The organism is Pseudomonas sp. PAMC 29040, assembly GCF_003994535.1.
GTDB lineage: Bacteria > Pseudomonadota > Gammaproteobacteria > Pseudomonadales > Pseudomonadaceae > Aquipseudomonas > Aquipseudomonas paraversuta.
Genome location: NZ_RZAA01000016.1, coordinates 1 through 86185 on the forward strand (window position 1 = coordinate 1; position 86185 = coordinate 86185).

74 protein-coding genes are annotated in these 86185 nt (G+C 57.9%); 31 read left to right on the plus strand and 43 right to left on the minus strand.

Annotated elements, in window-relative coordinates:
- Positions 1 to 344: 344 nt before the first annotated feature.
- On the minus strand, positions 345 to 1565 hold the full coding sequence (locus WG29040_RS22735; protein ID WP_010657075.1) for a CaiB/BaiF CoA-transferase family protein: 1221 nt from the start codon (positions 1563 to 1565) through the stop codon (positions 345 to 347).
- A 14-nt stretch (positions 1566 to 1579) separates the two neighbouring features.
- Positions 1580 to 2761: an acyl-CoA dehydrogenase gene (locus WG29040_RS22740; protein ID WP_003438163.1), complete on the minus strand. Its 1182-nt coding sequence runs from the start codon at positions 2759 to 2761 to the stop codon at positions 1580 to 1582.
- A gap of 157 nt (positions 2762 to 2918) precedes the next feature.
- Here WG29040_RS22740 and WG29040_RS22745 point away from each other — a divergent pair, with 157 nt between their 5' ends.
- From WG29040_RS22745 to WG29040_RS22790, 10 genes are all read left to right on the plus strand, one after another.
- Positions 2919 to 3815: a LysR family transcriptional regulator gene (locus WG29040_RS22745; protein ID WP_010657074.1), complete on the plus strand. Its 897-nt coding sequence runs from the start codon at positions 2919 to 2921 to the stop codon at positions 3813 to 3815.
- A gap of 436 nt (positions 3816 to 4251) precedes the next feature.
- Entirely contained in the window at positions 4252 to 5373 is a 1122-nt protein-coding gene (locus WG29040_RS22750; RefSeq protein WP_127196922.1) for a Re/Si-specific NAD(P)(+) transhydrogenase subunit alpha, read from the plus strand.
- 10 nt (positions 5374 to 5383) lie between these two features.
- Positions 5384 to 5707 (plus strand): NAD(P) transhydrogenase subunit alpha, encoded by a 324-nt coding sequence (locus WG29040_RS22755; RefSeq protein ID WP_003438157.1) that lies wholly within the window; start codon positions 5384 to 5386, stop codon positions 5705 to 5707.
- A complete protein-coding gene (locus WG29040_RS22760; protein ID WP_003438156.1) occupies positions 5704 to 7140 on the plus strand; it encodes an NAD(P)(+) transhydrogenase (Re/Si-specific) subunit beta in 1437 nt (478 codons plus the stop codon). Before WG29040_RS22755 ends, WG29040_RS22760 begins: the two co-directional genes overlap by 4 nt.
- A gap of 180 nt (positions 7141 to 7320) precedes the next feature.
- Entirely contained in the window at positions 7321 to 8811 is a 1491-nt protein-coding gene (locus WG29040_RS22765) for an acetyl-CoA hydrolase/transferase family protein (RefSeq protein ID WP_003438154.1), read from the plus strand.
- A gap of 317 nt (positions 8812 to 9128) precedes the next feature.
- The gene (locus tag WG29040_RS22770; RefSeq protein WP_003438153.1) at positions 9129 to 9344 is read left to right on the plus strand and encodes a DUF1127 domain-containing protein; all 216 of its coding nucleotides are present in this window, start codon (positions 9129 to 9131) and stop codon (positions 9342 to 9344) included.
- A 301-nt stretch (positions 9345 to 9645) separates the two neighbouring features.
- Positions 9646 to 9963, plus strand: coding sequence for a DUF2388 domain-containing protein (locus WG29040_RS22775; RefSeq protein WP_003438151.1), 318 nt, complete (start codon positions 9646 to 9648; stop codon positions 9961 to 9963).
- Between the two features lie 147 nt (positions 9964 to 10110).
- Positions 10111 to 10404, plus strand: coding sequence for a DUF2388 domain-containing protein (locus tag WG29040_RS22780; protein ID WP_003438149.1), 294 nt, complete (start codon positions 10111 to 10113; stop codon positions 10402 to 10404).
- 26 nt (positions 10405 to 10430) lie between these two features.
- Positions 10431 to 10751, plus strand: a complete 321-nt coding sequence (locus tag WG29040_RS22785) for a DUF2388 domain-containing protein (protein ID WP_010657071.1) — start codon at positions 10431 to 10433, stop codon at positions 10749 to 10751.
- Positions 10748 to 12706: a DUF4105 domain-containing protein gene (locus tag WG29040_RS22790; RefSeq protein WP_127196923.1), complete on the plus strand. Its 1959-nt coding sequence runs from the start codon at positions 10748 to 10750 to the stop codon at positions 12704 to 12706. Before WG29040_RS22785 ends, WG29040_RS22790 begins: the two co-directional genes overlap by 4 nt.
- A gap of 81 nt (positions 12707 to 12787) precedes the next feature.
- Here WG29040_RS22790 and WG29040_RS22795 read toward each other — a convergent pair whose 3' ends face one another.
- The 7 genes from WG29040_RS22795 to WG29040_RS22825 form a co-directional block, all read right to left on the minus strand.
- Entirely contained in the window at positions 12788 to 13672 is an 885-nt protein-coding gene (locus tag WG29040_RS22795) for a response regulator (RefSeq protein ID WP_127196924.1), read from the minus strand.
- A 162-nt stretch (positions 13673 to 13834) separates the two neighbouring features.
- On the minus strand, positions 13835 to 14596 hold the full coding sequence (gene phoU / locus WG29040_RS22800; RefSeq protein ID WP_003438141.1) for a phosphate signaling complex protein PhoU: 762 nt from the start codon (positions 14594 to 14596) through the stop codon (positions 13835 to 13837).
- 110 nt (positions 14597 to 14706) lie between these two features.
- Positions 14707 to 15540, minus strand: coding sequence for a phosphate ABC transporter ATP-binding protein PstB (pstB, locus tag WG29040_RS22805; protein ID WP_127196925.1), 834 nt, complete (start codon positions 15538 to 15540; stop codon positions 14707 to 14709).
- 169 nt (positions 15541 to 15709) lie between these two features.
- Positions 15710 to 17380 carry a phosphate ABC transporter permease PstA gene (gene pstA / locus WG29040_RS22810; protein ID WP_003438137.1) on the minus strand — a complete coding sequence of 557 codons (1671 nt, stop codon included), beginning with the start codon at positions 17378 to 17380 and terminating at the stop codon, positions 15710 to 15712.
- A 15-nt stretch (positions 17381 to 17395) separates the two neighbouring features.
- The gene (locus WG29040_RS22815) at positions 17396 to 19681 is read right to left on the minus strand and encodes an ABC transporter permease subunit (RefSeq protein WP_127196926.1); all 2286 of its coding nucleotides are present in this window, start codon (positions 19679 to 19681) and stop codon (positions 17396 to 17398) included.
- Between the two features lie 215 nt (positions 19682 to 19896).
- A complete protein-coding gene (locus WG29040_RS22820) occupies positions 19897 to 20883 on the minus strand; it encodes a phosphate ABC transporter substrate-binding protein PstS (protein WP_003438133.1) in 987 nt (328 codons plus the stop codon).
- A 165-nt stretch (positions 20884 to 21048) separates the two neighbouring features.
- Positions 21049 to 22338, minus strand: coding sequence for an MFS transporter (locus WG29040_RS22825; protein WP_003438131.1), 1290 nt, complete (start codon positions 22336 to 22338; stop codon positions 21049 to 21051).
- A 376-nt stretch (positions 22339 to 22714) separates the two neighbouring features.
- Between WG29040_RS22825 and WG29040_RS22830 the strand changes: the two genes are divergently transcribed.
- Together WG29040_RS22830 and WG29040_RS22835 are read left to right on the plus strand one after the other, a co-directional pair.
- Positions 22715 to 23116: an acyl-CoA thioesterase gene (locus WG29040_RS22830; protein WP_003438129.1), complete on the plus strand. Its 402-nt coding sequence runs from the start codon at positions 22715 to 22717 to the stop codon at positions 23114 to 23116.
- 58 nt (positions 23117 to 23174) lie between these two features.
- Complete coding sequence (locus WG29040_RS22835; RefSeq protein ID WP_127196927.1) at positions 23175 to 24074, plus strand: D-hexose-6-phosphate mutarotase; 900 nt, start codon at positions 23175 to 23177, stop codon at positions 24072 to 24074.
- A 71-nt stretch (positions 24075 to 24145) separates the two neighbouring features.
- On the opposite strand, the gene WG29040_RS22840 is transcribed toward WG29040_RS22835, so the two are convergent.
- From WG29040_RS22840 to WG29040_RS22860, 5 genes are all read right to left on the minus strand, one after another.
- The gene (locus WG29040_RS22840) at positions 24146 to 24682 is read right to left on the minus strand and encodes a DUF3299 domain-containing protein (RefSeq protein ID WP_127196928.1); all 537 of its coding nucleotides are present in this window, start codon (positions 24680 to 24682) and stop codon (positions 24146 to 24148) included.
- Between the two features lie 83 nt (positions 24683 to 24765).
- Positions 24766 to 25014: a GlsB/YeaQ/YmgE family stress response membrane protein gene (locus tag WG29040_RS22845; RefSeq protein WP_003438124.1), complete on the minus strand. Its 249-nt coding sequence runs from the start codon at positions 25012 to 25014 to the stop codon at positions 24766 to 24768.
- A 105-nt stretch (positions 25015 to 25119) separates the two neighbouring features.
- Positions 25120 to 26205, minus strand: coding sequence for a 5-(carboxyamino)imidazole ribonucleotide synthase (locus WG29040_RS22850; RefSeq protein WP_003438122.1), 1086 nt, complete (start codon positions 26203 to 26205; stop codon positions 25120 to 25122).
- An 11-nt stretch (positions 26206 to 26216) separates the two neighbouring features.
- Positions 26217 to 26708, minus strand: coding sequence for a 5-(carboxyamino)imidazole ribonucleotide mutase (purE, locus tag WG29040_RS22855; protein ID WP_003438120.1), 492 nt, complete (start codon positions 26706 to 26708; stop codon positions 26217 to 26219).
- Positions 26709 to 26947: 239 nt separating this feature from the next.
- Complete coding sequence (locus WG29040_RS22860; RefSeq protein ID WP_003438119.1) at positions 26948 to 27865, minus strand: LysR substrate-binding domain-containing protein; 918 nt, start codon at positions 27863 to 27865, stop codon at positions 26948 to 26950.
- Between the two features lie 180 nt (positions 27866 to 28045).
- Between WG29040_RS22860 and aspA the strand changes: the two genes are divergently transcribed.
- From aspA to WG29040_RS22885, 5 genes are all read left to right on the plus strand, one after another.
- Positions 28046 to 29470 (plus strand): aspartate ammonia-lyase, encoded by a 1425-nt coding sequence (gene aspA, locus WG29040_RS22865; RefSeq protein WP_003438118.1) that lies wholly within the window; start codon positions 28046 to 28048, stop codon positions 29468 to 29470.
- 493 nt (positions 29471 to 29963) lie between these two features.
- Positions 29964 to 31385: a sodium:alanine symporter family protein gene (locus tag WG29040_RS22870; RefSeq protein WP_003438116.1), complete on the plus strand. Its 1422-nt coding sequence runs from the start codon at positions 29964 to 29966 to the stop codon at positions 31383 to 31385.
- A 57-nt stretch (positions 31386 to 31442) separates the two neighbouring features.
- A complete protein-coding gene (locus WG29040_RS22875; RefSeq protein ID WP_003438114.1) occupies positions 31443 to 32447 on the plus strand; it encodes an asparaginase in 1005 nt (334 codons plus the stop codon).
- 173 nt (positions 32448 to 32620) lie between these two features.
- Complete coding sequence (locus tag WG29040_RS22880) at positions 32621 to 33613, plus strand: AraC family transcriptional regulator (protein ID WP_003438112.1); 993 nt, start codon at positions 32621 to 32623, stop codon at positions 33611 to 33613.
- 205 nt (positions 33614 to 33818) lie between these two features.
- Positions 33819 to 34850, plus strand: coding sequence for a histone deacetylase family protein (locus WG29040_RS22885; protein ID WP_003438110.1), 1032 nt, complete (start codon positions 33819 to 33821; stop codon positions 34848 to 34850).
- Positions 34851 to 34903: 53 nt separating this feature from the next.
- On the opposite strand, the gene WG29040_RS22890 is transcribed toward WG29040_RS22885, so the two are convergent.
- Positions 34904 to 36451 (minus strand): PLP-dependent aminotransferase family protein, encoded by a 1548-nt coding sequence (locus WG29040_RS22890; protein ID WP_127196929.1) that lies wholly within the window; start codon positions 36449 to 36451, stop codon positions 34904 to 34906.
- 89 nt (positions 36452 to 36540) lie between these two features.
- Here WG29040_RS22890 and WG29040_RS22895 point away from each other — a divergent pair, with 89 nt between their 5' ends.
- From WG29040_RS22895 to WG29040_RS22905, 3 genes are read left to right on the plus strand one after another with little or no spacing between them, the layout of a single operon-like run.
- Positions 36541 to 37170, plus strand: coding sequence for an FMN-binding negative transcriptional regulator (locus WG29040_RS22895; RefSeq protein ID WP_003438106.1), 630 nt, complete (start codon positions 36541 to 36543; stop codon positions 37168 to 37170).
- Positions 37171 to 37174: 4 nt separating this feature from the next.
- Complete coding sequence (locus WG29040_RS22900) at positions 37175 to 37627, plus strand: GNAT family N-acetyltransferase (protein ID WP_010657064.1); 453 nt, start codon at positions 37175 to 37177, stop codon at positions 37625 to 37627.
- Between the two features lie 12 nt (positions 37628 to 37639).
- On the plus strand, positions 37640 to 38320 hold the full coding sequence (locus WG29040_RS22905) for a GNAT family N-acetyltransferase (protein ID WP_003438102.1): 681 nt from the start codon (positions 37640 to 37642) through the stop codon (positions 38318 to 38320).
- Positions 38321 to 38560: 240 nt separating this feature from the next.
- Here WG29040_RS22905 and oadA read toward each other — a convergent pair whose 3' ends face one another.
- Together oadA and WG29040_RS22915 are read right to left on the minus strand one after the other, a co-directional pair.
- Positions 38561 to 40369: a sodium-extruding oxaloacetate decarboxylase subunit alpha gene (gene oadA, locus WG29040_RS22910; protein WP_003438100.1), complete on the minus strand. Its 1809-nt coding sequence runs from the start codon at positions 40367 to 40369 to the stop codon at positions 38561 to 38563.
- A gap of 11 nt (positions 40370 to 40380) precedes the next feature.
- Positions 40381 to 41796: an acetyl-CoA carboxylase biotin carboxylase subunit gene (locus WG29040_RS22915; protein ID WP_003438098.1), complete on the minus strand. Its 1416-nt coding sequence runs from the start codon at positions 41794 to 41796 to the stop codon at positions 40381 to 40383.
- 190 nt (positions 41797 to 41986) lie between these two features.
- Between WG29040_RS22915 and WG29040_RS22920 the strand changes: the two genes are divergently transcribed.
- Positions 41987 to 42934: a LysR family transcriptional regulator gene (locus WG29040_RS22920; RefSeq protein WP_003438097.1), complete on the plus strand. Its 948-nt coding sequence runs from the start codon at positions 41987 to 41989 to the stop codon at positions 42932 to 42934.
- Here the strand turns inward: WG29040_RS22920 and WG29040_RS22925 are convergent.
- The 3 genes from WG29040_RS22925 to WG29040_RS22935 all read right to left on the minus strand — a co-directional run bounded on the left by WG29040_RS22925 (position 42891) and on the right by WG29040_RS22935 (position 46155).
- Positions 42891 to 43103, minus strand: a complete 213-nt coding sequence (locus tag WG29040_RS22925) for a PA3496 family putative envelope integrity protein (protein WP_003438094.1) — start codon at positions 43101 to 43103, stop codon at positions 42891 to 42893. The two genes, WG29040_RS22920 and WG29040_RS22925, sit on opposite strands and share 44 nt — an antisense overlap.
- A gap of 175 nt (positions 43104 to 43278) precedes the next feature.
- On the minus strand, positions 43279 to 44145 hold the full coding sequence (gene hexR / locus WG29040_RS22930; RefSeq protein WP_003438091.1) for a transcriptional regulator HexR: 867 nt from the start codon (positions 44143 to 44145) through the stop codon (positions 43279 to 43281).
- Between the two features lie 135 nt (positions 44146 to 44280).
- On the minus strand, positions 44281 to 46155 hold the full coding sequence (locus tag WG29040_RS22935; RefSeq protein WP_003438089.1) for a bifunctional diguanylate cyclase/phosphodiesterase: 1875 nt from the start codon (positions 46153 to 46155) through the stop codon (positions 44281 to 44283).
- 206 nt (positions 46156 to 46361) lie between these two features.
- Here WG29040_RS22935 and uvrD point away from each other — a divergent pair, with 206 nt between their 5' ends.
- The 3 genes from uvrD to WG29040_RS22950 all read left to right on the plus strand — a co-directional run bounded on the left by uvrD (position 46362) and on the right by WG29040_RS22950 (position 50208).
- The gene (uvrD, locus tag WG29040_RS22940) at positions 46362 to 48545 is read left to right on the plus strand and encodes a DNA helicase II (protein ID WP_003438087.1); all 2184 of its coding nucleotides are present in this window, start codon (positions 46362 to 46364) and stop codon (positions 48543 to 48545) included.
- A 275-nt stretch (positions 48546 to 48820) separates the two neighbouring features.
- On the plus strand, positions 48821 to 49666 hold the full coding sequence (locus WG29040_RS22945) for a Tim44 domain-containing protein (protein WP_127196930.1): 846 nt from the start codon (positions 48821 to 48823) through the stop codon (positions 49664 to 49666).
- Positions 49667 to 49800: 134 nt separating this feature from the next.
- Positions 49801 to 50208 carry an SMI1/KNR4 family protein gene (locus WG29040_RS22950; RefSeq protein ID WP_003438083.1) on the plus strand — a complete coding sequence of 136 codons (408 nt, stop codon included), beginning with the start codon at positions 49801 to 49803 and terminating at the stop codon, positions 50206 to 50208.
- A gap of 116 nt (positions 50209 to 50324) precedes the next feature.
- Here the strand turns inward: WG29040_RS22950 and WG29040_RS22955 are convergent, their stop codons facing one another.
- Complete coding sequence (locus tag WG29040_RS22955) at positions 50325 to 52085, minus strand: cation:proton antiporter (RefSeq protein ID WP_127196931.1); 1761 nt, start codon at positions 52083 to 52085, stop codon at positions 50325 to 50327.
- Between the two features lie 286 nt (positions 52086 to 52371).
- Here WG29040_RS22955 and WG29040_RS22960 point away from each other — a divergent pair, with 286 nt between their 5' ends.
- A complete protein-coding gene (locus tag WG29040_RS22960; RefSeq protein ID WP_003438079.1) occupies positions 52372 to 52857 on the plus strand; it encodes an acyl-CoA thioesterase in 486 nt (161 codons plus the stop codon).
- Between the two features lie 60 nt (positions 52858 to 52917).
- Here the strand turns inward: WG29040_RS22960 and pdxY are convergent, their stop codons facing one another.
- A complete protein-coding gene (gene pdxY, locus WG29040_RS22965) occupies positions 52918 to 53790 on the minus strand; it encodes a pyridoxal kinase PdxY (RefSeq protein ID WP_127196932.1) in 873 nt (290 codons plus the stop codon).
- Between the two features lie 113 nt (positions 53791 to 53903).
- Between pdxY and WG29040_RS22970 the strand changes: the two genes are divergently transcribed.
- Positions 53904 to 54305 carry a DUF3301 domain-containing protein gene (locus WG29040_RS22970; protein WP_003438076.1) on the plus strand — a complete coding sequence of 134 codons (402 nt, stop codon included), beginning with the start codon at positions 53904 to 53906 and terminating at the stop codon, positions 54303 to 54305.
- A gap of 265 nt (positions 54306 to 54570) precedes the next feature.
- On the opposite strand, the gene WG29040_RS22975 is transcribed toward WG29040_RS22970, so the two are convergent.
- The 3 genes from WG29040_RS22975 to zigA are packed head-to-tail and all read right to left on the minus strand — an operon-like array spanning position 54571 to position 57432.
- Complete coding sequence (locus WG29040_RS22975) at positions 54571 to 55533, minus strand: GTP-binding protein (protein WP_010657062.1); 963 nt, start codon at positions 55531 to 55533, stop codon at positions 54571 to 54573.
- A 40-nt stretch (positions 55534 to 55573) separates the two neighbouring features.
- Positions 55574 to 56227: a DUF1826 domain-containing protein gene (locus WG29040_RS22980; protein ID WP_127196933.1), complete on the minus strand. Its 654-nt coding sequence runs from the start codon at positions 56225 to 56227 to the stop codon at positions 55574 to 55576.
- Complete coding sequence (zigA, locus tag WG29040_RS22985) at positions 56224 to 57432, minus strand: zinc metallochaperone GTPase ZigA (protein ID WP_127196934.1); 1209 nt, start codon at positions 57430 to 57432, stop codon at positions 56224 to 56226. Before zigA ends, WG29040_RS22980 begins: the two co-directional genes overlap by 4 nt.
- 145 nt (positions 57433 to 57577) lie before the next feature.
- Between zigA and folE2 the strand changes: the two genes are divergently transcribed.
- Both folE2 and WG29040_RS22995 read left to right on the plus strand, forming a co-directional pair.
- Positions 57578 to 58471 carry a GTP cyclohydrolase FolE2 gene (gene folE2, locus WG29040_RS22990; protein WP_010657061.1) on the plus strand — a complete coding sequence of 298 codons (894 nt, stop codon included), beginning with the start codon at positions 57578 to 57580 and terminating at the stop codon, positions 58469 to 58471.
- Complete coding sequence (locus tag WG29040_RS22995; RefSeq protein ID WP_127196935.1) at positions 58471 to 59031, plus strand: DapH/DapD/GlmU-related protein; 561 nt, start codon at positions 58471 to 58473, stop codon at positions 59029 to 59031. The genes folE2 and WG29040_RS22995 overlap by 1 nt, the downstream gene beginning before the upstream one ends.
- On the opposite strand, the gene WG29040_RS23000 is transcribed toward WG29040_RS22995, so the two are convergent.
- Entirely contained in the window at positions 59028 to 59552 is a 525-nt protein-coding gene (locus WG29040_RS23000; RefSeq protein WP_003438065.1) for a DUF3617 domain-containing protein, read from the minus strand. The genes WG29040_RS22995 and WG29040_RS23000 overlap by 4 nt on opposite strands.
- A gap of 138 nt (positions 59553 to 59690) precedes the next feature.
- Here WG29040_RS23000 and cls point away from each other — a divergent pair, with 138 nt between their 5' ends.
- Positions 59691 to 61130 (plus strand): cardiolipin synthase, encoded by a 1440-nt coding sequence (gene cls / locus WG29040_RS23005; protein WP_127196936.1) that lies wholly within the window; start codon positions 59691 to 59693, stop codon positions 61128 to 61130.
- A 51-nt stretch (positions 61131 to 61181) separates the two neighbouring features.
- Here the strand turns inward: cls and cfaB are convergent, their stop codons facing one another.
- The 11 genes from cfaB to WG29040_RS23060 all read right to left on the minus strand — a co-directional run bounded on the left by cfaB (position 61182) and on the right by WG29040_RS23060 (position 73588).
- Complete coding sequence (gene cfaB, locus WG29040_RS23010) at positions 61182 to 62363, minus strand: C17 cyclopropane fatty acid synthase CfaB (RefSeq protein WP_127196937.1); 1182 nt, start codon at positions 62361 to 62363, stop codon at positions 61182 to 61184.
- 85 nt (positions 62364 to 62448) lie between these two features.
- Positions 62449 to 63234 carry a DNA-binding domain-containing protein gene (locus WG29040_RS23015; RefSeq protein WP_127196938.1) on the minus strand — a complete coding sequence of 262 codons (786 nt, stop codon included), beginning with the start codon at positions 63232 to 63234 and terminating at the stop codon, positions 62449 to 62451.
- A complete protein-coding gene (locus WG29040_RS23020; RefSeq protein ID WP_127196939.1) occupies positions 63225 to 64070 on the minus strand; it encodes a DUF692 domain-containing protein in 846 nt (281 codons plus the stop codon). Before WG29040_RS23020 ends, WG29040_RS23015 begins: the two co-directional genes overlap by 10 nt.
- A 65-nt stretch (positions 64071 to 64135) precedes the next feature.
- Entirely contained in the window at positions 64136 to 64387 is a 252-nt protein-coding gene (locus WG29040_RS23025) for a hypothetical protein (protein WP_003438056.1), read from the minus strand.
- Positions 64388 to 64497: 110 nt separating this feature from the next.
- The gene (locus WG29040_RS23030; RefSeq protein ID WP_127196940.1) at positions 64498 to 66411 is read right to left on the minus strand and encodes a cation-translocating P-type ATPase; all 1914 of its coding nucleotides are present in this window, start codon (positions 66409 to 66411) and stop codon (positions 64498 to 64500) included.
- On the minus strand, positions 66408 to 67466 hold the full coding sequence (hflK, locus tag WG29040_RS23035; protein ID WP_127196941.1) for a protease modulator HflK: 1059 nt from the start codon (positions 67464 to 67466) through the stop codon (positions 66408 to 66410). The genes WG29040_RS23030 and hflK (WG29040_RS23035) overlap by 4 nt, the downstream gene beginning before the upstream one ends.
- Complete coding sequence (hflC, locus tag WG29040_RS23040) at positions 67463 to 68488, minus strand: protease modulator HflC (protein WP_127196942.1); 1026 nt, start codon at positions 68486 to 68488, stop codon at positions 67463 to 67465. Before hflC ends, hflK (WG29040_RS23035) begins: the two co-directional genes overlap by 4 nt.
- 11 nt (positions 68489 to 68499) lie before the next feature.
- Positions 68500 to 70437 (minus strand): protease modulator HflK, encoded by a 1938-nt coding sequence (gene hflK, locus WG29040_RS23045; protein WP_127196943.1) that lies wholly within the window; start codon positions 70435 to 70437, stop codon positions 68500 to 68502.
- A 104-nt stretch (positions 70438 to 70541) separates the two neighbouring features.
- On the minus strand, positions 70542 to 71876 hold the full coding sequence (locus tag WG29040_RS23050; RefSeq protein WP_127196944.1) for a serine hydrolase: 1335 nt from the start codon (positions 71874 to 71876) through the stop codon (positions 70542 to 70544).
- A gap of 162 nt (positions 71877 to 72038) precedes the next feature.
- Positions 72039 to 72953, minus strand: coding sequence for a LysR family transcriptional regulator (locus WG29040_RS23055; RefSeq protein WP_003438040.1), 915 nt, complete (start codon positions 72951 to 72953; stop codon positions 72039 to 72041).
- Positions 72954 to 73342: 389 nt separating this feature from the next.
- Positions 73343 to 73588 (minus strand): hypothetical protein, encoded by a 246-nt coding sequence (locus WG29040_RS23060; protein WP_127196945.1) that lies wholly within the window; start codon positions 73586 to 73588, stop codon positions 73343 to 73345.
- A 470-nt stretch (positions 73589 to 74058) separates the two neighbouring features.
- Between WG29040_RS23060 and WG29040_RS24610 the strand changes: the two genes are divergently transcribed.
- Together WG29040_RS24610 and murF are read left to right on the plus strand one after the other, a co-directional pair.
- Positions 74059 to 74259 (plus strand): ribbon-helix-helix protein, CopG family, encoded by a 201-nt coding sequence (locus WG29040_RS24610; RefSeq protein WP_029612854.1) that lies wholly within the window; start codon positions 74059 to 74061, stop codon positions 74257 to 74259.
- 209 nt (positions 74260 to 74468) lie between these two features.
- A complete protein-coding gene (gene murF, locus WG29040_RS23070) occupies positions 74469 to 77603 on the plus strand; it encodes a UDP-N-acetylmuramoyl-tripeptide--D-alanyl-D-alanine ligase (protein ID WP_127196946.1) in 3135 nt (1044 codons plus the stop codon).
- 58 nt (positions 77604 to 77661) lie between these two features.
- On the opposite strand, the gene WG29040_RS23075 is transcribed toward murF, so the two are convergent.
- The 6 genes from WG29040_RS23075 to WG29040_RS24455 form a co-directional block, all read right to left on the minus strand.
- Positions 77662 to 78594: a S9 family peptidase gene (locus WG29040_RS23075; RefSeq protein ID WP_003438033.1), complete on the minus strand. Its 933-nt coding sequence runs from the start codon at positions 78592 to 78594 to the stop codon at positions 77662 to 77664.
- A 13-nt stretch (positions 78595 to 78607) separates the two neighbouring features.
- Positions 78608 to 79798 carry an HlyD family efflux transporter periplasmic adaptor subunit gene (locus WG29040_RS23080; protein ID WP_003438031.1) on the minus strand — a complete coding sequence of 397 codons (1191 nt, stop codon included), beginning with the start codon at positions 79796 to 79798 and terminating at the stop codon, positions 78608 to 78610.
- Between the two features lie 94 nt (positions 79799 to 79892).
- Positions 79893 to 82076, minus strand: a complete 2184-nt coding sequence (locus WG29040_RS23085) for a type I secretion system permease/ATPase (protein WP_127196947.1) — start codon at positions 82074 to 82076, stop codon at positions 79893 to 79895.
- On the minus strand, positions 82073 to 83491 hold the full coding sequence (locus WG29040_RS23090; RefSeq protein ID WP_127196948.1) for a TolC family outer membrane protein: 1419 nt from the start codon (positions 83489 to 83491) through the stop codon (positions 82073 to 82075). The genes WG29040_RS23085 and WG29040_RS23090 overlap by 4 nt, the downstream gene beginning before the upstream one ends.
- 247 nt (positions 83492 to 83738) lie before the next feature.
- Complete coding sequence (locus WG29040_RS23095) at positions 83739 to 85700, minus strand: BapA/Bap/LapF family large adhesin (protein WP_127196949.1); 1962 nt, start codon at positions 85698 to 85700, stop codon at positions 83739 to 83741.
- 38 nt (positions 85701 to 85738) lie between these two features.
- Positions 85739 to 86185: hypothetical protein (locus WG29040_RS24455; RefSeq protein WP_218565509.1), on the minus strand; the 447-nt coding region annotated here is incomplete at its 5' end.

Below are 86185 nucleotides of genomic sequence, written 5' to 3' on the forward strand. Positions count from 1 at the left end.
CTGTTGCTGTCAAGCGGTTATTTTCAGATGTTTTCAAAGTTTCCTTTGTAACATCAACCACTTGCGCTTTCGATCTCTCGTTAGCGGGAGGCGAATTCTACAGCGTTACACGCTGCTGTCAACACCTCATTTCCTGCTTCGATGACTTGAAGCTGACACTGCCGAAGAACCATCCAACTCATTGAAACTCAAGGAGTTTTCCGTTTCGACTGCGCCGGAAGTGGGCGAATTATAGGCCGTTGGAATTCTGAGTCAAGGGCTAATTGAGTGACTCTATCAATTAACCCAAAATCATACCCGCCACACATATATAGAGGGGTGCTGACGCACCCCTCTATATATAGCTACAGCACACCCGCCTCACGCAGGGCTTCCACCATCCCATGGTCCAGCCCCAACACTCGCTCCAGGACCTGTTGCGTATGCTCCCCCAACAAAGGAGGCGCATTACGGTACTCCACCGGCGTCTCGGATAAACGGATCGGGCTCGCCACCTGCGGCACCAGGCCAGCCAGCGCATGGGGCAGTTGCATAGACAGCCCACGCGCCTGGACCTGCGGATCTGCAAAGACCTGCGCCAAATCATTGATTGGCCCACACGGCACGCCAACCGCCTCCAGCTGCGACACCCACTCAGCCGTAGTCTTGAAAACTGTTGCCTGCCTTATAAGGGGCACCAGCACTGCGCGATTGGCGACACGCTGCTTGTTACTCGCAAAACGCGGGTCATCACTCCACTCGGGACGACCAGCCACTTCAGCAAACTTGCGAAACTGACTGTCGTTACCCACCGTAAGGATGAAGTCGCCATCGGCCGTAGGAAAATCCTGATACGGCACGATATTCGGATGAGCATTGCCAAGACGCTGCGCAGCGACACCTGTAGTCAGATAGTTCATCGCCTGATTCGCCAGGCAAGCCACCTGCACATCCAGCAGCGCCATATCAATATGCTGACCGTGGCCACCCTGCTGCCGATGGGCCAGGGCCGCCAGAATTGCCACCGTCGAGTAAAGACCAGTCAATATATCCGTCAGCGCCACACCAACCTTTACCGGCCCCGCACCCTCGTCGCCCTCAGGCCGACCAGTCAAACTCATCAGGCCGCCCAGACCCTGAATCATAAAGTCATACCCGGCCCGCTTGGCGTAAGGCCCGGTCTGTCCAAACCCGGTAATCGAGCAGTAGATCAACTCTGGATTCAACGCCTTGAGCGACCCATAGTCCAACCCGTAGGCCTCCAGCCCGCCAACCTTGAAGTTTTCGATCAAGATGTCGGACTTCGCAGCCAGTTCTCGCACCAGTCGCTGACCTTCCGGCTTGGTGAAGTCGATCGTCACTGACTGCTTGTTACGATTGGCCGACAGGTAATACGCAGCCTCCCCCGTACTCTCGCCATACGCATCCTTCAGGAACGGCGGGCCCCAGGCGCGTGTGTCATCACCATTGCCGGGGCGCTCGACCTTGATGACCTCAGCCCCGAGGTCAGCAAGTATCTGCCCCGCCCACGGCCCGGCGAGAACCCGCGACAAATCCAGCACCCGCAAATGCGACAAAGCACCCATGAGCCGAGCTCCTGTTAATAGAACGCCTGAAGACCGGTCTGCGCACGCCCAAGAATCAAGGCATGCACGTCATGCGTCCCTTCATAGGTATTCACTACTTCCAGGTTGACCAGGTGACGCGCCACGCCGAACTCATCGGAAATACCGTTGCCGCCCAACATGTCGCGAGCCATACGGGCGATATCCAGCGACTTGCCGCACGAGTTGCGCTTCATGATCGATGTAATCTCCACCGCCGCAGTGCCTTCATCCTTCATCCGCCCCAGACGCAGGCAGCCTTGCAACGCCAGGGTAATCTCGGTCTGCATGTCAGCCAGCTTTTTCTGAATCAGCTGAGTCGCTGCCAAAGGCCGCCCAAATTGATGGCGATCCAGGGTGTACTGACGCGCGGTGTGCCAGCAGAACTCGGCAGCACCCAATGCACCCCACGAGATCCCGTAACGCGCCGAGTTGAGGCAAGTAAAAGGCCCCTTCAGACCGCGAACATCCGGAAAGATATTCTCTTGAGGCACAAACACGTTATCCATAACGATTTCGCCCGTGATGGATGCACGCAAACCAACCTTGCCGTGAATCGCAGGCGTGCTCAGACCCTTCCAGCCTTTTTCCAGAACAAAGCCACGAATGTCGCCTTCATCATCCTTGGCCCAAACCACAAACACATCCGCGATCGGGCTGTTGGTGATCCACATCTTGCTGCCCGTCAGGCTGTAGCCGCCATCCACAGAGCGAGCACGGGTAATCATCGCACCCGGGTCGGAACCATGGTTCGGCTCTGTCAGACCAAAGCAGCCAATCCATTCACCCGAGGCCAGCTTGGGAAGATACTTCTGCTTCTGCGCCTCAGTACCAAACTCATTGATCGGAACCATCACCAGAGACGACTGCACGCTCATCATTGAGCGATAACCCGAGTCGACCCGCTCTACTTCACGGGCAATCAGACCGTAGCTGACATAGTTCAGACCGCTGCCGCCGTACTGCTCAGGGATCATCGCCCCCAGCAAACCTGTCTCACCCATCTCACGAAAGATCGCCGGGTCGGTCTTCTCATTACGGAAAGCTTCAAGAACACGCGGCGCCAGCTTGTCCTGGGCAAATTGCTCAGCGCTGTCGCGCACCATGCGCTCCTCTTCAGTCAGTTGCTGATCCAGCAACAGTGGATCAATCCAGTTGAAGCTTGCTTTACCCGCCATCAGAGAACCCTCGTGAAATAGATCAAATGTCGTAGATCGATCCTAGGCCGCCCTTAATAGAAGGACAAACGAGGATTACGCACCCTGTTGTGATAATTTCTCACTCTGTAGCCAATGAAAAAGCCATTTATGGCCGTCTTTAGTGAGGATGTCGTACATGCGCCGCAAAATCCCCAGCACCACAGCCCTGATCAGCTTTGAGGCAGCGGCGCGCCACGAAAGCTTCACCAAGGCCGCACAAGAACTATCCCTCACCCAAGGGGCCATTTGCCGACAGATAGCCAGCCTCGAATCGTTCATTGGCGTAGAACTGTTCAGACGCTCCAAACGCGGGGTAAAGCTGACCGAAGCTGGCCTTTCCTACAGTCGGCGGGTTGCAACTCAACTGGATGCAGTAGAACGGGACACCCTGTCCGTCATGGGCCAACAAGGCGCCAACACCATTGAACTGGCCCTTGTCCCTACCTTCGGCACGCAATGGCTGCTACCCCGCCTGAAGGACTTTCAGCAACAACACCCGGACGTCACGGTCAACCTGACCAACCGAACACGCCCCTTCCTGTTCGCCGACACCGATTTTGACGCGGCCATCTACTTCGGTGATGCCGACTGGTCCGGCACATCGTCCTACCGCCTGATGGGTGAAAACCCGGTACCGGTATGCAGCCCTTCTTTACTGGGTGCAGCCCAACACCTGAGCGCAGAAACCCTCGCAGAACTGCCCCTGCTGCAACAAACCACTCGCCCCTACGCCTGGCGACAGTGGTTTAACGCACAGGACATGAACGTGCCACGCGACATGACCGGCGCACGTTATGAGCTGTTTTCGATGCTGGCCCAGGCCGCCATGCACGACATGGGGGTCGCCCTGATCCCGCCTTTTCTGATTCAGCGCGAACTGGCCGAGAAGCGCCTGGTGATTGCCAATGAACGCCCGCTTTCCAGCACCAAGGCTTACTACTTAATGATCCCCGAGCGCAAAATTGAATCGGCCTCTCTGCAGGCCTTTCGCGACTGGCTGATCAAGCAGGCCGCGATCTACAGCCTTACCTGACTCCCCGCATCGTCCGGACAAACTATGTAGTGATGCACAAAAAAGCACTACATATATAAGCAAATGTCGCTATTTTACACTCATTACTTTTGTCTAACTGGACAAACCTGTAAGGCAGTAACCACGCGGCCTGCAGGGTATTTCCGAAAGTTATGCTGCGATAACCAAAAGAAATCTGAAAAAAACTCAAAAACCCCCTCAAATCATTACAAGCCATGTATTCAAAGGGCTGCAGCTGACCCTTGCGACATTCGGTCACTGCATGACTTGTAGTTAATATCCCGTCACCCTCCATAAGTTCTTGAAGGCCAAAAAAATCGACGGCAGAATGCCCCGCCCCACCTGCATTCAGGCGGGGTCGTGCTGATCGGCCGCCCCAGATGCACCACCCGTAGTGCGCTGGCTTTCTTATAAAAGATCACGCAGGAGATATGACGTGCACATTGGTGTTCCTCTCGAAACCCAACCGGGTGAAACGCGGGTTGCTGCAACCCCCGAAACCATCAAGAAGCTGATCGGCCAAGGCCATAAGGTGACTGTTCAAAGTGGCGCCGGTGTTAATGCCAGCGTTATTGACAGCGCCTATGAAGCTGCAGGCGCGACTATTGGCAGCGCCACAGATGCATTCAGCGCCGAGCTGATTCTGAAAGTCGTCGCCCCGAGCGACAGCGAACTGGCCCTGATCAGTAGCGGCACCGTACTGATTGGCATGCTCAACCCGTTCAGCAATGAAACCATTGCCAAACTGGCCGAACGCGGGATCACCGCCTTCTCTCTTGAAGCCGCCCCCCGTACATCCCGTGCGCAAAGTCTTGATGTGCTGTCATCCCAGGCCAACATTGCCGGTTACAAGGCAGTTCTGGTCGCCGCTCACCACTATCCGCGCTTCATGCCGATGCTGATGACTGCCGCCGGAACGGTTAAAGCTGCACGGGTGCTGATCCTGGGTGCCGGTGTTGCGGGTCTGCAGGCGATTGCCACCGCCAAGCGCCTGGGTGCCGTCATCGAAGCGTCGGATGTACGACCTGCGGTTAAAGAGCAGATCGAATCCCTGGGCGCCAAATTTGTCGACGTACCCTACGAAACCGACGAAGAACGCGAATGCGCCGTCGGCGTCGGCGGTTATGCCCGACCAATGCCTGCCAGCTGGATGCAGCGCCAGGCTCTGGCCGTTCACGAACGCGCCAAGCAGGCCGACATTGTTATCACCACCGCACTGATTCCGGGACGCAAGGCACCTGTGTTGCTGAGTGCAGAAACCGTCGCGCAAATGAAGCCCGGTTCTGTGGTCATCGATCTGGCAGCGGCCCAGGGCGGCAACTGCCCGCTGACCGTTGCCGACCAGGTCGTGGTCGAGCACGGGGTCACCATCGTCGGCTACACCAACCTGCCTGCCATGGTTGCCGCAGACGCCTCCGCGCTGTACGCCCGCAACCTGCTGGACTTCCTCAAGCTGGTCTTCACCCCTGAAGGGCAGTTCCAGATCAACCTTGAAGACGACATCGTCGCCGCGTGCCTGATGTGCCGCGACGGTCAAGTCGTGCGCAAAAACGGCTGAGGATAAAAACATGGAAGAGCTCATCTCCCCCGGTATCTACAACCTGATCATCTTCGTGCTGGCTATCTATGTCGGTTATCACGTGGTCTGGAACGTAACCCCTGCACTGCACACGCCCCTGATGGCCGTCACCAACGCCATCTCCGCCATTGTGATCGTGGGCGCCATGCTTGCCGCCGCACTGACGGTCACGCCACTGGGTAAAACCATGGGCACCCTGGCGGTCGCACTGGCAGCCGTAAACGTATTCGGTGGATTTTTGGTCACCCGGCGCATGCTGGAAATGTTCAAGAAGAAAGCACCTAAAGCCAAAGAAGAGGTGCGCAAGCCATGAGCATGAACCTGGTCACTGTTCTTTATCTGGTTGCATCGATCTGCTTTATTCAGGCGCTGAAAGGCCTGTCGCACCCGACCACCTCACGCCGCGGCAACTTCTTCGGCATGCTTGGCATGGGTCTGGCGGTAATCACCACCGTCGGCCTGATCTACAAACTGGGCAGCGAAATTGCGACCGCAGGCATCGGCTACGTGATTGTCGGCCTGTTGGTAGGCGGCACCGCAGGCTCGATCATGGCCAAACGTGTCGAAATGACCAAAATGCCTGAGCTGGTCGCTTTCATGCACAGCATGATCGGCCTCGCGGCAGTCTTCATTGCCATCGCTGCAGTGGTAGAGCCGCAATCGCTGGGCATCGTCAAACATCTGGGCGACGCCATCCCTGCCGGTAACCGTCTGGAACTGTTCCTCGGCGCGGCCATCGGTGCCATTACCTTCTCCGGTTCGGTCATCGCCTTCGGCAAGCTCTCGGGCAAATACAAGTTCCGCCTGTTCCAGGGCGCACCGGTACAGTTCAACGGTCAACACAAACTGAATCTGGTACTGGGCCTGGCCACGCTGGCACTGGGCATCACCTTTATGCTGACCGGCAACCTCAATGCCTTCGCACTGATGCTGGCATTGGCGTTCGTACTGGGCGTGCTGATCATCATCCCGATTGGCGGTGCCGACATGCCGGTCGTGGTCTCGATGCTTAACAGCTACTCCGGCTGGGCAGCGGCAGGCATCGGCTTCTCGCTGAACAACTCGATGCTGATCATTGCCGGCTCGCTGGTCGGCTCTTCGGGTGCGATCCTGTCGTACATCATGTGCAAGGCGATGAACCGCTCGTTCTTCAACGTGATCCTCGGCGGCTTCGGTGGCGCAGTCGATACCGCAGGCCCGGCAGGCTCGAAAGAAGCGCGCCCGGTGAAATCCGGCTCGGCTGACGACGCCACGTTCCTGCTGATGAACGCCGACACCGTGATCATCGTTCCGGGCTATGGCCTGGCCGTGGCACGGGCCCAGCACGCACTTAAAGAACTGACCGAGAAGCTGACCCATCGCGGCGTGACCGTGAAGTACGCCATTCACCCGGTAGCGGGCCGCATGCCCGGCCACATGAACGTACTGCTGGCCGAGGCAGAAGTGCCTTACGACCAGGTGTTCGAGATGGAAGACATCAACTCCGAGTTCGGCCAGGCCGACGTGGTGCTGGTACTGGGCGCCAACGACGTGGTCAACCCGGCGGCCAAGAACGATCCTAAATCGCCGATTGCCGGCATGCCGATCCTCGAAGCCTATAAAGCCAAAACCGTCATCGTTAACAAACGGTCCATGGCCAGCGGCTATGCCGGTCTGGATAACGAATTGTTTTATCTGGATAAAACAATGATGGTCTTCGGTGACGCGAAGAAAGTTATTGAAGATATGGTTAAAGCGGTCGAGTAACATCCCCGCCCCTGCAACACCGAGAACCCCGGAGCTGAATTGGCCGGGGTTTTTCTATTTATAAAGAACCCGACCAAAGGCTCTAAATCGGCCGCTGGCATTCGACCATGGTAGCGGGACGAAAGGCTCTGAAAATGAATAGACTGCGCCTCTTGCTTCCGTTGCCCGAGATAACAATCCATGTACCGTGAACGTATTCGCCTAACTTCCCTACACGACAAGGTCATGAGCGCCGCAGAAGCCGCCGACCTTATCAAAGACGGCATGACCGTCGGCATGAGCGGTTTTACCCGTGCCGGCGAAGCCAAGGCCGTCCCCCAGGCATTGGCCGAACGCGCCAAGCTGTCGCCGCTGAAAATCACCCTGATGACCGGCGCCAGCCTGGGCAACGACCTCGACAAGCAATTGACTGAAGCCGGCGTACTGGCTCGGCGCATGCCGTTCCAGGTCGACAGCACCCTGCGCAAGGCCATTAACGCCGGCGAAGTGATGTTTATCGACCAGCATTTGTCCGAAACCGTCGAGCAATTGCGCAACAAGCAACTGACCCTGCCGGACATCGCCGTTATCGAGGCCGTCGCAATTACCGAGCAAGGTCATATCGTTCCAACGACCTCCGTAGGCAATTCCGCCAGCTTCGCGATTTTCGCCAAACAGGTGATTGTCGAAATCAACATGGCGCACAACCCGAATCTGGAAGGTCTGCACGACATCTACATTCCGACCTACCGTCCGACGCGCACACCGATCCCGCTGGTCAAAGTCGACGACCGCATCGGTAGCACCGCGATCCCGATCCCGGCGGAAAAAATCGTCGCCATCGTGATCACCAACAAGCCGGACTCTCCGTCCACCGTGTCCGAGCCGGACAGCGAAACCGACGGTATCGCCTTCCACCTGATCAATTTCCTCAAGCAGGAAGTTGAAGAAGGGCGCATGACCAACAAGCTTGGTCCGCTGCAGGCAGGCATCGGCAACATTGCCAATGCGGTAATGTGCGGCCTGATCGACTCGCCGTTCGAAGACCTGACCATGTACTCCGAAGTACTGCAGGACTCGACCTTCGATCTGATCGACGCCGGCAAGATGAGCTTTGCTTCGGGCAGCTCGATCACCCTGTCCAGCCGTCGCAATGCCGACGTGTTCGGCAACCTCGAGCGCTACAAGGACAAACTGGTCCTGCGCCCGCAAGAGATCTCCAATCACCCGGAAGTGGTTCGCCGCCTGGGCATCATCGGGATCAACACCGCACTCGAGTTCGACATCTACGGCAACGTCAACTCCACCCACGTTTGCGGCACGCGGATGATGAACGGCATCGGCGGCTCGGGTGACTTCGCCCGCAACGCACACCTGGCGATCTTCGTTACCAAGTCGATTGCCAAAGCCGGAGCGATTTCCAGCGTTGTGCCCATGGTCAGCCACGTCGACCACACCGAGCACGACGTCGACATCCTGGTCACCGAGCAGGGCCTGGCCGACCTGCGTGGCCTGGCCCCACGCGAGCGCGCACGGGTCATCATCGACAACTGCGTGCACCCGGACTTCCGCGAAGCGCTGAACGATTACTTCAACAAAGCCTGCGCTATTGGCGGCCACACGCCGCACATACTGCGTGAAGCCCTGAGCTGGCATATCAACCTCGAAGAAACCGGGAAAATGCTGCCGTAACTCCCGTTCTAGACAGCCGCTGACAAAAAACACTATTTGCCAGCGGCTTTTTTTGGCGTAAATTTCAAAAACTGTACTACTGTACCGGTCAATTCATGGCCCTTCCCCGCCTTCCCCCTGCCAAAACAGTCCGTTTCGCACCACATTGGTGCTGACAGGTACAGTTGTGCTCATTTATGGCCGTACAGCACCCCTAAACAGTTAACTGGCCCATCGCAATACAGTTGAACTGTATCTACTGTGTATGGACACAGAAGAGGATCATTGGCATCAGTTAAACCACTAGCCAATGCCGCCACAAGCGGAAGGATGCCGTCATGGAACGTACACTCAGTTCCGATCTGTTCAACGAAAGCAACACAGTAAACAACCAGGCTTCCATGCCTTTGCGCGTTCTTGCCAACTTGATGTTGTGGCAGCGCCGAATCTCCAGCCGCCATCAACTGGCTCGCCTGGACTCGCGTCTTCTGGCTGATGCCGGGATTAGCGAAGCACAGCGTTACGAAGAGCTGAGCAAGCCGTTCTGGCGCTAATGAGCGCTCGCTGGCCCTGACCACCGGTCTATCGCCAGCACCCTGAATTGAAAAAACAGAACCCGTCGCGGATTACCGCTGACGGGTTTTGTCGTTTATGGGGCGCATTTTTAAGAGGCTATAGCCAGACAGATACAGTTTCTAAAAACATTAAAACAGACAGGTACAGTTACACAAATACTTGATCCAAAGCACTTTGCGTACTCCAATCGGCAAAACATCCTTTGCTCAGCGCTGCCCTGCGCCTACTATTCGAGCCATAAGCGTCTATTTTAATAAGCTCATGTTTTGGAGTCTCACCATGCCCACCCTTCGTCTGTTTAGCGCCGCTGCCTTGCTGACCCTTGCTGCAAGCGCCAATGCCTCAAGCTTTATCGTTACCACCGATAGCATCGTGGGCACCCTCAAGGCCACTTCCGACCTGACGTCCGACGCCACCGGTTCGTTCCGCGACAACAAGATCGTGCGTGCTGCACGTGACGACGCCGCCAGCTTTGTAGCCAGCGAAGGAACCATTCGCGGTGTGAAACTGGAAAGCGCATTCGAGGCCATCCGCCAGCAAGCACCACAGTTGCAGGCCACCGACGCTCAACTGGCCCAGGCAATCCTGACCATTTGATTTTCGGATACGCCTGCCCCCTGTGGGGCAGGCTTGCCCGCAGAAGAAACACTGCGCCCCGCCGCTTCATGAAGAACCCCGCCTCGCGCTGGCTCTGCCCCGGCCATTACGCTAGCCTTGAGTCTCATTCCAACTGCCTCGAGACCCATGCGCTTTTCCTCTTTAGCTCTGCTTGCACTCTGCTGGACACACACAGCCCATGCCTTCGATCTGACCACCCAGAATGTGGTGCTCAGTGGTTACGTCACCAGTAAAGTGACGTCCGCGCCCTTTGATCACAAACTGATACGTGCCGCCCAGGATGATGCTGGCGTCTTCATTGCCAGTGACGGCCAACTGCGAGGAGCGCAGCTGGAATCTGCCTTGCGCTGCCTGCGCCGGAGTCATCCAGAATTGAGTGTCAGCGACCTTGAACTGGCACAAGCAATTCTCGTCCAATAAATACCCGCATTTTCTGGAGATGTTTCATGCGTAGCCCTTTAATTGTCGCGACCCTGGGTCTTTTGCTGCTCGCCGACGTGGCACAGGCACAGACCCTGGTCCAGACCAGCAACATCATTGTGCGGGCCTTTGGCCGCACCATTGACTTCACCTCGGACACCACCACCTCGATCCGCGACTCCAAAGTCGTGCGCGAGGCTCAGGATGACGCCGCCACTTTCGTTGCCAGCCAGGGCGACATTCGCGGTGTGCAGCTGGAATCAGCCTTCAGCACCCTGCGTGAGCGTGTCCCCGAAGCCCGTACCGCCAGCGACCAGGTCCTCGCCGAAGCCATACTCGCACTGTGAGGCGGTTAACGCGCTGGTTCTTCGTTTGTGGCCTGCTGCTTGCGGGCAGTGCCCAGGCCGCTCTGCATCTGCAACTCAAGACCGAAGGCCTGAGCCCGGCTGAACAACAGGCCAGCCAGGCTCTGCTGGACGAGGCCATGCAGAGCCTGCCACCGCGTTTTATCGAGCAGCTGGACCGACAGATTCTGGTGGGCTGGACCGATGACATGCCAAGCAATGCCTACGGCCAGGCGTCGCTGGTGTCAGAGCTGGACCTCAATCGCAAGCTGCTGGCCGGGCTGACCGACGGTTCTGCCGCCACCCTGCAGACCAACCGTCCCCACGGCACCGTGCGCCGGGAAATGCTCGCCACTGTGCTGCACGAACTGACCCACATCTACGACCGCGCCCGACTCTGGCCCTCCGCAGAGCGCAGCCTGATCCTGCGCTGCAGCAGACAAAGCAACAGCTCCGGAATCATTGGCCTGCCCGATCAATGCCGCGGCCAGACCGAACGCCGCTTCACCCTCAGCGATGATCCACGGCTGCTCGACCTGGCCGGCTGGCAGCAATATGTCGGACGCCGTGGCGAGCGCGAGCAAGACAACCACCAGATCGTTCGCAGCCCGGACCTTTACGAAGTCACCAACCCCAAAGAGTTTGTGGCGGTCAACATGGAGTACTTCCTCCTCGACCCGGCCTACGCCTGTCGCCGCCCAGCCCTCTACCGCTACTACAAGGCGCATTTCGGCTGGGCCCCGGCGGCCAGGGACGAATGCCCCAAAGGCTTCGCCTTCCTCAACGCCGGTAACGACTTTGCCCTGCAGCCCCTGGGCACCGTCGACCCGGAGCGGGTCTACGCCGTCGACTACCTGCTGGCCGAGGCCAACCAGGAGTGGGCCAGCCGCTGGGGCCACAGCATGCTGCGCCTGGTGATCTGCGCCCCCGGACGCCCGCGCGGCCCGGACTGTCGCCTCGACCTGCAAGAACACCTGGTTCTGTCCTACCGGGCATTCGTCAATGACGTACAGCTTTCAAGCTGGGACGGCCTGACCGGGGCTTACCCGTCACGCTTGTTTGTGTTGCCACTGGCCCAGGTTATCGACGAATACACCAAGACCGAACTGCGCAGCCTGGCTTCGGTGCCGCTCAAGTTGAGCCGCCCCGAAATTGAAGAAGTGGTTGAGCACGCTGCCGAGATGCACTGGAGCTATGACGGCAACTATTACTTCATCTCCAACAACTGCGCGGTGGAAACCCTGAAGCTGCTGCGCAGCGGTAGCGACAATAGCCAGCTCAAAGGGCTCGACAGCATCGTGCCCAATGGCCTGCTTGAAGTGCTTGAGGGCCGTGGGCTGGCCGACACCAGCGTGCTGGAGGATCCGAAAGAGGCCCTGCGCCTGGGTTACCGGTTTGACTCCTACCGCGACCGCTATCAAGCCATGTTCGACGTGCTCAAAACCCGCCTGCCAATCAAACAGACCACGGTTGAAGACTGGCTGGCCCTGAATGCCGACGAACGCCGGCCGTGGATCGAGAAGGCGGACCTGCGCTCGAGTGCTGCGCTGTTATTGCTTGAGCAGGCCAGCTTTCGTCGACAACTGCTGCTGGCCCAGGACGAGGTCAAGCAAAAGTACCTGGGCGCCCGCGGGCTCAAGGATGGCGGCATGGATAAAGCCAATAAAACCCTGCAGCAGATTCTCGCCACCAGCGGCTTTCTCAGCCGCCCGGCCGAGTTGCTCGGCAGCAGTGGTTATGGCCTGCCGCAAGCCAAAGAGTGGGAAGTGCTCCAGTCCGAAAGCAGCCAGCGCCAGCAGCAACTGCTGCGCCTGACCACTGACCTGGACCAGGAAGTGCGCGGCCTGCTTGAACCGGCCCGGGCGGCGGAAATTGCTGCCACCGAAGCCAACGTCAAACAGATCGGCGAGCACTTGCGGGCGATTCATAAAGCGTCAGGCGGGTTGCAACTGCCCTGATTCTGCTAACCCCCCCTGCAGGAGCGAGCTCTTTAGCCTGGCTGACAACAGCTCGCTCCTGCAGGACTTGCCCGGCGTATCTCAGGCTCCCGGCACAAAGTGCTTCTGCACGGTGCCGTGGGCGATCAGCCGCGAGAGGTAGTTCATTTTCTCGGCATCCTGATCGACAAAGCGGAACGTCAGTTGCAACCAGTCACTGTCCGGCCTGGGCTCGTAAGCCACGATGGCATGCAGATAGCCATTGAGGCGCGCAACCTCGGCGTTCTCGCCCTGCTCAAGGTCCAGTACCGCACTGGCCAATACCTGAGGCAGCACTTCACCGCGACGCACCACCAGCAGCGCTTCCTTGAGGCTCAGGGCCTTGATCACGCACGCCTGGGTGCCGCTGGCCAGGCGCAGCTGCCCTTGACCCCGACCAGCCGGCACCTGAGCGGCAGGTTTTGCTGCTGGCGCCACCGGACGTGCAGCCGCAGCAGGAGCCGGGGTGATTACTTGGGCCTTGCCACCGGTCAGTGCATTCAGCGAGTCGTTAGCGAAGGCGCTGCTCAAGCGTGCAGGTGCACTGCTCATCACGGCATCCAGCAAACCCGCCTTGGCAAAAGCCTTCTTCACCTTGGTCAACAACTGCTCGTTGGTGAAGGGCTTGCTGACAAAGTCTGAGACCCCGGCCTGAATCGCCTGAATCACATTTTCCTTGTCCCCGCGGCTGGTCACCATAATGAACGGCAGGGTTTTCAGATGATCCTGCTCACGGCACCAGGTCAGCAGTTCAAGGCCGGACATCTCCGGCATTTCCCAGTCGCACAGCACCAGATCGAAAGTCTCACGGGTCAGCAATGCCTGGGCTTTACGGCCATTGACTGCGTCTTCGGTCCTGATGCCCGGAAAATAGTTACGCAGGCAATTTTTAACCAGATCGCGAATAAACGACGCGTCATCCACCACCAGCACACTGACCTTGCTCATCGACTGCTCCTTTAAAATCCTGACCACCCTGCCCGCATTCAAAGCAATGTGCCAAGACCGACAGGCACCCCAACGGCATTAACGTTCGCAGAGCGCCTTGAATATGAATGCCAAAAACCAAAACGCCCGGCTAGAGCCGGGCGTTTTTTATCTCGGGCAGTCTTATTTATCGTCAGCAGACTGCACAACATTAGCTTTATCACCGCCTGTGCCTTCAACTTCTTCGCGCATGCGCTTGAGGCCCATGTGCCGCACGTCCGTGCCGCGCACCAGATAAATCACCAGCTCGGAGATATTGCGCGCATGGTCGCCAATACGCTCCAGCGAACGCAGAACCCAGATGATGCTCAACACACGCGAGATCGAACGCGGGTCCTCCATCATGTAAGTGGCCAGTTCGCGCAGTGCGGTCTTGTACTCGCGATCGATGATTTTGTCGTACTGGGCTACCGACAGTGCGAGGTCGGCATCGAAGCGGGCGAACGCATCCAGTGCATCACGCACCATGTTGCGTACCTGATCGCCGATGTGCCGCACTTCGACATAACCCCGGGGCGCCTCGCCTTCTTCACACAGCTGAATGGCACGGCGAGCGATCTTGGTCGCTTCGTCACCGATGCGCTCCAGGTCGATCACTGACTTGGAGATACTGATGATCAGGCGCAGGTCAGAGGCTGCCGGCTGGCGACGGGCCAGAATGCGCAGGCATTCTTCGTCGATGTTGCGCTCCATCTGATTGATCTGATCGTCTATCTCGCGCACCTGTTGCGCCAGGCCCGAGTCGGCCTCGATCAACGCCGTGACGGCATCGTTGACCTGTTTCTCCACCAGGCCGCCCATCGCCAGCAAGTGACTGCGTACGTCTTCGAGTTCCGCGTTGAACTGCGCGGAAATGTGATGGGTGAGGCCATCCTTTGAAATCATGGTTTTGCTCCGCAAAAGCTTCAAGCGACCAGCTTCAAGCTGCAAGTTGATTGTGTCGTTACGCCAAACTGCATTTACTTGCCGCTTGAGGCCAACGGCTGCAGCTGCTGCTAGCCATAGCGCCCGGTGATGTAGTCTTCGGTCTGTTTCTTGGCCGGGTTGGTGAACAAGGTATCGGTGTCGCCGTACTCAACCATCTTGCCCATGTACATGAACGCGGTGTAGTCCGAAACCCGGGCTGCCTGCTGCATGTTGTGGGTCACGATCACGATGGTGAACTTGGACTTGAGCTCGTAGATCAGCTCTTCGACTTTCAGGGTCGAGATCGGGTCGAGTGCCGAGCACGGCTCATCGAGCAGCAGTACTTCAGGCTCAACTGCGATGGTACGGGCAATCACCAGACGCTGTTGCTGGCCGCCGGACAGACCCAGGGCCGACTCGTGCAGACGGTCCTTGACCTCATCCCACAGCGCCGCGCCCTTGAGTGCCCACTCTACCGCTTCGTCGAGCACGCGCTTTTTGTTGATGCCCTGGATCCGCAGACCGTAGACCACGTTTTCGTAGATGGTCTTGGGGAACGGGTTGGGTTTCTGGAACACCATGCCGACGCGCCGACGCAACTCGGCCACATCCTCGCCCTTGCGGTAGATGTTGTTGCCGTACAGGTTGATCTCGCCCTCGACACGGCAACCGTCCACCAGATCGTTCATCCGGTTGAAGGTGCGCAGCAACGTGGACTTGCCGCAACCCGACGGGCCGATAAACGCGGTAACCCGTTGCTTGGGGATGTTCAGGCTGACGTCGAACAGCGCCTGTTTTTCACCGTAGTAAAGGTTCAGGCCCGGTACTTCAATGGCGACGGCTTCGTCAGCCAGGCGCAGGCTCTGTTTGCTGCGGCCCAGGGCTGACATGTTGATGCCGTGGGTGGGAGATTCATGCTGCATGGGTTGCTCCATACGCTAAAAATTCATTTCGCTTACCTCTGGCCGCTTATCAGGGCCAGAGGTTTACATGATTATTGTGGGAGCCGGCTTGCCGGCGATCCGGACAACGCGGTGTACATCTGAACAGTCGCTGGCAAGCCAGCTCCCACATGACCCTTACGTGTATCAATCAGCTTTCCAGCGCCTTGTACTTCTCGCGCAGGTGGTTACGAATCCATACCGCCGACAAGTTAAGCGTTGCGATCACCAGTACCAGCAGCAGCGCGGTGGCGTATACCAGCGGGCGTGCGGCTTCGACGTTGGGGCTCTGGAAGCCCACGTCATAAATATGGAAGCCCAGGTGCATGATCTTCTGGTCAAGGTGCAGGTACGGATAGTTGCCATCCAGCGGCAGCGACGGGGCCAGCTTGACCACGCCCACCAGCATCAGCGGCGCCACTTCACCGGCCGCACGGGCCACCGCGAGGATCATGCCGGTCATCATGGCCGGGCTGGCCATCGGCAGCACGATCTTCCACAAGGTCTCGGATTTGGTGGCACCCAGCGCCAGCGAGCCTTCGCGAACGGTACGCGGAATACGCGCCAGCCCTTCTTCAGTGGCCACGATCACCACCGGCACCGCCAGCAGCGCCAGGGTCAGCGAGGCCCACATCAGGCCCGGCGTACCAAAGGTCGGCGCCGGCAGTGCTTCGGCGAAGAACAGCCGGTCCACCGAGCCGCCCAATACATACACAAAGAAGCCCAGGCCAAACACGCCGTACACAATGGCCGGGACACCGGCCAGGTTGTTGACCGCAATGCGGATCACCCGAGTCAGGGTGTTTTGCTTGGCATATTCGCGCAGATACACCGCCGCCAGCACCCCGAACGGCGTGACGATCACGGCCATGATCAGGGTCATCATCACGGTGCCGAAAATCGCCGGGAAGATCCCGCCTTCAGTGTTCGCTTCACGGGGGTCCTGAGTGAGGAACTCCCAGATATTGCTGAAATACATCCCCAGCTTCTGCCAGCTGTTCATCGCGTTCGGCTGGTAGGCCTTGACCACCTTGCCGATGCTGATTTCCAGCTCTTTACCGTTGGCGTCGCGGGCCGTGAGGCTGTCGCGATTGAACTGCGCGTGCAAGTCCCCCAAACGCTCTTCGATGGCTTTGTAGCGGGCGTTCAGTTCGGCCCGTTCCGACTCCATATCAGCTTGCGCTTGCGGGGTGAGCTTGCCGTCCAGTTCCAGCTTGCGACCATGCAGGCGGATACGCTCCAGCCCGTAGTTGATCGCACCGATGTCTTTCTTTTCCAGCTGGCTGAGTTGTGCCGCCAGTTCATTGATACGTTTGACCCGGGCTTGCAGTTCAGGCCAGGCCGCAGCACCTTCGGCGATCACTTTGCCGTTTTCTTTAACGTTGACCAGATAGCCGTAAAAATTGCCCCATTCGCGGCGCTCGATGGCCATCAGCTCCGGCGGCGTGGACTGGTTGGTCAGCCACTCGCCGACCACCCATGTGAAGTCGTTGCCGTTCAGGTCACGGTTACCGACCTTGATCAGCTCCCGCGTCATGAACTCGGGGCCTTGATCGGGCACCGGCAAGCCGGCGCTTTTCAGACGCTCGCGCGGTACTTCTTCCTTTTGCACCACTTCGCCGATCAGCACGTGATTGGCATTACCCGGTACGTCGTACTGCGCGTGCACCAGGTCTGCCGGCCAGAAGTGACCCAGACCACGCACCGCGATGACCGACAGCAAACCGATGGTCATGATGACCGCGATGGAAACCGCACCACCGCTGATCCAGACGCCGGGAGCGCCGCTCTTGAACCAACCTTTGAGGGAGTTCTGTTTCACAGACTTCTACCTTCCTTAAAGCGACGAATATTTCTTGCGCAGACGCTGACGAATCAGCTCGGCGAGGGTGTTCATGACGAAGGTGAACAGCAGCAGTACCAGCGCCGAGAGGAACAGCACGCGGTAATGACTGCCGCCCACTTCCGACTCCGGCATTTCCACCGCGACGTTCGCCGCCAATGTGCGCAGGCCTTCGAACAGGTTCATTTCCATGACCGGGGTGTTGCCGGTGGCCATCAACACAATCATGGTCTCGCCTACCGCACGGCCCATGCCGATCATCAGCGCCGAGAAAATCCCCGGGCTGGCGGTCAGGATGACCACCCGGGTCATGGTCTGCCACGGTGTGGCACCCAGCGCCAGCGAGCCCAGGGTCAGGCCACGCGGCACGCTGAACACGGCGTCTTCGGCAATCGAGTAGATGTTCGGGATGACCGCAAAGCCCATCGCCAGACCCACCACCAGAGCATTGCGCTGGTCGTAAGTGATGCCCAGGTCGTGGGAGATCCACAGGCGCATGTCGCCGCCGAAGAACCAGGCTTCCATATACGGGCTCATATACAGCGACAGCCAGCCCACAAACAGAATCACCGGGATCAGGATCATGCTTTCCCAGCCGTCCGGCACCCGCAGGCGGATCGACTCAGGCAGGCGGCTCCAGGTGAAACCCGCCACCAGGATGCCGATGGGCATCAGCATCAGCAGGCTGAAAATCCCCGGGAGATGGCCCTCGACATAAGGCGCCAGGAACAGACCGGCGAAGAAGCCCAGGATTACCGTGGGCATCGCTTCCATCAGCTCGATCACCGGCTTGACCTTGCGCCGCAGGCTCGGGGCCATGAAGTAAGCGGTGTAGATCGCGGCAGCAACAGCCAGCGGAGCGGCCAGCAACATGGCGTAGAACGCCGCCTTCAACGTACCGAAGGTCAATGGCGCAAGGCTCATTTTCGGTTCGAAGTCGGTGTTGGCAGCCGTCGACTGCCAAACGTATTTAGGTTCGTCGTAGTTCTCGTACCAGACCTTGCTCCACAACGCGCTCCAGGACACTTCCGGGTGCGGGTTTTTCAGGGTCAGTGGCAGCAGCTTGCCGCCCTCTTCCACGATGATGCGGTTGGCCCGTGGCGACAACGCCATGATGCCGGGGCCTTCAGCAATTTTTTCGACCAGCAGGGTGCGATGCGCGGTGCTGTGGAACACACCGATTTCACCAGCAGCGTCCAGGGCCAGGAAGCCTTTGCGACGTTGTTCGGCGGTAATCTCGACAATCGGCGAGCTGCCCATCTGGAAACTGCGGATGTGCTTGAAGCGTTGCTCGCCATCCGGATCGCGCGCCATGAACCATTGGCTCAGACCACCCCTGGAGTCGCCGAAGATCAGCGAGATACCACCCACCAACTGGGTACTGGCGGTGATCTCGGTCGTGGCGTCATCAGCCAGCTTGTAGCGCCCGTTGAGGCTCTTGTCGCGCAGGCTGAACACATCGGCTTGCGCCCGCCCGTTAACCACATACAGCCACTGCTGGCGCGGGTCGACGTAGAGCGCTTTGACCTGCTCGGTCATTTGCGGCAGGTCGATGCGGGTCTCGGAATTCGTGACCTCGCCGGTCATCATGTTTTCTGCGCTGACCATCGACAGCACGTTCAACTGCGCACCGCTCGAGCCCGCCAGCACCAGCGTCGAATCGTTCACGCTGAGGTTCACGTGATCCAGCGCACGGCCCTGGGGGTCGAGCACAATCGGCGTTTCGCCATAGGGGTATTCAATGGCCGGGGTGATGGTCTTTTTGTTATCCGGATAGCTGACACGGTAGCTGTGACGGAACACCAGGGCCTGACCGTTGGACAGGCCCAGGACCACCACCGGATTACCCGGCTGGTCTTCACCGATCGACGTCACTTGTGTGCCCGCAGGCAACGGCAAGTTGACCCGCGATAACTCGTCGCCCGTTTTGGCGTTAAAGAACAGCACCATGCCCTTGTCGGACACACGCATACCGACCTGATTCTGCTCCTCTACGGAAATCATCAGCGGCTTGCCGGCATCCTGCATCCATACCGGAGTCAGCGCCTGCTTGGCATTGAGGTCTGCGCCCTGAAACAGCGGGAACACGACATAGCCGAGGAAGAAGAAAATCAGGGTGATCGCGCCGAGCACGGCAAGACCGCCGATAAATACATACCAGCGGGTCAGGTGGTCTTTTAGCGCGCGGATGCGACGCTTGCGCTTGAGTTCAGGGGTATTGAAATCAATGCGCTTGGGAGCGGATGTCGTAGTCATTGGGGAATTGGCCAGATCATTCATGCGCACACCCTAGCGATCCTGTATGACAGAAAGATGACAAAGCAGTGACGCAGAAAATCCGCCGCCCAGTGGTGCTGGCAGCGGAGCGAAAAATGAGGTGAATCAGGAGCGCCTGTAGCGGCTGCCGGAGGCTACGACGGGCTGCGTAGCAGACCCGTTTTTGAAGGCCCTTCGGACCTTGCCGCAGCCTTCGTCAGCGACTACAGAGCTCTCGTTTATGCGCCTTCTTTCAAGCCCAGGTCAGCCAGTGCTTTGGCAGCGACTTTGGCTGGCAGCGGGATATAGCCGTCTTTCACGACCACTTCCTGGCCCTGCTTGGACAACACCAGCTTGATGAACTCGGCTTCCAGCGGGTTCAGCGGCTTGTTCGGTGCCTTGTTCACATACACGTAGAGGAAACGCGACAACGGGTATTTGCCGTTCAGTGCGTTTTCTTCGGTGTCTTCAATGAACTCGGTGCTGCCCTTTTTAGCCAGAGGCACTGTTTTCACGCTGGCGGTTTTGTAACCGATGCCCGAGTAGCCCACGCCGTTCAGCGAGCTGCTGATGGACTGAACCACCGAAGCGGAACCCGGCTGTTCGTTCACGTTTGGCTTGTAGTCGCCTTTGCACAGGGCTTCTTCCTTGAAGTAGCCATAAGTGCCGGATACCGAGTTACGACCAAACAGTTGAACCGGCTTGTTCGCCAGATCGCCGGTCACACCCAGGTCGCCCCAGGTTTTAACGTCAGCTTTGGCGCCGCACAAACGGGTCGACGAGAAAATCGCGTCAACCTGCTCCATGGTCAGGTGCTTGATCGGGTTGTCCTTGTGGACAAATACCGCCAGGGCATCAACAGCCACCGGGATGGCGGTCGGCTTGTAGCCGAACTTCTGCTCGAAGGCAGCCAGTTCGTTGTCCTTCATCTTGCGGCTCATCGGGCCCAGGTTGGCGGTGCCTTCAGTAATCGCAGGTGGCGCGGTCGAAGAACCGGCAGCCTGAATCTGGATGTTCACGTTCGGGTATTCTTTTTTGTAAGCCTCAGCCCACAGGGTCATCAGGTTCGCCAGGGTATCGGAACCAACGCTGGACAGATTCCCCGACACACCGGTGGTCTTCACGTAGGGCTGAATAGCCGGGTCAACACCAACGGCAACCGCATTGGCAGTCGCAACGCCAGCGGCAACAAAAGTCAGGGCCGCCATCACACGCTTCAGTTTCATGCCTTACTCCTAACAAACGGGGTTAGATGAATCGGGGGCCAGTATCTTCAGGCCATGTGACCACTCTATGAACCGATTGTGACAATTGGATGAAAGGCCATCATTGTTTACAAATGATGGCCTTTCTGGAGAGGCTAATTATGTGTGACGACGAGGCCGGCTCGATCAGCGGCCCTTTTTCCACAAGTAGGCACCGACCAGCAAGCCCATGGTGCAGATGATTGCCACGTAGTACGCCGGGCCCATCGGGCTTTCTTTAAGCAGCAGGGTTACGGCCATCGGGGTCAGGCCACCAAAGATGGCGTAGGCCAGGTTGTAGGAAAAAGACAGGCCACTGAAACGCACCACCGCCGGAAAGGCTTTGACCATCACATAGGGCACAGCGCCGATGGTGCCTACAAACAATCCGCTCAAGGCGTACAGGGGAAACAACCAGTCCGGGTGCTGCAACAGGCTGTGGTAGAAGGTCCACGAGGTGATCAGCAGTCCGGCGCAACCCAGCACGAAGACTTTGCCGGCACCAAAGCGGTCAGCCAGTGCCCCCGAAGCAATACAGCCCAAGCTCAAAAAGACGATGGCCAGACTGTTGGCTTGCAATGAGGTGGTGGCAGAAAAACCGTACACGGTTTGCAGCACGGTCGGCGTCATCAATATGACCACGATGATCCCGGCAGACAGCAACCAGGTCAGCAGCATCGAAATCACAATTGCGCCGCGATGATCACGCAACACGGTCTTGAGCGGCACTTCTGCAGCCAGGGCCTTGCGCAGCTGCAACTCGGCGAACACCGGGGTTTCGTGCAACCAGCGCCGCAGATACACCGAAAACAGTCCGAACACACCCCCCATGAGGAAAGGGATTCGCCACGCGTAATCGGCCACTTCCGCCGGGGTGTAGATCGTATTGATCGCAGTGGCCATCAACGAACCGAGCAAAATGCCCGCCGTCAGGCCGCAGGTCAGGGTGCCGCAGGCATAGCCCACGTGACGCGGCGGAACATGCTCGGCCACAAACACCCAGGCGCCCGGCACTTCACCGCCAATCGCCGCGCCCTGAATCACGCGCATCAGCAGCAACAGAATCGGCGCCCACATGCCGATCTGTGCATAAGTCGGCAGCAAGCCCATGATCAGGGTCGGCACCGCCATCATGAAGATGCTCAAAGTGAACATCTTCTTGCGCCCCAGCAGGTCGCCGAAGTGCGCCATGACAATGCCACCCAGCGGCCGTGCCAGATAACCCGCAGCAAAAATGCCGAAGGTTTGCATCAGGCGCAGCCACTCCGGCATGTCCGCCGGGAAGAACAGCTTGCCGACCACGGTGGCAAAAAATACAAAGATGATGAAATCGTAAAACTCCAGCGCACCGCCCAAAGCAGACAGCGACAAGGTTTTATAGTCATTACGGGTTAACGGCCGCGACGGCGGTGCAGCACTGGAAGGCTCTGTGATCATGGAGTATTGCTTCTCTTATTTGGGCTCGGCAAAAAGCTGCAACTACGCCGGCAGGGGCTGGGCAGGTTTTGAAAGATAACAAATTGTTTACAAAAGCACAGAGCTAGACGCACGCCTCGCTTAAAAAGCAGAATCCGAAGGTCGTCGGCCAAGCCAGTGATCGATATACTCGTTGGCTGTAAGAAACATTTGGAGACTTCTGAAAATGCTGTGCGAAACGTTCGCAGGGCATTCACCAGCTGATTCCACAGAGTTTCCCTTGGTGCGGCTTATGAAGAACGTGACGAACGTAGTATGTTCGGGCTGAATCGTTTTTCTAATGACGCTTATTCACCCGCAATACACATGATGAATCACGGGTCAGAGGCCCTTAGGCATGCTAGAGCTCGAACAAGAAGATCCAATCCCGCAAGGTGACCTGGCCTTGCAAATCACCGCATTACCGCGCGAAACCAACGGTTTCGGCGATATTTTCGGCGGCTGGCTGGTATCACAAATGGACCTCGCTGGCACCGCAATGGCCAGCAAGGTCGCCGGGGGCCGTGTGGCTACGGTTGCCATTGATCGCATGGCATTTCTGGTGCCCGTTGCAGTCGGGGCCCAGTTATCGTTTTACACCCAGGCCCTGGAAATCGGCCGCAGCTCGATCCAGATGATGGTCGAAGTGTGGAGCGACGACCCGCTGTCCAGCGAATGGCGCAAAGTCACCGAAGCTGTATTTGTGTTCGTTGCCATCGATGGCAGCGGCCGCACGCGCTCCGTTCCGCCGCGCCGTTAAACCTCGCCGCGCTTTGCCTGTCTACTGCTGTCCTAGTCCCTGATATAGAGAGCCTGCCATGCACCACATTGAGTCAGTCACCCTGGACGAACTGGAGTGCTGGCACTTCCAGCATGGTCAGGCCCAACTATTGGTCGCCAAACAGGGCGCCCAGGTGCTCAGTTATCAGGTAGGCGATGAGCCGCCGATCATCTGGCTTAACGACAAGGCCCAGTACAAGGCAGGCAAAGGCATCCGCACCGGCGTCCCCGTCTGCTGGCCGTGGTTTGGCAATTTTGAACGCAACCCGCAAAGCGTAAAAGCCATGCGTCAGTCAGACGAGCCGGCAACGGCCCATGGGCTGGTGCGCACCCGCGAATGGGAGCTCCTTGAGTTCGATGATGCCGGTGAAGCACTGCACATCGAACTGGGCCTGCCCCACGTCGAAGGCGGCCTGCCCGGGTGGCCACACGATGTCGCACTGACCCTGAGCATTCGCCTGGACACGCAGCTGCACATCAGTCTCACCAGCCATAACCGCAGTGATATTCCGGTCACCATCAGCCAGGCGCTGCACAGCTATTTTGCGGTCAGCGATGTACGCAGGGTGCATGTCGAAGGGCTGGACGCACTGACGTATATCGACACGCTGCAAGACTGGAAACAGATCCGCCAGACCGGCGATTTGACCTTCAGCGGCGAAACCGACCGCATCTACCTCGACGCCCCGCAGCAGCTGAGCATTGTCGATAACGACTGGCACCGCAGCATTCAGCTCACCAGCCGCGGCTCACGCACGGCGGTGATCTGGAACCCGTGGATCGAGCGGGCCGAACAGTTTGACGACATGGCCGATGATGGCTGGCAACGCATGCTCTGCATCGAAACCGCCAACGTGATGGACGACGTGGTCACCCTGGAACCGGGTGCGAGCCATACCCTGGGTGTCAGTATTACGAGCAAACGCCTGAAACCCTGAACCTGTAGGAGCGAGCTTTTTAAACAGCTCGCTCCTACAGTCAGATTGCGCGTAGTTAAGTTGCGTATCCCTTACAAATCCGCCTCAACCACCACCCGCACCTTGCTCGCATCCAGCGCATAGGCCGCATCCGCCAGATCATTACTGACTGTCTCAACCTTCAGCGTGCCCACCACCCACAATGGCGTGTAGATGTCGTCCAGCTTCAAGCCTTTGGGGTAGCGCACCAGCACCAACTGATTGGGCGGCGGTGGCGGTACGTGGATGCAGGCGCCAGGGTACGGCACCAGGAAAAACAGGGTACTGCGCCCCTTGGCATCGGTTTCCAAAGGCACGGGATAGCCGCCCAAACGGATATTTTTCCCGTTCATGGCAGGCACAGTTTTACTGGAATACATGACCGCCGGCAGGCCTTTGCTCTGCTTCAAACCACCCTTGGCAGTAAACGTACCATTGGCCTCGGGCGAGTCATGGTCGATTTCGGGCATTTGTTCGAGGGCTTTTTGATCCGACTTTGGCATCAGGTCGAGCCAGTCGGTTTCGGGCACTTGCGCCGCGTGTACCAGGCCACAGCCCAGTAAAAGAAAGATAAAAGCAAAACGACGCATGGCAGTCTCAATCAAAGAGGGCTTCTGACGCCGCGCATTCTAGCCTTCTCTGCGGCGAGCGCAGAGAGGGCCAGACCATTCAATCAGCTCTTTTTCGACACCATGTTGTAGATCACCAGCAGGATAACCGCCCCGATCACCGCACCAATAAAGCCGGCACCCTCGCCTGCCTTATAGATACCCAGTGCCTGTCCGCCGTATGTTGCCGCCAGCGAACCGCCGATACCCAGCAGGATAGTCATGATCCAGCCCATGCTGTCGTCGCCCGGTTTCAGGAAACGGGCCAGCAGGCCAACGATCAAGCCGATAAAAATGGTTCCGATGATGCCCATGGACGCTTCCTCTCTGTAGATGGCGTAAACCCAAGCCTAGTCAGCACTTTGGGATCACGCCATCAGAGAGTGGCGGTCACTGAATGGTTCCCGCCAATTAACGATTTACGCTTGATCGATCAACGCTTCAACACGCTGGATTTGCGCTTTGAGCGTCGCCAGGTCTGCACAACGCAGATTGGCATGACCCACTTTGCGGCCGACCTTGAAGGCCTTGCCGTAGTGATGCAAATGGCAGTCGGCAATCGCGATCACCTGCTCTACCGGCGGCACGCTGCCAATGAAGTTGAGCATTGCGCTCTCACCGACCTTGGCCGTCGAACCCAGCGGCAAACCGGCAATGGCGCGCAAATGGTTTTCGAACTGGCTGCACTCGGCGCCTTCAGTGGTCCAGTGCCCGGAGTTGTGCACACGCGGGGCAATTTCATTGGCCTTGAGGCCACCGTCGACTTCAAAGAACTCGAACGCCATCACGCCGACGTAGTCGAGTTGCTTGAGTACACGGCTCGAGTAGTCCTCGGCCAGCGCTTGCAACGGGTGATCGGTGCTGGCAACCGACAGCTTGAGAATGCCGCGGTCATGGGTGTTGTGCACCAGCGGGTAGAACCGGGTCTCGCCATCACGACCGCGCACGGCGATCAGCGACACTTCACCAGTGAAGGGTACAAAACCTTCCAGCAGGCAGGCGACGCTACCCAGCTCGGCAAAGGTACCTTCGACATCGGCCGCAGTGCGCAGCACTTTCTGGCCCTTGCCGTCATAACCCAGGGTGCGGGTCTTGAGCACGGCCGGCAACCCGATGCTGGCTACCGCTGCATCCAGATCCGCCTGGGACTGGATGTCGGCAAAGTCCGGCGTCGGAATCCCCAGGTCCTTGAACATGCTTTTTTCGAACCAGCGATCACGGGCGATACGCAGCGCTTCGGCACTCGGATACACCGGTACGAATTGCGACAGGAAGGCCACGGTTTCAGCAGGAACGCTTTCGAACTCAAACGTCACCAGATCGACTTCATCGGCCAGTTGGCGCAAATGATCCGGGTCGCTGTAGTCCGCACGCAGGTGTTCACCCAGCGCAGCTGCGCAGGCATCAGGCGCCGGATCAAGGAAAGCGAAGTTCATGCCCAGCGGAGTGCCCGCCAGGGCCAGCATGCGGCCCAGTTGGCCGCCACCGATTACACCGATTTTCATCGTCAAAAACCTCAGGCTTCGCGCGGGTCTGGATTGTCCAGAACGCTGTCTGTCTGCTCAGCACGGAATGCTTTCAATACGGTATGGAACTGCGGGTGCTTGGCGCCCAAGATGCTGGCCGACAATAGCGCTGCGTTGATCGCACCCGCCTTGCCGATGGCCAGGGTGGCAACCGGGATGCCTGCAGGCATTTGCACGATCGACAGCAGCGAATCAACGCCCGACAGCATCGCCGACTGCACCGGTACACCCAGTACCGGCAAGTGGGTTTTGGCCGCACACATGCCTGGCAGGTGAGCAGCGCCACCGGCACCTGCGATGATCACCTCGATCCCGCGGCCTTCGGCCTCTTCGGCATACTGGAACAGCAAGTCCGGAGTGCGGTGGGCAGAGACCACTTTAACTTCGTAAGGAATGCCGAGTTTTTCCAGCATATCGGCGGTGTGGCTGAGGGTGGACCAATCGGACTTGGAGCCCATGATCACGCCTACCAGTGCACTCATCGTCGCGCCTCTTCTCTTGGGCGCCCGCAGGCGCGTCAAAAAACAACAAGCCACGTGGGGAAACCGACGTGGCTTGTTATAGAAATTAAGGCCGGTCAAGCCAGCCGAAGGCCGCGCAGTATACCCAAAAAGGTAAACAAAACGCATATTCCCCGACCATCTGTCTTTGATCCTGAAATCTGCTTCGACGCCCGGTTTTATTGACTTCAAGGTCAGGCCAGAAAACCTCCGGGCAGCGACTACACCGGCGCCTGGGCTGGTGCCGAAGGATTTTCCAGCTTGCGCCACAGCAAGCGCACGTTGGCCTTGCGCACCAGGGCGCAGCGGTACAAGCGAATTTCCAGCGGCACGTGCCATTGGGGCCCGCCACAGATCACCAACTCACCGCGCTCAAGCTCCGCCCGCACGCTTAACCGCGGCACCCAGGCGATGCCCAGCCCTTCAAGCGCCATGCTTTTAAGGCTGTCGGCCATGGCGGTCTCATAAATAGTGGTGAAGCGCAGGCTGCGCTGGCGCAGTAACAAATTCACCGAACGGCCCAAAAATGCCCCGGCGCTGTAGGCCAGCAACGGCACACTGGCATCGCCTTCCAGATCAAACAGCGGATTGCCGTCAGCGTCGGCAGCACACACCGGCAACATTTCGGTATTACCCAGGTGCAAGGACGGGAAAATTTCCGGGTCCATCTGCAATGCCGCATCCGGATCGTAAAAGGCCAGCATCAAATCGCAGCCGCCCTCACGCAAAGCATGCACCGCGTCTCCGACGTTAGTCGCAACAAGACGTGTCGCGATGTTCAGGCCTTCGTTACGCAACTGAGCGATCCAGCGCGGGAAAAAACCCAGCGCCAAGGAGTGTGCCGCAGCCACTTGCATGACCTCGCCCTGCCCGCCTTCCAGGTGATGCAAGTGACGCAAGACTTCGCCGAGCTGCTCGACCACGGTGCGCGCCGTGACCAAAAACAGCTGGCCGGCTGCAGTCAACTCCACCGGGGTGCGGGAACGATTCACCAGGGTCAGCCCCAGCGCCGCTTCAAGGCTGCGAATACGTCGGCTGAAGGCCGGCTGAGTCACAAAGCGACGCTCTGCCGCCTGGGAAAAACTGCGAGTGGCGGCCAGGGCACTGAAGTCCTCTAACCATTTACTTTCGAGATTCATCGAGTCCTCCCGGACGCGCACCAAATTGGGTCACACGTTCGACGCGGCCGTCGCGTCACGTCGTCATTATGCCGTTTCTGCATAGGATAGTGTTTAAAGGCATTGGCCCAATTTTGTCTGCAGGCCTAGCATTCGCAGCGTTCCGGCTCAGACCGGGTCCTTATCGAGATGATTTCTATCATGTCCTCCGCTGCATCTTTCCGCACTGAAAAAGACCTGCTTGGCGTACTCGAAGTACCCGCTCAAGCGTATTACGGCATCCAGACCCTGCGAGCGGTGAACAACTTCCGTCTCTCCGGCGTTCCGATCTCGCACTACCCGAAGCTGGTCGTGGCCCTGGCCATGGTCAAGCAAGCCGCAGCTGACGCGAACCGCGAGCTGGGCCATCTGAGCGACGCCAAACACGCAGCCATCAGCGAAGCCTGTGCACGTCTGGTGCGCGGTGATTTCCACGATGAATTCGTGGTCGACATGATTCAAGGCGGCGCTGGCACTTCAACCAACATGAATGCCAACGAAGTCATCGCCAACATCGCGCTGGAGGCCATGGGCCATCAGAAGGGCGAGTACCAGTACCTGCACCCGAACAACGACGTGAACATGGCTCAGTCGACCAACGACGCTTACCCGACGGCTATCCGTCTGGGCCTGCTGTTGGGTCACGATGCACTGCTGGCCAGCCTCGATAGCCTGATTCAGGCATTCGCCGCCAAGGGCGTCGAGTTCAACCACGTATTGAAGATGGGCCGGACCCAGCTGCAAGACGCGGTACCCATGACTTTGGGTCAAGAGTTCCGCGCATTTGCCACCACTCTGGGTGAAGATCTGGCCCGCCTGAAAACTCTGGCGCCAGAGTTGCTGACCGAAGTGAACCTGGGCGGTACTGCGATTGGTACCGGCATCAACGCCGACCCGCGCTACCAACACCTGGCCGTGACCCGTCTGGCGACCATCAGCGGCCAGCCGCTGGTACCTGCTGCCGACTTGATCGAAGCCACTTCAGACATGGGCGCCTTCGTCCTGTTCTCCGGCATGCTCAAGCGTACCGCGGTCAAACTGTCGAAGATTTGCAACGACCTGCGCCTGCTGTCCAGCGGCCCACGCACCGGCATCAACGAAATCAACTTGCCAGCGCGTCAGCCGGGCAGCTCGATCATGCCTGGCAAGGTCAATCCGGTAATCCCGGAAGCCGTTAACCAGGTGGCATTCCAGATCATCGGTAACGACCTGGCACTGACCATCGCGGCTGAAGGCGGCCAACTGCAACTGAACGTGATGGAGCCGCTGATCGCGTTCAAGATCTTCGACTCGATCCGCCTGCTGCAACGCGCCATGGACATGCTGCGCGAACATTGCATCGTTGGCATCACCGCCAACGAAGCACGTTGCCGTGAACTGGTCGAACATTCGATTGGTCTGGTGACTGCGCTGAACCCTTACATCGGCTATGAAAACGCCACCCGCATCGCCCGTATCGCCCTCGAAAGCGGCCGCGGCGTGCTGGAACTGGTGCGCGAAGAAGGCTTGCTCGACGACGCCATGCTCGACGACATCCTGCGCCCGGAAAACATGATTGCTCCGCGTCTGGTGCCTCTCAAGGCCTGATGCATGTAACAAAGTTCTGAATGCAAAGTTGCCGAGGGTGTTTTTAACGCCGCATCACCGAAGCCCAGGCACTTTGCGACAGAACTCAACGCTCACCAGGTCGAGGGACTAGACACCTCTCACCTTTTGAGGGCTTGCAGATACGTCTGCAGGCCCTTTTTTTTGCGCAAATTTTGTGGGAACCGGCTCCCACAAAGGACAAACAAAGAGGGCAAACACGACAGGATTCAAGGCCTTTTCAGACGACTCGCACATGAAAAATCAATCACTTATGCAGACGCTTCCAACACTCCTAGGTATAGTGCCGGCCCTCTTCCCGTGCGTGGGCCCTGCAACAGCGGCCACCGACAGTGCGGAAACAGCATCGTAAACCAAGCAGCAACATGGCCGGGATTCCCTTGATCGCCTACTTTTATGCCCTGTCTTGCCGGGCGTAATGAGCGATCCTGATTCGGCCGTGTTGCCATCAGATAAAAACAGCGAGGAATAATCCATGCTTGAAGTCATCAATGACTTCCTCTCAGGGAAAGTGCTAATCGTGCTCATGGTCGGGCTCGGTGGCTACTTCACGATCCGCTCGCGTTTCGTACAGTTTCGCTACTTCCTGCACATGTTTTCGGTCTTCAAAGACAGCCTGCGCAGCAGCGCCGGCGAACTTAGCTCGTTTCAGGCATTAATGCTGAGCCTGGCGGGCCGTGTGGGTGCGGGCAACATCGCCGGCGTCGGCATTGCCGTGACCCTGGGCGGCCCCGGTGCCGTGTTCTGGATGTGGGTGACCGCACTGGTCGGCATGTCCAGCAGCCTGATCGAATGTTCCCTGGGCCAGCTGTACAAGCGTCGCGACGCTGAAGGCCAACTGCGCGGCGGCCCGTCCTTCTACATGAAGTACGGCCTGGGCAAAATCTGGATGGGCAAGCTGATGGCCGTGCTGCTGCTGATCACCTTCGGTTTTGCCTTTATGGGCCTGCAAGCCCACGCCGTAACCCACTCGCTGCAAGACGCCTTCGGCTTTGAGGTCAATTACTCCGGCCTGGCCATCGCCATCCTGCTGGGGCTGGTGTTTATCGGCGGCATCAAACGTATCGCTTCGGTTGCCGACCTGCTGGTACCGGTCAAAACCCTGGCCTACATCGCAGTCACCCTCTACGTGATCGTGCTGCAATTCGACCACGTGCCGGCCATGCTGGGCCACATCGTCAAGAGCGCCTTCGGCCTCGATCCGGTGTTTGGCGGGCTGATCGGCAGCGCGATCGTGATGGGCGTCAAGCGTGGCGTATTTGCCAACGAAGCCGGCCTGGGCAGTGCTCCGAACGTAGCCGCCGTGGCCGATGTCGAGCACCCTATCGCCCAGGGCGTGGTTCAGGCGTTCAGCGTATTCCTCGACACCTTTGTGATCTGCACCTGCACCGCGCTGCTGATCCTGCTGTCCGGCTTCTACACCCCGGGCTTCGAAGGGGACGGCATCGCCCTGACCCAGAACTCCCTGGCGGCCGTCGTCGGCGAATGGGGCCGTGTGTTTATCAGCGTGGCCCTGGCGCTGTTTGTCTTCACCTCGATGCTCTACAACTACTATCTGGGTGAAAACAACCTGCGTTTCCTGGTCGGTGAGAGCCGCAAGGCACTGATCGGTTATCGCGTGCTGGTACTGGTGCTGATTTTTTGGGGTTCGATTGAAAACCTGCAAACCGTCTTCGCCTTCGCCGATATCGCCATGACCATGCTGGCGTTCGTCAACCTGGTCGCCCTGGCGATGCTGTTCAAGGTCTGCATGCGCGTGCTCAAGGACTACGACGACCAACGTCGCGCAGGGATCAAGACACCGGTGTTCGATTCCAGTAAATTCCCGGATCTGGATCTGGACCTCAAGGCCTGGCCGCCACGACCGGCCGTCACGAGCGAAGAAACAAAACGCTGACACTCACGCGGCGGTTCTAATCAGAACCGCCGCGTTTTTGCTTATGGAGACTCATAAATGACTGCAGCCACCCATCACCCAGCCCAGCGCGTCATGGTGCTCTACACCGGCGGCACCATCGGCATGCAAGCCAGCGCCAACGGCCTGGCCCCGGCATCGGGCTTTGAAGCGCGCATGGCTGATTACCTCGCCAGCCAGCCACAGCTGCAAGTACCGCAGTGGCGCTTTCGCGAGATGAGCCCACTGATCGACAGCGCCAACATGACGCCCGCCTACTGGTTGCGCCTGCGCACCGCGATCATCGAAGCCGTTGAACAGGATGACTGCGATTCGGTATTGGTCCTGCATGGCACCGACACCCTGGCCTACAGCGCAGCGGCGATGTGCTTTCAACTGCTGGGGTTGCCGGCGCCGGTAGTGTTCACCGGCTCCATGCTGCCTGCGGGTGTGCCCGACAGCGATGCCTGGGAAAACGTCAGCGGTGCATTGAGCGCACTGGGGCAAGGCCAGCCCCATGGCGTGCAGCTGTACTTCCACGGCGCGTTGCTGGCACCGACACGCTGCGCCAAAGTGCGCAGCTTCGGACGCAACCCGTTTGTCGCGCTCAAGCGCAATGGCGGTACCCCCAAGGCCAATACCTTGCCGGGTGAGCTGATGTATCGCCAGCCCCGGCACGAAGCCAGTGTCGGCGTACTGCCACTGGTCCCGGGGATTGGCGCGGCGCAACTGGATGCCCTGCTCAATAGCGGGATTGAGGCGCTGGTGCTGGAGTGCTTCGGCAGCGGCACCGGCCCCAGCGACAATCCGGCCTTCCTCGCCAGCCTGCAACGGGCGCAGCAAAACGGCATAGTGGTGGTCGCCATTACCCAATGCCATGAAGGTGGCGTGGAACTGGACGTGTACGAAGCGGGCAGCCGCTTGCGTGAAGCCGGCGTGCTCTCGGGCGGCGGCATGACCCGGGAAGCGGCGTTCGGCAAACTGCACGCATTACTGGGGGCCGATTTGCCCCTGGCAGAAGTGCGTCAGCTGGTCGAGCTGGATCTGTGCGGCGAGCTGGCGTAACCAGCTCCCCTTCCATCTGTAGGAGCGAGCTTGCCTCGCGATCTTTTTAAAAATCAAAAGATCGCGAGACAAGCTCGCTCCTACAGCGTCAGAGTACAGAGCTACATCGGGATCTATTTCACACCCCGGCACACAACTTGCTCGCTTCCTGCACCCTCATGCAGGAAGCCAACATGCTGCACTCCCACCTCACTACCCTCAACGCTGTATCGCTGGTACTCAGCACCTTCGAGGCCGAAGGCCTGTCCTGCGAAGCATTGCTGGCCGGCAGTGGCATTCGGGCTGCCGATCTGAGCCGCGCCGACACGCGCATTACCGCCAGCCAGGAAATGCAGGTGTGCGCCAACGCCGTGGCCTTGCGCCGCGAAATAGGCCTTGAGCTGGGGCGACGCATGCATGTGTCGTCCTACGGCATGCTCGGCTATGCCATGCTCACCAGTGCCACCTTAGGTGACGCTTTACGCCTGGCCCTGCGCTATCCGGCGCTACTGGGAACACTTTTCGAGCTCAGCCTCAGGGTCGAAGGCGAACACGTGTGGTTCTGCGCTGACCACTATCACGAAAATCCGCAGCTGGCCGTGTTCAATGCACAACTTTGCCTGGTGTCATTGACCGTTATTTGCCAGGACCTGCTGGGGCAGCCGTTACCCCTGCTGGCCGCCCGCTTCGCCCATAGCAAGCCGGACTATCACGCAAGCTATGACAGCACCTTCGACTGCACACGCACGTTCGAGGCTCAGGACAACGGCTTTGCCTTTGCCAGACACTGGCTCGATCACCCTCTGCCGCTGGCCGATGCCATCACCCACCAGGCGATGGCCGTGCGCTGCCGCAAACAAAACCTGGAGTTCACCGGCCGTCAGACCTGGCTGTCACGCATCCGCCAGCTGCTCGCCGGCCAACTGCATGCAGCACCGGGGCTGGAGGGCCTGGCCGAGCAGATGACCTGCTCGCCACGTACTTTGCGCCGGCACCTGCGTGACGCCGGATGCAGCTATCAGGGGCTGCTCGACGAATTGCGCTTCGAGCGCGCCAAGCTGTTGCTCCACGAAACCGAATGGCCGATTTATCGGATTGCCGAAACCCTGGGCTTTAGCGAAACCGCGAGTTTTCGCCACGCGTTTGTACGCTGGAGCGGTGTCGCACCCAGCCAGTTCCGCGCGTAATAAAACCGTAGGAGCGAGCTTGCTCGCGAGCTCTTGATCGCGACATGGAAGAGCTCGCTGCTACAGGTTTCAGTGGTTCAGGGGGCGAATTTCGGTCAGTGATTTCGGCCATATTTATCCCCTTTTGGCCGCTCCTGCCGTTCTCTGAAACCACCGCTGCCGCAAGACTGTAGGCCAACGCTCTAGCCTACGGAGAACAAGAAAAATGCTGACTATCTACTCGGACGATCACCATCTGCATCATGGCCGTTGTGAATTGATAGACGGGCAACTGATGCCCTGCTTTGAAATGCCCTCCCGCGCCGACCATATTCTGCAGCGCGTTCAAACCCGTGAGCTGGGGCCGGTGCAAGCCCCGCAAGACTTCGGACGCGATCCGATCCTGCGTGTGCACAGCGCGGCATATCTGGATTTTTTCGAGGGCGCCTGGGCGCGCTGGGCCGAGCAGGGTCTTGACGGCGACTTGATGCCCTACACCTGGCCTGCCCGCACCCTGCGCGCCATAGTGCCTGCCAGCTTGCACGGCCAACTCGGCTATTACAGTTTCGATGGCGGCGCCCCGATTACAGCGGGCACCTGGCGCGCAGCCTATAGCGCAGCCCAGGTTGCACTCACCGCCCAGGCCGCCATCCAGAACGGCGCCCCCAGTGCTTTCGCCCTGTGCCGTCCACCGGGGCACCACGCCGCAGGCGATTTGATGGGCGGTTATTGCTACCTCAACAATGCCGCGATTGCCGCTCAGGCCTTCCTGGACCAGGGTGGTAAAAAAGTGGCGATCCTCGACGTGGACTATCACCACGGCAACGGTACGCAGTCGATTTTCTATGAACGCAACGACGTACTGTTCACTTCGATCCACGGCCATCCCGAAGCCGAATTCCCGTTCTTTTTGGGCTATGAAGACGAACTGGGCGAAGGTCCGGGTGCAGGCTTCAACTTCAACTATCCGCTGGCGGCCGGGTCGGCATGGGAGCGCTGGAGCGCGGCGCTGGAACTGGCCTGTGGCGAAATCGAAGGTTACGACGCTGATGTGCTGGTGGTTTCTCTGGGCGTGGACACCTTCAAGAACGACCCTATCTCCCAGTTCAAACTCGATAGCCCGGACTATCTGCGCATGGGCGAACGTATTGCACGTCTGGGCAAACCGACGCTGTTCGTGATGGAGGGTGGCTACGCGGTAGAAGAAATCGGGATCAATGCGGTCAATGTGCTCGAGGGGTTCGAAAGCGCCCGATAAGCCCCCGAACCTGCAGGAGCGAGCTTTACCGCGCAGCAACCAACAGCTCGCTCCTACACCCAGACCTTGCCCAGGCGGGCCAGCGCTGCCTTGATATCGGCCTCAGGCACCGCGGCAAAACCCAGCACCAGCCCTGCACGTTTATCCACAGGCACACTCGAGTCTTGCAGCCAGTAGCCACTCAAACCGTTGATCTCCACCTCGGCCGCTTTGGCCTGAGCCAGCAATTGCTGTTCGCGCTCGAAACTTATGACCGGCACCGTCACATGCAGCCCCGCTGCAATGCTCGGCACCGGCCCCATCCCTGCTATTCCCTGGGGCCAATCTGCCAACAATGCATTACGCCGGCTCAAGGCCGCACGCCGCATGCGCCGGATATGCCGCTGAAAGTGCCCGGCAGCCATGAATTCGGCCATCACGGCCTGGGTACTGACCTCCGAATGCCGCATATCCAGGGAGCGCCGCCGGGCGAAAGGCTCAATCAAACCCTTGGGCAAGACCAGGTACCCCAGACGCAAGGCCGGGAACACCACTTTGCCGAAGGTACCGACATAGATCACCCGCCCCTGACGGTCCAGTGCCGCCAACGGGGCCAGCGGGGCCCCGCAGTAACGGTACTCGCCGTCGTAGTCGTCTTCGATGATCCAGCCCTGGTTGCGCTCGGCCCAGTCCAGCAACTCAAGGCGCCTGGCCAGACTCATGGTGACACCCGTCGGGTACTGGTGGGATGGCGTCACATAGGCCAGCCGGCAGTTATTCAACTGCTTGAGTGCCGAGCAATCCATACCCTCCTGATCGACCGCTATGCCCTGCATTTTTGCCCCTGCAATCGCAAAGGCATGGGCCGCTGCGCGGTAGCCGGGATTCTCGACCGCCACCCCGTCGCCAGGCTCAACCAGCAGCTGTGCACAAAGGCTAATTCCTTGCTGCGCGCCACTGGTGATCAAAATTTGATCGGCCGAGCACGATAAACCACGGGATGTGCGCAAATAGACGGCAATTAATTCACGCAGCCGCTCATCCCCTGCCGGATTGCCATAACACAGCTGCTGCAAGTCCGGCTTACGCCAAAAAGCCGCCTGCAGCTTGCTCCAGACCTCGAAAGGGAATAAGTCAAAGGCTGGCACCCCCACCCGGAAAGCCCGCGGAACTCCGCTCGGAGGAAGGTCAAGCGAGTGCTGGCCAACCCTGTCCAAAGCAGTGCTGTGGATAACTTTACTGGACGTAATTACAGGTAAATCAGCCTTTTTTGTGGATAACCCTGGGGATAAGCCTGTTGAAAACCCTGTGGACAAGTTGGTGGACAACTTTTTTCGCGGGAGGGCTTTTTCCGGCAACTGCGCGACATAAGTGCCATCACCGATTCGCCCCTCGAGAAAGCCCTCGGCATACAACTGGTCATAGGCCCGTACCACGCTGTTTCGGGAGATGCCGAGCGCCAGCGCCAGATCGCGACTCGCCGGCAACCGCGAGCCACTGCCAAGGCGGCCATCCAGTACCCGCTGGCGCAATGCCTGATAGAGCTGGCGGGTCAGGCCTTTTTTTGGATCAAGCTCGATACCGGCAGGGTTGAAGGCGATGGACAGCGCTGAATCCGGCATGGATTGGACCTATAAAAATGACCATTAATGGCTCTTACAACGAGCCAATAGCCTGCCTAGGATGCAGTCATTCGCCAAGGAAAATTTCTATGTACGTGCCCCGCGCCTTCGCAGAAAGTGACATTCACCTCTTGCATCAGCAGATGCAGGCCACCCCGTTGCCCGTGCTTGTGACCCATGGCAGCCAGGGCCTGGTCGCCAGCCATGTACCACTGCTGCTGAACCCGGACGAAGGCCCCAACGGCACGCTGTATGGCCACCTTGCCCGTGCCAACCCGCATTGGCAGGCACTTGCGCAAGGCGCCGAGGCGCTGGTTATTTTTGCCGGGGAGCAGGCTTATGTCAGTCCGTCCTTCTACCCCAGCAAAGCTGAAGACGGCAAATCCGTACCCACCTGGAACTACCTTGCCGTTCACGCCTACGGCCAGGCCCAGGTGTTCGATGATGCCGAGCGCCTGCTGGCCCTGGTCAGTCGCCTGAGCAACAAGCACGAAGCCGGTCGCGCCGAGCCGTGGTCCGTCAGCGACGCCCCCCGGGATTACATCGACAGCATGCTCAAGGCGATTGTGGGTTTCAGCCTGCCGATCACCCGCCTCAACGGTAAACGCAAACTCAGCCAGAACCGCAGCGCCGCCGACCAGACCGGTGTGCGCAATGGACTGCTGGCCAGCAACAACCCGCAAGACCACGCCCTCGCTCAATTAATTGCTAAGGAATAGCAACATGGCTCAGCCACTGCAGATCAAACCCGCCAGCGCCGCCGATCACGATCAATGGCTGCCGCTCTGGCAGGCGTATTTGAGTTTCTATAAAACCGAACTGCCCGCCGCAGTCAGCCAGTCGACCTGGGAGCGTTTTCTCGACCCGGCCGAACCGACCCACCTGGCGCTCGCCTGGAAGGGCAACGAAGCTGTAGGCATGGTGCAGTTCATTTATCACCGCTCCAACTGGAGCATTGGAAACTCCTGCTACCTTCAAGACCTGTTTGTCAGCCCCCAGGTGCGCGGCACCGGTGCCGGGCGCTTGTTGATCGAGCATGTATACGCCACCGCCAAAGACAATCAGTGCGCCAAGGTGCACTGGCTGACCCACGAGACCAACGCTACCGCCATTCAGCTCTATGAGCGAATAGCCGAGCGCCCCGGCTTTATTCAATTTCGCAAAGCCTTGTCATGAAAGGAACGCGCAATGCCTGAAGATCTACAACATTGGCAGCCAGCCAGAACCCCGGATACGCGAACACTCGAAGGACGCTTCATTCGTCTGGAAAAGCTCGACCCGGCCCGTCATGGCGATGAATTATGGCTAGCCTTACAAGGCCCCGAGGGCGATCCCAAGCTGTGGGATTACTTGCCGTACGGGCCTTTCAATGAACGCCCGGCATTTGATGCCTGGCTGCAGAACAACGCGGCCAGCCGCGACCCGCACTTCTATACCGTCGTCGATCAGGCCAGTGGCCAGGCCCAGGGCACCATCAGCCTGATGTGCATTGTTGCCGAACACGGACGCATAGAGATCGGCCACGTCACGTTCGGCGCGCCGATGCAGCGCTCGCCGAAAAGTACCGAGGCGGTCTACTTGCTGGCCAAGGAGGCTTTCGCCCTGGGCAATCGACGTCTGGAGTGGAAGTGCAACAATGACAACGCCAGATCGAAACGTACTGCAGTACGACTCGGGTACACATACGAAGGCGTCTTCCGCCAGCATATGGTGGTTAAAGGCAAAAACCGTGATACCACGTGGTACAGCATTATCGGTACGGAATGGCCCGCTATAGCGGCAGGCTTTGAAAAATGGCTGGCACTGGATAACCAACCAGAAAGTGGCCAGATCAAGTCTCTGGAAGAATGCAGGGCAGCAACTGTATAAAATTTGATCAATGCGCCCGACAAGGACTGTCGGGCGTTTTTGTGTCTGGAAGGGGTTAAAACTTTACGGGGGTTTAACCGGGTCATTTCTGCACCCGCCACTCAGCCCTTATGGGTGATGAGCTGACAAACCCCGCGAGCAATCTCGTTCCTGCAGGTCTGTACGCACCTCAAATTGCAGGCAAAAAAAAGGGGAGCACATGCTCCCCCGAGGTTTAAAGCGTTTGGATCAAAGGCGGTATCAGGCTTCGATTTCGATCAGGATTTCGCCCGGGTTGACGCGATCGCCTTTGATCACATGGATGAGGAGGATCTTGCCAGCGATGGCGGCCTGTACTTCGGTCTCCATTTTCATCGCTTCGGTAATCAGTACCGATTGGCCAGCCTTGACGGTGTCGCCCACCTTGACCAGTACATCGACAATGTTGCCCGGCATGGCAGTGCTGACGTGCCCCGGCTCGCTGGCCTGCTTGCGTTTGCTGGATGCACCGCCGACGAACTGGTTGAGCGGCTCGAACACCACTTCTTCGGGCATGCCGTCGATGGACAGGTAGAAGTGGCGCTTGCCCTCAGCCTTGACGCCCACACCGGTGATGTCGACGCGATAGCTTTCACCGTGGACGTCGATCACGAACTCGGTCGGTACGCCTTCGCCACCGGCGCTGCTCACGCCGCCCGCTTCAGGAATAGGCAGCAGCACTTCCGGCGCCAGGGTGCCAGCAGCACGCTCCTCGAGGAACTTGCGACCGATATCCGGGAACATGGCGTAGGTCAGCACGTCCTCTTCGGACTTGGCCAGCGCGCCGATTTCGCCACGCAACTTGACCATTTCCGGCTTGAGCAGGTCCGCTGGACGCACGTCGATCAGCTCTTCGTTGCCGATGGCCTGACGACGCAACTGCTCGTTGACCACGCCCGGCGCTTTGCCGTAGCCGCCCTGCAGGTAGAGCTTCACTTCGTTGGTGATGGTTTTGTAGCGCTCGCCGGCCAGTACGTTGAAAAACGCCTGGGTGCCGACGATCTGCGAGGTAGGGGTGACCAGCGGCGGGAAGCCCAGGTCTTCACGCACACGCGGGATTTCGGCCAGCACTTCGCTCATGCGGTTCAGCGCGCCCTGCTCTTTGAGCTGGTTGGCGAGGTTGGAGATCATCCCGCCCGGCACCTGATTGACCTGAACCCGGGTGTCGACCGCGGTGAATTCGCTTTCAAACTGGTGGTATTTTTTGCGCACGGCGTAGAAGTACAGACCGATTTCCTGCAGCAGCGCCAGGTCGAGGCCAGTGTCGTATTCGCTGCCTTTAAGGGCGGCAACCATCGACTCGGTGCCCGGGTGGCTGGTGCCCCATGCGAAGCTGGAGATCGCGGTGTCGATATGACTGGCACCGTTTTCGATGGCCTTGAGCTGGCACATGGCGGCCAGACCGGCAGTGTCATGGGAGTGGATAAAGATCGGCAGGCCGATTTCAGCCTTCAGCGCTTTGACCAGCTCGCCCGTGGCGTACGGCGTCAGCAGGCCGGCCATGTCCTTGATCGCCACCGAGTCGCAACCCATGGCTTCCATCTGTTTGGCCTGGGCCACAAAGGCCTCGGTGGTGTGCACCGGGCTGGTGGTGTAGGCGATGGTGCCCTGGGCATGCTTGCCAGCCGCCTTGACCGCCTCGATGGCGACGCGCAGGTTGCGCACGTCATTCATGGCGTCAAAGATACGGAATACGTCGATGCCGTTAACCGCCGCCTTGGCAACGAAGGCTTTGACCACATCATCGCTGTAGTGGCGGTAGCCGAGCAGGTTCTGGCCACGCAACAGCATTTGCAGGCGCGTGTTAGGCAAGGCTGCGCGCAACTGGCGCAGACGCTCCCACGGGTCTTCTTTAAGGAAGCGTACGCAGGCATCAAAGGTGGCGCCGCCCCAGACTTCCAGCGACCAGTAGCCGACTTTGTCGAGCTTGTCGCAAATCGGCAGCATATCTTCAGTGCGCATGCGGGTGGCCAGCAGCGACTGGTGAGCATCACGCAGGATGGTGTCAGTTACAAAGATCTTATTGGACATGAAAATATTCCTCACAGGCCTGCGTGGGCGGCAATGGCGGCGGCGATGGCCAGGGCCAGCTCTTCGGGTTTGCGCTTGATCGAATAGTTGGTCAGTTCAGGGTGGCTTTCTACGAAGCTGGTATTGAACTGGCCACTACGGAATTCCGGGTTACGCAGAATTTCCTGGTAATAGGCGGCGGTGGTTTTGACCCCCTGCAGACGCATATCGTCGAGGGCGCGCAAACCACGGTCCATCGCTTCTTCCCAGGTCAGCGCCCACACCACCAGTTTTAGACACATGGAGTCGTAATACGGGGGAATGGTGTAACCGGTATAGATCGCCGTGTCAGTACGCACGCCAGGCCCGCCGGGCGCGTAGTAACGGGTGATCTTGCCGAAGCTGGGCAGGAAATTGTTTTTCGGGTCTTCGGCATTGATCCGGAATTGCAGGGCAAAGCCGCGGTGATGAATGTCTTCCTGCTTGATCGACAGGGCCAGGCCGGAGGCGATGCGAATTTGTTCGCGAACAATGTCGATGCCGGTGATTTCTTCGGTGATGGTGTGTTCGACCTGCACCCGGGTATTCATCTCCATGAAGTACACCTCGCCCTCGGCGAGCAGGAACTCCACGGTACCGGCGTTCTCGTAACCCACCGCCTTGGCTGCGCGCACGGACAGGTCGCCGATGTAGGCGCGCTGCTCCGGGGTCAACTGCGGGCTTGGGGCGATTTCGATCAGCTTCTGGTTGCGGCGCTGGATCGAGCAATCACGCTCGAACAGATGCACCACGTTGCCGAAACTGTCGCCGAGAATCTGCGCCTCGATGTGCTTGGGGTTAACGATGCATTTTTCGAGAAACACTTCAGCCGAGCCAAAGGCTTTGGTGGCTTCGGAGATAACCCGGGGGAATGCCTGTTCAAGCTCTTCGCGGCTGTTGCAACGACGAATCCCGCGACCGCCGCCACCCGATGTGGCTTTAAGCATCACCGGGTAACCGATGCGCTCGCCTTCGATCAGTGCCTCGTGAATATCGGCAACGTTGCCTTCAGTGCCCGGAGTAACCGGCACACCGGCCTTGATCATGCTGCGGCGCGCTTCGGTCTTGTCGCCCATGCGGCGAATGACTTCAGCGGACGGACCAATGAACTTGATTCCGCGCTCGGCGCAAATGTCAGCCAGTTCGGCATTTTCTGACAGAAAACCGTAACCGGGATGCAAGGCATCACAACCGGTTTCAACGGCCAGGTTCACCAGCTTGCGCGGGTTGAGATAGCCGGCCAGCGGGTCTTCGCCAATGCTGTGCGCTTCATCGGCGCGCTTGACGTGCAAGGCATGCCGGTCAGCTTCGGAATAGACCGCAACAGAGCGGATACCCATCTCGGCGCAGGCACGCACGATGCGGACGGCAATTTCTCCGCGGTTGGCGATCAGGATCTTTTTTATCACTTGGAGTTTTCCTAAAGCCTATGGAACAAACGACCTGCTAGACCAGGTCGGCACGTGTCCAAATGTGTCTGAACCGTTGTGGGCTCACACTAGACCCACGCAGAGATAAACAAAAATCAATATTTCTTGGGTGATGCATAAGCAAAGACTTATAGTTGAATGACTTGCTCAGCCGGATAACTTACAAAAAATGCGTAAGTCATTGATGCGTATCACTTTTAGGCAGCTTCAAGTTTTTAACGAAGTCTGCGATCTGCGCTCTTACAGCCGTGCAGCTGAAGAAATGTCTCTCACTCAACCCGCCGTCAGTCTGCAAATTCGGCAGCTGGAAGAGCTGATCGGGCAGCCTTTATTCGATTACGTCGGTAAAAAGCTGTACATGACCGAGGCCGCTGAAGCGCTTCAGCTGGCCAGTCGAGATATTTTCGGGCGCCTGGAAAATCTCGATATGCAGCTTTCCGACATGCTGGGGTCACTGCAGGGGCAGCTGAAACTGGCGGTCGAATCGAGCGCCAAGTATTTCGTCCCGCACCTGTTTGCCGCATTCAAGCGCCAGCATCCGGAAGTCAATTTGCAGCTCACCGTGGTCAATCGCGCACAGGCTGTGCGCAGGCTGTCGGACAACCGCGACGACCTGGTGATCATGTCGATGGTGCCGCAAGACATGGGCCTGGAATTTTTGCCGTTTTTGAATAACCCGATTGTTGCCGTGGTCCCGGCGGACCACCCGCTGTGCGCTCTGGGCCCGTTACGTTTACAGGATCTGGAGCCTTACACCCTGCTGATGCGCGAGCAGGGATCGGGCACGCGCATGGCCTGCGAAGAATATTTCAAGGAAAAGCGCGTGCACTTCAATCACACACTGGAAGTGGCATCGAACGAATCCCAGCGTGAATGCGCAGTGGCCGGGCTGGGAGTGGCGCTGTTGACGCGCCACGCCGTCAGCCTGGAGCTGGCGACCGGACTGCTGCGCGAGCTGCCGGTCGAGGAGTTGCCGCTGTATCGCAGCTGGTGCGTGGTGCAGGCCAAAGCCAAGCGCCTGTCACCGGTGGCCCATGCTTTTCTGGACTTTATTCGCAGTGAACGCCTGCAAATCAGCGCACTGGTTGAGCGTTTCGACGGTCACTTGCCGAAATAGCCTGCCAGTAGTTAAGCGAGTTGAGGTCGGGATAATCGGCAGTTTCCATACTCAACTGACGCTGATTCGTACGGTCTTCAATCGCACGACGGAAGGCCATGCGCCGCTGGTCTTCTTGCTGACGACGGGTTTTGACGGCGCTGTTGCGTTCTTCGTAAGGCTGGGCCATTTCGAGTCTCCCAAGGCGTGTACGGGAGTTTCACGATGGACTTTGTTTATGACGACTTGGCGAAAGGGGGATGACAGGAAAATGAAGGCTGACAAAGTGCCTTATCTGCAGGAGCGAGCTTGCCTCGCGATCTTTTAAAGATCAAAAGCTCGCTCCTGCAGTGATTGTACGGCGCTTAATCGTCGTGGCTTTTCAGCGACTTGGGTGACAGGCGCAGACTGCGAAGGCTGCGTTTAACGCTTTTGAGGTGGTTGACCAGGCTCGGACCGCGGGCCATGGCAACCCCCATCGCCAGCACGTCAATCACCACCAGGTGGGCAATACGCGACGTCAGCGGGGTATAGATTTCGGTGTCTTCGTGAACATCGATCGCCAGGTTGATGGTCGAAAGCTCGGCCAGGGGCGTTTGGCTTGGGCACAACGTGATCAGGGTGGCGCCACTTTCGCGCACCAGGTTGGCAGTGATCAGCAGGTCTTTGGAGCGGCCGGACTGTGAGATGCAAATCGCCACGTCAGTAGGCTTCAGGGTTACGGCCGACATCGCCTGCATGTGCGGGTCAGAGTAGGCAGCAGCGGTCAGCAGCAGGCGGAAAAACTTGTGCTGGGCATCCGCCGCTACAGCGCCAGAGGCACCAAAACCATAGAACTCGACCCGCTGGGCCTGGGACATGGCCGTCACGGCTTGCTGCAACGCTACCGGGTCGAGCTTTTCGCGCACGTCCATCAAGGTGTGCAGTGTGGTGTCGAAAATTTTCAGGCTGTAATCGGCAACCGAGTCGTCTTCATGAATCGCGAACTGACCAAAGCTGGCGCCTGCGGCCAGGCTTTGGGCCAGCTTGAGTTTCAGGTCCTGAAACCCGGAGCAGCCAATCGCGCGGCAAAAACGCACGATCGTGGGCTCACTGATGCCGACGCTGTGAGCCAGATCAGCCATGGAACTGTGCATTACAGCCGCAGGATCAAGCAGCACGTGATCGGCGACCTTGAGTTCCGATTTACGTAACAGGTGGCGTGACTGGGCGATATGTTGCAGCAGGTTCAAAGGGCAGGACTCGGTCTGTAAGCGGCGGGCGCCGGGGATGTAGCAATCTTGTAGTTATACTACAAGAAATCGCTTTCTGCCCAACCAATACATCGTCCTGCTCCAGTACTTCCCGCCATGTAGCTCTTTTTGACACTACATAACAACGACACCGGTGCGCAGCAAATCGCCTAAAGCCGTGGCGTTTACCGGACGACTGATCAAGTAACCCTGAACCTCGTCGCATCCCTGGCTCCTGAGAAACCCAAGTTGCACCTCATCTTCAACACCTTCAGCCACCACCTTGAGCTCCAGGCTGTGGGCCATGGCAATAATCGCAATGGTAATGGCATCGTCTTCGCTGCAGCGTCCGACACCGCGAATAAATACTTGATCGATCTTCACGTAATCCACGGCAAACCGCTTGAGGTAGCTGAGGGATGAATAACCGGTGCCGAAGTCATCGATCGCCAGCTTCACCCCCAACTCATGGAGCAACTGGAAGGTCGTGATGACGTGTTCAACATTGTCCAGCAGCTGGCTTTCAGTCAATTCGAGCTCCAGGCAGTGCGGCGCCAGCCCGGTTTCTTCGAGCACCTGACGCACCAGGCTGACCAGCTTGCCCTGGCGCAACTGATGCCCCGAAAGGTTGACCGAAACCCGTATCGCAGCCAGCCCCGCACGTTGCCACTCACAGGCCTGACGACAGGCTTCGCGCAGCACAAACTCGCCGATGGCACCGATCAGGCCGGTCTCTTCAGCCAGGGCAATAAAGTCGCTCGGTGGCACGCTGCCCAACTGGGGATGGTCCCAACGCACCAACGCTTCGGCCGCATGCAGACGTCCCGTACGCAGGCACAGCTTGGGTTGATAGAAAACGTTGAGCTGGCCTTCGGCGATGGCTTTACGCAGTTGGTTTTCCAGCTGAAAACGCTCAAGGGTACTGTGTTGCAGACTGTGACTAAAAAACTGAAAAGTACCGCCGCCCACGTGCTTGGCTTGCTGCATGGCCTGGCTTGCCTGATTGACCAGGGTCGCAATGTCTCGGGCGCTGTCGGGCAACAGGCTGATCCCCATCGACGCACTGATCACCAGTTCATGGCCATCAATCAGCAACGGGCGGCTGAGTTTGCTCAACAAGCGGGTGGCCACCCGCGCCAGGCTGGTCAGGCTTGCATAGGTATCGAACAGGACAGCAAACTCATCGCCCGACAGGCGCGCAATGGTGTCGGCCTCGGGCAAGGCCTTGGTGAGGCGCTCTGCCACTTGCTGCAGCACCTGGTCTGCCAGTTCATGCCCAAGGCTGTCGTTGAGCAGCTTGAAACGGTCGAGATCGATGTGCAGCAGCGCCAGGTTGCGCGAGCCTTGACGCACCCGCTGGCTGGCCTCCTCCAGACGCTCCTTGAATAAAAGGCGATTGGCCAGACCGGTGAGCTCATCAAAATGGGTCAGGTGGCGCACCCGCACCTCAGAAATGCGGCGCGCTGAAAGGTCGCTGATAAAGGCCACGATATGACTGACACTCCCGGCCCCGTCGCGCACCACTTTGAGTTGCAGCCACTGAGGATAGAGTTCGCCGTTTTTGCGGGTTTCAACCAACTCCCCTTGCCAGCTGTCATGCAGGCCAAGCAAGGCCTGAATGGCTGGAAAATGACGACAGGCATCGCGGCTGCAGGCCAGTTCATCAACCCGGCGCCCGGTCAGCTCTGCAACCGCATAGCCACTGATATGACTAAACGCCTGATTGACCGCCAGCATTTTGTAAGCCGGGTCGAGAATCACGATACCTTCGCCGGCCGCTTCAAACACCGTTGCGGCCAATCGCCGCTGCTCCACTTCACGCGCCAGTTCGATATTGAGCTGTTTACTCAGGACGTTGGCTTGCTGCAGGTCTTCAAACACCTTCTGGTGATGCCGACGACGTATGTGTCGGTCCTGATTGATTTTCCAGCCGAGCACACCCACCAGCGCCAGAAAAATACCGGACCCTATGCCAATAACACCACCCAGCGAGCTAAAACCCTGAATCATTGGCAAAATTCTTAATTAGTGGATGAGCCAAAAAGTTTCCCGAGCATACACAAGCAACGCCTGCTACCAAATAGACGAAAACAGCGGCACGAATTCATCCGCACACTCCGTTCACTGCCGGCCCTGCTTTTCATCACAACCGGCAAAGCAATGCCCGACACGGATTGGGGTTTGCCCGGTTTGCCTGCTCCCCCTAGAATGGCCCGATGCGCGATGATCTCTCTCTATTATTAAATTCTCTCAACGATGCCCAACGTCAGGCCGTCACGGCCAGTGTCGGGCGTCAGTTGGTTCTGGCCGGCGCAGGTTCCGGCAAAACCCGTGTGCTGGTGCACCGTATCGCCTGGTTGATCCAGGTCGAAAACGCGTCGCCCCACTCCGTACTGTCGGTGACGTTCACCAACAAGGCCGCTGCCGAGATGCGTCATCGCATCGAACAGTTGATGGGTATCAACCCGGCCGGCATGTGGGTAGGCACCTTCCACGGCCTGGCTCACCGCCTGTTGCGTGCTCACTGGCAAGAAGCCGGGCTGAGCCAGACCTTCCAGATTCTCGACAGCGATGACCAGCAACGCTTGGTCAAACGGGTGATTCGCGAGCTGGGCCTCGATGAACAGCGCTGGCCGGTGCGTCAGGCGCAATGGTTTATCAACGGCCAGAAAGATGAAGGCCTGCGCCCCAAACACATTCAGGCCAGCGGCGATTTGTTCCTGGCCACCATGCGCAACATTTACGAAGCCTATGAAGCCGCGTGCCAGCGCGCCGGTGTGATCGACTTCTCCGAGCTGCTGTTGCGCGCCCTCGATCTGTGGCGCGACAACCCGGGGCTGCTGGCGCATTACCAGAAGCGTTTTCGGCACATTCTGGTGGACGAATTCCAGGACACCAACGCCGTTCAGTACGCCTGGCTCAGACTCCTGGCCCAAGGCGGCGACAGCTTGATGGTGGTGGGCGATGACGACCAGTCGATTTACGGCTGGCGCGGCGCCAAGATTGAAAACATCTATCAGTATTCAACCGACTTCCCGGACGCCGAAACCATTCGTCTGGAACAAAACTATCGCTCCAGTGCCGGCATCCTCAAAGCGGCCAACGCCCTGATTGCCAACAACACCGGGCGCATGGGCAAAGAACTGTGGACCGACGGCGGCGAAGGCGAAGCGATCAATTTGTACGCGGCCTTCAATGAGCACGACGAAGCACGGTATGTAGTCGAAACCATCGAAAGCGCCCTGAAAACCGGTCTTTCCCACAGCGATATCGCCATTCTGTACCGCTCCAACGCCCAGTCCCGGGTGCTTGAGGAAGCGTTGCTGCGCGAGCGTATTCCCTACCGTATTTATGGCGGTCAGCGCTTCTTCGAACGCGCCGAAATTAAAAACGCCATGGCCTACATGCGCCTGCTTGAAGGCCGTGGCAATGATGCGGCGCTGGAGCGGGTGATTAACGTCCCGGCTCGCGGCATTGGCGAAAAAACCGTCGAGGCCATTCGTGAGCACGCACGCCACAGCGATGTGTCGATGTGGGAAGCCATGCGCCAGCTCATCGCCAACAAGGCTTTGCCCGGTCGCGCTTCTGGCGCCATCACCGGCTTTATCGAGCTGATCGAAAATCTTTCGGCAAAAGTCATGGAGATGCCGCTGCATCTGATGACCCAGACCGTCATCGAGCAAAGCGGACTGATTGCCTACCACCAGGCGGAGAAAGGCGAAAAAGGCCAGGCCCGGGTAGAAAACCTTGAGGAACTGGTGAGCGCGGCACGCAACTTCGAAAACAATGACGAAGATGAAGAACTGTCGCCATTGGCCGCCTTCCTCGGGCACGCGTCGCTGGAAGCGGGCGACACCCAGGCCGAAGAGCACGAAGACGGCATCCAGCTGATGACGCTGCACAGTGCCAAAGGCCTGGAGTTCCCGTACGTCTTCCTGGTGGGTATGGAAGAAGGTCTGTTCCCGCACAAGATGAGCCTGGAGGAGCCCGGCCGCCTTGAAGAAGAACGTCGTCTGGCCTACGTGGGCATCACCCGGGCGATGCATAACCTGGTGATGACCTACGCCGAAACCCGTCGCCTGTACGGCGCCGAAACCTACAACAAGGTTTCACGTTTCGTGCGTGAGGTGCCGAAAGGACTGATTCAGGAAGTTCGACTTTCCAACAGTGTCAGTCGTCCTTTCGGCGGCGGTCAAAAGCAGAGTGCCAGCAGTCTGTTCGGTGGTTCGGAGATCCCGGAAACCGAATTCAAACTCGGCCAGTTGGTCAAGCATGCGGTGTTCGGCGAAGGTGTCATCCTCAACTTCGAGGGCGCAGGCGCACAGGCGCGGGTGCAGGTGAACTTCTCCGAGGGCAGCAAGTGGCTGATGATGGGCTACGCCAAACTTGAAGCCGTCTGACAGCTGGCCTACAGCTATTCAGGAATAAGATAGGTTGGCCCTGGACGCTTGCGGGAGCTGAATTGCCAGCGATACAACGAATGCGGTCACCTGATGCACCGCGTTCATGTAATCGCTGGCAAGCCAACTCCCACAAGATATTTCCCGCCCTCCTGCTTTGAAAAAATCCAACTCTTACATCCAAACAGGCAAAAGCCCGAAACACTTCACCGCTAGCCAGCCATACCTCACCTGTGCAACATGGCGCGCGTGTCATCCACAAATGGGAACCCCTTATGAAACGTTTTCTTAGCATCGCCATGGCGCTGTGCATCGGTTTGACGATGAGTCTCGACGCAAACGCCAAACGCTTCGGCGGCGGCAAGAGCTTTGGTTCGGCCCCTAGCCATCAAACGCGTCAGGCCGCTCCAGCCGCCGCAGCCCCTGCTGCTGCGGGCGCAGCTGCCAAAGCCGGCGGTGCTTCGCGCTGGCTCGGCCCTCTGGCCGGCCTCGCTGCTGGCGGCCTGCTGGCCTCCATGTTCATGGGCGGCGGCTTCCAGGGCATGCAATTCTTCGACATTCTGATCATGGCGGTCATCGCCTTCCTGATCTTCCGCTTTATTGCCGCCCGTCGCCGCAAGCAACAGTCTGAAATGATGGCCCCGGCAGGCCACGCGCCAATGCAACGCGAAGCGTTCGATGCCAAGCCTGCAGCCTCGATCTTCGGTGGTGGCTCGGCTGCACCTGCAGCACGTCCGGTGATCAACGCTCCGGCCTGGTTCAACGAACAGAACTTCCTGGAAGCTGCGCGCAACCATTTCCAATCCCTGCAACAGCACTGGGATGCCAACGAAATGGACAAGATTGCCGAGTTCGTAACCCCGCAAATGCTCGACTTCCTCAAGCGTGAGCGTGCGGATCTGGGTGACGGCTTCCAGTCGACCTACATCGACAACCTGACCGTTCAACTGGACGGCCTGGATGATCGTGCTGACAAAACCATCGCGACCCTGACCTTCAGCGGTCTGTCGAAGTCTTCGCGCTTTGACCAGGGCGAAGCGTTCAGCGAAAGCTGGAACATGGAACGTCAGCAAGGTGATAACCAGCCTTGGCTGGTTGCCGGTATTCGCCAGAACGGCTAATCCATCAGGCATTGCACGCTGTAACCAAAACCCCGGACTTGTCCGGGGTTTTGCATTTCACGATTGCACTTATAACGAGCTACTGTATAAAGCGCGTCATATAAACCGCGCCATAGAGCATGAGGATTGAGGTCGTGGAAGAGATCATCGAACAACTACGTGAACAAAATGAGCCAGTGCCAGTGCCCCTGGAACTGCCAGATGAAGACCAATTGGTGGAAATCGAAGAACAACTGTTCATCGATATCCCGTTCGTATTCAGAGAGTTTTTGCTGACTGTCAGTGACGTGGTGTATGGCAGCCTGGAGCCGGTCACCGTAACCGATCCTCAGTCCCACACCTATCTGCCTGATGTAGCCGCGACCGCTTGGGATGCCGGTGTAGATCGCAGCCTGATCCCGATTTGTCAGGACGGTGACGACTACTACTGCGTTGAGGAAGACGGCACCGTGGTGCTGTGGTCCGGCGAAGAAGAACTGGTTACCGAAGAGACGTGGGAATCCGTCTGGCACTGGGCGCGGGACGTCTGGCTGGAAAGCTGATAGCTGTACGCCCCGGGTTATTTTGCAGGAGCAGGCTTGCTCGCGAAGGCATCCGCACTGAATTCAGTGCGTCGCCAGCACCGCGAGGCAAGCTCGCTCCTGCAGAGACCGACTGTCTAGTGCCCCCCCTCCTTGTGATTATCCAGAGTTTCCAGCAGCGCCACCTGCATGCGCGTATGAATCCGGATAAACCAGCGCCACAATACTGCTGCAACCCCCGCCGCCACTACCGCAATCACCATCAGCAATTCATTGGTCGGCAAGATGCTCGCCGACAGTGCTGACAACAGCAGAAAAATCACCAGCAACGATAAAATCGGGATCACTTCAGAGATCACCCGACGCAGGCGCTGGGTGTGCCGCCCGGCCATTTCAGGCTTGACGCCCATCTCCGCCAGCAACATCGACAGCGCTTTAAGCTTGCGATAGGCCGCGATCAAAAACGGCAGCGAGAGCAATAAGGCCGCCCCCCAGATCATGCCTTTTTGCCAGCTTGGCTCCAGGATCCAGCCCTGTAGATAGCGCCCGATTCGCGGAGCGAAATATCCGCCAGCAAAGAAAATGGCAATGACCAAAGCCAGATTCACCCCCACCTGAAGCAGTATTTTCCGGATCATGGCCGCCAGTAACGCACCCTCTCCCTGAGGCTGAATACTGCGCAGCCATTCGCCATATAGCCCAAAAACCCGGGACAGGCGATTCGGCATGACCTGCGCCAGCTTGTACGAGAGTGGATCTGCGGCGCGAATCAGGTAAGGCGTCATCAGGGTAGTGAGCACCGACACAGCGACCGCTACGGGGTACAAGAAGCTGCTGGTGACCTGCAATGTCATCCCCAGCGCCGCGATGATGAAAGAGAATTCCCCAATCTGCGACAGCCCCATCCCGACCCGCAATGACGTCCGTCCGTCGTTACCTGCGATAAACGCGCCCAAGCCGCAAGAAAGCATCTTGCCCAGTACCACCGCGATGGTAATCACCACGATCGGCAGTGCGTATTCCAAAAGAATCGCCGGGTCGAGCATCAGCCCTATGGCGACGAAAAAGATGGCGCTGAACAAATCACGCACGGGTTCGATCAAGCGCTCGATTTTTAGCAACTGACGAGATTCGGCCATGATCGCGCCGATCAGGAAGGCCCCGAGTACCATGCTGTATTCCAGCTTGACCACCAGCAGGCAGAAGCCAAAACACAGCCCGAGCACAGTGATCAGCAACATCTCATTACTTTCAAACCTGGCGACATAGGCCAGCACTCGCGGCACCAACAAAATCCCGATGACCAGGGCCACGATCATAAACAACGACAGTTTACCTACGGTCGAAAACACCTCTTCGGGGCTGACGCTGCCGCTGACCGCAATACTGGAAAGCAGCGCGATAATCCCGATACCTAAAATATCCTCAACGATCAGTACGCCAAAAATAAGCTGCGCGAAGCGCTCATTTTTCATCTTCAGGTCGTTAAGCGCCTTAACGATGATGGTGGTCGAGGAAATGGCCAGAATGGCCCCCAGAAACAGCGAGTCCATGGTGTTCCAGTCAAACCAGCGACCAATTTCGTAACCGATCCAGATCATCAGCGTTATTTCCATAAACGCTGCGATAAAAGCCGTGGCCCCCACCTTGAACAGTTTGCGCAGGCTAAATTCCAGCCCCAGGCAAAACATCAAAAAAATCACGCCCAGTTCGGCCAGGATCCGGATCGTCTCTTCGTCGTGGATCAAACCAAATGGCGGGGTGTGCGGCCCGATAATAAAACCTGCAACGATGTACCCCAGAACTACGGGCTGCTTGAAGCGGTGGAAAAGGATGGTCACCACGCCTGCAACCAGCATGATGACTGCCAAATCCTGAATAAAACTGATGGCATGCATGGCTTGACGCTCCTTGTTTAATTATCACCAGGCAACAAGACGACAGACGCAGCTACTTAAGCTGTGCAAATCACCGTTTTAAATGTAGGAATTTCCCGATTGACGGGTTTTTGCAGGTTAACACTGCGACTTCGAGCTGAAAGGCAGTGCAATATATGGAAACAGATGGACATAAGCGTGACGGCAGCCAAAACCGTAGCGTCCCGTTATTTACTGTTTCAAAAATCGACAAGTATCCACAGAGATACCCATTTCACTGCTGCAACACTACCGCGAGCCTGCTGCTATGGAACCCGGAAACGCCCAACTGTCGATGACGGTCCTGATGACCCCGGATATGGCCAACTTTTCTGGCAATGTTCACGGCGGAACCCTGCTCAAGTACCTCGATGAAGTCGCTTACGCGTGCGCCAGCCGCTATGCGGGTCGTTATGTAGTCACCCTGTCGGTGGATCAGGTGATTTTTCGCGAGCCGATCCACGTCGGCGAGTTGGTCACCTTCCTCGCATCGGTCAACTACACCGGCAACACCTCGATGGAAGTCGGGATCAAGGTGGTCACCGAAAATATCCGTGAACGCTCAGTGCGCCATACCAACAGCTGTTTCTTCACCATGGTAGCCGTGGACGACGACCGCAAACCCGCGGCCGTACCGCCTTTGCAACCGGTGAACAGCGAAGACAGGCGCCGTTTTATCCAGGGCAAGCAACGTCGCCAGATCCGTCAGGAGCTGGAGCAGCGCTACAGAGAGTTGAAACACGAAGGGGTATAACGCGCTACAGAACGCTGTGGGGGCTGGCTTGCCAGCTCCCACAAATTATCTGTGATGTGCCTACAGATTGATCGGCACAGCTTCAAACCGCACGCGCGGATGGGCTATGCGGTCCTGGGCCCTGACCAGTTGCAGCTCATAGCTGGTGCACGCCTGGGTTTCGAGCAACACCTCATGCACTGCCGCTGCCGTGAACTCAAACGCAGCCACCAGGCTGTCGCCCAGCAGCACTCGCGCCAGGAACAATCCGGACGTCAGGTCGCCAACCCCCACAGGCTGACGCGGGAAGGCCAGCAACGGGCGGCGCAAGTGCCAGTTACCCTCAGCGGTCACCAGCAGCATCTCGAAGCTCTCTGCCGGCTTGCCGGGATATGACAAGTGCTTGACCAGCACGGCCTTCGGGCCGCGTGCCAGCAAACTGCGCGCCATCGCCAGACAGTCGAGCAGTGATTGCGGATGACGACCGCAGAAGCTGTCCAGCTCCAACTGGTTCGGACATAAAAAATCCGCCATCGCGGCAGCTTCTTCGAGCAGGAAGCTACTGACTTCCTCGGGCACGATGCAGCCCTTTTCAGGGTGCCCCATTACCGGGTCGCAGAGGTACAGCGCATTCGGATTAACCGCTTTAATGCGCGCCACACCACTGAGGATCGCCCTCCCTTGCGCGGCACTGCCCAGATAGCCGGACAGGACCGCATCGCAATTGCCCAACTCACCGATTGCGGCAATACCCTCGACCAGTGCAGGAATTTGTTCAGGAGCCAGCACTTCCCCCGCCCACTGACCATACTGGGTGTGATTGGAGAACTGCACCGTGTTCAAAGGCCATACGTTCACCCCGACGCGCTGCATGGGAAATACAGCAGCGCTGTTGCCGGCATGGCCGAAAACCACGTGGGATTGGATGGCGAGTAAATGAGGTGTACGTTTCATGCCGGATTCCAGACTACGGGTGGATTCAAGCCACGCAGTATGCGGCTAAATGCAGCCTGTACGACAGGCTGAAGACGCAGTTAAGCTGAACCTAATCTGTTGGAGCGCACTTAATGCTGACCCTTGGAAATATGTTTGTGCTGATGCTGCTGGCAACTGGCGCTGCCTGGCTGTGGCACAACCACGGCCTGCGCGAACGGGCGCTGGAGCGGGTCAAACAACACTGCAAAAACCTTGATATCGATTTACTGGATGAGAACGTCGCGCTTAAAAAAATCGGTCTGGTAGCCGATGCCAACGGCCGCAAGCGCCTGGCGCGCGTGTATAACTTTGAATTCACGGTAACCGGCGAGCAACGCCACACCGGGACCATCACGCAATTCGGTGCCCATAGCGCAAAAATCGAACTGCCGCCCTACCCGTTCAAAACTGAACCTGAACCGAGCGAAATCCCCAGCGCCCAGGTGATTGAACTCAGCCAATGGCGCCAGGACCACAGCAAGACCCGTCACTGACCCCGGATGGCTGACGAAGCGCCCGCAAGAGCTGCCGAAAACTGCTCCTGCGGTTAGCCACTACCTTCAAGACATCGCAGGTAAAATGCCTGTGGATAACTTTTCAAAAACCAGCCCTGAACCCCCGAAATAGACGCTTGATCCGGATTTTAGCCGGGAATAATTCATGCTCGCGCCGAAGATTGTAGGACAACTTTACCAGCACAAAATGTGCCCGAAACGCCCTGTTATCGACCCAAGCAGGCAACCATGCCTGGGCAAAAGACTACTCGATGCAGTTTTTCAGCCCGTACAGCAATGAATTCACGTCCTGTGGCTGATCGAAAATGAGTTCAATGCGTGAATCCTTGCGCCACTCACTTGGTTTCCAGTCTGCAACACAGTTATCCACAGAATTTGTTGAAAACCAGCCCGTAGAGCCATGGATAACCAGTTTGGCGCGACGCCAATCCAGACTTTCCAGCCACTGCTGCAACCGCCCCAGATCAAATTGCCGGGACGGATGCCAGCACCACCCCGCACTCCACCCTTCAGGGTCAAGCCGGGTCATTACAACCGGGGTATCGGGACTGGAAAACACCCTGCCAATTTGATTAATATCCTTATAAATCAACGAGTTATCCACAGCATGAATAACATTCATATTGGCTGCAGGCAGCGTATTTAAAGGGATTCGGCCATGTTCGGTCCATACAATCGGGCACTTTGGCAGGTCATATGCAATTCGCTCACGTTGCTCGTTTTGCACACTATTAGATTTATTCATGACCACTAAACCGGCGATTTCCAGGGCCGTTTTCTGGGTTTGAGGCAGGGGTTTTCCCTGGGCCAGTGCTTGTGCATCCAGCACCATGACACAGGGCTGCAACGCCAAAACCCCCAGCCACGGAGCCTCGCTGAGTTGCTTGATGATTTGGGCCGGATGCCCCAGACCGGAAGGCTCAATAAACAATCGATCGGGACGAGCCTTGCGTAAAAGACGGCTCAAACCGATCTGAAACGGCGCGCCATTGACGCAACACACGCAGCCACCCGCCACTTCGGCAATGGCGACAGCACCGTCCTGCTGGCTCATTAAAGCCGCGTCCAGGCCAATTTGACCGAACTCATTGACCAGTACAGCCCAGCGTTCGTGTTCAGGCTTTTGCGTCATCAGGTGCTGGAGCAGACTGGTTTTGCCGGCCCCCAGGGGACCGGCAATCAGGTGGGTGGGAATGTTGTGCAACATTTTTGCCGGCTTCTGTATTGATCGAAGTAAACAATATGCCTCAGGCCAGCCAATCGAGGGTCAAAATCAGCCGCCGCTCTCCCGGAGCCAATGCCGGCGAACGATGGATCAGGCCAGCCCCCTCATTGCCCTGCCATTTTTCGCCCTTGAGCAATGCCACCTCGCCGGTATTTATTTGCTCAATTAACCAACAGTCCAGTGGTTCGGTCTGGGGTTGTCCTAGCTGACAGCGCTCCATCACGCCCTCCTTCAACCACTGGCTGCCTATCCCCGCGTAAGTGGTAATAAGTCGTACAGGCACGTGATCCACATGAAATCTTGGGCACATCGCTTTATCCAGAGCCCTCAGACGCAGCCCAATGCGTTTTGCGCCCAACAAACAGGCATAGGCACTGACGAGCCAGGAAATGTCGGCAATAAAGCTCTCATAGCCCTCCAGATCGTTGAACCTTGAAGCAAGGCCGCTGAGGTTCGGCCGGGCCTTTTCATCGGCCATTTCAAGCACCAATGCGTCCGCCAGAGGCTCATCCAGCGAAAGTAACAAAGCTGAAAAATCGGTGATCTGGACCGGCAACTGACGCTGCCAAATGGTCATATTGACGTCATCCTGAAGAATTTTCGCCATCACATCCGGGCTTGTTCCCCGCACGTCACCGACCGCCGGGCGGGCAATTTGAGCGAGCGTTTGCATCATCCGGCCACCTCTTCGTGCCATTGCCCAAACGGATCGTTCAGCTGCTTCCACACCTCGACCCCCAAGCTCATTTCTGCATCCGAGAGCAAACAGGCATCGAGTTCCGCCGTCAGCAGCAAAAAGTCTATGTGCTGACCGATAAACACCAGCTCCTGACGGCAGTCTGCGGTGTCCGGCAACCACTTTTGCAGGATTTCAGCCCTGGTTTGTGCATCTTCTGGCCATTGATCGCGGGGCACGAAACGCCACCAGCGTCCGGCGAATCCATAGCGCATCAGGCCCCCGGCCTGGGACCAACTGCCTGCTTCCTGGTACTTGCTGGCCAGCCAGAAAAAGCCCTTTGAACGCAGCAGTTTGCCGTTGGTCCAGGGCCGATCAATAAAATTAAAAAAACGCTCGGGGTGAAACGGCCGGCGCGCGCGATAAGCCGTGGAAGCGATGCCGTATTCCGCAGTTTCCGGCACATGCGCGCCGCGTAACTCTTGTAACCAGCCCGGTGCCTGGGCTGCCCGCTCGAAGTCAAAACGGCCGGTATTGAGGATTTTTTTCAGAGGGACTTCACCCATCACCATCGGAATTATTTCGGCCTGGGCATTCAGGCGCTCAAGAATGGCGATTAATTCCAGGCGGTCGGCGCTACTGATGAGATCACTTTTGCTGATCAAGATAACGTCTGCGAACTCAATTTGTTCTATTAGCAGATCGGTTATTGAGCGTTCATCGTCTTCACCCAGGGTCTCTCCACGGGATGCCAGGCTCTCCGAGTCCTGGTAATCCTGCAAAAAACTCAGGCCATCGACCACAGTGACCATGGTGTCCAGGCGAGCGATATCGGCCAGGCTTTGGCCTGAATCGTCGCGAAAAGTGAAAGTTTCTGCCACCGGCAGGGGTTCCGAAATACCGGTTGATTCGATCAATAAATAATCAAACCGCCCCTCTTTGGCTAACTTGCTGACTTCTTCAAGAAGGTCTTCACGCAGGGTGCAACAGATGCAGCCATTGCTCATTTCGACCAGTTTTTCTTCGGCCCGATTGAGGCTCACATCGCGCTGAACCTCACCACCATCAATATTGATTTCGCTCATGTCATTGACGATGACGGCCACGCGCAAGTTGTCGCGATTGCGCAAAATGTAATTGAGTAGGGTACTTTTTCCTGCTCCGAGAAATCCGGACAGCACAGTCACCGGCAAACGTTTTGACATGGGAGTTCCTCACCAGGGTTAGCAGGTCAAAGCGCCCGCTTTAAGGCCGACCGTTTCCGATCGCCGATAATGATACATTATAACAATACAAAGCATTAGAATTGTTATCTTGTAACGTTTCGCCATTCACTCGATGGAATCCCTAATGAACGCCCTGACCCTTCCGGACATCGCCTCGCAAAACGCCCGACAATCTCTACCCCTCGAATGGGTCGGCATGTGCGGGATCGCATTGCCCGTGCTGATTAACGCTCAGCGACACACCGCAACAGCCGATGCAGGCGTTAGCCTGGATGATGGAGAAGCTCGCGGGATCCACATGTCGCGCCTTTATCTCGCGTTAGAAGTTCTAGAGTCGCAGGAGCTGAACCCTCTACTTTTGAAAATAATTTTGCAGCGATTTCTCGACAGTCACGATGATTTATCGATCTGTGCCTACCTGAGAATTCACACCCAATTGCTGCTAAAGCGGCCGGCACTGGTCAGCCCTTTAAGCGGCTGGAAGAGTTACCCGGTGAGCATCGATGCATCTCTGAAAAACGGAATGTTCCACGTGGAACTAAAAATTGAGGTGACCTATTCATCCACCTGCCCGTGCTCGGCGGCATTGGCCCGGCAGTTAATTCAGCAACAATTCGTCAGTGACTTTGCCAACCAGCCGCTGCATCACGCCGATGTATTAACCTGGCTTGGCAGTTCACAAGGCATAGTCGCAACACCCCATAGCCAAAGAAGCACCGCTTGCCTGCAGCTCAACCTGAGCTCCGAGCTACAGTCTTTGCCGATCGAAATGATCATTGATGAGGCAGAACGAGCGCTGGGGACTGCGGTACAAACTGCGGTGAAGCGCGCAGATGAACAAGCCTTCGCTCTGGCCAATGGGCAGAATTTAATGTTTTGTGAAGATGCCGCGCGGCGCTTGAATGTGGCACTGAAGACAGCTCCCGGGGTGAAAGGCTTCATGCTGAAAGTGGTTCACGCCGAAAGTCTGCACAGCCATGATGCCGTCGCTGAAAGCCGCTGGAACTGGAGAGTCTGATGATCCGCAAAAATCCGTCCGGCGATTTACCGCAAATTGCAGAGTCCGCATACGTCGACAGAACCGCCATCATCTGCGGCAAGGTGGTGATCGGCGAGAACGTATTCGTCGGGCCATATGCCGTTATCCGCGCCGACGAAGTAGACAAGGACGGCGGTATGCAGCCCATCAGCATTGGCGCCAATTCCAATATTCAGGATGGCGTAGTCATACATTCAAAGTCCGGGGCGGCAGTGACCATTGGTGAATACACTTCGATTGCCCACCGCTCCATCGTCCACGGGCCATGCCGTGTTGGCGACCGGGTGTTCATCGGTTTCAACAGTGTGCTGTTCAATTGCGAGATGGGGGATGGTTGCGTGGTCCGGCATAACTCGGTCGTCGATGGCCGCGACCTGCCGGATAATTTTTATGTGCCGTCAACGACACGTATCGGACCCAACACTGACCTGAGCCAGTTTTCTCCCGTCAGTGTCAGTGCCTCGGAGTTTTCAGAGGATGTAGCGCGCACCAACGTAGATCTGGTGCGCGGCTATAAAGCGCTGCAAAACGAATTTTAATCAGCCCGTGGTTTGACTGTTCCACAGTTCTGTCCGAGCCAGACCGCGCGGGTATCCATGCTGCCTTTTTGCTGGATGCCCGTCGCGTTGAAGGTGCCATTGACCTGGGTAGTGAATTCACGATCGCTGACGAAAGTTGCTATACCGGCACCCTGGGCTTTTGGGCAACTAAAGCGGAACTTCCATTTATTTCCACTACGCTCAGTGATCTGCTGATTACATCCTGACTTGGGATCGGTCAGTGGAATCTCATCCGATTTAACCTGATCGGGCGTGAGACAAACCCGAACCCCCTTGCCTCCCATGGTCAGTCCCTGATTCTCCAATTGGGCTTTTTGTTCCGGGGTCAGCATGTTCTGTAATTGGCCTAGCATTACCTGCAAGTCAGGCAGTTGCTGACCATCTACCTGCATGTTGCTGGAGGTAAGTTCCCACAGACCCGGTTGCAGCATCTGGGCCTGTGCAGCTACGGGGATCGACAAACCACAGGCCATAAATAACCCAAGCAGACGAACATTCATCAAGAAACTCCTACGGAATTGTCCGCATTAGACGTCAAAAACTGAAGGGCGTTGCACGCGCAACTAAATAGGGACATTCATAACAGAACATGGTCTGTTAGTAGTTACAACGTCGGACATTGAGGAGCAAGGATACGCATGGATTATCTAGGCCCACACGTTTTCGGATACCTGATTTTATTAATCCACAGCCTGGGCTTGATTGCCGCAGTGCATGCCGTACTGACTGTGAGAACGGCGCAGGGCTCGATTGCCTGGGCCATGTCATTATTCTTCATCCCCTACTTCACACTTATTCCCTATCTGATATTTGGCCGCAGTACGTTCGACGATTACATTCGCGCCCGACGCGAAGCCAATCAGGAAATGCGTGAAGCCATCACCGATCTCAACTGGCGCCCCTGGGTTGAGGAAGCACTGGCAGCCCGCAGTTCCAAAGCTTATACCTCGTTGCGGGCCATGCCCAAGTTGGGCCGCATGCCCTGCCTGGCGAACAACAGCGTGCGTTTGCTGATAAATGGCACCGCCACGTTCGAGGCAATTTTCAAGGCCATACGCGAGGCGAAACAGGTCGTACTGGTTCAGTTTTTTATTGTCCATGACGACGACATCGGCATGAAGTTGCACGCTCTGCTGTTGGAAAAGGCTGCCCAAGGGGTTGCTGTCTATTTGCTCTACGACAGCATTGGTAGCCACTCCTTGCCCAAAAGTTACGGCGAAAGCCTGCGCGCTGGCGGTGTACAAACCTATGCCTTCGCTACCCGTGGCGGATGGATCAGCCGCTTCCAGGTGAACTTCCGCAACCATCGCAAAGTGGTGGTGGTGGATGGTGTGACGGGGTTCGTTGGCGGGCATAACGTCGGCGACGAGTACCTGGGGGCCAAACCGCCGTTATCGCCGTGGCGCGATACCCATGTCGAAGTCAGCGGTCCGGTGGTGGCCTGCCTGCAGGAATCATTTGCCGAAGACTGGTTCTGGGCCGCACGCAAATTACCGCCCCTGATCCTGCCGCAGAGTTATCCGGACGGTGGGGTGCTCTGCCAGTTCCTGGCCAGCGGCCCGGCAGATCCTTACGAAACCTGCTCGCTGTTTTTTGTCGAAGCCATTCACGCAGCCAACCAACGGGTGTGGATAACCACGCCCTACTTCGTACCTGATGAAGCAGTGTTCTCGGCATTGCGCCTCGCAGTCCTACGCGGGGTCGATGTCCGCATCCTGATACCGTCACGTCCAGACCACAAAATTGTCTACGCGGCTTCCAGTCTGTATGCCTTTGAAGCAGTGCGCGCAGGCGTGCGGATCTTCCGTTACCAGCCCGGCTTTGTGCATCAAAAAGTGGTGTTGGTAGACAACGAAATCAGCGCCATCGGCAGTGCCAATATGGACAACCGTTCGTTCCGCCTCAATTTTGAAGTCATGCTGCTCACCGTCGACCAAGGGTTCGCCAGCCAGGTGGAGAACATGTTGCTCGATGACTTCGCCCTGGCCCGGGAGATCACCGAAGCCGACATCAAGGCCACCCACCGTCTCCAGCAACTGGCCATGCGCGTTGCCCGGCTGGTTTCCCCCGTCCTATAAAAAAGGCCGTGTCGCTTTGCGCGGCACGGCCTTTTCGCCCGGCGAAGACTCTTAGCGATAAATATCCGCACGGGTAGGTGGCAATTCCAGCGAGCCATCCGCACGGGGTTTGGTCGCCAGTATCTGGTCTATGTTGATCCAGCCATGGGCAAAGGCGTAGGCACAGCCCGCAAGATACAGGCGCCAGATACGCAAGATTTGCTCAGGAACCATATTTGCTGCTACTTCAAGATTGCTCTCCAGGCGCTGACTCCAATGCTCCAGCGTGCGCGCGTAATGCAGGCGCAGGCTTTCAACATCGACCACTTCCAGCCCGGCCTCACTGATCTCGGCAGTCATCATTGACAGGTGCGGCAGCTCGCCATTGGGAAATACGTAGCGCTCGATAAAATCCCCGGCTCCACGGCCGACAGGTCGTCCATCCGTGTGTTTGGCGGTAATCCCGTGGTTCATCACCAGGCCACCTTCACGTACGGCTTTGGACAGAATCTCGCAATACTCTCGCAGGTTGGCATGCCCTACGTGTTCAAACATCCCGACACTGACAATTTTGTCGAACCGGCCATCCTGTGGCAGATCCCGATAATCCAGCAGTTGCAGGTCGACTTTATCTTGCAGGCCTTCGGCGTTGACCCGTTCTCGTGCCAGCTTCAATTGCTCTTTGCTCAGGGTAATGCCAAACACCTTGACCCCGAACTCACGGGCGGCAAATCGCGCCAGACCACCCCAACCACAGCCAACATCGAGCAAGTATTCGCCAGGCTTTAGCCGCAACTTGCGACACAGCAGCCGGAACTTGGCTTGCTGTGCTTCGTCCAGGCTCTCTTCACCGGTTTCGAAATAGCCACAGGAATAGGCCATGTCACGGTCAAGCCACAGCTGGTAGAAGTCGTTGGATAGATCGTAGTGATAGGAAATGGATGCAGCGTCTGTGGCTTTGTCGTGGTGAACACGAGATGGCGCCGTATCTTCTTCCTCGATAAGCGCCTGACTCAATTCATCACACACCCGTATGACTTCACTGATGGACCCCTCCAGTTCGAGTCGTCCTTCAACAAATGCACTCCCCAAAAGATCAAGACTCGGGTGAGTAAACTCAGCCACCAGAGCCGGATCCTTGACCACAATCGTAACGCTGGGCGTCGGGCCAAAACTGAACTCGTGACCGTCCCAAAGCCTTAGGCGTAATGGAAGCTGAAGTTTCTGTAAGGCCGGTGGAAGTTGCGCGAGCATCTGTAATCCTCCTACATTTCAGACGTAAGATTACAGGGTAGTTGATTAACAGAAACTTTCAGCCCCATGGGCCAGAAGGTTGAAGCTAGAGCGTGCGACGGTTTAGAAACCCCAAGCTCAACCAATCCTTGAACCAGGTCACGGCCTGCAGTGCCGCCCCTTCTTCATGGGTGACTTCGAGTGCTGAGCACAGTTGGGCAAATGACCACCCGCGGTTCATGCCTTGCAAAGCACTGGCCTCTTCAACGCCGAGGCTGCGATATTGACAGACCTGCCCGGCGCGCCAGATCAGACACACTTCCATGGCTTCAATCCGCTCGCTGGGCACAAAAGATTCACCGGCTTTGTACGCCTGCCAGAGCATCAACGTGTTGAACCGGCACTCTACCCACTGCGCACTCGGGACCAGCTCAACCTGTAAATCGGGCCAGGCACTCGCGGGCAAAGCAGTCATCTCTTCACAGGTTAGAGGCTGCCGGGAGGGTGCATCGAAGGCCAGGGTGAAGGCCCATTCCAGAGTCGCCATTTCAACCAGAGGTGCTGCCTGTTGTTGATCCAGATACCCCGATAAAAACCCGGCGAAACCTGCACCGAACCAGCGCAGGCTGAAATGCGCAGAAGGACACTGCCGGATGTAAGCAACCGCCCATTGCTCGAACTCCGCGTCGCCAACCCAATACAACAGCGCCGGATAGTCGCCCCGCAGGGCTTCAAGCAATCGCCCGCGATAAGCATTGTGATAAATCGCCAGCCCGCCGGATACGTCCAGCGTCGGCCCCCCCTGCAAGCTGGTCACCCATGACGAAGGCGCCTCTACGGCATCACTCAGCAGGTAATTTTCAAACGCCAGTTGCCATTCATTCAGGCGCATAGCGATCTTCGCTCTACAACCTGTTGCCCCAATTGGCGAGCCTTGATCAGCTCGGCCATCAAGGTTTCAAAGGGCGGGTAATGGTCATCGCGCTCAATTAAAGTCGCAACCGGGCCCAGGCGCTCCAGGGTTTTTTGATACAGCGCCCAGACCGGGTCGCTTATGGGCTGATCATGGGTATCGATCACGTAGTCGCCATAATCACTGTGGCCGGCCAGATGCAACTGGCGGATTTTTTCAGCGGGCAAGCTGCTGATAAATTCCCTGGGATCAAAGCCATGGTTGCGCGCGCTGACATACACGTTGTTCACGTCCAGCAATAACTCGCAGCCGCTGAGTTGAGTCAGAGCGTCAAGAAATGCCCACTCGGTAAATTCATCAGCACTCGAACGCACGTAACTGGAGACATTTTCCAGGATCAACGGCCGGCCCAAAAAATCCTGAACCTGGCGTACTCGCCCGGCGATGTAATGCAGACTTTCTTCGGTATAGGGCAAAGGCAGCAAGTCATGGAGCTGATGCGCATTGCCCCGGCTCCAGCACAAATGATCTGAAATCCAGACCGGCTGCACCCGTTCGGCGAGCTTTTTGAGCTGGCGTAAATACTCGAAGTCCAACCCATGTGGGCCGCCGATCGATAGCGATACACCGTGCATGACCACAGGGTATTGCTCGGCAATCGCCTCGAGATAAAACAGCGCTTTGCCACCCTCGACCATATAGTTTTCGGAAATTATTTCGAACCAGTCCACCGCCGGCGACTGTTCAAGTATCGGTTGATAGTACTCACTGCGTAATCCGAGGCCGTAGCCCGGGCGGGGAAGGTTTTTTTGCATCACGGCATTCTCGCTGAAGTACCCGCAGCAACCATCAGTACTGCCGCGGGCACATGGCTGTTGGATTATTTTCCGACCGTGCCACCTGCTTCCATACACGCTGATTGAGTCATGGCCTTGAAGCCCTGGCCTTTGCAGGCACCCTGCCCCTTGCAGGCATTGTCGGCGGTTTTACAATCGTTCATGCCTTTGCACGAGGTCACACCATAGCAATGCACTTGCGCATCGGCGGCTGACACTTGAGTGGCAACACCGGCAAACAGGGAGGCGGCGGCAAGAGCAAGAGCGGCACCCGCCGCTGCGGATTTGATAGTCATTTTTGTATCCTCGATGAGCGTCATGGTACGTCGGGCAAACACAATGTCAGCTGCGACGTACCACTAGAGATCCACCGGGCAAACTTGTTACAGCGGCCACCCGAAATATTTCAACGCTCATCGACCAATGCCTGCAAAGGCTCGTGGAACCTCAACAATCGCCCTGCATTGCCCAATACCAACAACGTACTGAGGTTATGCAACAGCGCGGCAATCATTGCCCCCGCCACGCCCAGCCAACCAAACGCGGCAGCGGCGACGATGGCCAGGGTCCAGCCCAGACCTATGACCACATTGACCTGCAGGGTGTGCCGGCATGCACGGCTCAACCGCACGCACGTGCCCAGGCGCCGTAAATCACTGCCAATCAGCACAATGTCGGATGAGGCCAGAGCGATGTCGGCGCCGCCCGCGCCCATGGCCACACCCACCACACCAGCCTTGAGTGCCAGTGAATCGTTGATGCCATCGCCCACCACCATCGGACGAAAGCCCCGCTCGATTTCACTCAACACCCGGGTCAATTTATCTTCAGGCAAAGCCTGGGCCTGAACCTCGCTGATGCCCACCACCCGGGCCAAATGCTCTGCGACACTCTGACGGTCACCGGTCAGCAACACCTGGCGCCCGAGCCCCAGCTCACGCAACTCGCTCAAGGCTTGCCGGGCCTCAGGCTTGACGCTGTCGGCGAGCAACAACCAGCCCAGAAATTCCCCGCCCAGGGACAGGCCGGCAATGGGTCCGTCGTGCCCGGGTACCGGGGTAGTGACGATGCCCAATTGCTTGAACAACTCGGGGCGCCCCAACGCAGCCTCACCCTGCCCGGTACTGGCGACAACGCCCAACCCCTGGCGCTCACGAACCTCGGTTAGCGCCAGCATCTGCTCGTGACTCACCAACCCGGCCAGCGCCCGGCTTACCGGATGACTGCTGGCCGCGCCCAAACTGGCGGCAAGTTGCAGCAGAGGCTGGTGCCCGGTCAGATCAGATTCAATGGTTTGCAGGCGCAAGGTGCCGTACGTCAGGGTGCCGGTCTTATCCACCACCAGCGACGTGAGGTCGGCCAGCTCTTCAAGAAACGCCGAGCTGCGGATCAATATCCCGTGGCGCGCCGCCACCGCAATCCCGGCAATGGCCGTCGCCGGTGCCGACAACACCAAAGCGCAGGGACACGCCGCGACCAGCACGGCGAGCATCGCTTGTGCATCGTTGGTGATAAACCATGTGACCGCCGCGATCATCAACACCAACACCATGTAGCCACCGGCATACCGCTCCAGCAACCGGGTGATGGGCGGTTTCGAGCGCTCGGCGTTTTGCATCAGAGCGATCACTTTGCCCAGGGTCGATTCATCGCCGGTTCGCGTGACCTCTACCCGTAACAACCCATCCAGGTTGATCGCCCCGCCAAAGATCGGCATCCCCGCGCTCACTTCCAGGGGTACTGACTCACCGGTAATCGAAGCGGTGTCCAGACTGGCCTGGCCCGACAGCACCACGCCATCGGCCGGGACCCGGTCACCGGCGCGCACTTCAACCTGATCGCCGCGCTTCAGACTGGCGTTGTCGACTTCCTGCAAACTGCCGTCTGCTTGAAATAAACGCGCCTGGCTGCGGGTTAATTTGCCCAGGGCGTGAATCGCTTCCTGGGAGCCGATGACACTGCGCTCTTCGAGTACGTGGCCAAAAATCATGATGATCGGCAGCAATGCCGCAGTCAGCAAATCGCCGGTGGCCCATGCACCGAGCATCGCCAGTGCAATCAGCTGATCGGTGATCCCGTGCAGGCTCGGATAGCGCAGGCTGTACCACGCCGAACGCATGACCGGCACCGCGACCAGCAGCGATGCAAACCCCAGCAGCAACTGACTGGTACCGACTTGCAGTGGCATGAACCAGCGCCAGACCAGGCCCAGCCCCAACAGACCCAGCGCCAGCATGGCCAGAGTGAGCTGGCGGGCGGCGCTGCGTTGTTCAGCGCTGGTCAGCATACCGACGGCGGGCTGTGTGGCAGAGGTACTCATTGTCCGGCTCCCTGAATAATCAGACGGGAATCATCTTTCGGGTCAACGCTGGTGACAGAACCCGCCTGCCCCAGAATGTTCGGCAAGCGCTCGCGGTACAGACGTAACAGCAAACCCGGATCACTCCCGGCCTGTTGCACCTTGGCCAGACTGGCAATGGCCGACGTGTCGGCCTGCGCCTTGGCCAAGCGCTCACTGGCTTGAGCCCGGGCTTGCTCGACGGTGCGGTCGGCTTGCTGGGTCGCGGCCTGGGAAAGTTTGGCGGCATCGTTGCGGGCATTGGCCACGGCCTTTTGCGCTTGTTGGCTGGCCGTCAGTACCGCGTTGAACGCATTCACCGCAGGGCCCGGCAAACTCGATTGCACATCAACCCGTACCACTTCCAGTCCCAGCCCCTGCCCGGTGGCACTCAATGCCGCGAGTTGCTGGTTGATGCCCTGGACCAAATCGCCGCGCAAACGCTCGCGTCTTTCTGCGGCCTGGCTGTCACTGCCGATCAGCTCAGGGCGCGCCACCAGAATAGTGTCCAGGTCCCGCGCCGCAGTAAGGGCTACCGCGCTGCGGGTCACCAATCGGTCCAGCGCCGGCAAAACGTGTTCGCCCTGCAGCACAAACCCATAGGGTTGGGTGACGTTGTAAAACACCCGCACATCCAGTTGCACCACCCCTGCGTCGCCGGTCAATAAATACCCGGAGCCAGCCAGGGCATCATTGATCGGTGTGGCAAACGAGGCCACGCGATCGGCCTGCAGCGCCACATCCGAGCGCAACAGGTTTTCGATGCGGCGCTCGCTCACCCGATCTGCCGCAGGCACGATGACCACTTGTTCGAAAGGCCTTGGCCAGGCCAGCAGCAGCCCGGCATTTTGAATCCGGTCCAGTGCGCCCATGCGTAACACCACCGCACGATTTTGCGGATCGATCTGGCGTACGTTGGAAACGCCCCAGGCGATGGCTGCAAACACAGTGACCGCGTACAGCCCCAGAAAAGCCAGGCGCCCGGCCTGCTGCCACGGGCTGCTGCGCCCCGGAATCTCATCAGGTGTCTGGCTCATGGCGTCGATCCAGCCTTGGGGTCCAGGGTCGGCGGGCCATCCACCAGCACCCGGAAGGGAGCGGCGTCGGTGCGCAAAATAATTTTTGTGCCCGGATTAACCATGGTTCCCAAGGTATCGAGCGAACGCAGCAAGTTGTACAGCTGCGGCGAGCTGGCATAAGCCCGGCCATAAATCTGCGCTGCTTCCACCCGCGACTGGGCCTCGATAGCGGCTGCTTTAACACTGGCATCCGCTTGCAGAATCCGCGCATCACGCTCGGCGGCGGAACGGATTTGCGCCGCTTCACGCTTGCCTGCCGCGGTACGTTCTGTGGCGATGGTTTCGCGCTCGGCGCGCATCCGGTCAACCGTAGCGGTGAGCGTGACCGAGGGCAGTGTCAACCGCTCGACACCTACCTGGAGCACGCGAACCCCGTAGGTACTGAGCAATTGCTGTTCGATCTGCTGGCGCAACTGCGCTTCAAAATCGGCGATTTTGACTTGGCTGGCATCCGTATTCACCAGGCTTGAGAGATCAAAACTGGCGGCGGTGGTTTCCAGCGCCGAGCCCACAAACGTACGGATTTGCCGGGCCGCTTCGTCTGGCTGATTCTGCACTGCACGCATAAAACGCTGCACGTTTTCGGTATCGGGCTGTACCTGCCAGGCCACATAGGCCTGAACGATAATCCGCAGACCATCCCGGGTGCCAACGTCCTGCAAGCCGCTGGAGGTAGTGCGCAGACGTAAATCCACCGGCACGCTGATTTCAAACGGAGCCGGCCAGCGCCAGCCTAGCCCGGGTTCGAGCAGCACCCGCGCCGGGTTGCCAAAGCGGGTGATTACCGTCGCTTCGCCGGATCGCACTTGCACCAGACTTGCCGCGGCTACGGCAAACAGCACCAGCAATGTCGCCCAACCCATGCGCCGCCACGGAAACGGGCCCGGTTCATGGCCCGCGCCATGATGATGGCCATGATGTGAACAGCCATGGTGATGGCCGCTGTGATCGTGTTGCTCGGGTGAATGTGACTGAGTCAAAAGAGGGCTCCTTACTGAACAGCTTTACGCGGCGCGACAGGATCGGCCGGCAGCGTGAAAGAACGCAGATCGAGGGTCGGCGTGCTGCTGCCCCCAAAGCGATGGTCGAGGATCAGCAATTTTGCGTTGTTCAGGCCCGTGCTCAACTGGCCCAGGTACTGCTCCAGGACAAAGGCGTGTCCGGCACGGGCATAGGCTTTTTGTTCAGCATCAAAACGCAGGTCGGCAGTCTGTGCCGTGGCATTCACTTCGTGGGCGCTGGCATGGGCCTGATCCAGAGCGGCGCTGGCAAGCATTTGCGCAACGTTGCTTTGCTCACTGGCCGCCCCGCGTTCGCGGGCAATCAGGGCCTGCGCGCTGATTTGCGCGGCCTGTACCCCGTGATAAGCGTTGGCGGCACCGGCAGGCGGATGGATTGCCTCAACCACGGTGGCGAGAATTTCCACCCCGCTGTCGAGGGTATCCAGATCCTTTTGCACTGCACGCCCGATGTCGGCGGCCAGTGCGATGCGTTGCTCGCCAAGCACGCCGTCCAGGGTGCGCGAGGCAAAGTCATGCACCAGAATTCGGCTGGCAGTACTGCGGATCAAGGTCGGCACATCGTCGCTGTGATAGGTGGCGGCAATCGCCGCCTGGTCGCTCAAACCAATGCGGTACACGAAACGCACGTCCATGTTGACGATCTGAAAGCCCTGTTTATCGTGGTTGTCGCTGGCAATGACCTGGGACTTGTCATTGACATGGGTGGCATCCCACAACCGGTTGGCCGTGACCGGCGGCGCCCCGTCTGCGGGAGTCAGTACTGGCTCGCCAGCCGATTCGGTAGCGGTGGCCAGTTCATGCACGACGCCGTTTTCCACCGCCAGCACCCGGCCCAGCGGCCAGGGCAAACCGGCGTGCAGGCCCGGTGCCAATACGGCCACCGGCTTGCCAAAGCGCTCATAGATCCCACGCCCCTGCAGGGGGATTTCATTCACGCCACTCAGCACCCAACCGACGACAACCACCAGGGCCAATACCGGTAAGAATGCTTTGCGCATGTAGGTGAACGCCCAGATCTGGCGCAGATCGATGCCAAACCGGTTGTGCAATTCATGCTGCAGGGCCAGCAATGGTTGCGGCGGCCAGCGCAGCATGCCGGCGATAAAACTTTGCGCAATCATGCGCGGCTCAAGCTTGTCACGCCGCGGACTGAACAATGCCGCCACTGCCCGCAACATCAGTTCAATCGCAACCGCCGCAGGCAACAGGCCGATCAATACCGCGAATCGCGCCGGCCACAGGGCCTCGGCGCTGCTGAACAGCAAACACAGCGCACTGAGCAAAAAGGTGATGATCGGTACCCGCACCAGCGGCGCCAAAGACCGGGCCTCAGGCCATTGTGCGGGTTTTTGTTGTGCCAGGTAGCGTTCCAGCACCAACAGGGCAAATGCCAATAGCACCGCACAACCTGCCGCGATACTGCCCCAAGTACCCAGGGCAACACCCGGCAATCCAAGGTTCCAGGTGTGTTGCACACTCCACCATGCCAACCCGCCGAGGCCTGCCAGCCACAGCGCAGGCGCACCGATATTGACTATCAAGCGGTACGACTCGCGGCTCAGGCCCTGGCAAAAGCGCTCGTAGGCACTCAACTCTTCGTCGGGTTGAGCCTCAATGGCCTCGGGTGGTACGGGGTGTAATGCGCTATTGCGCCAACTGGCGACCCAGAACGCGGATTGCGCACCTGCCGCCAGAACCAGCAACGCCGCCGCATTGTTGTTGAGCAATACCGGCCATAAAGACTCTGACGAAAACAGGCTGATAAAAAAAGCCACTGCCCACGCCATCAATGCCAAAGCCGCCAGTACGACCCCTAATTGAAAAAGCTGACGAGACTGAGCAGAGGCACTTTGAAAACGAGACAAAGACTCAAGACCGCCCTCCTCGGCATCTAAATCGACACGCATGGAAGCTCCATATTTTGAAATATCTAGTTACGATAAAACAAAATCAGTGAAACTTCTGTCGGCCGGAGGCGATCTTCATCTTTCTATAAAGACCGCTCGTAGCGTTACTCCGGGTGTGCGATCAACTGCTTGGCCAGGGCTTCAAATGCCGGAATGGTTACCGGATCGTTGGCCGCATTGCCGGCGATCGGATTGGAGGCATAACGTACGATCACCATCTCGGCTTTGGGATCGATATAGATCCGCTGGCCGTATACCCCACGCGCCATAAAGGCACCGTCCGGGTTATGGGTGACCCACCACATGTTGCGATAGCTGCCGCCCTTGAGCAGGTCATAACCGGCCTTGGCGAAGGCGGCTTTATCACCACCGGCACGGATATCATCGACCACGGCCTTGGGCACAATCTGCTGGCCCAGGTACTGGCCATCATTGCGGATCATCTCGCCAAACCGCGCCAGATCACGCAACCCGGTGTTCAACCCGCCGCCAGCAAATGGAGTACCGATGGAGTCGACGGTGAAGTAGGCATCCTGTTCAGCACCCAGGCGTTGCCAGATTCTTTCAGACATCAGTTGCGCAACGTTACGCCCTGTCACCCGGGCAATTACCCAGCCCAGGACATCGGTATTGACGGTTTTATAAGCAAAGGCCTGGCCGTGTTCGCCCAGCGGTTTGACGGTCAGCAAAAACTCCATATACGTGCGCGGGCCGGTGTAGTCCTTGGGTTTTGGCAGTGGGCTGCCCGCTGCCGAGTGTTGCCAGACTTCAGCATTCGGGTCGGCATAGTCTTCGCTGTATTTAAGCCCGGTGGTCATGTCCAGCACCTGGCGCAGGGTGGCGTTGCCAAAAGCAGATGTGGCCAGTTCCGGAACATAGTCCGCGACTTTTTTATTGGCATCCAGAGTGCCATCGGCCACCAGCATGGCACCCATGGTCCCGACCACCGATTTGGTGACCGACATGGCGCCGTGCTGACCCTCGGGGTTGAGCACACCGAAGTAACGCTCGTAGACCACTTGCCCGCGATGCAGTACCACGATGCCATCGGTGTAATTGGCCGCCAGGGACTGTTCCCAGGTCATTGGCTGTTGGCTGCCCAGGGGCACAAAGGTCAGCTTGTCGATATCACTGCGCAACGCCCGCGCCAGCGGCACCGGTGCTCCCAGGCCACGGGATACATTGGTGGTAGGCATCAGTTGGCGGAAGTTGGAAACGCTCCAGCGCATTGCCGGAAAATTGAAATAACTGCCATCGGCAAAACGCACGATACGATCGGCCGGTGGTGGCGCGCCGACCATCCAGCCCATGGTCTTGGGATCACTGGCGGCGGCATCGGGGTAAGTGGTTTTGTCGGCTGCGCAGGCTATGGAAGCTGCCAGGCACGAGAGTAAAAAAACCGCACCGGTGCGGGTGGGATTCAGAAGATGCTTAAACATGCATACGCCTCAGTAAAGGAACGAGACTCGGGCCAACAACAGAACTGAATGTTCCTTTTCAATTCCTGGCCGCGCATCACCTTGCGGCATGCCGGCTACTTTGCATAGCTTGAATCTGATCCGGGAGCCGGCAGCTACAGGTCCTGGGTCGGCATGGGCGATTTATATTTTTATTTCCCCGATCAGAGCTTCCAGTTGGTGAAAGTCGCTATGGATATTTCTTTTTTTGCGCCAGATCATATCCAGCGTAAAGGTCGGAAAACCTGCAGGGGGGTTAAGAATTTTTATCTGCGGCGGTATGGGCAACGTCGGCAATATTTTTTTCGGAATCGCGATCAGTGACGGAACCGACAATAAAATATTGACCCCGGCGTGGTAGGAATTGGCGCGGGTAACTATTTTTCTGCTGCGTGCCTGCTTGCCCAGCCAATCATCCACCATGTTTTTTTCCGATAACCATGGCGTTGGAAATACCTGGGGTGTTTCACAGAATTCATCAATATTCAGTGTCGTTTTCGGCTGATGCTTTTGCACACTGGATAAGCACACAAAAGAATCTTCACTGATGCTTCGATAGTCCAAAAGCGGATGACGCTGGTGATAGCCCGCGCCGAAACCGAAACATACATCGGTCTCCCCTTCCAGTACCCCATTGATCGGTAAATCTTCACCCAGGCGGCTCACACCCAATGACCAGTTACGCCCTGCCGAACGGACTGACTGCAAGAGCGCGGGCAGCATCAATATTTCGAAATACTCGGGGGCAGTGATGTTCCACTGCCGGGTCGCCGATGTCTGGGCAACCCCCTCTTTGGCGCACTGGTTAATGCACTGGACAATATTTTGCAGGTAAGGCTGCATAGCCAATACCCGCGCGGTGGGCTGCATGGCGCCTTCGCAGCTTTCAAATAATTTGTCGTCGAAACAATTGCGCAGTTTTTTCAGGCTGTAACTGATGCTCGACTGACTCAAGTTGAGTATTTCCGAGACCCGCTTGGCGCTGCGGTTTTCAATCAGCAACAAAACAATCGAAATGTCCTGCATATCCAATTGCTTCAGTGCGTTGGTATAAAGCATGTCGACTCCCTGACGGTGTAATCCTCGTGCCAAAAACAACTCAACCCGTATTGCCGGTCAAGTGGGCTATACCAATTATTACACAATAAAGTGCCGGATCGCTTGTGGCGTGCAACTGCCGGCGGTGAAAGAAATCAACCTGATTGATGCCTGCCTTTGTTGCCCGAATAAAAGACAGTCGCGATAATTCATATATTTCTTTTTCCGGCATCTGCGATCACCCGGAGAAACGTGAGTTCTAGAGATGCACATAATAGAGCTGTTCCTCCAAGCCTTTAAGCTGGCAAGTTTATAATAAACTTCAGCCCCCCTATAACTACTCATTAGAGCGGGCCGAGCATGATGGCAAGGCAACTATTAGCAGGCGCCATATACAAATATTGTTCAAGTTATTGATCGATACCCTCGCCCCCGAAGAGCCCTGTACTTTGAAAACTATTTGCGGGCTCTTGAAGCAGGTCTTCGTTTTTAGTTGTGGCTTCAATCGATCGATCCAGATAACTGGCGCCTGTGCCAAGAGGATGAGTGTTGTCAATAAAGTAACGACCGCGTGTTCCTGTATCACGAAGGCCAGAATAATTGATGCGGGATTCCTGGCCCAAAACAACTGTCTCCAGCGGCGGCTGGATATCCATGCAGGCACTGTCTTCGCGATCGATGCGAACAGCCCCGGGCGCGGGCATGGAGCCATGGCGACAATCTTCTGGAGCACTTGCCAGCCGTCGGATGACGCAGGCAGAACCCGTGCTGCAACGGGTGAAGGTGCAGACTGGTTTGCAGTTGCTCAGGTTTTCGCTTCCCGGCGGCCTTGGCAAGGAACGGCACGACCGGATCCGCCTCGACGAGGAACCGTTCGCCACCCCGGGTTAGTGCGGGCTGGCGTATTCGATGACAGAAAAGCGTCATCCGGAGCATGGCTGGCCGGGAGGGTGAGGCCAGGATTCAGCACAGCTCAGGACTTGTTTTTGAAAATCCTTAAGTGGAAAGTTTTCATTTGATCAATTAAAGTAACTCACAAGTTTTAAAAAGCGTTTTTACCTCATCGTTAATCAGGATGATGAAAGCCAACCCCGAGACTGCAGCGGTGGGACTTGAAGGATCTAACATGAACAAGAAATCTACGCGGCTAACCATATTGATTGATACTCCAACCAAGGAAAAACTGGAGGCCCTCTCTGAGATGGCTGATCTCACGGTCTCGCAGATCCTTAGAAAGCTAATCAAGAATCATCTGAATACTCTCGAGGTGCCCAATAACCTGCCACCTGGAGAGTCAAGCAACGTAAGCTCACATATAATCAATTAGTATTAAGTCTTTGACTAATCCTAAAGTATTATGTTGCTGCCTCATCTATAACTAAATGATTAATAGTGGATGCTGGACGCGGGTTATATGATGCCCGACCTGTGTGATTTTATAGTCCGCCTGCCCGCTAGAGCGCTGTCCTGCAGGACAAAATAACTTTATTTCAGTCAGCACTCTGTCGTCATCTGACGTTGATAATGGATTTGATTATGTCTTTGATACAGCAACTCCAGGCCTGTCATGCATTGTTAAGCGAATCCACTGCAGACCTCGGTGACCGCAGCGCTGCAGCCGAGCCTTGTACATTATTTTTTTCTATCAGTGACGGTACACAGCGGGCCCGGGTATTCCACGTCAGCGCCGACACGTTTGAAAATGCGTGGAGCGCCGGCCTGCTGAACCTTGCACAGCAGCCGCAGGAGCACCAGTGGTTAAGGGTTGAACGCGCCGTCAACATCATGCCGCTGTCGTGGGCTCAATTTCAGGAACGCCTCAAGCGCCACAAACGTAACTACTTCAGATACGGCATGGCCTTCGACCCAGCCCTGGTCACCGCCATCACCGAACAGGAAATCAACGCCAACGCCATTCTTTACGGTGGCCCCAACGTTCCTCTTGCCTCGTTCAACATAAACAATTATCTGATTTATGCGAAAAGACGCTTTAGCCATTCAGTCGCTCAAGTCGCGGCCATGCAAGCACAGTCGGACTCTCAAACCCCGGTTTACCTGTTCCAGACTCAAGCTGTGTTTTGTGCCGAAGACGGCAAAGCCCATGCGCTGAGCAGCAGCGGGCCAGATGTCGGCCGACGACGCCTCAGCGGGTTACTGAGCGCGGCCGAAATCAAGGACAAGGTAACGACAGCCTCGGATTTTCTCGGCCGTCAGGTCAAGGACAGCGGGCAGTTCATCTATGGCCAGTTCCCGTGCTTCGATCGTACGATCCAGAACTACAACACGCTGCGACACGCCAGCACCACCTATTCGATGATCGAGGCCTGGGAGCTGACCGCAGATGATGCGCTTGAAGCATCAATACGTCGCTCCCTTGGCTATCTCACCGAACAGCTGATCAAGCACTACACCTTGCCCGATGGCAGCGCGGCAGCGTTCCTGGTGGATGAGGGAGATGAGATCAAACTGGGCGGCAATGCGGTCTGCCTGCTGGCGCTGGTCAAGTTCAGCGAGGTCACCGGCACCCGCGACTATCTGCCGCTACTGACAGCCCTGGCCAATGGCATCAGCTGGATGCAAGACCCCTTCACGGGCGGCTTCAATCATGTCTTGCATGCCAAGGATCTGAGCGTCAAAGCCCCGTTCCGGATCATCTATTACGACGGTGAAGCCGCATTCGGGCTGATGCGTCTTTATGGCTTGAGCGGTGACGAGCGCTGGCTGAATGTGGTGGAAAAAGCCTTCGATTATTTCATTGCCAAAGAACACTGGCGCGAGCATGACCATTGGTTGAGCTACTGCGTCAATGAGCTGACGCGCCACCGTCCGGAAGAAAAGTATTTCCGTTTCGGCTTGAACAACGTGACGGACTATCTGGACTTTGTCCTGTTGCGCATCACCACCTTCCCGACCTTGCTTGAGCTCATGATGGCCGCCCAGCAGATGCTGCAGCGAATCAGCCAGGAACCGTCGCTGCGCCATCTGCTCAACGAAGTCGATCTGGACAAGTTCTATCGCGCGCTGCACTACCGCGCCGGCCATTTACTGAATGGGTATTTCTGGCCGGAAACTGCCATGTTCTTTCGCAATCCTGAGCGCATCGTCGGCTCGTTTTTCATCCGCCACCACGCGTTCCGGGTGCGCATCGATGATGTGGAGCACTACCTCTCCGGGTTCATTGCGTACCACCGCTACCTGCTTGATGGTGCACCACAAGTCCAGTACGAGCTGCCGGTGGCCAATGGCTGGCGCTGGGATGCAGAAAGTGTTGCACAAGCCACTGGCGGCTCCTGGGCAATAGCTCCCGAGGCCGGTTGGCAAGCAACAGGCCTGGCTCCATCCATGGCTTACTTCAAACCGCATCGCATGCTGAACCGCCCTGAAAGCAAGATCGGGATCAATGAAGCACGACTGGCGCGTCTCTGGGCCAAAGCTGACATAGCACAACGCCCGTCAGCTTTCATTTGTTCCGACCCGACACCCTACCTGAACGCCGGATTACCTGTGCTGCAAGTCCCGGACACGGCTGACGCCATGCTGCAACTGGGGCGCTACGCCCGGCAGGCATTTACAGGCCAGGTATTCGGGGTCACGGGCAGTGCCGGCAAAACCACCGTGGTCGCCATGCTTACCCATGCCTTGCAAACACTGGGTACCGTGGCGCAAACCGACGGCAATGCCAACCTGCCCCATGGCATCGCCTGGAACATGGCCTGCATGACCGACCCGGCTCAATTCTGGGTGCTGGAAATGGCCGTGGGCAGGATGCCGATCAATTCGGATCTGGTTCGGCCTCACGTCGCCGTCGTCACCAGCCTGTCGCCTGCGCACCTGGAATACCACGGCACCCTGGAGAACCTGGCGCGCAAGAAAAGTGCGATTTTCAGATCCATGGCGCCGGGCAGCCACGCTGTGCTGAACCGCGATATGCCTTATTTCCAGGTATTCGCTCAAGCAGCCGAGCGGGCGCAATTGACGGTGCTCAGCTATGGCGAACACCCACACGCCGATCTACGGATGATCGAGTGCAAGAGCATGCCGTCACACTTTCAGATCACTGCCAGCCTGCAGGGGACGACGGTACGCTTCAACCTTCGCGCACGCGGTCGGCACATGGTGCTTAATGCCCTGTCGGTACTGGCGTCACTGGTAGCCGCGGGCCTGCCGACAGCCGAAGCACTGAGTGCCCTGGAGACATTCGAGGCCGTTTCCGGTCGTGGCAATACACTGCAAATCCCCTGCGCAGACGGTGATTACCATCTGATTAACGATGCCTACAATGCCAACCCTGGCTCCATGGTGGCCTCGTTGAAGATGCTCGCCGAATTACCCGTCCCGGCCAATCAGCGGGTTGCGGTTCTGGGGGATATGCTTGAGCTCGGCCCGGATACGTCGCGCTATCACCTTGAACTGGCGGAATATCTTGTCGCCGCCTCTCCTCGACACACCGTGCTTTGCGGGCCGCAGATGCATGCGCTTTACATGCACTTGCGCGACCAGTCGAGTGTTGTGTGGTTTGAGGACATCAAGGCGCTGCAGGTCAAACTGCCAGAGCAGGCTGCGCATTGGTTTCGTGCAGGGGACTGGGTGCTGGTAAAAAGCTCGGGCGGTACCGGCCTCTCGGAACTGGTCGAATCGCTCACGCGCACCGGGCAGTCTGCAACGGCCTGACTGGCAGGGCCCGCGAGCGCGGCGCTCGACATTCAATTGCTGGCGATGAAGGGCGTTTTCACTGTGTGAACGCAGCGTTCCTGGAAGCATCGCCAGCAAGCCCGCTTCTGGCACAGGCGGAAGCAGTCTTGAGGGCAATGTCGTTGCGCAGTTGATGGTTAGCCGGCGCAATGGCCGGTGCCTCGATCAACCGTGCCGTGTGCCCGGCATCTTTTAGCGCCTGGTAAAACTTTTTCTGCAACTCAAAAGGTGCAACCTGATCGCCGGGATTGCCGATCACATACAGCGGCCGGGCAGCCACCCTGGAAATGCCGCTGATATGCTCCAGGGGATCGTAGGGGTTGAACAAACCATTGGTGTCGCGCCCGTCACGGGCAGGCAGGCCTTTGGTTTGACGAATCATGCGGGCCCGCTCGAGCAAGCCGAAAGCGCCCGACGTCATGACCGCGCATTTCACGTCCGTACGCCCCAGTGTCAACAGAGATGCAACCACCGTTGCCCCCCCGCTGTGCCCCAGCAACACAAACTGCCCGATGCCATAACGCTTGCGCAATTGGTCGAGCGCAACCGCCAATGCCTGAAACTCACTGGCCTGACGCCGCTGCCCGTGGTTACCGCTGGAGCCGTAGGTGCCCGGACGCGCCACTATCACCACCGGCACGCCGGCTCGCCGGGTCAGCGTGGCGGCCTGCTTGTCTTTGGCCGTGAGGGTGTTGCCCGCTATGGCTTCGGGTGGGCGGTGCATTTCGATGTTCCGGTCACCATGAAACATTACGATCACTACCGGGGCATGCTCTAGCGGCGAAGAACTGAAGTAGCGGATACAGGCCTTGCCGCTGGCAAACTCGACCCACAAAGCCGAGTCCGGGTCGACACAGGACGCCTGGTTGGCCGCAGTGTTCCACAGCAACGGGACGTCATCCGTGCCCAGCGCCCATGCCGGCGAGCAGGCCAGAACTGCCAGGCAAAGCAGTAACCGCGAAACAACCATCGCCCACCTCCGACTAGCGTTCGCGCAATGCTTCACGCGCACGGTTCATGGGTTTGATCAAATAATCGAGCACGGTTTTACGGCCCGTCTTGATGTCTGCCGCGGCAATCATTCCCGGTACGATGGCAAACGCCTTGCCGGCCTTGTTGTGAAGTTCATTGTCATTGGTGCGGATAAACACGCGATAGTAGAAGACCTCGGGTTTGACTTCGTCCTGAATGGTATCGGGTGAAATGGTGACCACCTTCCCGTCCATGCTGCCGTAGATGGAGTAGTCATAGGCTGTGATCTTGACCTTGGCATCCTGGTCCGGGTGGATGAACGCGATGTCCCGGGGTGAGATACGGGCTTCGATCAACAACTGGTCATCCATGGGTACGATCTGCATCAACCGGCCATTGGGCGGGATGATGCCGCCGATGGTGGTGACTTCAATGCCTTTCACAATTCCGCGCACCGGTGAGCGCAAGGTTAACCGGGTGACCGAATCGGAGCGGCCCTTGAGTACCGAAGCCAGGGTTTGTACATCGGAGTTGGCCTTGGCCAGTTCTTCGCCGGCGCGCACCATGTATTCGGAACGCGACTGGGTAAGCTTGAGCTCAAGCTCGGACTTCTGGCGTTTCAGGCGCAAGACCTCAACGTTACTCGCCGCACCGACCCGGGCCAGGTTCTCGGTGATTTCCAGTTCACTGCGCACCAGCCCCAGAGAGGCGCGTACTCCGGCCTGAGACTCTTCAAGCCCCTTGCGTCGGGTCTTGTAAAGATCTGTTTCGGCTGCAATCAGCGCCGGATAACCCTTGAGTTCCTCGTCAAACGTCAGGGTTGTGCCGCTCACTTCCGCCTGCAACCGCGCCACACTGGCTAGGGATGAACGGTACTTGGCCGCACTCTCACCCAGGTTGGACTCGGTTTTGGTAGGGTCGAGCCTGGCGAGCACTTCTCCCTGCTTGACGATGTCACCTTCGGCGACATTCAGCTCGGTAACGATACCGCCCTCCAGCGACTGAATAACCTGCTCGCGAGACGACGGGATGACCTTGCCAGTGCCTGTCGACACCTCATCTATTTCAAACAAATAAGCCCACGTACCAAACGCCAGCAGCATCAAGGCAACGCACCAGACAATACGTGTAGAGCGCACGACGACTGCGTCATCGAGGCCATCATCGGACTGACTACCGGTACCTCGGGAAGCCCCCGCCATCGGAGTGCCTCCCTGGTGCTGCGAACCCGAAGCACTCGTTTTATTGGACATCTGAACTATCCTTTCGCGCAGTCAATTGCATGGGGCAGCTGGCTCACTGCGGCTGACTCTTGGGTTTTGAAAGTTGGGCAATCGCGTTGTCCTTGGTGTCATCGATCACCACCATGCCGTTGTCGACGACGATGATGCGGTCCACCAGACTCAGTACATTCATACGGTGTGTCGCGATAATCAGCGTGCGCTGCGCGCCCCACTGCGCCAGGCTCTGAATCAGCTTGCGCTCGCTGGCATCGTCCAGTGCAGCAGTAGGCTCATCCAGCAGCACGATCTGCGGCTGGCGAATAATCAGTCGCGACAGCAGCAACGACTGGCGCTGGCCACCGGACAGGCCAAGCCCCCCCTCCAGAATCATATGGTCCATGCCCAACGCAAACTTACCGATAAACTCCAGTGCGCCCGTCAGCGCCAGCGCTTCGAGGATTTCCTTGTCGCCTGCGTGCGGGGCACCCATCGTCAGGTTTTCGCGCAAGGTGCCGTGAAACAGTCTCGAGTTCTGGGTCAACAGGCCCACGTCGCGGCGTATATCGGCCGGGTCGATATGGCTGAGTCCCACACCATCCAGCGTCAGGGAACCTGCGCTGAGGTCGATCATGCCAGCCATCGCCTGCAGCAGCGTTGACTTGCCGGCACCGTTTCGTCCAAGCACTGCGATCCGTTCACCCGGAGCAATCTTCAATGCCTTGACCGTCAAGGCCGGCATGGGTGCCTCTTCGGAATATTTGAACACTGCCTGTTTGAATTCATAAGCGCCACGCACCACGGGCAGGTGTACACGTTTGCTGCCTTCGGCCTGATCGATCGGCAATTTCATGATCCGATGCAAACCCTGCAGGGCCACTTTGGCCTGTTGCCAGCGCGTCATCACCAGAGTGATCTGAGACAAGGGTCCCATCATTCGCGAAGCCAGAATTGACGAGGCCACCAGGCTACCAGTGGTCATATCCCCCAGCATCACCATCGGTGCACCGATGACTACCACCACCGCGAAAACGCCCCCTTGCACGCACTGGGTCCAGGTCATCAGGCCGTTGGTGAGCATCCGCGAACGAAGGCTGGCCTCGGCAGCAGTGGCGTTGTAATGGTTCCATTGCTGCTGAAAACGCGGTTCGGCCTGCAGCATCTTGATGTCGTCCAGGCCTTGCACGGTCTCCACCAGCATGGCGCTGCGCAGCGCGCTCTCACGCATGGACTGGTTAGCCAGCACTGCCAGTTTTTTCTGCGCCAGCAGGCCCGGGATCACCATAAACAACACGGCCCCCAGCGGTACTGCCACCAAAGGTCCGGCAATAAACCAGTAGATCACCACAAACATCAGAAAAAACGGCAGGTCAGCCAAAGCGCTGGCAGTGCTGGAGGTAATCAGCTCACGTAGCTGCTCCAGCTCGCGCAACTGCGAAATAAACGAGCCGGTCGATTTCGGCCGGGCGCTGTTGCGCAGGCGAATGGCATGCCCGAATACCAGATCAGACACCCGTATGTCCGCACGCTTGCCCAACAGGTCGGTGATGCGCACACGCATGACCCGCAGCACAAAATCGAAAAACAACGCCAGCATCACCCCACCGAACAGCACGTAGAGGGTCGGCATCGATTCGGCCGGAATTACCCGGTCGTATACCTGCATCGAAAACAGCACACCGGCAAGGCCCAGGACGTTCGCCGCCAGGGAAGCCAACATGACATGGCCATAGGGACGCATGTCGCGCAAGACGATGTTTTTGAACCAGCTCTTGTCGTAGGGTTTTTCGTAATCATCAACCCGCGAATCCCTGGCCGTCTGGCTGGGCCGCAGAATCAGCGCCTTGCGCGCAGACGCAAGTATCTGGGCACGGCTGATGCGGCTTTGCAGGCCTTGGTCGCCACTGTAGACAATGCCCAGTTCATCGTCGTCGTTGAGGGCCTGCAGCACGCCGATCTGGCCATCGTCAAACTGCAGCACCAGCGGCAGTCGCCTGTTCACCAGCAAATCCTGGCTAAAGTCGACGATCTTCAGGCTCATGCCGGCCTGTCGCGCCATCTGACGCAGTACTTCGTCGACATCTGCGTCCTTGCTCCACTGGGTGGCAATACGCACATTCTGAGCCGAGTAATCCAGGCGATGATGCCGGGCAACAAGTAATATCGCCTCCAGCCAGCCTTCGTAACTGAGTGCGCGAACATCTTCCAGAGTCTGGGGTTCGGTGGCGTTCGGGGTTTCAAGGTTCACTGCGTCATTCATGGTTGAATCTCCACGCCTTGGATCGTGCTGCTATCCAGATTGAACGCCGTACGCAATCCACTGCTGTTATAGAGGCAATCGATTTCCAGGCGGTGCAGATCGGCGGTGGTGTTGGCCCGATCCATGGCGGCCTGGTGGATTTCCTGCTCGGCGTTCAACAAATCGAGTAGCGGCCGCGTACCCAGCTCAAGGTATTGCTGGCGATACAAATCGCGGGTTTCAGAAATGCTGCGTTCACGAAAATCCAGGGTAGTCAGCCGCTGTTCGAGGCTCGACGTTTGATCCTTGGCCTCCAGCAGGCCCTGGCGCACGGCCAGCCGAGCGGCATCATTGGCAGCCTGGGCAGTGCGCAGAGCCTGTCCGGCAGCCGATTTTCGGGCGTTGATGGCTCCCCCCTGATACAGCGGCATTTCAACGTTGAGATAAATACCGTAGCGCGTGCGGTCGCGACCGCCGAGGGTGCCATCGTCATTGTTACTGTCCAGGTATTGGGTAGCCGACGGGTCCAGCGAAACGGTCGGCAACCCTTCGGCCTTGGCCAGGGCAATTTGCGCCAAGGCATCCACCTGTTGAGCCTGGGCGATCAACAGCGAAGGCGTCATCACTTCATCAGCATTGACCCCCTGGCAGGATTGGCTCAATGAAGGCGGTACACCGTTAGAAACACTGACCGATGTTTGTGACCCGAGCAAAGAACTCAGGGTGCTGCGCCACCGGTTATAGAGCGCCGTGTATTGCAGCTGAGTGGCTACGGCCGCCTCAACCCGCGAGCGCGCCTGGATCAAGTCAGAACGGGTGCTGGCCCCCATATCGCTACGCTTTTGCGCCAGATCGGCGATGGCTGTCAGGCCCTTTACCTGCGCCTTGGAAATAACCAGCAACGCCTGATAACGCTGCAACTCGATCACGGCAAAGGCGGTATCGCGCGCCACCTGGTCAATGGCCAACAAAACTGACGCCTGCCGACCACTGAGTTTGGCCTCGGCGCTGTTCACCGCACTGTCCACCTTGCCGAAGTCATACAGCATCTGCGACAGCGACAAGGTAAAGGCCTGGCTTTGACCGTTACCGGTCAGCCCCGAGTCATACCCGGAGTTGAGTCCCGCCCGAATCTGCGGGTAGTAGCCAGCACGAGCCACGGTGACGTAGTCGTTTTGCTGGTAAAGCTGACCGATCGACTCCGAGATGGCGGGATGCCATGCCACGGCCAGTTGAACCGCGCGCGGTAGATCGAGGTTGTCGGGGACTGCATTTCGGGGAGCTGCGGGTTGGCTCGCGCCGAACGAATCGCCCGGTAAATTCTTGCCCACATCTTTTGGGCTGATGATGTTAATGCTTTCAGGTTCATAGTCACGTGTCAGCGCTACGGCCTGTTCTATCGTCAATGGCTGAACGGCAATAGCCAACAAAGCCATATAAAGGAACCCGAACCGATCCTTAGGTTTCAAGTAATACTCCAACTTGGCTTGTGATCAAAAAGAGAAACACTTACACGCCATGCAGATGTTTGAACTTCAGTGACATTCACAGCGTTACTCGAATTCGGTATGCAACGCCCGGGCGGGGCAAAGTGCCCCGCCGGGATCGTTACAGTTGTGAGTTGAAAGGATGAAGGGAAAACGCCAGGCCTTGCGGCCTGACGCTCCCCCGCCGACAACGTGGTTAAACCACGTTGATACCGCTTTGCACCCAAAGTTGATGGGTCTCATCTTCCTGGCTGGTGTACACCACGTACTCCTGCCCGTTCTCCAGTTGCGTACTGCCCACTGTCCAGTTACCCGTCAGCTGAACGCTGTCTTCATCGTCACCCTGGATAAACAATCTATCCGTGCCGGTTGACGTCAGTGCTACCAGATCTTCAAGACTCACCGTCAGATCAACAGCACTGAAATCGTTCAGGTCAATGCTCTCGACATTGCTGGCGTTACCGATCAGCAAGTGCAAGTTGATCGACGCATCGCCACCCTCCCAAACCTGGGTATCGGAACCGTCTGCTTCATGTACCGCAACAAAGCCGGTGTCATGAGTGGCAATCGGATCAGTACCGTCGGCAACTTCAGTGAGCTTAGCCTGTGACGAATCATCCACAACCGAGGCTGCTGCAAAACCTGGAGAATCAGTGCCAGGGTTGCCCGGATTAGCATCGTCCCAGACCAGGCCGCTGCCTGGAGAGTCAATACGGATATACAGAGTGGCAGTGTCCATCTGGCCACTTGGTGTGGTGAGTTGGTAACTGAAGCTGTCGACTTGACCGATGTTTGTCGACGCTCCTCCCTCGGTCGGTTTGTAGCTGTAGTCTCCGTTGCCCTGAATTGTCAGCGTGCCAAAGTCACCCTGCACCACCGTACCGATTTGACCCGGTACTACGTAGGCCCCGTCGACCAGCACACTCAGTACAGTCAGCGAAGAACCTTGGCTGTCTGCAACAGAGTGATCACCAGCTGCCAGAACATTGCCTGTTACGGCAATTGTCGGTCCTGTGATCTCCACGCCCGTATGGGTGGCCAGCGTCTGCACAACACTTACAGCGGTCCCCACCAGTACCTTGGCCGTCGACGAAGACAACCGATAATCACCTGCACCCAGGGTGAAGGTATGTGTCGCATCGGTTGTGCTTTGACCAGGCTCGTTAACCCAGGTCGTACCATTGAATTTCTGCAGGACAATGGTGGTCGTGGCAGACGATCCAGTGCGATTGACAAACAGCTCCGCCGTCATTCCAGCCTCGACCGTCACGGTCTGCCCGAAATGCTCGGTGACAGTGCCGCCTATACCGGGCCCTGTGTAGTTGGTTGCCGTAGAAGGACTGTTAATCACCTGGAGAACCAGATCAACCTGCGCCGTGTCGATGTCATCGGTCGCCAGCAACTCCCCAGTACCCGGGGCCGTTGGATTGGCAGGATCCCAGACCACCGTGCTGTCAGTACTGTCGGTCCGCACGTACAGCGTAGCCGTAGCCGTGCCGCCCGCCGGTGTCGTCAGTTGATACACGAAGGCATCCAGTTTCCCGATGTCCGCAGGGTTGCCATTTGAGGTGTAGGTGTAACTGCCGTCAGCGAAGATCGTCAGCGCACCGTACAACCCGGTCACTACTGTTCCTACAGCAGGATCGGCATTCACAGCCTCACCATTGACCGTATTAACCGTCGCATCTGCGCCAGTACCAGTAGAGTCCGGTATACCGGAGACTCCGTTATCGGTGATTACGTTGCCTTCGACTACACCACCCGTGGCTGTGAAATCGACCTGACTTTCATTGGTCACACTGACCACCGCGGACGCACCGGAGAGCACGGCCAACAGACTAGGGTTTATGTCCATGGTGAGACGGTACTGACCCGCCGCCAGGCCTTCGACCTTCGCCGTAGTAGAGGAACCTAACAGCCCTAGCAAATCGAGCAATCCTGCCCCGTTGCTACCTTCCTGGACTGGTTTCCAACCGCCGGCCCCGTCACTTACCTCAAGCCTGACGGTAACTCCACCGTTGAGCAGAGAAAGTACATCGGCCTGTTTGAATGTCAGGTTCAGCGTGCCCTCGGTGTCATTAGCCACCGTGAAAGTCTGAACCGCCGGAGGTGTGCCAACCGGGATACCAAGAATATCCGCCAGCCTCAGAACGCTCATATTCGCGAGACTGGTCTGAGTTGTGACCGGTGTAAGCGTCAGCTCTGCAGTGGCCACATCATCGTAGGCGTCCAGGTCAGCGTCGGCATCGGCATCCGCATCCGCATCCGCATCAGCATCCGCATCGGCGTCGGCATCCGCATCCGCATCGGCATCGGCATCGGCATCGGCATCGGCATCGGCGTCAGCATCCGCATCCGCATCCGCATCGGCATCGGCATCGGCATCGGCATCGGCATCAGCATCAGCATCCGCGTCGGCATCAGCGTCGGCATCCGCATCAGCGTCAGCGTCAGCGTCAGCGTCAGCGTCAGCGTCAGCGTCAGCATCCGCGTCGGCATCCGCATCCGCATCAGCATCCGCATCAGCATCAGCGTCGGCGTCGGCGTCGGCGTCGGCGTCGGCATCAGCATCAGCATCAGCATCAGCATCCGCGTCAGCATCCGCGTCAGCATCGGCATCGGCATCGGCATCGGCATCGGCAT

Bases quoted from the DNA above. Each gene is read 5' to 3' on its own strand.
- WG29040_RS24610 (WP_029612854.1), top strand. From the start codon at position 74,059: ATGAACAAGAAATCTACGCGGCTAACCATATTGATTGATACTCCAACC.
- WG29040_RS22925 (WP_003438094.1), bottom strand. From the start codon at position 43,103: ATGGCCCAGCCTTACGAAGAACGCAACAGCGCCGTCAAAACCCGTCGT.
- WG29040_RS23015 (WP_127196938.1), bottom strand. From the start codon at position 63,234: ATGCGCCTGAATGAATGGCAACTGGCGTTTGAAAATTACCTGCTGAGT.
- WG29040_RS23030 (WP_127196940.1), bottom strand. From the start codon at position 66,411: ATGAGTACCTCTGCCACACAGCCCGCCGTCGGTATGCTGACCAGCGCT.
- WG29040_RS22760 (WP_003438156.1), top strand. From the start codon at position 5,704: ATGAGCATGAACCTGGTCACTGTTCTTTATCTGGTTGCATCGATCTGC.
- WG29040_RS23000 (WP_003438065.1), bottom strand. From the start codon at position 59,552: ATGAATGTTCGTCTGCTTGGGTTATTTATGGCCTGTGGTTTGTCGATC.
- WG29040_RS22880 (WP_003438112.1), top strand. From the start codon at position 32,621: ATGCTGCACTCCCACCTCACTACCCTCAACGCTGTATCGCTGGTACTC.
- WG29040_RS22765 (WP_003438154.1), top strand. From the start codon at position 7,321: ATGTACCGTGAACGTATTCGCCTAACTTCCCTACACGACAAGGTCATG.
- pdxY (WP_127196932.1), bottom strand. From the start codon at position 53,790: ATGAAACGTACACCTCATTTACTCGCCATCCAATCCCACGTGGTTTTC.
- WG29040_RS22945 (WP_127196930.1), top strand. From the start codon at position 48,821: ATGAAACGTTTTCTTAGCATCGCCATGGCGCTGTGCATCGGTTTGACG.
- WG29040_RS22770 (WP_003438153.1), top strand. From the start codon at position 9,129: ATGGAACGTACACTCAGTTCCGATCTGTTCAACGAAAGCAACACAGTA.
- hflK (WP_127196941.1), bottom strand. From the start codon at position 67,466: ATGAGCCAGACACCTGATGAGATTCCGGGGCGCAGCAGCCCGTGGCAG.
- WG29040_RS22935 (WP_003438089.1), bottom strand. From the start codon at position 46,155: ATGATTCAGGGTTTTAGCTCGCTGGGTGGTGTTATTGGCATAGGGTCC.
- WG29040_RS22820 (WP_003438133.1), bottom strand. From the start codon at position 20,883: ATGAAACTGAAGCGTGTGATGGCGGCCCTGACTTTTGTTGCCGCTGGC.
- aspA (WP_003438118.1), top strand. From the start codon at position 28,046: ATGTCCTCCGCTGCATCTTTCCGCACTGAAAAAGACCTGCTTGGCGTA.
- WG29040_RS22780 (WP_003438149.1), top strand. From the start codon at position 10,111: ATGCGCTTTTCCTCTTTAGCTCTGCTTGCACTCTGCTGGACACACACA.
- hflK (WP_127196943.1), bottom strand. From the start codon at position 70,437: ATGCGTGTCGATTTAGATGCCGAGGAGGGCGGTCTTGAGTCTTTGTCT.
- WG29040_RS23060 (WP_127196945.1), bottom strand. From the start codon at position 73,588: ATGGATATCCAGCCGCCGCTGGAGACAGTTGTTTTGGGCCAGGAATCC.
- purE (WP_003438120.1), bottom strand. From the start codon at position 26,708: ATGAGTGCACTGGTAGGCGTGATCATGGGCTCCAAGTCCGATTGGTCC.
- WG29040_RS22785 (WP_010657071.1), top strand. From the start codon at position 10,431: ATGCGTAGCCCTTTAATTGTCGCGACCCTGGGTCTTTTGCTGCTCGCC.
- WG29040_RS22895 (WP_003438106.1), top strand. From the start codon at position 36,541: ATGTACGTGCCCCGCGCCTTCGCAGAAAGTGACATTCACCTCTTGCAT.
- WG29040_RS22860 (WP_003438119.1), bottom strand. From the start codon at position 27,865: ATGAATCTCGAAAGTAAATGGTTAGAGGACTTCAGTGCCCTGGCCGCC.
- oadA (WP_003438100.1), bottom strand. From the start codon at position 40,369: ATGTCCAATAAGATCTTTGTAACTGACACCATCCTGCGTGATGCTCAC.
- WG29040_RS22875 (WP_003438114.1), top strand. From the start codon at position 31,443: ATGACTGCAGCCACCCATCACCCAGCCCAGCGCGTCATGGTGCTCTAC.
- folE2 (WP_010657061.1), top strand. From the start codon at position 57,578: ATGAACGCCCTGACCCTTCCGGACATCGCCTCGCAAAACGCCCGACAA.
- WG29040_RS23050 (WP_127196944.1), bottom strand. From the start codon at position 71,876: ATGTTTAAGCATCTTCTGAATCCCACCCGCACCGGTGCGGTTTTTTTA.
- WG29040_RS23090 (WP_127196948.1), bottom strand. From the start codon at position 83,491: ATGGCTTTGTTGGCTATTGCCGTTCAGCCATTGACGATAGAACAGGCC.
- WG29040_RS22795 (WP_127196924.1), bottom strand. From the start codon at position 13,672: ATGAGCAAGGTCAGTGTGCTGGTGGTGGATGACGCGTCGTTTATTCGC.
- murF (WP_127196946.1), top strand. From the start codon at position 74,469: ATGTCTTTGATACAGCAACTCCAGGCCTGTCATGCATTGTTAAGCGAA.
- WG29040_RS22775 (WP_003438151.1), top strand. From the start codon at position 9,646: ATGCCCACCCTTCGTCTGTTTAGCGCCGCTGCCTTGCTGACCCTTGCT.
- uvrD (WP_003438087.1), top strand. From the start codon at position 46,362: ATGCGCGATGATCTCTCTCTATTATTAAATTCTCTCAACGATGCCCAA.
- WG29040_RS22885 (WP_003438110.1), top strand. From the start codon at position 33,819: ATGCTGACTATCTACTCGGACGATCACCATCTGCATCATGGCCGTTGT.
- WG29040_RS22920 (WP_003438097.1), top strand. From the start codon at position 41,987: ATGCGTAAGTCATTGATGCGTATCACTTTTAGGCAGCTTCAAGTTTTT.
- WG29040_RS23025 (WP_003438056.1), bottom strand. From the start codon at position 64,387: ATGACTATCAAATCCGCAGCGGCGGGTGCCGCTCTTGCTCTTGCCGCC.
- WG29040_RS22960 (WP_003438079.1), top strand. From the start codon at position 52,372: ATGGAACCCGGAAACGCCCAACTGTCGATGACGGTCCTGATGACCCCG.
- pstB (WP_127196925.1), bottom strand. From the start codon at position 15,540: ATGCAGCATGAATCTCCCACCCACGGCATCAACATGTCAGCCCTGGGC.
- WG29040_RS22995 (WP_127196935.1), top strand. From the start codon at position 58,471: ATGATCCGCAAAAATCCGTCCGGCGATTTACCGCAAATTGCAGAGTCC.
- WG29040_RS23095 (WP_127196949.1), bottom strand. From the start codon at position 85,700: ATGAGCGTTCTGAGGCTGGCGGATATTCTTGGTATCCCGGTTGGCACA.
- WG29040_RS22975 (WP_010657062.1), bottom strand. From the start codon at position 55,533: ATGTTGCACAACATTCCCACCCACCTGATTGCCGGTCCCCTGGGGGCC.
- WG29040_RS22845 (WP_003438124.1), bottom strand. From the start codon at position 25,014: ATGGGCATCATCGGAACCATTTTTATCGGCTTGATCGTTGGCCTGCTG.
- WG29040_RS22870 (WP_003438116.1), top strand. From the start codon at position 29,964: ATGCTTGAAGTCATCAATGACTTCCTCTCAGGGAAAGTGCTAATCGTG.
- WG29040_RS22955 (WP_127196931.1), bottom strand. From the start codon at position 52,085: ATGCATGCCATCAGTTTTATTCAGGATTTGGCAGTCATCATGCTGGTT.
- WG29040_RS22840 (WP_127196928.1), bottom strand. From the start codon at position 24,682: ATGCGTCGTTTTGCTTTTATCTTTCTTTTACTGGGCTGTGGCCTGGTA.
- WG29040_RS22850 (WP_003438122.1), bottom strand. From the start codon at position 26,205: ATGAAAATCGGTGTAATCGGTGGCGGCCAACTGGGCCGCATGCTGGCC.
- WG29040_RS22755 (WP_003438157.1), top strand. From the start codon at position 5,384: ATGGAAGAGCTCATCTCCCCCGGTATCTACAACCTGATCATCTTCGTG.
- WG29040_RS23075 (WP_003438033.1), bottom strand. From the start codon at position 78,594: ATGGTTGTTTCGCGGTTACTGCTTTGCCTGGCAGTTCTGGCCTGCTCG.
- zigA (WP_127196934.1), bottom strand. From the start codon at position 57,432: ATGTCAAAACGTTTGCCGGTGACTGTGCTGTCCGGATTTCTCGGAGCA.
- WG29040_RS22980 (WP_127196933.1), bottom strand. From the start codon at position 56,227: ATGATGCAAACGCTCGCTCAAATTGCCCGCCCGGCGGTCGGTGACGTG.
- WG29040_RS22890 (WP_127196929.1), bottom strand. From the start codon at position 36,451: ATGCCGGATTCAGCGCTGTCCATCGCCTTCAACCCTGCCGGTATCGAG.
- WG29040_RS22835 (WP_127196927.1), top strand. From the start codon at position 23,175: ATGCACCACATTGAGTCAGTCACCCTGGACGAACTGGAGTGCTGGCAC.
- WG29040_RS22815 (WP_127196926.1), bottom strand. From the start codon at position 19,681: ATGAATGATCTGGCCAATTCCCCAATGACTACGACATCCGCTCCCAAG.
- WG29040_RS23080 (WP_003438031.1), bottom strand. From the start codon at position 79,798: ATGGCGGGGGCTTCCCGAGGTACCGGTAGTCAGTCCGATGATGGCCTC.
- phoU (WP_003438141.1), bottom strand. From the start codon at position 14,596: ATGATTTCAAAGGATGGCCTCACCCATCACATTTCCGCGCAGTTCAAC.
- WG29040_RS22830 (WP_003438129.1), top strand. From the start codon at position 22,715: ATGCTAGAGCTCGAACAAGAAGATCCAATCCCGCAAGGTGACCTGGCC.
- WG29040_RS22825 (WP_003438131.1), bottom strand. From the start codon at position 22,338: ATGATCACAGAGCCTTCCAGTGCTGCACCGCCGTCGCGGCCGTTAACC.
- WG29040_RS22900 (WP_010657064.1), top strand. From the start codon at position 37,175: ATGGCTCAGCCACTGCAGATCAAACCCGCCAGCGCCGCCGATCACGAT.
- cls (WP_127196936.1), top strand. From the start codon at position 59,691: ATGGATTATCTAGGCCCACACGTTTTCGGATACCTGATTTTATTAATC.
- WG29040_RS22905 (WP_003438102.1), top strand. From the start codon at position 37,640: ATGCCTGAAGATCTACAACATTGGCAGCCAGCCAGAACCCCGGATACG.
- WG29040_RS22740 (WP_003438163.1), bottom strand. From the start codon at position 2,761: ATGGCGGGTAAAGCAAGCTTCAACTGGATTGATCCACTGTTGCTGGAT.
- WG29040_RS23085 (WP_127196947.1), bottom strand. From the start codon at position 82,076: ATGAATGACGCAGTGAACCTTGAAACCCCGAACGCCACCGAACCCCAG.
- WG29040_RS22735 (WP_010657075.1), bottom strand. From the start codon at position 1,565: ATGGGTGCTTTGTCGCATTTGCGGGTGCTGGATTTGTCGCGGGTTCTC.
- cfaB (WP_127196937.1), bottom strand. From the start codon at position 62,363: ATGCTCGCGCAACTTCCACCGGCCTTACAGAAACTTCAGCTTCCATTA.
- WG29040_RS23020 (WP_127196939.1), bottom strand. From the start codon at position 64,070: ATGCAAAAAAACCTTCCCCGCCCGGGCTACGGCCTCGGATTACGCAGT.
- WG29040_RS22745 (WP_010657074.1), top strand. From the start codon at position 2,919: ATGCGCCGCAAAATCCCCAGCACCACAGCCCTGATCAGCTTTGAGGCA.
- WG29040_RS22970 (WP_003438076.1), top strand. From the start codon at position 53,904: ATGCTGACCCTTGGAAATATGTTTGTGCTGATGCTGCTGGCAACTGGC.
- WG29040_RS23055 (WP_003438040.1), bottom strand. From the start codon at position 72,953: ATGCTTTATACCAACGCACTGAAGCAATTGGATATGCAGGACATTTCG.